Origin of the sequence: Pseudomonas mandelii, from assembly GCF_024138395.1 — a bacterium.
Taxonomy (GTDB): domain Bacteria; phylum Pseudomonadota; class Gammaproteobacteria; order Pseudomonadales; family Pseudomonadaceae; genus Aquipseudomonas; species Aquipseudomonas mandelii_E.
Map to the genome: position 1 here is coordinate 402954 of NZ_JAMYDU010000002.1, position 113522 is coordinate 516475.

Sequence of the window (113522 nt, forward strand, 5' to 3'; positions counted from 1 at the left end):
GAAGGGCGGGTCGAACAGGCCGGCGATGTGCGTGACCATGGCGAGTTCTACACTTGCATTGCAGAGCCGCTGGAAGACTGCATCGTGCTGTGGGATGGCGTGCTCGCGCTGGGAGAATTGCCGGTGCGCAGCGTGTCGTGTCAGGTCATTGAATGCAGGGACGTCGGCGGCGATACCTGGCGTGTGCGTCTGCGTGCGCCGGCAGGCAAGCCGCCGCGCTATCACGCCGGTCAGTACCTGATGATCGAGCGTGAGAACGGCGAGAAATCCGCCTTCTCCCTGGCCTCTGCGCCGCATTCCGGACGCGATCTGGAAATTCATGTACTGGCGCGCGAAAGCAGTGCGCTGAGCCTGATCGAACAGCTTCAGCGCAACCCGATGGTGCGCATCGAGATGCCGTTCGGCGACACCCATCTGGCGGAACTGCCGGACGGTCCACTGGTATTGATTGCTGCCGGTACCGGCATGGGCCAGATCCACAGCCTGATCGAACATTGCCGGGCCACGGGTTTCAAGCATCCGGTGCATCTATATTGGGGTGTGCGTCGTCCTGAAGACTTTTATGACATTGAACATTGGGACGAATGGTTGAAACTGCCCAATCTGTTCCTGCATAAAGTCGTCAGCGATCAATGTGGCTGGGGCGGGCGCTGCGGCATGTTGCATGAGGCGGTGTGTGAAGATTTCCCTGATTTGAAAGCCCTGCACGTTTACGCCAGCGGCTCTCCGGCGATGGTCTATGGCACCTTGGATGCGCTGGTCGAAGCGGGGATGGATGCCCATCAAATGCGCGCGGATGTGTTCGCTTACGCGCCACGATCTTGATCCGCGATCTAAATCGTTATAACTCCATATATAGCCGATCGGTATTTATAAAATAATATAAATGCCGGTAGGTTATATCTCGTCCCGGCCTAAATTTTAAAACCCTGCCATGGCATTTAAATTGCCTTAAAACATATGTGCCTAACTGTTACACGGTGCGTTCTATTAAGTAATTCTTCACCCGCGGGGAGCTGAACGCTATTCGCCATGAGCGCCATTGAATCTGCTTTTTTGAATCTGGCTTACCCTCCGCGGCTCGATCTGGGGCCGCAGCTCACGCACGAACAATTACTCGGCTCAATGCAGTCGACCATGGCGCGCCACAAGGGTGGGCCGGTCTGGCTATTCGCTTATGGTTCGCTGATCTGGCGCCCTGAATGTGCAGCGGTTGAACGAGTGCGCGGTCGCGTGCATGGTTATCATCGCGGTTTGTACCTGTGGTCTCACGAACATCGCGGTACGCCGGAAGTGCCCGGGCTGGTGTTTGGCCTGGACCGCGGCGGCTCATGCAGCGGGTTTGCCTATCGCTTGCCCGAAGAGCAACTCGACGCTTCGCTGTATGCGCTCTGGCAGCGTGAAATGCCATTCCCGTCCTATCGCCCACACTGGCTCAACTGCCGTCTCGAAGACGGAAGCCAGGTTCAGGCATTGGGATTTGTATTGGAGCGGCACCTGCCCAGCTATGCCGGCAACTTGCCGGATCATGTGCTGAGCCAGGTATTCGAAAGCGCTTGCGGGCGTTATGGCACCACTCGCGAGTATGTCGAGCAGACTGCGCATGCCCTGCGTAGCCACGCCATGCCAGACCGGAATCTGGAGGCGCGGCTCAAGCGCTGCAAATCAAAGGCCGATCAGGCGATCGCTTCGCGGCTCTGACTGGCGACTTGCTTGTGCCACAGCGTCGGCGCAAGGAAGGCCATCGCCAGCAGGCATGCACCGATCAGCAGGACGAAACCGCCATCCCAGCCGAAGTGGTCCACGGTGTAGCCCATCGCTGCACTGGCCGCGACTGAGCCACCCAGATAGCCGAACAACCCCGTGAAGCCTGCAGCAGTGCCGGCGGCTTTCTTCGGCGCCAGTTCCAGCGCTTGCAGACCGATCAGCATTACCGGGCCGTAGATCAGGAAGCCGATCGAGACGAGCGCGATCATGTCGACAGTCGGGTTGCCGGCCGGGTTGAGCCAGTACACGAGGGTCGCCACTGTCACCAAGGCCATGAACACCATGCCGGTCAGGCCACGGTTGCCACGGAAGATCTTGTCCGACATCCAGCCGCACAGTAGCGTGCCCGGGATCCCCGCCCACTCGTAGAAGAAATACGCCCACGAGGTTTTATCCACGGTGAAGCCTTTGGCTTCCTTGAGGTAGGTCGGTGCCCAGTCCAGCACGCCGTAACGCAGCAGGTAGACGAAGACGTTGGCCATGGCGATGTACCAGAGCATTTTGTTGCGCAGCACGTACTTGACGAAGATTTCCTTGGCGCTGAATTCCTCTTCGTGACTGGCGTCGTAGCCTTCCGGGTAGTCGTTCTTGTACTTCTCGATCGGCGGCAGGCCCACCGATTGCGGGGTGTCGCGCATGGTCATGAAGGCAAATACCGCCACCGCCAGAGCCACCGCCGCCGGTACATAGAACGCGGCGTGCCAGTCGTTGAACAGACCCATGCCGAGCAAGAACAGCGGGCCGATCAGGCCGCCACCGACGTTGTGTGCCACGTTCCACACGGACACCACGCCGCCGCGTTCTTTCTGCGACCACCAGTGCACCATGGTCCGGCCGCTTGGCGGCCAACCCATGCCCTGGGCCCAGCCGTTGATGAACAGCAAGATGAACATCATGGTCACGCTGGACGTTGCCCACGGCGCGAAACCGAAAATGAACATCACACCGGCGGATACCAGCAGGCCGAATGGCAGGAAGTAACGTGGGTTTGAACGGTCGGACACCAGGCCCATGAGGAACTTCGACAGGCCATAGGAAATCGCGATCGCCGACATTGCCAGACCCAACTGACCTCGGGTGTAACCCTCATCGATCAGGTACGGCATGGCCAGGGAGAAGTTCTTGCGCAGCAGGTAGTAACCCGCATACCCAATGAAAATCCCGGCGAAGATCTGCCAGCGAAGTCGTTTGTAGGTGTCGTCTATTTTTTCTTCAGGCAATGGAGCCTGATGTGCGGCAGGACGAAAGAAAGCAAACATTCAGGAGCTCCAGATTTCTTGTTTTGACTGCGGATGCGAATGTTACAGTTTCGTTACCGAAAATAGCACCGGTTCGCATCGGCCAAACAGTGGAAATGTTGGAGATCGCATGTTCTTTTATGAACATGTCGCTCAGGTATAAATTCAGGGCGGTATGGGGAGGGTGGAGCCGGGTCGCAGGGCTGCGACCCGGTTTAGGTCAATCAGGCCAGGTAAACAATCAGCGAACCTGAACCACCACTTTCCCGACCGCCTTGCGCTGGCCAAGATCATTGATGGCCTGCGCCGCGTTGCTCAGTGGATACACCTGCGACACCAGCGGCTTCAACTTGCCTTCGGCAAACCAGCCAAACAGTTGCTGGAAGTTCGCCGCGTTGTCCTGCGGCTGGCGTTGGGCAAACGAGCCCCAGAATACGCCGACTACCGCGGCCCCTTTGAGCAGCGCCAGGTTCACTGGCAACTCGGGGATTCGTCCGCTGGCGAAACCGACTACCAAAAGACGGCCGTTCCAGGCGATGGCACGGATCGCCTGGTCGAACAGATCGCCGCCCACCGGATCGTAGATCACGTCGGCGCCCTGGCCGTCGGTCAAGCGTTTGATCTCGTCCTTGAGGCTGGTTTCGCTGTAGTTGATCAACTCATCGGCGCCGGCGGCCTTGGCCACCACGAGTTTTTCCTTGCTGCTGGCGGCGGCGATCACCCGGGCGCCCATGGCTTTGCCAATTTCCACGGCGGCCAGGCCGACGCCACCGGAAGCGCCGAGCACCAGCAAGGTTTCGCCGGGTTGCAAGTTGCCTCGTTGCTTGAGAGCGTGCATCGAAGTGCCGTAGGTCATGCTGAATGCGGCGGCGGTATTGAAATCCATCGATGGCGGGATCGGCAGCACGTTGTAGCCCGGCACCGCGACTTGCTCGGCAAAGCTGCCCCAGCCAGTCAGGGCTATGACCCGATCACCGATCTTGAGGTGGCTGACCTTTTCGCCCACTGCGCTAATCACTCCAGCCGCTTCGCCACCCGGTGAAAACGGGAAGGGCGGTTTGAACTGGTATTTGCCCTCAATGATCAGCGTGTCCGGGAAGTTCACCCCGGCGGCGTGCACGTCCAGCAGGATTTCATTCTTCTTCGCGACAGGACTGGCGACGTCTTCCAGCACCAGCGATTCGGCATGGCCGAAGGCTTTGCACAGCACGGCTTTCATCAGGGCTATTCCTTTGGGAGTGATGGCCGATAAGTGTAGGTGTGTGAGTCATTGGGTCAACGAGCATGCCCGACCCTGATAGTCAGCCATAAGCTTGTGCTTGAGCGGCGGGTCGTTATGCTTGGCCGCAAACCGGATAAGGAGCGAATTGTGAAAGCGTGGATCATGTTGATGCTGGCCCTGTCTCTGCCTGTAGCAGCGATGGCCGAAGAAGCCAAAGAAGGTGAAGCCCCGAAGGTCAACTACATCACCCTGAGCCCACCATTCGTGGGCAACTATGGGCTGGACGGCACGCAGAAGCTCAAGGTCTACAAGGCCGATGTGGCGTTGCGGGTGACCGGTGAAGAGGCGACCAAAGCGGTGAAGGCCAATGAGCCATTGATCCGTAATCAGCTGGTGGCGTTGTTTGCGCAGCAGACCACTGAGGCCATGAACAACGTCGAAGCCAAGGAGAAATTGCGTCAGGAAGCCTTGAAGCAGACTCAGCAAGTGATGAATGATGAAACCGGCAAGCCGGTGGTTGAGGATTTGTTGTTCAACAACCTGATCATTCAATAAGTCTTTTGCTGTCCGGGCGGGCCTCATCGCGGGCAAGCCCGCTCCCACAATGATCTCCAGTGAATGCAGCTTTTGCATCCATCCCAGATCCTTGATCTGACCCCAAAATTAGGATTGGTGTCCAACTTTTGGGGTGCAGATCACCTTGTGGGAGCGGGCTTGCCCGCGATGACATTCGAAGTAGCGCTGGAGTTTTACGGCTTGAGTGCAATCAGCGCCGCCCACTGCTCGACCGTCACCGGCATCACCGACAGTCGCGAGCCTTTCTGTACCAGTGGCATCTCGGCCAGTGCCGTTTGCTGCTTCAGATAATCCAGCTTCAGTACTTGGGGAAACGTTTCGACATGCGCAACATCGATCGCAGTCCAGGCGTTTTTCTCGGCAGTGGCCTTCGGATCGAAGTAATGACTCTCAGGCTCCAGCGCTGTCGGGTCCGGATACGCGGCCTCGACAATCTTGCCGATCCCGGCAATCCCCGGTTCCGGGCAGCTGGAGTGATAGAAGAAAAACTCATCACCCACTGCCATGGCTCGCAGGAAGTTGCGTGCCTGATAGTTGCGAACCCCGTCCCAGCGCGCTCGGCCTAGCTTTTCCAGGTCTTTGATCGAGAGTTCGTCGGGCTCGGATTTCATCAGCCAATAGGCCATGGTTTTGCTCCTTGCGAGGTGAGTGGGCAGGTTGTCGGGCAATTTTATGACAAACCGACAGTCGGTTGACGCCAGCGTTTGCGTGTCGGTTCACGTTGTCGCAAAATGCCGGCCTTCTCAGCTTGACGCTGCTGCACGGCCTACACCTACAACGGAAACCGCTGCTGTCATCGTGTTGATGTGCCTTTGGGGGGCAATCGATGAAACGCAAACCGGATTTACTATGGATTTTGGTTATTTTGTTCGGCCTTGGCGTCGTGACCACCGGCTATGCCCAAAGCCTGTGGAACAACAAGCCCGATGCCCCGATCGAGATCGCGCAGCAACAGCCGTCGGCCTTCAAGCGCTGAACCTGTCTTTCGACGCCGCTGAAATCAGTGGCGTCTAGTCCGCGAAATACCACGCCTTGTCCGTGACCGTTCCCTGCAGCGGCACATCCCAGCTCGCCTGAGCCAATCGTTGAACCTTCTGACATTCATGGGCCAGGCCCAGTAGCGTCGGCTTGCGCCAGTCTTTGCGGCGCGCCAGGTACGCCAGGCTCCGGTCGTAGAAGCCACCGCCCATTCCCAGGCGTCCGCCAACATCGTCAAACCCCACCAGCGGCAACAACACCAGGTCCAGCGCCCAGACTTTGCGTTGTCGGGCGATGTTGTGCCGAGGTTCGGGGATGCGAAAACGATTAGGTTTGAGCTTTTCGCCGGGATGAATCCGCTGGAACACCATTTTGGTTCGCGGCCAGGCACTGAGCACCGGCAGATAAATCGCCTTGCCCCGACGTTGCGCGGCACGCATTAGCAGGCGCGGATCGATTTCACCGTCGTTGGGCAGGTACAAAGAGATGTGTTTTGCGCGGCGGAACAGCGGGTGTTGGGCCAATTGCTTATACAGCCCGCGAGCGGCCTCGCGCTGCTGACTGGGGGTCAGTGCGCGGCGGGCCTTGCGCAGCATGCGTCGAAGTTGCGGGCGGGGCAGCAGCGCAGGTTCGGTCATGGATTCAGGCTTCGGAGGTGCGAGTATTAAAGCGTACCCGTAAAAAAGCCGATGCCGGTATTTAAACCGGCATCGGACTGGAATCAGGCTCCCCGGATGGACCGCTGTCGACTTAGCCCTTGAACCCGAAAGTTCAAGGTGGAAGATGCAGTAGGCTTTAAGGCTTTCCGTCTAGCGGACATGCACACCAGCCCAACGTGCAACCTCCAGGGTAGTGCGAATCGGCTCAGGGACGTCGTCAACTGGCAAGCACCCCAGGGAGTGATGCGAGTATACCCCAAGCGGTCACGCGAATCAGCCCTTGGTGACATCCGGATCGGTTGCCAGTACCAGATCGACACGGTCCAGCAGGTCGCGAACCTGCTCACGGGTCGAGCCGCTGGCCTGCACATCCGGGCGTTCTTCCTTGTGCAGAAGATCGTGCGTAATGTTCAGCGCGGCCATCACGGCGATGCGGTCGGCACCGATGACTTTGCCGCTGCTGCGGATTTCGCGCATCTTGCCGTCCAGGTAACGGGCAGCGCTCACCAGGTTGCTGCGCTCTTCCTGGGGGCAGATGATCGAATATTCTTTGTCGAGGATCTGCACGGTAACGCTATTGCTTGAACTCATGAGTCTTGCTCCAGGGCCTTGAGGCGCGAAATCATCGATTCGACCTTACGCCGGGCGATTTCATTTTTTTCAATGAGGTGCGCGCGTTCCTCGCGCCAGCTCTTTTCCTGAGCTAATAGGAGTCCGTTCTGACTCTTTAGTTGCTCGACTCGAGTAATTAGCAGTTCGAGTCTGGCCATCAGCGCTTGCAGGTCGGTGTCTTCCATTGTGTCCACTGGTTGTGTCTGATGCGTGATAGCTGGCGGACAGCCTTTAATAGTCTTGGCGAGTCTGTCGATGTAGGATACAAGGCCTTCATTCTAGACATAGCGCCGTCTGGCGCCTAGCTGCCCATGCCCATTCAGAATTCTCCGTACCAAGCCTTTGCCACCCTGCTGAGCACCAGCGGCCATCCCGTCTCGCCTGCCGAACTGCATGGCCTGTTGCTCGGCCGCAGTTGCGCCGGTGCCGGCTTCGAAGCCGACAGCTGGTTGGCCGACGCCGCCGAGCTGCTCGAAGGCGAGCCACAAGACAACGTTCGCAACGCCTTGATCGGCCTGCAAGAGATGGTCAAGGGCGAGCTTACCAGCGACGACATGACCGTTGTTCTGCTGCTGCCGACCGACGACGCGCCGCTCACCGAGCGCGCCGCTGCACTGGGCCAGTGGTGCCAGGGCTTTCTTACCGGCTTCGGTCTGACCCGTCGCGAATACGCCTTGAGCACTGAAGCCGCCGAAGTGCTGCAGGATCTGGCCGCCATCGCCCAGGTGCAAGACGCGCTGGAAGAGTCCGACGACGGCGAAAGCGACTACATGGAAGTCATGGAGTACCTGCGCGTCGCTCCGTTGCTGCTGTTCACCGAAACCAAGAAAACCGACGAAGCGGCTGCCAAACCGTCGTTGCACTAATCGCGTGCCAGGGAAAGCCATCTGCCCATGATTCATATCCCGAAATCGGAATACAGCCGTCGCCGCAAGGCGTTGATGGCGCAGATGGAACCCAACAGCATCGCCATCCTGCCCGCCGCCGCCGTGGCCATCCGCAACCGCGATGTCGAGCACGTCTACCGTCAGGACAGCGACTTCCAGTACCTCAGCGGTTTCCCCGAGCCTCAAGCCGTCATCGTTTTGATGCCCGGCCGTGAGCATGGCGAATATGTGCTGTTTTGCCGGGAACGTAATGCCGAACGGGAATTGTGGGACGGCCTGCGCGCCGGCCAGGAAGGCGCGATCCGCGACTTCGGCGCCGACGACGCTTTCCCCATCACCGACATCGACGACATCCTGCCGGGCCTGATCGAAGGCCGCGACCGGGTGTATTCGGCCATGGGCAGCAACCCGGAATTCGATCGACACCTGATGGACTGGATCAACGTGATCCGCTCTAAAGCGCACCTCGGCGCCCAGCCGCCGAACGAATTCGTTGCCCTGGATCATCTGCTTCACGACATGCGCCTGTATAAATCGGCGGCGGAAGTGAAGGTGATGCGCGAAGCCGCGCGGATTTCCGCTCAGGCACATATCCGTGCGATGCAGGCCAGCCGTGCCGGTTTGCATGAGTTCAGCCTCGAAGCCGAACTCGATTATGAGTTCCGCAAGGGCGGGGCGAAGATGCCGGCCTATGGCTCGATCGTCGCGGCGGGGCGCAACAGCTGCATCCTGCATTACCAGCAGAATGACGCGGTGCTCAAAGACGGCGATCTGGTGCTGATCGACGCCGGTTGCGAGATCGACTGCTACGCCAGCGACATCACCCGCACCTGGCCGGTCAACGGCAAGTATTCACCGGAGCAGAAGGCGATCTACGAGTTGGTGCTGGCTTCCCAGGAAGCAGCGTTTGCCGAAATCGCGCCGAACAAACACTGGAATCAGGCACACGAAGCTACGGTCCGAGTGATTACCACCGGTCTGGTGCAGTTGGGCCTGTTGCAGGGTGACGTCGACGAGTTGATCGCCAGCGAAGCCTATAAAGCGTTTTACATGCACCGCGCCGGCCACTGGCTCGGTATGGATGTGCATGATGTCGGCGAATATAAGGTCGGCGGCGAATGGCGCGTGCTGGAAGTCGGCATGGCGCTGACGGTCGAGCCGGGCATCTACATCGCTGCGAACAATCAGAACGTGGCGAAAAAATGGCGCGGCATTGGCGTACGCATCGAGGACGACGTGGTGGTCACCAAAACCGGTTGTGAAATCCTGACTAACGGCGTGCCGAAAACGGTCGCTGAAATCGAGGCCTTGATGGCCGCTGCACGGACACAAGCGGCATGAGTCGAGTCAATCTGGCAATTATCGGCGGTGGCCTGGTCGGCGCCAGTCTGGCGTTGGCGTTGCAGGCCGGGGCCAAGGCCCGTGGCTGGAAGATCGTGCTGATCGAACCGTTTGCCCCCGGCCACACCTACCAGCCGAGCTATGACGCCCGTTCTTCGGCGCTGTCGTTCGGCGCCCGGCAGATTTATCAACGGTTGGGCGTGTGGCAGGAAATCTCCCGCCGCGCCGAGCCGATCAAGCAGATTCATGTCTCTGACCGTGGGCGTTTTTCCACCGCGCGGCTGTCGGCGATGGAAGAGGGCGTTCCGGCGCTGGGTTATGTGGTGGAAAACGCCTGGCTCGGCCAATGCCTCTGGCAAGGTCTGGACAACGAAGTGGTCAGTTGGCGGTGCCCGGCGGAAGTCATCGGCATGGAGCCCCTGGCCGACGGCTATCGCCTGACCCTCGACGATGAAACCCTGCTGGAATGCGACCTCGCGGTGCTGGCCGATGGCGGGCGTTCGGGATTGCGTGAGCAATTGGGGATCGGCATCAAAACACGCCCGTACAACCAGAGCGCGCTGATCGCCAACATTACCCCCAGCGAATCCCACAACGGCATGGCCTTCGAGCGCTTCACCGACGATGGTCCGATGGCTTTGCTGCCGTTGCCGGACAATCGCTGCGCCTTGGTCTGGACCCGTCTGGGTATGGACGCGCAACGGCTGGCAGCCCTGGATGACCGCAGCTTTCTCGCCGAGTTGCAGGGCATCTTCGGTTATCGCCTCGGCACGCTGAAGCAGGTCGGCGTACGGCATTTGTATCCGCTGTCGCTGATCGAAGCCGAGGAACAAGTCCGCCCGCATCTGGCGATTCTCGGCAACGCTGCTCATAGCCTGCATCCGATCGCCGGGCAGGGTTTCAACCTGTCGTTGCGTGACGCCCAGGCGCTGGCCGACAGTTTATTGGGCAGCGAGACATCGCCCGGTGATTTCGCCACGTTGCAGGCCTATCGCGAGCGTCAGCGTCTGGATCAGAGCCTGACCGTGGGTTTTTCCGATCAGGTCACCCGGTTATTCGGCAGCACTCAGCCGCTGGTTTCCCTGGGCCGCAACATCGGCCTGCTCGGCCTCGATCTGCTGCCGCCCGCCAAACGCTGGTTCGCCCGACAGGCCATGGGTTTGGGTACACGTCCCGATGTTTAAGAGGGCGCACCTGCAAGTCGATATTCATGATGGCGCGAGCACTTTGCTGACACGCGTCGAAAGAACCCTTTACCTGCGGCTCAAGCCGCAAGAGAGACAGGCTTAAAGCATGGAAATGCGCGCAGATCTGCTGATTGTCGGGGCCGGAATGGTCGGCAGCGCCCTGGCGCTGGCGCTACAAAACAGTGGGCTTGAAGTCCTGCTGCTGGACGGTAGCCCCCTGAGCGTCAAACCCTTTGATGCTCAAGCGCCGTTCGAACCACGAGTGAGCGCCTTATCGGCGGCCAGCCAGCGAATACTCGAACGCCTGGGCGTCTGGGATGGCATCGCTAGTCGACGCTGCAGTCCTTACACCGACATGCATGTATGGGACGGCAGTGGCACCGGGCAGATCCATTTTTCGGCGACCAGCGTGCATGCCGAAGTGCTCGGGCATATCGTCGAGAACCGCGTGGTTCAGGACGCTCTGCTCGATCGATTGCACGACTGCGATCTCGGGATGCTGGCCAATGCGCGTCTGGAGCAGATGCGCCGCTCCGGTGATGACTGGCTGCTGACCCTGGCCGATGGCCGTACCTTGCGGGCACCTTTGGTGATCGCGGCGGATGGCGCCAATTCGGCCGTTCGACGCCTGACCGGCGTTGCGACTCGCGAGTGGGATTACATGCACCACGCGATCGTTACCAGCGTGCGCAGCTCAAAACCCCATCGAATGACCGCGTGGCAGCGATTCACCGACAACGGCCCGCTGGCGTTTCTGCCGCTGGAGCGGGACGGTCAACAGGATTGGTGCTCGATCGTCTGGTCGACCACCCCGAGCGAAGCCGAACGCCTGATGGCGCTGGACGACGAAGGCTTCTGCAAGGAACTGGAACGGGCCTTCGAAGGTTGTCTCGGCACAGTGCTCAGCGCCGATCCGCGTTTGTGCGTGCCGCTGCGTCAGCGTCATGCCAAGCGGTATGTGGCTGAAGGCCTGGCGCTGATCGGCGATGCGGCCCACACCATCCATCCACTGGCCGGGCAGGGCGTGAACCTCGGTTTCCTCGATGCCGCGGTGTTGGCCGAAGTGCTGTTGCAAGCGGCCGCGCGTGGCGAGCGGTTGGCGGACGTGAAAGTGCTCAGTCGCTACGAACGCCGGCGCATGCCCCACAACCTGGCGTTGATGGCGGCGATGGAAGGGTTCGAGCGATTGTTCCAGGCCGATCCGTTGCCAGTGCGCTGGTTGCGTAATACCGGGTTGAAGATGGTCGATCAGATGCCCGAGGCCAAGGCGTTGTTCGTGCGAGAGGCGCTTGGGCTGATTGGGGATCTGCCGGCGTTGGCCAAAGCCTGAGATCTTCGCAGGGGCTGATGGCCTCTTCGCGGGCAAGCCTCGCTCCTACAGGTATTGAGTTAATCGCGACATTAGCGAACGACACAAAACCTGTAGGAGCGAGGCTTGCCCGCGAAGGCGTCGGCCCATCCACCACCAATCCCCGCTGCAACATCTGGTAACGCCTCAATCCACTGTTCGATTGAGAAGCGAAATGGGAGTCCTTATCATTTTCCCTTACTTCCCCATTCGAGAGACCGCTTCCATGTTGGCACCCAAGCGTCTACTGACTGCACTGGCCCTGACCCTGATTGGCAGTACAGCCGCCCAGGCCGCCGACGAGGTGGTGGTTTACTCCTCGCGTATCGATGAGCTGATCAAACCGGTCTTCGATGCCTACACCCAGAAAACCGGCGTGCAGGTGAAGTTCATCACCGACAAGGAAGCGCCACTGATGCAGCGGATCAAGGCCGAGGGCGAAAATGCCACCGCCGACCTGCTGCTGACCGTCGATGCCGGCAACCTCTGGCAGGCCGAGCAGATGGGCATCCTCCAGCCGTTCACTTCCAAGGTGATCGACGCCAACATCCCGCTGCAATATCGCGCTTCCTCCCATGCCTGGACCGGCCTGAGCCTGCGGGCGCGGACCATCGCCTACGCCACCGACCGGGTGAAACCGGGTGAGTTGACCACCTACGAGGCGCTGGCCGACAAGCAGTGGGAAGGTCGCCTGTGCCTGCGCACGGCGAAGAAGGTCTACAACCAGTCGCTGACCGCCACCATGATCGAAGTCCATGGCGCCGAGAAAACCGAGAAAATCCTCAAGGGATGGGTCAACAACCTGTCCACCGATGTGTTCTCCGATGACATTGCCGTGCTGGAGGCGATCAACGCTGGCCAGTGCGACGTCGGTATCGTCAACACTTACTACTACGGCCGCCTGCACAAACAGAAGCCAGACCTGCCGGTGAAGCTGTTCTGGCCGAATCAGGGCGACCGTGGTGTGCATGTCAACCTGTCGGGCATCGGCCTGACCAAGCATGCACCGCACCCGGAAGCCGCCAAGGCGCTGGTGGAGTGGATGACCACGCCTGAAGCGCAGAAGATTTTCGCTGACGTGAACCAGGAATTCCCGGCCAACCCTGCCGTTCAGCCTTCAGCTGAAGTCGCGAGCTGGGGCAAGTTTGTGGCTGATACCTTGCCGGTGGAAATCGCTGGCAAGCGGCAGGCCGAAGCGATCCGGATGATGGATCGGGCTGGCTGGAACTGAGTCTGCTGTTTTAAAGATCAAAAGATCGCAGCCTTCGGCAGCTCCTACAGGGTGAACACCATCCCAACGTAGGAGCTGCCGAAGGCTGCGATCTTTTTGCTATTTGCATACACTTGCGGATTTACTCCCAGAGAGCTTTTCCTTGGCCCACCCTGCCCAACGCCGCTGGTATCCCCTGGTCTTCGCCATTGCTGCGCTGGTCCTGCTGCCCCTGAGCGTCTTGCTTCTTTCCTGGCAAACCATCGATCAGCAGATCTGGTCCCACCTGTGGGATACCCAGATGCCGCGACTGCTGGGCAATACCCTCACGCTGGTACTCGGCGTCGGTTTCGGCGTAACGCTACTGGGTGTCAGCCTGGCCTGGCTCACCAGCCTCTGCGAATTTCCCGGGCGACGCTGGCTGGACTGGGCGCTGATGCTGCCCTTTGCGATTCCTGCTTACGTGCTGGCCTTCGTCTTCGTCGGCCTGCTGGATTTTGCCGGCCCCGTGCAAACCTTGCTGCGTGAATGGTTTGGCAGTGGTTTGCGGCTGCCGCGAGTGCGCTCCACCGGCGGTGTGATTCTGGTGCTGGTGCTGGTTTTCTACCCGTATGTTTACCTGTTGGCGCGCAGCGCATTTCTGGCTCAGGGCAAAGGCTTGATGGAAGCGGCGCGAGTCCTTGGGCAATCCCCGTGGCAAGCGTTCTGGCGGGTGGCGTTGCCTATGGCACGTCCGGCCATCGGTGCGGGAGTGGCGTTGGCGCTGATGGAAACCCTGGCGGATTTCGGTGCGGTGTCGGTGTTCAACTTCGATACATTCACCACCGCCATCTACAAAACCTGGTACGGCTTCTTCAGTCTCTCCACCGCAGCGCAACTGGCCAGCCTGTTGCTGTTGGTGGTGATGGTCGTGCTGTATGGCGAGCGCCGTGCCCGCGGGGCCAACCGGGCGAGCAACGAACGACCGCGGGTCAAGGCGCTGTATCACCTGCGCGGGGTCAAGGCGCTCGCGGCGATGAGTTGGTGTGGTCTGGTATTCGCCTGCGCCTTCGTCATTCCCGTGCTGCAACTGATGGTGTGGTTCTGGCAACGCGGGCGCTTCGATCTGGATGAGCGTTATGCCGGATTGATCGTCCATACCCTGTACCTGGGTGGTATGGCGGCATTGATCACCGTCAGCGTTGCGCTGGTGCTGGCCTTTGCCCGTCGATTGGCACCGACCCGGGCGATCCGTTCCGGCATCAGCCTGGCCAACCTCGGCTACGCCTTGCCGGGCTCAGTGCTGGCGGTGTCGATCATGCTGGCGTTCAGTTATCTGGATCGCGAACTGGTGATCCCGCTGTCAGGCTGGCTTGGTGGCGCGGGCAAACCGTTACTACTGGGCAGTCTGTCGGCGTTGTTGCTGGCCTATCTGGTGCGATTCATCGCCGTGGCTTACGGACCGCTTGAAAGCAGCCTGGCGCGAATACGGCCCTCTTTGCCCGAAGCGGCACGTAGCCTTGGCGTCAGTGGGCCACGACTGTTTTTCAAAGTGTATCTGCCGCTACTGCTGCCGGGCACGTTGAGCGCTGGGTTGCTGGTGTTCGTCGATGTGCTCAAGGAAATGCCCGCGACCCTGCTGATGCGCCCATTCGGCTGGGACACGCTGGCGGTGCGGATCTTTGAAATGACCAGCGAGGGCGAGTGGGCGAGGGCCTCGTTGCCGGCACTGACCCTGGTGTTGGTCGGGCTGTTACCGGTCATCGGATTGATCCGACGTTCGGCGCATCGAAACACGTAGGTGTCAGTCCTACACCTTGCGGCTACAATGCGCGGCATTCGGTGCGGTCCGTCTTTCAGACCGAGTCGCTGAAATCGGCTGAAAGCCTTTTATTTCAAGGCATTTCACCCCGTGCAGCGCCTGCCCGCACCTTCGCCACGCCCGGAAGGAGAAACCCATGGGACAGCGTACGCCTCTGTATGACCTTCATCTCGCCCTCGGCGCGAAGATGGTCGATTTTGGCGGTTGGGATATGCCTCTGCATTACGGCTCGCAAGTCGAGGAACACCATCAGGTGCGCCGCGATTGCGGGGTTTTCGATGTATCCCACATGACCGTGATCGATGTTGACGGCCCCCAGGCCAAGGCCTGGCTTCAATATTTACTGGCCAATGACGTCGCTCGTCTGCACAGCCCCGGCCGTGCCTTGTACAGCGCCATGCTCAACGAGCATGGCGGCATCGTCGACGACATGATCGTCTACCGTATCGAGGACGGTTATCGCCTGGTGGTCAACGCCTCCACCCGCAATCAGGACCTGGCCTGGATGCAGGCTCATCTCGGCGACTTCGATGTGCGGCTCAACGAGCGCTCCGAACTGGCGATGCTGGCCATTCAAGGGCCTCACGCCCGGCACAAGATTGCCGAACTGGTGACTCAGTCCCGCGGCACGCTGATTCAGCAACTCAAATATTTCGAAGGTCAGACTGACGGCGACTGGTTCATCGCGCGCACCGGTTACACCGGCGAGGATGGTCTGGAAATCGTGCTGCCGGCCGATCAGGCACCGGGCTTCTTCAACGATCTGGTGGGCGCGGGCATTTCCCCGATCGGCCTCGGCGCCCGCGACACCTTGCGGGTCGAAGCCGGCATGAACCTCTACGGGCAGGACATTCATCAAGAAGTTTCGCCATTGGCCTCCAACATGGCCTGGAGCATCGCCTGGGAACCGGCCACGCGTCAGTTCATCGGCCGCACTGCCCTGGAAGCGGAAAAGGCCAACGGCGTGCAGCACAAACTGGTGGGCCTGGTCCTTGAAGAACGTGGGGTTTTACGGGCGCATCAGGTGGTTCGCATCGCCGATGTTGGCGAAGGGGAGATCACCAGTGGTAGTTTCTCTCCTACGCTTAGCAAGTCGATAGCACTGGCGCGTGTGCCGGTGGCCACCGCCGACCGCGCTGAAGTGGAAATCCGTGGCAAGTGGTACCCGGTTCGAGTGGTCAAACCGACCTTCGTACGCCACGGCAAAACCTTGATCTAACTTATTCTGGCGGGCAATGACCGCTGACATTTTTCTTGAGGACACAGAACATGAGCGAAATCCCTGTCGACCTGCGTTTTGCCGAAAGTCACGAATGGGCCCGTCTAGACCATGATGGCGGCGTGAAAGTGGGTATTTCAGACCATGCTCAGGAAGCCTTGGGTGATGTAGTGTTCGTCGAGCTGCCGGAAATCGGCAAAGTGTTCGCGGCCGGTGAGGCTGCCGGTGTAGTCGAGTCGGTCAAGGCTGCATCGGATATCTACTCGCCAGTCTCCGGCACAGTCATTGCTGTTAACGAAGAATTGGCCAACAACCCGGAACTGGTCAACAGCGCGCCTTATGACAGCTGGTTCTTCAAGCTCGAGCCAAGCGATACCTCTGAACTGAACAACCTGCTCGACCCGGTAGCCTATAAGGCTGCTATCGGCGAGTAATGCTCGCCCCGTAGGAGCTGCCGAAGGCTGCGATCTTTTGATCTTGTTTTTTAGAATCAAGATCAAAGGATCGCAGCCTTCGGCAGCTCCTACATCGTTTACATACGACTCCTTCTTCAAGGCACTGCGACATCGACTGCTATGCTGGTTTGACCGCATTGCATCGACGCCGAGCGCCAGTCAAGAGAGAGCCCGTCATGTCCCAGTTGCCGTCCTTGAGCCAGTTACGCGACCCCAATACCTTCCTGCGCCGCCATCTGGGCCCCGATGCCGCCGAGCAGCAGGCGATGCTCGACAGCCTTGGCCTCGGCAGCCGGGTCGAGTTGATCGAGCAGACGGTGCCGCCGGGAATCCGCCTCAACCGGCCACTGGACTTGCCGCCGGCCCTCGACGAGGAAGCCGCACTGGCCAAGTTGCGGGGCTACGCCGAGCAGAACCAGGTCTGGACCAGCCTGATCGGCATGGGATACCACGGCACCCTCACGCCGGCCGTCATTTTACGCAACGTGCTGGAAAATCCAGGTTGGTACACCGCCTATACGCCCTATCAACCAGAGATCGCCCAAGGCCGGCTCGAAGCGTTGCTGAATTTCCAGCAGCTGACCATCGACCTGACCGGCCTGGAACTGGCCAACGCCTCGCTGCTGGATGAAGCCACGGCGGCAGCTGAAGCCATGGCACTGGCCAAGCGCGTGGCCAAATCCAGAAGTAACCTGTTTTTCGTCGATGAGAATTGCCACTCGCAGACCATTTCCGTGGTGCGGACCCGGGCCGAAGGGTTCGGTTTCGAGCTGATCGTCGACGCTGTGGATAACTTGAAACAGCACCAGGTGTTCGGCGCGCTGCTGCAATATCCCGACACCCACGGTGAAGTGCGCGATCTGCGTCCATTGATCGACCATCTGCATGCTCAACAAGCCCTGGCCTGTGTGGCGACCGATCTGCTAAGCCTGCTGTTGCTGACTCCGCCGGGGGAGTTGGGCGCCGATGTGGTGTTCGGTTCGTCCCAGCGATTCGGCGTGCCCATGGGTTACGGTGGCCCGCACGCGGCGTTTTTTGCCAGTCGCGACGAATACAAACGGGCGATTCCCGGGCGGATCATCGGTGTATCGAAAGATGCTCGCGGCAACGTCGCCCTGCGCATGGCCCTGCAAACCCGCGAGCAACATATCCGCCGAGAAAAGGCCAACTCGAACATCTGCACCGCCCAGGTGCTGCTGGCGAATATCGCCAGTTTCTACGCGGTCTACCACGGTCCGGAAGGACTCAAACGGATTGCCCAGCGCGTCCATCGGCTGACCTGCATCCTCGCTGCCGGCCTGGAACGTCACGGAATCACTCGTCTCAACCAGCATTTCTTCGACACCCTGACCCTGGAGGTCGGGGGCACTCAGACCGCAATCATCGAAAGTGCCCAAGCGGCGCAGATCAATTTGCGCATTCTCGGCCGTGGACAACTCGGCCTGAGCCTCGACGAAACTTGTGACGAAACCACCGTGGCGAAGCTGTTCGATGTGTTTCTCGGTGCCGATCATGGGCTCAACGTCGACGAACTGGATGCTGAAGCTCTGGAGTCCGGCATTCCTGCCGGGTTGCAGCGCAGTACGCCTTATCTTCGTCATCCGGTGTTCAATGCCCATCACAGCGAAACCGAAATGCTGCGTTACCTCAAGCAGCTGGAAAACAAGGACCTGGCGCTCAATCAATCGATGATTCCGCTGGGCTCCTGCACCATGAAGCTCAATGCCACCAGCGAGATGATTCCCATCACCTGGCCGCAGTTCGCCAATGTGCACCCATTCGTGCCGAAAGAGCAGGTGGTGGGTTATTCCTTGATGATCGAGGAGCTGGAACGCTGGCTCTGCGCGATCACCGGTTTCGATGCGATCTGCATGCAACCCAACTCGGGCGCTCAGGGCGAGTACGCGGGGTTGCTGGCGATTCGCAAATATCACGAGAGCCGCCATCAGGGCGCGCGGGATATCTGCCTGATTCCGTCTTCGGCCCACGGCACCAACCCGGCTTCGGCGCAAATGGCCGGGATGCGGGTGGTGATCGTCGAGTGCGACGAGGGGGGTAATGTCGATCTGAATGATCTGAAGGAAAAGGCCACGGAGGCGGGGGACAAACTCGCCTGCCTGATGGCGACCTATCCTTCGACTCATGGGGTCTACGAGGAAGGTATCAGCGAGATCTGTGAAGTTATCCACAGCCACGGCGGTCAGGTGTACATGGATGGCGCCAACCTCAATGCGCAGGTTGGATTGGCACGGCCGGCAGACATCGGTGCCGACGTGTCGCACATGAACCTGCACAAAACCTTCTGCATTCCCCACGGCGGTGGCGGACCGGGGATGGGCCCGATTGGCGTTCGGGCGCATCTGGCACCGTTCGTCGCCAATCACCCGGTAGTGCCAATCGATGGCCCGCTGCCGGAGAACGGCGCGGTGAGCGCGGCCCCTTGGGGCAGTGCGAGCATTCTGCCCATCAGCTGGATGTACATCGCCATGATGGGGCCGCAACTGGCGGATGCGAGCGAGGTGGCGATCCTGGCCGCAAATTACCTGGCGCAGCATTTGGCTGGTGCGTTTCCGGTGCTCTACACCGGGCGCAACGAGCGAGTGGCCCACGAATGCATTCTCGACTTGCGACCCCTCAAGGCGCAGACCGGGATCAGTGAAGAGGACGTTGCCAAGCGCCTGATAGACTACGGTTTCCATGCGCCGACCATGTCATTCCCGGTGCCGGGGACGTTGATGGTCGAACCGACCGAGAGTGAGTCGAAAGCGGAGCTGGACCGTTTTATCGGCGCGATGCTGAGTATCCGCGCGGAAATCACCGAGGTGCAGAACGGCAACTGGCCGGCGGAGGACAACCCGCTGAAACGCTCCCCGCATACCTTGGCCGACATCACCGGGGTTTGGGAGCGCCCCTACAGCATCGAGCAGGCAGTGACGCCGGATGCTCACACCAAGGCCCACAAGTATTGGCCGGTGGTGAACCGGGTAGACAATGTCTATGGTGACCGCAATCTGTTTTGCGCGTGTGTGCCGGTGGACGAATACCGGTGACAGGGTAGCGCTGATCGTTCCCACGCTCTGCGTGGGAATGCATCCCGGGACGCTCCGCGTCCCAAGAGCGGACGCAGAGCGTCCATGGCGGCGCTACCACACGGAGTGTGGGAGCGATCATCAACAAGGTTTTGTGTCAGGCAAAAAAATGCCGCTCATGAGAGCGGCATTTTTTGTTCAGCAACGAACCTTATTTCGAGGCGACGGCATTCTTCGCCAGGATTGCGTTCGCCAATTCCATGTCCGTGGCTTGCAGACCTGGGTTGTCGGCGCGGACTTTCTGCATGGCGGCTTCCAGGTAAGGGCCTCGGATTGTGCCTTCACTGGCGACAAAGCTGCTGGCATCGTCCTGGGCGGCGACGACCAATTTGTGATCCTTGGAGGTCAGGTAGGACGTACCGGTGGTGGCACCGGAAGTAAGGACGTTACGCCAAAAGCTGTCATCAGCCATCGCCGAACCGACTGGAAGGGACAACACGGCGAGAGTAGCGACAGCAAGTTTGAGACGCATAAAAGGTGACTCCACTGGGTTTTAACTACGGCCTTTGATTACCGATAACCCAATCGAGTTCCGTGACGTTAGTCGGCTCGCTCCACCAGTAAAATCGCCCCTTGCTGCCCGACCACCCGAACACGGCTGCCGGATGCGCTGTCAGGTCCTCGGGCCATCCACACACCATCGGCGACCTTGATCTTGCCGCGGCCGTCGACAATTGCTTCGCTGACCACGAACACCTTGCCGATCAGCTCCTGCCCTCTCAGGTTCAGGTTCGGCTGATCGCTGGCCCGCACCGCGTTGCGCTGACGTCTCCACCAGTACAGTGCGGTGAGGATTGAAAAGACCGCAAACAGCAGCATTTGCAATTCCCAGGGCAAGCCCGGTATCACGAAAGTCAGCACGCCGACGGCGGCGGCTGCCATGCCGATCCACAGCAGATAACCGCCGGCCCCGAACACCTCGAGGATCAGCAGCAGCGTGCCCAGGGCCAACCAGCTCCAGAACGAAAACAGCTCCATGGGCACCGACCTCAGCCTTTCTTGCCGTCGAACGTGGCTTTGACGATTTCGCCAATGCCGCCGACTGCGCCGATCATCGAACTGGCTTCGAGCGGCATCAGGATCACTTTGCTGTTGTTGGCCGAGGCCAGTTTGCCCAAGGCATCGATGTACTTCTGTGCCACGAAGTAATTGACCGCCTGCACGTTACCGCCGGCGATGGCTTCGGACACCACTTTGGTGGCTTGGGCTTCGGCCTGGGCCTGACGCTCCCGGGCCTCGGCTTCGAGGAACGCCGCCTGACGGCTACCCTCGGCTTCCAGAATCTGTGCCTGCTTCTTGCCTTCGGCGGTGAGGATTGCCGAGGCGCGCAGGCCTTCGGCTTCGAGAATCTGTGCGCGTTTGATCCGCTCGGCTTTCATCTGGCCGGACATGGCGGCCATCAGGTCGGCGGGAGGGCTGATGTCCTTGATCTCGATCCGGGTGATCTTGATGCCCCACGGCGCCGTGGCTTCATCAACGGTGCGCAGCAGTTTTTCGTTGATGTTGTCGCGCTGGCTGAGCATCGCGTCCAGCTCCATGGAGCCGAGCACGGTACGGATATTGGTTTGCAGCAGATTGCGGATGGCGTGTTCGAGGTTGTTCACCTCATAGGCGGCCTGGGCGGTGTTGACCACCTGGAAGAAGCATACGGCGTCGATTTGCACGGTGGCGTTGTCGGCGGTGATGACTTCCTGAGGCGGGATGTCCAGCACGCTTTCCATCACGTTGATCTTGCGACCGATGCGGTCCATCACCGGAATGATGATGTTCAAGCCAGGTTTGAGAGTGTTGGTGTAACGGCCGAAACGTTCGACCGTCCATTCAAAACCCTGAGGCACCACCTTGAAACCCATGAAAAGAATGGCCACAGCCAGCGCGACGAAAAGAATCAGTGCAATACCCATAACGGTCCCTGTCCATCTGGTGGAGTTGCGATGGCCAGAGTGTAGGGCAAAAGGCTTGCATGCGACTTGGATGGATTGTATCCGAGCGCAATCTGTAGCAGCTGGCGAAGCCTGCGTTCGGCTGCGCAGCAGTCGTAAAAACGGAAACTGCGGTACGTCAGGTAGACCGCGTCAGCCGGATTGACGACTGCTTCGCAGCCGAACGCAGGCTTCGCCAGCTGCTACAACAAGTCGTGGCACTAGATATTGCTGTCTACTTCTGCTCACTCTGCGGCGTCACTCGCAACACCTCTTCGATCGTGGTCAAACCCGCCGCCACTTTCTGTGCCCCCGACAAGCGCAAACTGCGCATGCCTTCCTTGAAGGCCTGTCGCCGGACCGCCAGCAAATCGGTATCGGGGTTGATCAGCGCTTTAATGCCGTCAGTCAGTTGCATGATTTCGTAGACTCCGGCGCGGCCGCGATAGCCGGTTTCGCGGCATTCCAGGCAACCGATGGCGCGTTGTGCGTTGCCTGGCATTGGCGCTTGCCAAGGCCGGGTCAGGGTCTGCCAGTCGTCCTCGCCCAAGGTCAGCGGTGCCTTGCAATGCGGGCATAGCGTTCGGACCAGACGCTGAGCCATGACCCCGAGCACCGTGGCCTTGATCAGGTAATGCGGCACGCCGAGTTCCAGCAGGCGGCTGATCGCGCTCGGGGCGTCGTTGGTGTGTAACGTCGATAACACCAAGTGGCCAGTGAGTGCCGCCTGAATCGCCATCTCGGCGGTTTCGAGGTCGCGGATCTCGCCGATCATGATGATGTCCGGGTCTTGCCGCATCAGCGCACGCACGCCGGCGGCGAAGGTCAGGTCGATGTTGTGCTGGACCTGCATCTGATTGAACGCCGGTTCGACCATTTCGATCGGGTCTTCGATGGTGCAGAGGTTGACCTCCGGCGTCGCCAGTTTCTTCAGGGTGGTGTACAGCGTGGTGGTCTTGCCCGAACCGGTCGGCCCGGTCACCAGAATGATGCCATTGGGTTGGCGAGTCATGTCCTGCCAGCGACGCAGGTCATCGGCGGAAAACCCCAGCTGATCGAAGTCCTTGAGCAGCACTTCCGGGTCGAAGATCCGCATGACCATCTTCTCGCCGAACGCCGTCGGTAATGTCGACAGCCGCAACTCGACTTCGCCACCATCCGGGGTTTTGGTTTTGACCCGGCCGTCCTGGGGTTTGCGCTTTTCCGCGACGTTCATTCGCCCCAGGCTTTTCAGGCGGCTGACGATGGCCATGGTCACCTGCGGCGGGAATTGATAGACGTTGTGCAGCACGCCGTCGATGCGAAAACGCACCGTGCCTTGCTCGCGTCGGGGTTCGATGTGGATATCGCTGGCCCGTTGCTGGAACGCGTACTGGAACAGCCAATCGACGATGTTGACGATGTGCGCATCGTTGGCGTCCGGCTCCTGGTCGCTGGCGCCGAGGTTGAGCAACTGTTCGAAGTTGCCCAGGGTGCTTATTTGCTGATCAGCGTTGGTGGCGCCGGTGACCGACTTGGCCAGGCGGAAAAACTCCACGCTGAAGCGCTGGATGTCCACCGGGTTGGCCACCACGCGCTTGATTGGCAGCTTCAACACGTGGGTCAGGTCGGCTTCCCAACTGCTGACGAAGGGCTGGGCGCTGGCCACTGTGACGGCGTCACGGTCGATGGACACCGCCAGAATCTTGTGGCGTTGGGCGAAGGCATAAGACATTAGCGGCGTGATGGCCGCGACGTTGATTTTCAGCGGGTCGATGCGCAAGTAAGGCTGACCGGCCTGTTGGGACAGCCACAGCGTCAGGCTTTCCAGATCGAGGTGTTTGCCGGGGCGGCTGAGGTCGTCCAGGTGTTGGCTGGCGATGAATTCCAGCGGGTGCTGCTGACCATTAATGGCGTGACGGCGGCGGGCGTTGAGTGCGTGTTCGGCCGAATCCTGGCTGATAAAGCCTTGGGCGACCAGTTCACGTAGCAAATCATTGAGGTCCAGCCAGCGGTCCTGAGTGGCGAGTTGAACGGACATGCGGGCTCCTTATGAACAACCGTTCGCAAAGGATAGTCGCGCACCCGTAGACCGTTGGGCCACTACCGGACCAAGTCGTGTCGGGTTTTTTCAAGGTTCATTTAACCAGCGGCCTGAGCCGGCTCTTCCCACGCAGAATCGGCCGCTTGCAGGTTCACCGAGCAGACGCTGATCAGGTTACGTAATTTTTCCGCGATCACTTGAGCACGGTGCCAACTGAGGCCGTCCATGACGATGTCGACCGACAGCAGATCGTCCATGCGCTGCACGTTCACCTGCTGCGGCGTCAGAAACTGCAGCGCGAACAGATTGAGCGCGCGGCACAGCAGATCCGGCTCGGCCTCAGCCAGTAATTGATAGTGGACGCGGCAGTGGGCGTTGCTGACGTTCCAGACATCGGCACGGGCGAGCGGGGTGTTCACGGCTTCTAAATGCGGCATGGTCGGTCTCCAAAATCACTGGAGGAATTTTTACATTCGGTGCCGGGCATTTCTTATCTATGATTGGGCTTATTGATCATTTATCGAATCGATCAATTCGATTCAGTACCCACTACAGGTTTTTCTATGCACAGCGAGCTGGATGGCTACGACCGCAAGATTCTCGCGTTGCTGCAAGAGGACGCTTCGCTCTCCAGTGCGCAGATCGCCGAACAGGTAGGGCTCTCGCAGTCGCCGTGCTGGCGGCGGATACAGCGGATGAAGGAAGAGGGGATCATTCGCGGTCAGGTGACGTTGCTGGACCGGAAGAAAATCGGCCTTAACACGCAGATATTCGCCGAGATCAAACTCAATGCCCACGGACGTTCGAACTTCACTGAGTTCACCGAGGCGATTCGCGGTTTTCCCGAAGTGCTGGAGTGTTATGTGCTGATGGGGTCGGTGGATTTCTTGCTGCGGATCGTCACGGCGGACATCGAGGCTTATGAGCGTTTCTTCTTCGAGAAGCTGTCGATGGTGCCGGGGATTCAGGAGGTCAATTCGATCGTGGCGTTGTCGGAAATCAAATCCACGACGAGTTTGCCGGTGTTGCGGGGGTAGAGATTTTCAGTGTTTTTGCGGGCCTCTTCGCGGGCAAGCCTCGCTCCTACAGGATTTGGGTCGAATCCAATTGGGCGGTCGACCAAATCCTGTAGGAGCGAGGCTTGCCCGCGATGGCGGTCTTACATACGCAGGAGCATCTTCCAGGCGCGATTCTGATACACCGCAATCGCTTGATGCTTACGCGCATCCAGCGATTCATCGGTGATCGGCTCGTTGGCCAGTTGCGTCAGTTTGTTCAGCTCACCGTACAGGCGATCCATTTCCGGGATCTCCAGTACGCCGCGGGCATGGTGCAGCCAGACCTGGATGCGCTCGATACGCGGCAGCTGCTCGGCCAAGTCTTCCGGCTGTTGCTGGTAACGCTGCAATTGCAGCGAATTGGCTTCTTCGCCCAGCATGCGCGGCAGCCAGCTGCCCAGTTGCGCGGCGCCCTGGCGATTGCCGCGGGTGTTGCGATCGGCGGCCCAGGTGCGGGCCAGCAACCAGCGCGAGGTGTTCAGTGAGAACAGACCCCAGCGCACGTCTTCCAATTCTTCGAGGAATTGCTCCGGCGCGGCTTTGCGCACGTCTTCGTCGTCCAGGCCGGCTTGTACCAGCGGGCGCCAGTCTTCCAGCAGGGCATCCAGAGAGACCCGCAGATCGTGAGTCGACTGACGCGGTGCGGCCTGACCGAGGCTGCTGATCAGCGCGCGCATTTCCATCAGGCTCTCGACCCAGTCTTGCAACAGACGCCAGTGACCATTGAAGCGATATTGCTCGGCCAGCCGCTGGCTGCTGCTCAGCAAGTGCCAGCTCAGCGTGGCGAACGCGTCATCCAGCGGCGTTTCGGCGCTGATCTGTGGGGTCTGCAGCCTCAACGAATAGCTATGGGCGTCGTATAGACGATAGCCACGCTCGGCTTTGCTGATGTCGCATGGCATCAGGGCCAGGGTTTCGGCCAGTTCGGCGGCCAGTTCCAGCAGAGCAGCCGGTTCGCCTTCGCGCAGTTCCAGTTCCAGCTCGCAGATTTCTTCTTTCTGCTTGCCGACGATGACGTGGCCCAGGTCCAGCGCGGCTTCGATGACCACTTTGGTCTTGCCGCGGCCCCAGGCGATTTCCGCGCGTTCGCGCACGAAATCAGTGGTAAAGATGGCTTTCAGGGTTTTCTTGTCCAGTTCAGCCAGCGCTTCGGGCCAGCATTCGCCGTCGAGCTTCTTCACATCGAGTTTGGCTTTGGGCAGAGGCCAGTTGTATTCATTCCGCTCGGACAGACCGGCGACGCTCTGGCCACGGGTCTTGAGGGTCTGAATCACTTCTTCGCCATCGCGGCGCAGGCGCAGGGCAACCTTGGCGCGGGCCAGGTCGCGCTCAGGCGTGTCGAAGTACTGGTTCATCAACTCACGGCGTTCCCAGCCACTTTTGTTGCGTTTTTTCAGTAACGGGTGCTCGCGCAGGGCGGCGAGGGTCTCGCGGCTGACGCGGAGTTTGATTTCGGTTTCTTTCTGCATGGCCGGAAAATCCAGGATCGGGAGCGCAGCCGGGGGAATGTGTGGCTGCCAAGGTCGTGCAGTGTACAGGACTCAAGGGGTGTAGGGTCTGTTGACACTGGGTGAGGGCCGTGGCGGTTTATTCCTGTCGCCGGATGGTTCTATGATGGACTTCAATTCGGGAGTTGGGAGTCAGCGATGCCTTTGCCGTCCATGAAAGATCAGTTCGCTGCGCTGATCGCCGCGCCGTCCGTCAGCTGTACCCAACCCAGCCTGGATCAAACCAATCGGCCGGTCATCGACTTGTTGGCGACATGGCTCGGGGAACTGGGTTTTGCCTGCGATATCCAGCAGGTCAGCCCCGGCAAATTCAATCTGCTGGCCAGTTTTGGTTCCGGCCCCGGCGGCCTGGTGCTGGCCGGTCACAGCGATACGGTGCCGTTCGACGAGGCGTTGTGGCAGACCGACCCGTTGAAACTGACGGAAGTGGACGGTCGCTGGGTAGGCTTGGGCAGTTGCGACATGAAGGGCTTTTTCGCCCTGGCCATCGAAGCCGTCAAACCCTTGCTCGACCAACCGTTCAAGCAACCCTTGCTGATCCTCGCCACCTGCGATGAAGAAAGCTCGATGTCTGGCGCTCGCGCCCTGGCCGAAGCCGGGCGGCCATTAGGTCGCGCGGCGGTGATCGGCGAGCCGACCGGGCTGAAGCCAGTCCGGATGCACAAAGGCATCATGATGGAACGCATCGACATCCTCGGTCAGAGCGGCCATTCCTCGGACCCGCGCCTGGGCCACAGCGCCCTCGAAGCCATGCATGACGCCATGGGCGAATTGCGCGGCTTGCGCCTGGCGTGGCAGCGTGAATTCCGTAACCCGCAGTTCAGTGTGCCGCAGCCGACCTTGAACTTCGGCTGCATCCATGGAGGCGACAATCCCAACCGCATCTGCGGTCAATGCTCGCTGGAGTTCGACTTGCGTCCGTTGCCGGGCATGGACCCCAAAGCCCTGCGCGCGGCGATTCTGCAGAAGCTCAACCCGATTGCCGAACGGCATAAGGTGAAGATCGATTACGCGCCGCTGTTCCCCGAAGTGCCGCCGTTCGAGCAGGCCGAGGACTCGGAATTGGTGAGGGTCGCTGAAAAGCTCACCGGCCATCGCGCCGAAGCAGTGGCGTTCGGCACGGAAGCGCCTTATCTTCAGCGTCTTGGTTGTGAAACGTTGGTATTGGGACCGGGCGACATCGCCTGCGCCCACCAACCGGGGGAATACCTCGAAATGTCACGTTTGCAGCCTACCGTGCATCTATTGCGACAATTGATTGAACATTACTGCCTGACGCCGGCCAAAACAGCGATGCCGTAGGAGCTGCCGAAGGCTGCGCTCTTTTGATCTTGTTTTTAACATTCAAGGATCAAAAGATCGCAGCCTTCGGCAGCTCCTACAGGGAGCGCATGTAAATTGCCGATGTCCCAACCCGTATTCATGAGGAGAGCGCGCGTGTCGCCAAGCCTGTTCCGACGATAACCATCAGCCCGCTGTGCGTTTACTGCTTTACCCTTTTTTCGGCTGCTATTTATTACAGGCCCAGGTTCATGCCCGAATACGTCAATTGGCTTCGTCACGCTTCGCCTTACATCAACGCCCACCGCGATTGCACCTTCGTCGTCATGCTGCCCGGCGACGGCGTGGAGCACCCGAACTTCGGCAATATCGTCCACGATCTGGTGCTGCTGCACAGCCTGGGTGTGCGACTGGTGCTGGTTCACGGTTCGCGTCCACAAATTGAAACGCGCCTCGCTGCTCGCGGCCTGACCCCGCATTACCACCATGGCATGCGCATCACCGATGCGGCGACACTTGAGTGCGTGATCGATGCGGTCGGTCAACTGCGCATCGCCATCGAAGCGCGGCTGTCCATGGACATGGCCTCGTCGCCGATGCAGGGTTCACGCCTGCGGGTGGCCAGCGGCAATCTGGTCACTGCACGGCCGATCGGCGTACTTGAAGGTGTCGACTATCACCACACCGGCGAAGTGCGCCGGGTCGATCGCAAGGGCATCAATCGTCTGCTGGACGAACGCTCCATCGTGCTGCTGTCGCCATTGGGTTACTCGCCGACCGGTGAGATCTTCAACCTCGCTTGCGAAGATGTCGCTACCCGCGCGGCCATCGACCTGGGCGCGGACAAGCTGCTGTTGTTTGGCGCGGATCTCGGTCTGATCGACGAAAATGGCCGTTTGGTCCGCGAACTGCGCCCGCAACAAGTACCGGCGCATTTACAGCGTCTGGGCAGCAACTATCAGGCTGAGCTGCTCGACGCAGCGGCTGAAGCTTGCCGCGGCGGGGTGGCGCGCAGTCATATCGTCAGCTACGCCGAAGATGGCGCGCTGCTGACCGAACTGTTCACCCGTGACGGTGGCGGTACGCTGGTGGCCCAGGAGCAATTCGAAGTTGTGCGCGAGGCGGCCATCGAGGACGTCGGCGGTTTGCTGGACTTGATCAGCCCGCTGGAAGAGCAAGGCATTCTGGTACGGCGTTCCCGCGAGGTGCTGGAACGTGAGATCGAACAATTCAGCGTGGTCGAACGCGAAGGCATGATCATCGCCTGCGCGGCGCTGTATCAGATCGCCGACTCGGATGCGGGGGAGTTGGCGTGTCTGGCGGTGAACCCGGAGTACCGCCATGGCGGTCGCGGCGATGAACTGCTGGAGCGCATCGAAACCCGCGCCCGTGCGCAGGGGCTGAAAACCTTGTTTGTGCTGACGACCCGGACGGCCCACTGGTTCCGCGAACGCGGCTTCGTGCCGAGCAGCGTCGAACGCCTACCGTCGGCGCGGGCATCGCTTTACAACTACCAGCGTAATTCGAAGATCTTCGAAAAAACCCTCTGACCTCCGGCTACCCAAACCCTGTAGGAGCGAGGCTTGCCCGCGAAGAGGCCATACCTGCCGACACAAGTGTTGAATGTCAGGCCGCCTTCGCGGGCAAGCCTCGCTCCTACAGGGGGCGGGGTGTATTCAGTGATGTATTTCGCGCTGACGTACGGCGAATAATCCGGCAGCACCGTCTCGACCTTTCCTTGCTCTTTCAAGAACTTCGCCGTCTCGCCAATCGCCTTGGCTGTGCCGCCATCGAGCAGCGCCGTGGTCTGCTGCGCCTTGGCATCCGGGAATGCGGAGCCGGCCAGCAGTTCCGGCACATCGGCGGCATTGGCACCGGTCAATTTGGCGATTTTCTGCACCGGCACTGAATCGGCGGTCCAGCTGCCTTTATGGGCGGCATAGTCGGCGAATGAATCCAGGGTGACCTTGGCAAATCGGGCCACGACTTCAGGATGCTTTTCGGCGTAATCCTTGCGAGCGACCCACACCTCGAAGGTCGGCGCGCCCCATTGGCCGACCTGCGCCGCGTCGGTCAAGGTCTTGCCGGTCTTGCGGATTTCCCCCAGCGCCGGCGACCAGACGAAGGCGCCATCAATGTCGCCCCGCTTCCAGGCGGCGGCGATTTGGGCCGGTTGCAGGTTCACTACTTTGACTTTCGAGGCGTCCAGGCCCCAGTGCTTCAGCGCGCCAAGCAGGCTGTAGTGGGAGGTTGAAACGAAGGGCGTGGCGATGGTCTTGCCGATCAGATCTTCCGGTTTATCAATGCCGCTGCCATCGCGCACCACAAGTGCTTCGGCAGCGTTGATCTGAGCCGAAACAATGAACGCGACAATCGGCAGATTGCGCGAAGCAGCTGCCGCCAGCGGGCTTGAGCCGAGGTTGCCAATCTGCACATCGCCGGACGCAATGGCAGTGACCACCTCCGGGCCACTGTTGAAACGGCGCCAATCGATTTTCTGGCCAATGGTTTTCTCGTAAACACCATCGGCCTGAGGGACTTTGCTGGGGTCGATACCGGTTTGATAACCGACCGTGAGAGTCGCCGCCTGGGCGGAAAAAGAAAACATCAGCGACACACAAACTGTAACAAATTGACTAGATAGTGCGCGTTTGACCATCATGGGCGTCGCCTTTTCGATAGTGATTGACGTATGGGGGATACGCAAAAGCTAATCGATCTAAAAAAAAGCCAACAAATACCATTTAGGAATTAGCTTATGAGCCGATAGGTTGTGTCCCGGTTCGGATCACTGGCGAAAAGCTATATTCCTAAATGGCATTAAAAAGAATGAAATAATTCTTTTTGGGTTTATGAGGAAATCATTACCCTGCAGGGACCAAATCACTGCGGTTAGACCTTGGTCGTAGACACACATGGTTACGATTGACTTGTTAGTCACGGTCTGGCGCTAATCGCGCATCTGTGGATCTGGGGCGTTAGACCCGAGACCAAAGAACACAAAAATTAGAACGAGAGGAGCGAAACAATGAAGAAGTCCACCTTGGCCCTGGCTGTGGCCGTAGGGGTTTTGGCGCAGCAGGCAGGCGCCGCCGGTTTCATTGAAGACAGCAAGGCTACATTGGGGTTGCGTAACTTCTACATCAACACCGATAACCGTGATGGTTCCGGTGCGAACAAGAACGAAGAATGGGGCCAGGGCTTCGATCTGCGCTTCATCTCCGGCTACACTCAAGGCACTGTTGGCTTTGGTCTCGATGCGATCGGCCTGTTGGGCGTACGTCTGGATTCCGGCGGCGGCACGAACGGCGCTTCCAACAACTCTTATGGCGGCACTGTTTTCCCAAGCGAATCCAATGGCGAAGCGGTTGATAACTTCTCCAGCCTGGGCCTGACTGCCAAAGCCAAGATCTCCCAGACCGAACTGAAATTGGGCACTCTGCAGCCAAAACTGCCGGTAATCGTGACCAACGACGGTCGTCTGTTGCCGCAAACCTTTCAGGGTGGTCAGATCACTTCCGGCGAGATCAAGGACCTGACTCTGGTCGGCGGTCAGATCGAAGCCGTAAAAGGGCGTAACTCCAGCAACAACGAACAACTGAGCATCAGCGGTGCCAACGCTCGTACCGCCAACGGCCGCGACAGCAACAAGTTCATCTATGCCGGTGGTGACTACAAACTCACCAAAGACCTGACTGCGCAGTACTACTACGGCAATCTGGAAGACTTCTATAAGCAACACTTCCTGGGGCTGGTGCACAACTGGTCTATCGGACCGGGCGTGTTGAAGTCGGACTTGCGCTACTTCAACAGCTCTGATGACGGCGCTAACGGGAACGACCCGCTGTACTACAGTTCCGGCAACTACAGCAGCACCTCCACTGGCAAAGGCAAGGTCGACAACAACCTGTACAGCGGCCTGTTCCTGTACACCGTTGCCGGTCACACCTTCGGGGGCGGTTATCAGGTCAGCAACGGCAGCAGCGACTTCCCTTGGCTGAACCAGGGCGACGGCTCGTCGGCTTACCTGACTACCGACAGTCAGATCGCCAAGTTCGCCCGTGCCGGCGAACGTACCTGGCAAGCTCGCTACTCGTACGACTTCGCCAAAGTCGGCGTGCCTGGTTTGACCGCTGGTATGGTTTACCTGCGTGGCGACAATATCGACACCAACAGAACTTCTTCCGCGGCAGCAGGCAATAACAGCTCCGAGTGGGAGCGCGATCTGACCGTAGGTTACGTCGTGCCAGAAGGCCCGCTGAAAAATGTTGGCATCATGTGGAAAAACGCTACATGGCGTACCAACATCCCGGGTGTTCGCTCCCAGGATGAAAACCGCCTGATCGTCAGCTACTCGATCCCGCTGTTGTAACAGCGCTCGCTTAACCGACGTAAAAAAAGCCCCGCCCGGCATCTCGCCGGGCGGGGCTTTTGCGTTTTCAAAGCGGGGTCACCCCCGTAATCCCGCCTTGAAAATCCCCTCTTTGCAGCAACTCAGGCCTTCTCGAACCTTCTCGGCGATGTTCGTCTTCATGTGCATTCAGGTCCAGTGAACAAATGTTTAATATTCACTTATGATCTAAACAAATCGATATTTATTCTTTTTCATCTCTAAAAAACACGGGCACAGTCGAGCTCAACAAGCACTCATCAGGAGCAGCACCATGAGCCTCAGACTCGGCGATATCGCCCCCGATTTCGAACAGGATTCCAGCACCGGCACTCTCCGTTTCCACGAATGGCTGGGCGATAGCTGGGGTGTGTTGTTTTCCCATCCAGCGGATTTCACGCCGGTGTGCACCACTGAGCTGGGCTTCACCGCCAGGCTCAAGGATGAATTCGCCCAGCGTGGCGTCAAAGCCATTGCTCTGTCCGTGGACCCGGTGGACTCGCATCACAAGTGGATCGAGGACATCAACGAAACCCAGAACGCCATCGTCAACTTCCCGATCCTCGCCGACGCGGACCGTAAAGTGTCCGACCTGTATGACCTGATCCACCCGAATGCCAACGACACCCTGACCGTACGTTCGCTGTTTGTGATCGATCCGAACAAGAAGATTCGGCTGACGATTACTTACCCGGCGAGTACCGGTCGTAACTTCAATGAAATTTTGCGGGTGATCGATTCGCTGCAGCTTACCGACAACTACAAAGTGGCTACCCCGGCCAACTGGCAGGACGGTGATGAAGTGGTGATCGTGCCATCGCTCAAGGATGAGGATGAAATCAGGCAGCGTTTTCCCAGGGGGTATCGAGCGGTAAAACCGTACCTACGTCTGACGCCGCAACCGAATCGTTGATTTTCTGTAGGAGCGAGGCTTGCCCGCGAAGGCGTCGTCATGGCCGCCATCGATGTCAGACGTTATGACCCCTTCGCGGGCAAGCCTCGCTCCTACAGGTCTACCAAAGCAGGGGATTTCAGGCCGTTTCGACGGCCTTTTTTTTCGCCTGAAAAAAGACATTCTTTATATTCTTATAAAGAATAACCAAATGAATAAATATGATTTATGGATATATAAATCACCTGTTAAGGTCATTTCCATCCAAGCGAGATCGCAAGCCGCGAATCGCCTACACCGCTCAAGGAATTGTCTGAATGCTGGTCGTCTCACTCGGTGGCAGTCCCAGCCTACGCTCCCGTTCCGGGATTTTGCTGGAGCGCTCGCGACGCTGGTTGCAAGAGCAAGGTGTGGAAGTGGTGAGTTACCAGGTCCGGGACTTCCCGGCCGAAGATCTGCTGCATGCCCGCTTCGACAGCCCGAAGGTGATCGACCTGTTGCAACAGATTGAAAACGCCGATGGCTTGCTGATCGCCACGCCGGTTTACAAAGCATCGTTCTCCGGTGCGCTGAAAACCCTGCTCGATCTGCTGCCCGAACGCGCCCTGAGCCACAAGGTAGTTTTGCCGATGGCCACCGGCGGCAGCATCGCCCACATGCTGGCGGTGGATTACGCGCTCAAACCGGTGCTGTCGGCGTTGAAAGCCCAGGAAATGCTGCAGGGGATTTTCGCCGTGGACAGCCAGATCGCTTACGGCGAAGGCAGCGCCCAGGCGCAGTTGGCGCCGGAGCTTGCGCAACGATTGTTTGAAGCGCTGGAGCAGTTTTTCAGCGCCATGGCTCGTCGGCCCAGGCCGCTCGATCCGAACCTGTTGAATGAACGTTTGTTGAGTGCTCGCTGGAGTATTTAAGCCAGCACTCAAGCCACACCTGAATTTGATGTACTCCACCTTACTCAGCCGCTAACGGCCAAGCAGGTGCAGCCAAAACCCAACTGCAAAAAGGAGAGCGCCATGCGCCCTGTCATTTTGCGTCGTGGTCTGGTCGCTCTGTTTGCTGCGGCTGTGTCCTTCGGCGCCATTACTCAAGTCCACGCCGAGACACTTCGGATCGGCTATCAGAAATACGGCACCCTGGTGCTGCTCAAAGCCAAAGGCACGCTGGAAAAACGCCTCGCCGCCCAAGGCGTGGACGTGCAATGGACTGAGTTCCCCGGTGGCCCGCAACTGCTCGAAGGCCTGAACGTCGGCTCCATCGACTTTGGCGTCACCGGTGAAACGCCACCCGTGTTCGCCCAAGCGGCCGGAGCCGATCTGCTCTACGTCGCCTATGAACCACCCGCGCCTCACAGCGAAGCGATTTTGGTGCCGAAAGAGTCGCCGATCAAATCGGTGCAGGACCTCAAGGGCAAAAAAGTCGTGCTCAACAAAGGCTCCAACGTGCACTACCTGCTGGTGCGTGCGCTTGAAGACGTCGGCCTCAAATACACCGATATCCAGACCGTGTTCCTGCCGCCAGCCGATGCCCGCGCCGCGTTCGAACGTGGCAGTGTCGATGCCTGGGTGATCTGGGATCCGTACCAGGCCGCCGCCGAACAGCAACTGCAAGCGCGCACTCTGCGCGATGGCAAAGGCCTCGTCGACAATCACCAGTTCTACCTGGCGACCAAACCTTACGCGCAGAAAAATCCTGAAGTGATCAAGGCTCTGGTGGACGAGGTGCGCGCGGTCGGCGAATGGTCCAAGGCCAATCCCGAGGACGTGACCAAGCAAGTTTCGCCGCTGCTCGGCTTGCCAGCGGACATCACCCTGACCTCGGTGAAACGCCAAGGCTACGGCGCGCTGTTCCTCACGCCGGAAGTCGTCGCTGCCCAGCAAAAAATCGCCGACAGCTTCTACCAGCTCAAGCTGATTCCCAAACCCTTGAGCATCAAAAACGTGATCTGGACGCCACCGGCAACCGTGGCCAAAGCGCCGTAATTCGATTCCCTGAGGAGATGACTCCATGAGCCTTAATATCTTCTGGTTCCTGCCTACTCACGGCGATGGCCATTACCTTGGCACCGCCGAGGGCGCACGCGCCGTCGACCACGGTTACCTGCAACAAGTCGCGCAAGCCGCGGATCGTCTGGGCTTCGGCGGGGTGCTGATTCCCACCGGTCGCTCCTGCGAAGACTCGTGGCTGGTGGCTGCATCGCTGATCCCGGTGACCCAGCGTTTGAAATTTCTGGTCGCCCTGCGCCCCGGGATCATTTCCCCGACGGTGGCGGCACGTCAGGCCGCGACACTGGATCGCTTGTCTGGCGGTCGTGCGCTGTTCAACCTGGTCACCGGTGGCGATCCGGAAGAACTGGCCGGCGACGGTTTGTTCCTCAGCCACGAAGAGCGCTATCAGGCCTCGGTGGAATTCACCCGAATCTGGCGCCGGGTGCTGGAAGGTGAAACAGTCGATTACGACGGTCAGCACATCAGCGTGAAGGGCGCCAAATTGCTCTATCCGCCGATCCAGCAACCGCGTCCGCCGCTGTATTTCGGTGGCTCTTCGGAAGCGGCGCAAGACCTCGCGGCAGAACAGGTCGAAATGGTCCTGACCTGGGGCGAGCCACCGGCCGCCGTGGCAGAAAAAATCGAGCAGGTACGCGCCAAAGCCGCAAAGCTCGGCCGCACTGTGCGCTTCGGTATTCGACTGCATGTGATCGTTCGTGAAACCAATGCCGAGGCATGGCAAGCGGCGGATCGACTGATCTCGCATCTGGACGATGAAACCATCGCCCGTGCCCAGGCGTCTCTGGCGCGTTTCGATTCGGTCGGCCAGCAACGCATGGCCGCCTTGCATGGCGGCAGCCGCGACCATCTGGAAGTCAGCCCCAATCTCTGGGCCGGTGTCGGTCTGGTGCGCGGCGGTGCGGGTACGGCGCTGGTCGGCGACGGTCCGACTGTGGCCGCTCGGGTGAAGGAATACGCGGACCTGGGCATCGATACGTTCATCTTCTCCGGTTATCCACACCTGGAAGAATCCTACCGGGTGGCGGAATTGCTGTTCCCTCACCTCGATATCGAGCGTCCGGAGCTGCCGAAAAGTACCGGCTACGTCAGCCCGTTCGGCGAGATGGTGGCCAACGACATTCTTCCCAAAGCCGCGTCCCAGAGCTGAGGCGCCGCCATGAAGAAAATCATCCACAACCTCGCGCCTTGGGCGTTGCCGCTCTTGTTGTTGGCGGTATGGCAGTTGTCGGTGTCGGCGGGCTGGTTGTCGACGCGAATTCTGCCGGCGCCGATCGCGGTGATCGAGGCCGGTGTGAGCCTGGTCAGCAGCGGTGAAATCTGGACTCACCTGGCCATCAGCGGTTGGCGGGCGGCGCTCGGTTTCGCCATTGGCGGCGGCATCGGTCTGACCTTGGGCTTCATCACCGGCTTGTCGAAATGGGGCGAACGCCTGCTCGACAGTTCGGTGCAGATGATCCGCAACGTACCGCATCTGGCATTGATTCCGTTGGTGATCCTGTGGTTCGGCATCGATGAGTCGGCGAAGATTTTTCTGGTGGCGTTGGGCACCTTGTTCCCGATCTACCTCAACACGTATCACGGCATCCGCAACGTCGATCCGGCGTTGGTGGAGATGGCGCGCAGTTATGGCTTGTCCGGTTTCAGCCTGTTTCGTCAGGTGATCCTGCCGGGTGCGTTGCCATCGATTCTGGTCGGCGTGCGTTTCGCGTTGGGCTTTATGTGGCTGACGTTGATCGTCGCCGAAACCATCTCCGCCAGCTCCGGCATCGGCTATCTGGCGATGAATGCCCGGGAGTTTTTGCAGACCGACGTGGTGGTGCTGGCGATTCTTTTGTACGCGGTGCTTGGCAAGTTGGCCGATCTTGCGGCGCGAGGGCTTGAACGCGTGTGGCTGCGCTGGCACCCGGCCTATCAGGTTGCCAAGGGAGGTGCCGCATGACGGCTCAACAACCTCCACGCCTGCTGCGCGGAATTCCGCTGGTGGTGCGCAAGCTGCAAAAAACCTTCGGTTCACGGCAAGTGTTGCGCGAGATCGACCTGCACATTCCGGCCGGGCAGTTTGTGGCGGTGGTCGGGCGCAGCGGCTGCGGTAAAAGTACCTTGCTGCGTTTGCTCGCTGGTCTCGACAAACCCACCAGTGGTGAGCTGCTTGCAGGCGCAGCGCCACTGAGTGACGCCCGGGAAGACACCCGACTGATGTTCCAGGAAGCCCGTCTGCTGCCATGGAAAAAGATCATCGACAACGTCGGTCTCGGGCTTAAAGGCAACTGGCGGCCGCAAGCATTGCAGGCGCTGGAAGCGGTCGGCCTGGCGGATCGCGCCAACGAATGGCCGGCAGCCTTGTCCGGCGGGCAAAAACAGCGTGTGGCCCTGGCTCGCGCGTTGATCCATCAACCGCGTTTGTTGTTGCTCGACGAGCCGCTGGGCGCATTGGATGCCCTGACCCGAATCGAAATGCAGCAACTGATCGAACGGCTCTGGCAACAGCATGGCTTCACCGTGTTGCTGGTGACCCATGATGTCAGCGAAGCGGTGGCGATTGCCGATCGGGTGATCCTGATTGAAGAGGGCGAGGTCGGCCTCGATCTGACGGTGGAACTGCCACACCCTCGAGTCCGTGGCTCCCATCGGCTGGCTGCGCTGGAAACCGAAGTACTCAAACGCGTGCTGTCCCTGCCTGGCCAACCGCCGGAACCGGAACCTGTTTCACCACTGCCTGCGCAGTTGCGTTGGGCGCAATAACTTGAAGATTCATCCAACGACAGGAATCAACATCATGACTATCAAAGCCATCAACGTTCGTAACCAGTTCAAAGGCTCGATCAAGGAAATCGTGCTGGGTGACGTGCTGTCGGAAATCGATGTGCAGACCGCTTCCGGGATCGTCACTTCGGTGATTACCACCCGTTCCGTGAAAGAGCTGGAACTGGTGGTCGGCAGTGAAGTGATCGCGTTTGTGAAATCCACCGAGGTGTCGATCGCCAAGTTGTAAGCGAGTGCGCAATCAACAACCCCGAAGGGGTGTGAGCCCTTCGGGGTTTTTCTATGTCTGCCTGATTTGAAACTGTGGTGCTGCCATCGCGGACAAGGCCGCTCCCACAAGGATCTCCAGTGGATTCAGATTTTGTGAGCGACAGATAAACCTGTGGGAGCGGGCTTGCCCGCGATGAGGCCTGTGAAGGCGCTAGAGATTTCTCTTGGGCAGATAGGGTGGCAAATACAGCCCAATATAAGCATCGAACACCCGCATCCCTTCCTCAGCCATTCGCGGTGTGATCTGCCCATGCTGTTGCACCGAGCGTGCATACACCCGATCGCCCAGTTCCATGGCCAGCGCAAACACATCGACATCGTTCGGCAGTCTCGGCAGCTCGAAATGGTGATCGAACAGTTTATGCATCAAATCACCGAGTTCGATGTCGTGCTGGCGGTCGGCCTGGGTGACTTCGGTCAGGCCGTGCTGGGCGAGGATCAATTGGCGGGCGGCGGCATCTTCGTCATAGATGGCGAGCATGCGTTGTTCCACCAGGCGCGACAAATCGCGCCAGCCGTTGAGGGCATGGTGGTCGATGGGCGCTTGCAGGCAGGCGCGAAACGCGGCGTGGACATCGGCGGTCAGGGCTTCCAGCAGGGCCGGGACGCTGGCGAAAAAATGGTAGACGGAGGAGGGCGGGATCTCCGCGCGTTCGGCGACGCTGTAGATCGACAGGCTGGCCACGCCCTCGGCGGCCAGCAGTGTACGGGCGGCGTCGAGTATCGAATCGATCCGGGCCTGGCTGCGGGCGCGGGGTTTGCGAATGGTGGCGGTGCGCGTCATTGAAGTCTCCTGCGGGGCAGCGGGCATTGTACGAGCAGGTATCTGCGTTGTCTGCCAGGAAGCCTTCGCGGGCAAGCCTCGCTCCTACAAGTCACATTGATCGTTCCCACGCTCTGCGTGGGAATGCAGCCCGTGACGCTCCGCGTCACATCGATGTCAGGCAAGACATCATCGGTGAGACTGGAACGCGGAGCGTCCCTTGATGCATTCCCACGCAGGAGCGTGGGAACGATCGACTGAAAAACCATAAAAAAACGCCGCAAGCTGTGAGGCCGGCGGCGTTGTTTTTACTGCAACCACTTACACGGTATGCAGGTACCAGTTGTACTCAAGGTCGGAGATGGAGTGTTCGAACTCCTCCAGCTCGCTTTCCTTACAGGCGACGAAGATATCGATGTATTTCGGATCGATGTACTTGGCCATGACTTCGCTGTCATCCAGCTCACGCAGTGCATCACGCAAGTTGTTTGGCAGGCTTTGCTCGTTCTGCTCGTAGGAGTTGCCTTCCACGGGCGCGCCGGGCTCGATCTTGTTGGTCAGGCCGTGGTGCACGCCCGCCAAAACCGAAGCCATCAACAGATACGGGTTGGCGTCGGCGCCGGCGACACGATGCTCGATGCGCACGGCATCGGAGGAACCGGTCGGTACGCGGATGGCCACGGTACGGTTGTCCAGGCCCCAGCATGGCGAGTTCGGCACGTAGAACTGTGCGCCGAAACGACGGTAGGAGTTGACGTTCGGGCAGAGGAAAGCCATCTGCGCCGGCAGGGTCTCGAGCACACCGCCGATCGCGTGACGCAGTGCGGCGTTCTGCTCGGGATCCTCGCTGGCAAAAATGTTTTTGCCATCTTTATCAAGAATCGAGATGTGGACATGCAGACCGTTGCCCGCCTGGCCTGGGTAAGGCTTGGCCATGAAGGTGGTATCCATCTCATGGTCGTAGGCGATGTTTTTGATCAGGCGCTTGAGCAGGACTGCATAGTCGCAGGCCTTGATCGGGTCGGCCACGTGGTGCAGGTTCACTTCGAACTGTGCCGGGGCACTTTCCTTGACGATGGCGTCGGCAGGGATACCTTGCTCTTTCGCACCTTCCAGAATGTCTTGGAGGCAATCGACGTATTCGTCGAGGTCGTCGATCAGGTAGACCTGTGTCGAGTGCGGGCGTTTGCCGGAAACCGGCGAGCGCGGCGGTTGCGGGCGACCGTTCACGTTCTCCTGGTCGATCAGGTAGAACTCCAGTTCGAACGCGGCGCAGATGGTCAGGCCCATTTCGTCGAACTTGCGCACCACATTGGCCAGCACTTCACGCGGGTCGGCGAAGAATGGCTGACCTTCGAGTTCGTGCATGGTCATTAACAGTTGCGCGGTGGGGCGCTTTTGCCAGGGCTCATTGCACAGGGTGTCGGGGATTGGATAGCAGATTCGGTCAGCATCGCCGATGTCCAGGCCCAGACCGGTGCTTTCCACCGTCGAGCCATTGATATCCAGAGCAAATAGAGAGGCCGGCAGGTTGATGCCTTTCTCGTAAACCTTGTGGAGACTGGTGCGTTCAATGCGCTTGCCGCGCACCACACCATTCATATCCGCAATCAGAAGGTCAACGTACAGAACCTCAGGATGTTCCTTAAGGAACGCGTTCGCTTCGTTAAGCTGAACGGCACGCGGGGGTACCGACATGATGCAACACCTTTGTTGTTAAAAATATCAATCATTGATCTCTTCGGATTCCAGTCAACCCGAACGGCATGCCGAAGTCAAGCGAGGCCTTTTTTGCCCTGAAAAAGCGCTCATGAGGCTTTTTTGAGGCACTTTGGGGCGTTTTTATGCCTTCAGCCTTCTCGGCGCCCGCGAGCTTGAGCGTGCCGTGTTGTATTTTTTACGGGGGTGTTGTGTAAAAAAATGAACAAGGCTAAGCTCGATTTAAACCCATAACAGCAATAATACCGGGGTGCTTCATGTCTCGCCTGCCGTTAATCGGCGTCACCGCCTGCTCAAAGCAGATCGGTCTGCATGCTTATCACATCAGTGGCGACAAATACGTACGCGCCGTGGCTTCAGCTGCCAAGGGCCTGCCGTTGATTCTTCCATCCCTGGCGGATCAACTGGCACCGTCCGAAATTCTAGACGCTCTGGACGGCATTCTCTTTACAGGCTCCCCTTCTAATATAGAACCGTTTCACTATAACGGCCCGGCCAGTGCGCCGGGTACTGCTCATGATTCTGCACGCGATGCCACTACTCTCCCGCTGATCCGCGCCGCTGTCGAGGCCGGTGTTCCCGTGCTCGGCATTTGCCGCGGCTTCCAGGAAATGAATGTGGCGTTCGGCGGCAGCCTGCATCAGAAGGTTCACGAGGCCGGTCCATTCATGGATCATCGTGAAGACGACAGCCTGCCGCTGGAAGGGCAGTACGCCCCAAGTCACTCGGTGCACGTCCGGCCGGGCGGTGTATTGGCCGGGCTGGGCCTGGCGAGCGAGATTCAAGTCAATTCGATTCATGGTCAGGGCATTGAGCGTCTGGCGCCGGGCCTTCGTGTGGAAGCCGTGGCGCCCGACGGGTTGATCGAAGCCGTCTCTGTTATCGAAGGCAAGGCTTTTGCTTTAGGTGTGCAATGGCATCCCGAATGGCAGGTAAGCTTGAATCCTGACTACCTTGCGATTTTCCAGGCATTTGGCGATGCCTGCCGCAAGCACGCACTACAACGCGACGCCGATGCGTCAAACAACGCCTGACTTATAAGAGTCCGGAAACTCAGCCTAAGAGGCATTTATGAGTAACAACCTCGACCAGCTCACCGATTGGTTGAAAGACCACAAGATCACAGAAGTCGAATGCATGATTGGCGACTTGACCGGCATCACCCGGGGCAAGATCTCGCCGACCAACAAGTTCATTGCCGAAAAAGGCATGCGCCTGCCCGAAAGCGTTCTGTTGCAGACCGTGACCGGCGACTACGTCGAAGACGACATCTATTACGAACTGCTCGACCCGGCCGACATCGACATGATCTGCCGCCCCGACCACAACGCGGTGTTTCTGGTGCCGTGGGCCATTGAGCCCACCGCCCAGGTGATCCACGATACCTACGACAAGCAGGGCAACCCGATCGAGTTGTCGCCGCGCAACGTGCTCAAGAAGGTGCTGAAACTCTACGCCGACCACGGCTGGCAGCCGATCGTGGCGCCGGAAATGGAGTTCTACCTCACCAAGCGCAGCGATGATCCGGACTACCCGCTGCAACCGCCGATTGGCCGCTCCGGTCGTCCGGAAACCGGTCGCCAGTCCTTCTCGATTGAAGCCGCGAACGAATTCGATCCGTTGTTCGAAGACGTCTACGACTGGTGCGAACTGCAAGAGCTGGACCTCGACACGCTGATCCACGAGGACGGCACCGCGCAGATGGAAATCAACTTCCGTCATGGCGATGCCCTGTCCCTGGCCGACCAGATTCTGGTGTTCAAGCGCACCATGCGTGAGGCCGCGCTCAAGCACAACGTGGCGGCGACCTTCATGGCCAAGCCCATGACCGGCGAGCCGGGCAGCGCCATGCATTTGCACCAGAGCATTATCAGCATCGAGACCGGCAAAAACGTCTTCTCCAATGAAGACGGAACCATGAGCCAGCTGTTCCTCAACCACATAGGCGGCTTGCAGAAATTCATTCCTGAGCTGCTGCCGTTGTTCGCACCCAACGTCAATTCGTTCCGCCGCTTCCTGCCGGATACCTCGGCACCGGTGAACGTGGAGTGGGGCGAAGAGAACCGCACCGTAGGCCTGCGGGTTCCGGACGCCGGGCCGCAGAACCGTCGGGTGGAAAACCGTCTGCCGGGTGCCGATGCCAACCCGTACCTGGCCATCGCCGCCAGCCTGTTGTGCGGCCTTATCGGCATGGTCGAAGGGCATAACCCGAGCGCGCCGGTCGTGGGCCGTGGTTACGAGCGGCGCAACCTGCGCCTGCCACTGACTATTGAAGACGCCCTGGATCGCATGGAAAACAGCAAGACCATCGAAAAGTACCTGGGCAAGAAGTTCATCACGGGCTACATCGCGGTCAAGCGTGCCGAGCATGAAAACTTCAAGCGCGTGATCAGTTCGTGGGAGCGGGAATTCCTGCTCTTCGCCGTCTGATGCGCCGGGCGTCGCTGCTCTTGGCGGCGCCCTCCACTCGAATCTTAGGAGAATTCGCATGACCAGCAACAACCCGCAAACCCGTGAATGGCAAGCCCTGAGCAGCGATCACCACTTGGCCCCGTTCAGCGACTTCAAGCAGCTGAAAGAGAAAGGCCCGCGCATTATCACCAATGCCAAGGGCGTTTATCTCTGGGACAGCGAAGGCAACAAGATCCTCGACGGCATGGCCGGCCTGTGGTGTGTGGCGATCGGCTACGGTCGCGATGAACTGGCCGATGCCGCCAGCAAACAAATGCGCGAACTGCCTTATTACAACCTGTTCTTCCAGACGGCTCACCCGCCGGTGCTGGAGTTGGCCAAGGTGATTGCCGACGTTGCGCCTGAAGGCATGAACCACGTGTTCTTTACCGGTTCCGGGTCCGAAGGCAACGACACCATGCTGCGGATGGTTCGTCACTACTGGGCGATCAAGGGCCAGCCGAAGAAGAAAGTCATCATCAGTCGCAAGAACGGCTATCACGGTTCTACCGTGGCCGGCGCGAGCCTGGGTGGCATGACGTACATGCACGAACAGGGCGACTTGCCGATCCCGGGCATCGTCCACATTGCCCAGCCGTACTGGTTCGGCGAAGGCGGCGACATGACGCCGAACGAATTCGGTATCTGGGCGGCCAATCAGCTGGAAGAGAAGATTCTGGAAGTCGGCGTCGACAACGTCGGTGCCTTTATTGCCGAGCCGATTCAGGGCGCCGGCGGCGTGATCATCCCGCCAGACAGCTACTGGCCGCGCATCAAGGAAATCCTCGCCAAGTACGACATTCTGTTCGTGGCCGACGAAGTGATCTGCGGTTTCGGTCGTACCGGTGAGTGGTTCGGTACCGATTTCTACGACCTCAAACCCCACATGATGACCATCGCCAAAGGCCTGACCTCCGGTTACATCCCGATGGGTGGCCTGATCGTGCGTGACGACGTGGTCGAGGTGCTCAACGAAGGCGGTGATTTCAACCACGGTTTCACGTATTCCGGGCACCCGGTGGCCGCTGCGGTGGCGCTGGAAAACATCCGCATCCTGCGCGACGAGAAAATTGTCGAGCGCGTGCGTACAGAAACGGCACCTTATTTGCAAAAGCGTCTACGGGAACTGAGCGATCACCCGTTGGTGGGGGAAGTGCGTGGGGTCGGTCTGTTGGGGGCCATCGAACTGGTTCAGGACAAAGCCACCCGCAAACGTTACGAAGGCAAGGGCGTCGGCATGATTTGCCGCACGTTCTGCTTCGAAAACGGCCTGATCATGCGCGCCGTCGGCGACACCATGATCATTGCTCCGCCACTGGTGATTACACCGGCCGAAATCGACGAGTTGGTGACCAAGGCGCGCAAGTGCCTGGACCTGACCCTGAGTGCGTTGCAGGGCTAAGTGCTAGGCTCTGAGCGAGGTGTGAAGATTGCACTTCGCTCAGTGCAAACAAAGGATGGGTCTTTCCTTGAAAGCCTGCCTTGGATCTTGCCAGACTACCGGTTGTTCGGATGCCCAGTAACAGGCCGCTGAGCACGTGGTTAAAAAGAAAAATTGGAGCATTACCCATGAAGGCATTAGGTATGAAGATAGCTGGCAAGACCCTCCTCGCCATGTCCCTGATGGGCGTGATGGCGGGGGCCGTTCAGGCTGACGACAAAGTGCTGCACGTGTACAACTGGTCCGATTACATCGCACCGGATACCGTCAAGAAGTTCGAGGCCGAGTCGGGTATCAAAGTCGTCTATGACGTGTTCGACAGTAACGAAACCCTGGAAGCCAAGCTGCTGGCAGGCAAGTCTGGCTACGACATCGTCGTGCCGTCGAACAACTTCCTGGCCAAGCAGATCAAGGCCGGCGTCTACCAGAAGCTGGACAAGTCCAAGCTGCCTAACTGGAAAAACCTGAACACGGACCTGCTAAAAGCGGTATCGGTGAGCGACCCGGGTAACGAACACGCATTCCCTTACATGTGGGGTTCGATCGGTATCGGTTTCAACGCCGAGAAGGTCAAGGCTGCACTGGGTGCCGATGCGCCAACCAACTCCTGGGACTTGCTGTTCAAACCTGAAAACGCTGCCAAGTTGAAGTCGTGCGGTATCAGCTTCCTCGATTCGCCAACCGAGATGATTCCGGTGGCGTTGCATTACCTGGGCTATCCAACCGACAGCCAGGACAAGAAACAACTGGCCGAAGCCGAAGCATTGTTCCTGAAGATTCGTCCTTCGGTGGGCTACTTCCACTCGTCCAAGTACATCTCGGACCTTGCCAACGGCAACATCTGCGTCGCCGTGGGTTACTCGGGTGACATCTACCAGGCCAAGGCTCGCGCCGCTGAAGCCGGTGACAAGGTGAAAGTCAGCTACAACATTCCGAAAGAAGGTGCCGGCAGCTTCTACGACATGGTCGCCATCCCTAAAGATGCCGAAAACGTTGAAGGCGCCTACAAGTTCATGACCTTCCTGCAGAAGCCGGAAATCATGGCTGAAATCACCAACGCCGTGCAATTCCCGAACGGTAACTCGGCGGCCACCGCACTGGTCGATAAAGAAATCACCAGCGATCCAGGCATTTACCCACCAGCAGAAGTAATGGCCAAACTGTACGCGATTGCCGACTTGCCGGCCGCCACCCAGCGAATCCTGACTCGCAGCTGGACCAAGATCAAATCCGGTAAATAAGCAAACCCTGTAGCAGCTGCCGAAGGCTGCGTTGAGGTCCGAAGGACATCCGCTTTTCGACAGCACAACTGCTTCGCAGTTGAACGCAGCCTGCGGCAGCTGCTACAGGATCTTCATAAAGTTTGCTGGAACGGTTTTTCGAGGGTAAGTTGCGCGCCGGTTTTGTTGCCAGACAGCCATGGCTGTCATGTAACGCGGGGCAACTTGGGCCCAACTCATTTTAGAGGACCTCCACGTGCCTATTTTTTCTTTGTTGCGCAATGCCCTGCTGGTCGGCGCCGGGCTGACACTGGCTGTCAGTGTTCAGGCCGCTGGCACAGTGCATATTTATAATTGGTCGGACTACATCGGTGAAACCACCCTGGCCGACTTCCAGAAAGAAACCGGCATCAAGCCGGTGTATGACGTATTCGATTCCAATGAAACCCTGGAAGGCAAGTTGCTGGCCGGGCGTACCGGTTATGACGTGGTCGTGCCGTCCAACCACTTCCTTGGCAAGCAGATCAAGGCCGGGGCTTTTCAGAAGCTCGATAAATCGCAGCTGACCAACTACTCCAACCTCGACCCGGTGCTGCTCAAGCGCCTGGAGCAGAACGATCCGGGCAACCAGTACGCCGTACCGTATCTGTGGGGCACCAACGGCATCGGTTACAACGTCGACAAGGTCAAGGCAGTGCTGGGCCTCGACAAGATCGATTCCTGGGACGTGGTGTTCGAACCGCAGAACATCAAGAAGCTGCACAGCTGTGGCGTGGCCTTCCTCGACTCCGCCGATGAAATGATGCCCACGGTCCTCAACTACATGGGCCTGGACGCCAACAGCACCAACCCTGAAGACTACAAAAAGGCTGAAGCCAAGTTGCTGGCCGTACGGCCTTACGTGACGTATTTCCACTCATCCAAATACATCGCGGACCTGGCCAACGGTGACATCTGCGTGGCGATCGGCTTCTCCGGCGACATGTTCCAGGCCAAGGCCCGCGCAGAGGAAGCCGGCAAAGGCATGAACATCGCCTACTCGATTCCGAAAGAAGGCGGCGCGCTCTGGTTCGACATGTTGGCGATCCCCAAGGATGCGGCCAACGTCAAAGAAGCCCATGCCTTCATCAACTATTTGCTGAAACCCGAGGTGATTGCCCAGGTCAGCAATTCCGTTGGCTACGCCAACCCGAACCCCGGGTCGGACAAACTGATGGAACAGTCCATACGCACCGACGAATCGGTGTATCCACCGCAAGCGGTCCTCGACAAGACATACGTCTCCACCGAGTTGCCGCCGAACATTCAACGTTTGATGACGCGCAGCTGGACCAAGGTCAAGTCGGGCAAATAGCTTCAAACTATCCAGGTTCGCCACGTTGAGCGAACTGCAAATTCTGTTGGGAGTTTCGTAAATGGCAGTTGCCTCCGGCGCCTATAAGAAAGCCCTCGAGGGCGACCAGACACCTAAACAGGTGCTGGTCAAAATCGACCGGGTCACCAAAAAGTTCGACGAGACGATTGCCGTGGACGACGTGTCCCTGGAAATCAAGAAAGGCGAAATTTTCGCCCTGCTCGGCGGCTCGGGTTCGGGCAAATCCACCTTGCTGCGGATGCTGGCAGGTTTCGAACGGCCCACGGAGGGGCGCATTTTTCTCGATGGCGTAGACATCACGGACATGCCGCCGTACGAGCGGCCGATCAACATGATGTTCCAGTCCTACGCCCTGTTCCCGCACATGACCGTGGCGCAGAACATCGCCTTCGGCCTCAAGCAGGACAAAATTCCGTCGGCTGAAGTCGACGCTCGCGTGGCCGAGATGCTCAAGTTGGTACAGATGAGCCAGTACGCCAAGCGCAAGCCCCATCAGTTGTCCGGTGGTCAGCGTCAACGTGTGGCGCTGGCACGTTCATTGGCCAAGCGGCCGAAGTTGTTGCTGCTCGATGAACCGATGGGTGCGCTGGACAAAAAACTGCGCTCGCAAATGCAGCTGGAACTGGTCGAGATCATCGAGCGGGTCGGCGTGACCTGCGTGATGGTGACCCACGACCAGGAAGAGGCCATGACCATGGCCGAGCGCATCGCGATCATGCACCTGGGCTGGATCGCCCAGATCGGCAGCCCGATCGACATCTACGAAACCCCGACCAGCCGTCTGGTCTGCGAATTCATCGGCAACGTCAACATCTTCGAAGGCGAAGTGGTGGACGACGCCGAAGGCCATGCGCTGATCACCTGCAAGGATCTGGACCGCAGTATTTATGTGGGTCACGGCATCAGCACCTCGGTGCAGGACAAGTCCGTCACTTACGCGATCCGTCCGGAAAAACTGCTGGTGACGGCCGACATGCCGACCTGCGAATACAACTGGTCGAGCGGCAAGGTGCATGACATCGCCTACCTCGGCGGCCATTCGGTGTTCTACGTCGAATTGCCGAGCGGCAAACTGGTGCAGTCCTTCGTCGCCAACGCCGAGCGCCGCGGCCAGCGCCCAACCTGGGGTGACCAGGTTTACGTGTACTGGGAAGACGACAGCGGCGTGGTGCTTCGCTCATGAACATGCGCAAACTCAAACGCCGGCTCAATCGAATAATTCCCGGTGGCCGTCAGCTGGTCATCGGGGTTCCGTTCATCTGGCTGTTCCTGTTCTTCATGCTGCCGTTCTTCATCGTCTTGAAGATCAGCTTCGCCGAAGCCGATGTGGCCATTCCGCCGTACACCGAGATCTACAGTTTCATCGACCAGAAGCTCCAGGTGCTGCTTAACCTGAGCAACTACGCGATGCTTGGCGATGACGAGCTGTACATCGCCGCGTACCTCGGCTCGTTGAAAATGGCGCTGATCAGCACCGTCCTCTGTTTGCTGATCGGCTACCCGATGGCTTACGGCATCGCCACTGCCCGCAAAGAAATGCAGACGGTGCTGGTCCTACTGATAATGATGCCGACCTGGACCGCGATCCTGATCCGCGTGTATGCGTGGATGGGCATTCTCAGCAACAACGGTCTGCTCAACGGTTTTCTGATGACCATGGGCTGGATCGACGAACCGCTGCAGATCCTCAATACCAACCTCGCGGTCTATATCGGGGTCGTTTACTCCTATCTGCCGTTCATGATCCTGCCGCTCTATGCCAACCTGGTCAAACACGACACCAGCCTGCTGGAAGCCGCGTCGGACCTCGGTTCGAGCACCTTTAACAGTTTCTGGAAGATCACCGTGCCGCTGTCGAAAAACGGCATCATCGCCGGCTGCATGCTGGTGTTCATCCCAGTGGTGGGTGAGTTCGTGATCCCGGAACTGCTCGGCGGTCCGGAAACCCTGATGATCGGTAAAGTGCTCTGGCAAGAATTCTTCAACAACCGTGACTGGCCGGTGGCGTCCGCACTGGCGGTGGTGATGTTGGCGATCCTGATTGTGCCGATCATCCTGTTCAACCGTAGTCAGGCCAAAGAAATGGAGGGCAAGGAATGAAGCGCTTCCGTTTCTCGAGTTTCATGCTGGTAGCGGGTTTGCTGTTCATCTACGCGCCGATGCTGATCCTGGTGATCTACTCGTTCAACGCCTCGAAACTGGTGACGGTGTGGGGCGGTTGGTCGATCAAGTGGTACGTGGGGTTGATGGACAACACCCAACTGATGGGCTCGGTAGTGCGCTCGCTGGAAATCGCCTGCTACACGGCAATTGCAGCGGTGGCACTGGGGACGCTGGCGGCCTTCGTGCTGACCCGTATCACCCACTTCAAGGGCCGCACGCTGTTCGGTGGTCTGGTCACTGCGCCGCTGGTGATGCCGGAAGTGATCACCGGTCTGTCGCTGTTGCTGCTGTTCGTGGCCATGGCGCAGATGATCGGTTGGCCACAGGAGCGTGGCATCGTCACGATCTGGATCGCCCACACTACGTTCTGTGCGGCGTATGTGGCGGTGGTAGTGTCGGCGCGTTTGCGTGAGCTGGACCTGTCCATCGAAGAGGCAGCCATGGATCTGGGGGCGCGGCCGTGGAAGGTGTTCTTCCTGATCACCATCCCGATGATCGCGCCGTCGCTGGCGGCGGGGGGCATGATGTCGTTCGCGTTGTCGCTGGATGACCTGGTGCTGGCGAGCTTCGTGTCCGGCCCGGGTTCCACGACCTTGCCGATGGAAGTGTTCTCGGCGGTGCGCCTGGGCGTGAAGCCTGAGATCAACGCGGTGGCCAGCCTGATTCTGCTGGCGGTGTCGCTGGTGACGTTCCTGGTCTGGTACTTCAGCCGTCGTGCCGAAGAGATTCGCAAGCGTGCGATCCAGCAGGCCATCGAAGAAAGTGCCGCCGATTCCTGGAAACAACCGGACGTGCGCCGGGCGCAGGCGCCGGAAGCGGTTTGAGCTTGATGCCGGGTTGACCACGCATGTGTGGCCAACCCACATCCCTGTGGGAGCGGGCTTGCCCGCGATAGCGGTCTGTCCGTCGACATCTATGTTGACGGTGATGCCGCCATCGCGGGCAAGCCCGCTCCCACAGGTTCTTAGGAAATCCACGGCGATTTGCGGATGATCTCGACGAAGTTCATCGGCTTGAAGCCCGGCTCGCTGTCCACCAGCACATCCGCGTTCACGGTGCCAAAAGTACTGTCCGGCTTATGTTTGAAGCCATTGGCGAACGCACACAGGATGCATTCCTTGAACCCTTCACCCCGTGGATGCGCATGCACCACCGCTTCACGCTGCACGGCGGAAAACGCCGCGTAGTCGATGCCCAGCACATCCATCTCGACGCCGGCGGTCACCAGCGCCACGTTGGGACGCAGGTGTTGCGGCACGCCCGGCGTGGTGTGCAGGGCAATCGACAACCACACCTGTTCGATATCATCGTCAGACAAACCGTAGGGTTTGAGGAACGCTTTGGCCGCGTTGGCACTGTCGACTTCGAAGCGCTCGTCATTGCTGCGGTGACCTTCTACCAGACCCAAGTCATGAAACATCGCGCCGACGTAAAGCAGCTCCGGGTCGTAGGCCAACTGCTTGCGCTCACCACTCAAGGCGCCGAACAGAAACACCCGGCGTGAGTGGTGAAACAGCAGGTCGGATTCGACGTCGCGAATGTACTCAGTGGTGGCCCTGGTCAACGCGCTGTCAGGGATTTTGATACCGGCGATAATGCTGCTCATGGTGCTGTCCTCATGGGGAACGCCGTGGCGGCGCTGATGGGGTCAGTCTGTTCGCGCAGCCGAAGCCGGACAATCGACCCATGGCTGCGATCCCGGCCAATGAGCCTGCCTATCGCGCCAACCTCGCTTGTTGGGCCTGGATTGGCTAGGGTTGACGCAGATCTCCCAAACGAACACAGCCCTGTAGCAGCTGCCGAGCCTGCGAGGCTGCGTTCGGCTGCAGAGCAGTCGTAAACCCTGCGCACGCGATTCACCTGAATGACCGCGGTGCCTGACTTCACGACTGTTGCGCAGCCGAACGCAGCCTCGCAGGCTCGGCAGCTGCTACAAGTGATCGCTGACATCTAGTTCAGTGCCATAGAAGGCGTTTCTTGCCATGCACAAAACCATTGCCATCGTAGTATTCCCCGGCGTCCAGTCGCTGGACGTCACCGGCCCCATGGATGTGTTTTCCGAAGCCAATCGCTTCCTGGCCCCGGAGGATCACTATCGGCTGGAGGTGATCGGTGTCGAGCATGGGGTGATGTCATGTTCCAACGGTTTGTCGCTCAATGCCCACCGGCATTTCAGTGAAGCGCTGGAGGCTTATGACTTGCTGTTGGTGGCGGGCGGGCCGCAGCTACCGTTCATGAATTTTGGCGCGGCGTTCGATACTTGGCTGCGCGATGCCTGCGCGCGGGCGCACCGATTTGGTTCGATCTGCAACGGCGCCTTCACGCTGGCCCGGGCCGGATTGCTCGACGGGCGAACAGTCACCACCCATTGGGGTGACGCCACGGCGCTGGCGCAGTTGTGCCCGTCGACTCAGGTCGAGGCGGATCGCTTGTACGTGCAGGACGGCGAGCTTTACACCTCGGCCGGGGTCACTGCGGGGATTGATCTGTCGCTGTATCTGCTGGCTCGGGATCACGGGCCGGACGTGGCACTCAGCGTGGCCAAGCGGTTGGTGGTGTTCACTCAGCGCTCGGGCGGGCAATCGCAGTTCAGCCCGTTCCTCACGCCCCACGCCGAACCGGCTTCGGCGGTGGCGCTGGTCCAGCTCTATGTGCTGGCCAACCTCAATGGCGACCTGACCATCGCTGATCTGGCCAACGCCGCCAATATGAGCACGCGCAACTTTTCCCGGGTGTTCGCCAAGGAGGCGAAAGTCACCCCGGCGGAATTCGTCGAACGGGCGAGGGTGGACGCGGCGCGGGTGATGCTCGAAAGCACCCATGCACCGCTGAAAACCGTGGCGTACCAGTGCGGGTTTCGCGATGCCCAGCACATGCGCAGTGTGTTCAACCGCAGGCTGGGAGTGACGCCGCAGCAATTCAGGTTGAATTTTGCGGCGATGGTTTAAACGCTGATCGATCGTTCCCACGCTCTGCGTGGGAATGCCTCAAGGGACGCTCCGCGTTCCAGCTCTAGAAAGGGGCGCAGAGCGTCCCGGGCTGCATTCCCACGCAGAGCGTGGGAACGATCAACTACCGAGCCGCTCTCGCTGGCAACAGCTTCAACGTACTACGGGTATTGGCCGTCACTTCTTCATCATTGAGATACGCCTGATAATAAACCCCTTCGATATACGCCTCGGCTTGGTCGGCATAGTGACTGTCGAACGGCACGCCACTCTGGCCGACCGGGTTGATGGTCAGGCTGTGGGCCGGGTCGGCGAAGTCGATCAGTCGCCGCGTCGACGGGCCGTAAGTCACAGGCCATGGCGCCGGGCCGATTTTTGCCGAGAGGTTGTTCGGCACTTCGTGGGTGCCGGGCGCCGCGAATGGCCCGACGTTGAAGATCCGCTCCAGCGGTTTCTGCGTCCCCAGCGGATGGCCGTGAGTCAAGGTGTGCGCCTTGCCCCACTGCCATTGTGTGGAATCGGCGCCCAGGGTGGTCTTGAGGTGAGCCATGCTCGCTTGCCAGGCCACCTTGACCGTATCGGCGCGGGTTTCCTTGCCGGGGGTGTTGCGGTTGTCCCACCACGGTGAATCGACGGACGCCGCCAGGCGCGGGAGTGCGGCGTCGATCACTCGGGTCGGGAGCAGCGTTTCGAAGAAGTCATTGCCCAGTTCATCGCGCATCGCCGCGTCGGTGAGGTTGAACAAGATCTGGTTGAACAGCGTGGCGCTGATCGAGTCCAGCGGGTAGTCGCCGCTCCACTGCGCCAGTTGCTCCGCGAGTTTGAGCTCGACGGGATCGCTCACCACTTCACGCAGTACCGGTAGCAACGGCGCCAGCAGACGCGGGCCATAGTCGGTGGTGGTGCCCAGTTGCAGCTTCTGGCTGGACTCGTTGTCCCACTTCACGTTCTTGTCGCTGAGTTGACGATTGAGCTGCTGACCGCGATCGGCGAGGTTGTAGTAACCGGGAATTTCCATGCCCGTCGGCGACACCGGTTGGAAGTTGGCCGAGACGATATAGCCTCGCGCCGGGTTCTCTTCCTGTGGATTGGCGCTGAACGGGTAAAAACCTTCCTTGTCCGCCAGAGGGGTGCTGCCGTCAAGGATGAAACCGGGCTTCACCCCGGCCGGGCGCTTGGGCAGTAGCGCGGAGGCCCACCAACCGATGTCGCCCTTGGCGTTGGCGTAGACGATGTTCAGCCCCGGTGCCTGAACCTTGGCCGACGCGGCGCGGGCCTTGGCCAGGGTGTCGGCACGGTTGAGCTGATAGAAACCGTCGAGGATCGGATTCGGGGTCTCGAGGAAGGCCCACCACATGGCGACCGGCGTCTTGCCCGAGGCAGTGCCAAGCGCATCGTTGATGATCGGGCCGTGGGGCGACTGGCGCAGGGGCAGCGAGACCGGTGACTGGCCTTTGACCGCGATCTGTTGTTCGGTGTTGACCATGTCGACCCACTGGCCGCGATACCAGACCTGGTTCGGGTTGTCCGGGTTGACCTTCTCGGCGATCAGGTCCAGATCGTCATTCTGGAACATCGTCAGGCTCCAGCCGAAGTCCAGGTTGTGGCCAAGAAACGCAAACGGCACCAGCGCCTGATGGTATCCATAAAGCTCGAAACCCGGCGCTGACAGGTGCGCTTCGTACCACACCGACGGCGCCGAGAAGCGAATGTGCGGGTCGCCGGCCAGCAGTGGTTTGCCGCTTTTGCTGCGGCTGCCGGAAATCACCCAGGCATTGCTGCCTTCGAATTGCGGCAGGCCATTGTCGGCCAAGGCCTGCTCACTCAAACGGGCGAGGGCGTTCAAATCCTTCCAGTCATTGGTGGTGAGGGCCGGTGCAGTGGCGCGCCTTTTGGCCAGCACGCCCTTGGGCTGCCAGTCGAGATCGAAGATATTCAGGTACTCGGCGCCCAGTTGGTCACGCACGTAAGTCAGCAAGGGCTCGGTGCGAAACGCCGCGGCGAAGCTGTAGGCCATGTAGCCAGCGATACTGATGCTGTCTTCGGCGGTGAAAGGGCGCTTGGGGATCCCCAGTACGTCGAACTCTGCCGGCGCAGCGTGGCTGTCCTGATATTGATTGATGCCGTCCAGATAGGCTTGCAGAGCCTTCCATGCCGGCGACTGACGATCCAGCTCGGCCACGTAGCTTTCAGCCCGTTCGCGGATGCGCAGGCTGCGAAACAGTTTGTCGGTGTCGATCAGTTTCGGGCCGAGGACTTCAGCCAGCTCACCACGGGCCAGGCGCCGCATGGCTTCCATCTGGAACAGTCGGTCCTGGGCATGCACGTAGCCGAGGGCGCGGTAGAGGTCGGTTTCGTTTTCGGCGCGGATATGCGGCACGCCGCGCTCGTCGTAACGCACGGTCACCGAACCTTGCAGGTGCTGCAATTCCACTTGGCCCTGGCGCGTCGGTTGCTTGCTGTACACATACCAGCCGCCCCCGGCGACGAGCACGACAATCAGCAAGGCAAGTACGGTCAGGACGCGTTTCATGGTGACTCCTTGTTCTTTCGGGGTTGCCGCCGTGTAGGCTGCAAACGTGTAGCACAGACCTCCTGTGCCGGGCATCGCGATCCTGGAAAAGTCAGGAATGCCTTACTTAACCTCCGCAGGCCATGGGCAGTAGCAACCCACTGCCAGCGTATGAGTGGCGTTCACCGCCCGGCCTTCATTCAGCGCTTGCAGAATGGGCTCGATAAAACTGTTGCTCGAATTGCAGGTCAGGCCTTCGCTGTACGGCCCGAAATACGCCAGCCTGCCACTGCGGTCCCAGATCGCCACCGCCGGGCTGGCGGGGATCTGTTCGGAACCTGGCAAGACTGTGATGGTTTCAAGACGGCTCAAAGTGCTGGGCAATTGACCGTGGCTGCCGGGCTTTTGGACCGCATAGAATTCGACGCCCTGCGGTACATACTGCTCAACCAGTTCGCTCAGGTGTTGTTGATTGCCGACATTGCACGGGCAGGCCGGATCCCAGAAGTGCACCAGGCGAATGGCGCCGGGGCCGGCGAGTTCGTCCGGCAGGCGCAATGGGTCGCCGGAGAACAACGCGGTGTGCGAACTGAAGGTGCGCAAGTAGCGCCCCTGAAACCAGTCATAGGCGGCCCACAGCACGCCGGCACACACAAGGGCGAGCAGGCTGGCAAGCAGTGTGGTGCGGTAGGCCGGACGCATGGGTTTCAATCCTCGAAGGTCGGCTAGCTTGCCATGCTTGCCGCGACAGATGAATATCGCAGGCCCATAAAGTCCGTTTCGCGCTCTGGAATAGCCCATGTCTGCCACTTTCGATCCCGATCATTTGCGTGCCAGCCTGCGGCCATTGGCCGAGTGGCAGCCGCTGTCGACGGAAGCCATGGCCTATCAGCATTTTTATGGGCTGGATTTCCCGCAGCGAACCTTGCGCAGTGGCCTGGGGCGTTTCGAGGTCGATGGCTATGAAGTGGTCAGCCAGCTCTGGTGGCCCGAGCGGGCGAAGGCGACGCTGTTTCTGTTTCACGGTTTCTACGATCATACCGGGCTCTATCGGCATGTGATCGAGTGGGCGCTGGACCAGGGTTTTGCGGTGATCTCCTGTGACCTGCCGGGGCATGGCCTGTCCAGTGGCGAACGGGCGAGCATCAAGGATTTCGCCGAGTATCAGAGCACGCTGCAAGGTCTGTTGGCCGAGGCGCAGTCGCTAGGCCTTCCGCAGCCTTGGCACTTATGCGGGCAAAGCACTGGCGGGGCGATCGTGATCGATCATGTACTCAATCAGGGCGCGAGCAGTCCGGCCCAGGGGCAGGTGATTCTGCTGTCGCCACTGGTGCGGCCGCGAGCCTGGGGTTGGTCGCAGCTCAGTTATTACCTGCTCAAGCCGTTCGTCAACGGCATCGCCCGGCGTTTCAGCGAGAACTCCAACGACCCTGATTTTCTCGCATTCCTGCAAGCCGATCCGCTGCAACCGCTGCGCCTGCCGACGGCCTGGGTCGGTGCGCTGGGGCGATGGATCAAGCGCATCGAAGCGGCACCGAAGAGCCCGCGGCAGCCGCTGATCGTGCAGGGGCAGGCGGACATGACCGTGGATTGGCAGCACAACCTTGAGGTATTGCGGGGCAAGTTCGATCGGCCTCAGGTGCTGATGCTGCCGGAGGCGCGGCATCATCTGGCGAATGAGTCACCGGCGTTGCGTGGGGAGTATTTCGGGTTTTTGAGCAAGCGGATGAAGGGGCGGAATCTTTAGTGGTAGTCAGGGCCTCATCACGGGCAAGCCCGCTCCCACAGGGACCTGTGCAAGTCACCCATTTGTGACCAATACAAAACCTGTGGGAGCGGGCTTGCCCGCGATGGCGATCTGACGGACACCAAAAACTATTGGGCAAGACTCGACGTACTCTGCCCCACCGCCAACCCCGCCCGAATCGCCGCCAATGCCGCCTGGTAATAAGCCTTGCCTTCAGCTGACTCGGCAAAGGTCGCGAACTCTTCCAGCTCTTCATCCGACAGGTCGCGATAGACATACAGCAGCGTATTGTTCAGGTCGGCGCCGATTTGCTCCATCAGGCGCTGGCGCTGGCCGTTCAACATGCCTTGAGCCTGCCCGCCGCCAAGCAGGCCGGGGATCATCGAGCTCAGGCTGTCGGCCGCTACGCCCGCGATCGCCAGGCTGACTTCAGCGCCGGCCTCGCGAGCGGGCAGGGCCTGGGCCAGGTGGCCGATGATCAACTGACGGTTATCGCTGGCCTGCATTTTCGGCAAGCCCTTGGCGTTTTTCGCCAATTGATCGCGACGGGTCGCCAGCAGTTCGGCGGCGACGATTTTCTTGCCCAGGGGCGATTGAAAGAAGGTCAGCGCAGGTTTCGGATCGGCAAGCGTTTTGCGCAGCTGCGCTTCGGCACGCTGATCCATGGCTTTAGGCGCAAAGCGCTGATTGCTGTTGTTGACCAAGGCCTGAAACACCGCCGGCGGCAGGCTGTTCTGGTACCGCTGCTGAGCGGCCGAGAGAGCATCGTTGAAATGCGCGCGTTGTTCTGGCCAACCGGCGACCTTGTACAACTGGTCGTGGCCGTCCGCCCAGGCGGGCAAAACGCAGAACATCAGCAGTGAAAAAAGCAAACGGCGCATAGGGACTCCTGTCAGCAGGCGACTATTCTCCGTGCGGCATTCGTACTTGTCGAGAATTCGTATCAGGTTGCGTGCCTTATCCGACCAATCCTCCGCTGCGCGGCTCTGTCGGATTTGCGGGCACAGGAATACTATGCGCGCCATGCAAATATCCTCTGATCATCCGCTACTGTTACGTATCGTCGACGACCTGGCTGAGCGCGGCTGGTCGCAGCAGAATATTTTCCTGCCTCTGGATCTGACCCGGGCGCTGGCGGCCGAGTGCCGCAAACGTGCCGCCGAGGGCGAACTCGCCCCGGCCGCCGTGGGGCGCGGGCCGTTTTCGGAGATCCGCGAGGGCATTCGCGGTGACCATATCCAATGGCTCGAACCCGGTCAGGTCGAGGCCTGCGACCGCTATCTGGGGTTGATGAACAGCCTGCGTGAGGCGATGAATCGCGGTTTGTTTCTGGGCCTGGAAGATTTCGAAAGCCATTTCGCCCTGTATCCGCCTGGCGCTTTTTACCTCAAGCATGTCGACCGGTTCCGCGATGATGATCGGCGCATGGTCTCGGCGGTGATCTACCTCAATGACGACTGGCTGCCCGAGCATGGCGGTCAGTTGCGCATGTACCTGGACGAAGGTGTCGAACACGATGTGGTGCCCGCCGGCGGATGCCTGGTGGTGTTCCTTTCGGGCGAAGTCCCCCACGAAGTCCTTCCCGCGACCCGAGATCGCCTGTCGTTGACGGGCTGGTTTCGCCGTCGTGGCAACGAGCCGTTCTGATCATGCAAAAGATTCTGGTAAGCCGCTGTTTGCTCGGTCACCGCGTCCGTTACGACGGTGGCGCCAGTGGGCCATTCAATCTGTTGGAACAATGGATTGCCGAAGGCCGGGTGGTGCCGTTGTGCCCTGAAGTCGCCGGAGGTTTGCCGACGCCAAGGGCTGCGGCGGAGATTCCCGGTGGGCAGGGCGGTGAGGTGCTTGATGGCCTTGCATCGGTCATCACCACCGAGGGCGAGAACGTCAGTGCCGAGTTTCTTTCGGGGGCTTATCAGGCGCTGGAGCTGGTGCGGCAGCACGGCATTCGGATTGCCGTGCTCAAGGCCAATAGCCTGTCTTGCGGGAATCTGTTGACCTATGACGGGACATTCAGTGGCGTGAAGGTCAGCGGTGAGGGTGTCACCGCGGCATTGCTCAAGCGCAATGGTGTTCAGGTCTTCAGCGAGTTGGAATTGGCCGAAGCGGCGCAGGCGCTGGCCGCTCTGAACTAGCGGTCCTGCACAAAACCCATGTGGGAGCGGGCTTGCCCGCGATGGCGGTTTAACATTCAACATCGATGTTGAATATTATGGCCTCCTCATCGCGGGCAAGCCCGCTCCCACAGGGTTACTCATCAGCCTTGAATCAGGGTTTCGGCGCCACACTCGTATCCGCACCCAACCACTTCTGTGACAGCGCTTCGAGCCGACCATCCGCCTTGATCCGCTGCAGCGCGTTTTCCAGGCTGGCCTGAAATGCCGGATTACCCTTCTGGAACGGGATCGCCAGGTTCACGGGCTGGTCGGCCTTCGGCTTTTCCTCGGTCAGCGACTGCACCAGCAGTATTGAGCGCGGCTCTTCTTTCTGCGCGATCAATTGCGCATTGGTTTGAATGTAAGGTTGGCTGAAGTCGAAACGATCCGTGAGCGCCGGGGTCTGTGTGATGTGGTTGATGGCGATGTCGTATTTGCCACTTTCGACGCCAGTCAGCAGATCATTGGAATCGGTGACGACAAAGTCGGCGCGCACATCCAGTTCATTGGCCAACATTTGACCCAGCTCGACTTCGAAGCCGGTCAGTTTGCCGTCATCCTTGAAATTGAAGGGCGGGGTATTAGCCTCGAGAGCAATGCGCAATTCGCCGCGGTCGTTTACATCGTCAATCAGTTCGGCATGAGCCAAAGGGCTCAAAAGGGGTAGCAGGCAGATCAGGCCAGGCAAAAAGCGCATGGTCACTCCTTTGAATTCATTTATCGCGACGCGCTGTTCAGGCTCGCTTTGCTATGGTTGTCGTGTGCCTTCGACAACGAATGGTCGTGAAGTTGTCACGGTCGAGCGAATTTTACGGAAAAAATGGAGAAGAAAATGAAAAGCTTTATGTCACGAGCAGCACTGGCAGGCCTGCTGATGGGGGTTTCGGTGTTGGCCAGTGCGGCCACCTCGGCCCCAAAGGGTGCTGGAGTGTCCATCGTTTCTCCCGAAGACGGTGCAACGGTTCCACAGACTTTTATCGTCAAGTTCGCTGTCGAGAACATCGCGCTGGCGCCAGCGGGTGATGTCACCAAGAACACCGGCCATCACCACTTGCTGATCGATGTCGACAAATTGCCAGCCGCCGGTGCTCCAATTCCAATGGATGCCAACCACATGCACTTCGGCAAGGCGCAGACCCAGGCGGAAATCAAACTGGCACCGGGCAAGCACACCCTGCAGCTGGAGTTGGGCGACAGCGGCCACATGCCGTTCGATCCGCCAATCGTGTCGAAGAAGATCACCGTCAATGTGAAGTAATTTTTCACGGACATGAAAAAGGGAGCTCCGAGGAGCTCCCTTTTTTGTCGCTCAAGTCGCGATCAGAACAACACTCGGCAACGAATGGTGCCTTTGATGTGCTGCAGCTTCTCTTGCGCCAGGTCCGAGTATTCGGCATCGACGTCGATAACGACGTAGCCGACTTTCTCGTTGGTCTGCAGGAACTGACCGGAAATGTTGATGCCGTTTTCGGCGAAAACCTTGTTGATTTCGCTCATCACACCTGGAATGTTCTCGTGGATGTGCAGCAGACGGTGCTTGCCAGGGTGAGCCGGCAGGGCCACTTCCGGGAAGTTCACGGACGATACCGACGTACCGTTGTCGCTGTACTTGACCAGTTTTTCCGCCACTTCCAGACCAATGTTGGCCTGCGCTTCAGCGGTGGAACCACCGATGTGCGGGGTCAGGATCACGTTGTCCAGGCCACGCAGCGGGCTTTCGAACTCTTCTTCGTTGGAGCGCGGCTCCACCGGGAATACGTCGATGGCCGCGCCGATCAGGTGCTTGTCCTTGATCGCGTCCGCCAGGGCGTCCAGTTCAACCACGGTGCCGCGAGCAGCGTTGATCAGAATGCCGCCCTTCTTGATGGCGCGGATTTCTTTCTCGCCGATCATCCACTGGGTGGCTGCGGTTTCCGGAACGTGCAGGGTGACGATGTCGGACATGCCCAGCAGTTCGTGCAGGTTGCCCACCTGGGTGGCGTTACCCAGTGGCAGCTTGGTCACGGTGTCGTAGAAGTACACCTGCATCCCTAAGCCTTCAGCCAGAACCGACAGTTGAGTACCGATCGAGCCGTAACCGACGATGCCCAGCTTCTTGCCACGGATTTCGAAGGAGTTGGCTGCGCTCTTGATCCAGCCGCCGCGGTGGCAGGAAGCGTTCTTCTCAGGGATGCCGCGCAGCAACAGGATCGCCTCGGCCAAGACCAGCTCGGCTACGGAGCGAGTGTTGGAGTACGGCGCGTTGAACACGGCGATACCGCGTTCGCGGGCGGCGTTCAGGTCGACCTGGTTGGTGCCGATGCAGAAACAGCCGACAGCCACCAGTTTCTTCGCGTGATCGAAGATTTCTTCGGTCAGTTGAGTGCGGGAGCGAATGCCGATGAAGTGAGCATCAGCGATCTTTTCCTTCAGCTGGGCTTCCGGCAGAGAACCTGTGAGGTACTCGATGCTGGTGTAGCCCGCCGCCTTGAGGACGTCGACAGCCGATTGGTGGACGCCTTCGAGAAGAAGGAACTTGATCTTGCTCTTATCGAGAGAAGTCTTGCTCATCTGCGTAAACCTGTATCCCGGAGAAAATTGGCAGGGAAGTAGCCAGCAGACGCTGACCCGAGCGGCATGACAGCCGTCGCCGCAGAACAGCCTTTGGGCACTATCCTGCGGGGTCGGTATGCTAGCATATGCACTCCGCTAAACACTCATTCCTGCGACGTGAAGCGTCTTCAGGATGACCATGAATTGTTCGAGAGTTCTGTCGATGACCAATCCTGCGTTGCTTGATGAGCTGAAGACCCTGGTTGAGCCTGGCAAGGTACTGACCGACGCCGACTCCCTGAATGCTTACGGTAAGGATTGGACCAAGCATTTCGCCCCGGCGCCGACCGCCATTGTGTTTCCCAAGACCACCGAGCAGGTCCAGGCCATTGTCCGTTGGGCCAATGAACAAAAGGTTGCCCTGGTGCCGTCCGGCGGACGTACCGGGCTTTCGGCTGCGGCGGTGGCGGCTAATGGCGAAGTGGTCGTGTCCTTCGACTACATGAACCAGATTCTCGACGTGAACCTGACCGACCGCACGGCCGTTTGTCAGCCGGGCGTGATCACCGAGCAATTGCAGAACAAGGCCGAAGAGCACGGCCTGTACTACCCGGTGGACTTCGCTTCAGCAGGTTCAAGCCAGATTGGCGGCAACATCGGCACCAATGCCGGCGGAATCAAGGTGATTCGCTATGGCATGACCCGCAACTGGGTGGCCGGCATGAAAGTCGTCACCGGCAAGGGCGATCTGCTGGAACTGAACAAAGACCTGATCAAGAACGCCACCGGCTACGACCTGCGTCAGCTGTTTATCGGCGCCGAAGGCACGCTGGGTTTTGTGGTCGAGGCCACTATGCGATTGGACCGTGCGCCGAAAAACCTCACCGCGATGGTCCTCGGCACCGCCGATTTCGATTCGATCATGCCGGTGCTGCACGCGTTTCAGAGCAAACTTGACCTGACCGCGTTCGAATTCTTCTCCGATAAAGCCTTGGCCAAGGTTATGGCGCGCGGCGATGTGCCGGCGCCGTTCGAATCCGATTGCCCGTTCTACGCGCTGCTGGAATTCGAAGCGACCACTGAAGAAGTGGCCAATCACGCCCTGGAAACCTTCGAGCACTGCGTCGAGCAGGGCTGGGTACTGGACGGCGTGATGAGCCAGAGCGAAACCCAGCTACAGAACCTGTGGAAATTGCGCGAGTATATCTCCGAAACCATCTCCCACTGGACGCCCTACAAAAACGACATTTCGGTCACTGTGTCGAAAGTCCCGGCGTTCCTGAAGGAAATCGATGCGATCGTCGGCGAACACTACCCGGATTTCGAAATCGTCTGGTTCGGCCACATTGGCGATGGCAACCTGCATTTGAACATTCTCAAGCCGGATAACCTTAGCAAGGACGAGTTCTTCGCCAAGTGTGCGACCGTCAACAAGTGGGTGTTCGAAACCGTCGAGAAGTACAACGGTTCGATTTCCGCCGAGCACGGCGTAGGCATGACCAAGCGTGACTACTTGACCTACAGCCGCTCGCCGGTTGAGATCGAGTACATGAAAGCCGTCAAAGCGGTGTTCGACCCGAACGGCATCATGAACCCGGGCAAGATTTTCGCTGTTTGATTTTCGAACTTTAAGCGCACGAATCAGGAGTCGGTCAATGAGCTATCAGCACCAGTATGTCGACGGCACGCGTATTCATTTCCCGTTGGGGAAAGTGGTGTGCATCGGCCGTAACTACGCCGAACACGCCAAGGAACTGGACAACCCGGTGCCAACTGAACCACTGCTGTTCATCAAACCGGGCAGTTGCGTGGTGCCGCTGGAAGGCGGTTTCAGCATTCCGACCGAGCGTGGCTCGGTGCATTACGAAGCGGAAATCGCCGTGTTGATCGGCAAGCCGTTGTCGACCAAACCGAGCCGTGAAGAAGTGCTGGATGCTATCTCCGGCATCGCTCCGGCCCTGGACCTGACCCTGCGTGACAAGCAGGCCGAGCTGAAAGCCAAGGGCCTGCCGTGGGAAATCGCCAAGTCCTTCGACGGTGCGGCAGTGATTGCGCCGTTCGTGGCGGGTAGCACCTTCGCTGACCTGACCGACATCGGTATCCGCCTGACCATCAACGGCGAAGTCCGCCAGGATGGCAACAGCAAGGACATGCTCAATCCGATCGTGCCGATGATCCAGTACATGGCCGGCTGCTTCTCGCTGCAGGCCGGTGATGTGATCCTCACCGGCACGCCGGTGGGCGTTGGCCCGCTGAATGTCGGTGACGAACTGGTGCTCGAACTGCCGGGCGCCAGCCGCTTCACCAGCAGCGTCCTTTGATTTACACATAACCTTGTGGGAGCGGGCTTGCCCGCTATGAGTCCATAACAGTCAACATTGATGTTGAATGTCAAACCGCCATCGCGGGCAAGCCCGCTCCCACATTGGTTTTGTGATCGCCCGCAAAGGGCAATCCCGCCATTTCCCGTTTTTTTCACATCATGTCCGGATAATTCCTGGGCTTCTGGCGTCTGAGCCAGTCCCAATGTGCTATTACCCATAGCCTGAATTTCTGGAACGCATCCCCGCATGGCCACCCAACCGCTGTCCAAGCTGAAAACTGCCCGCCGCTCGCGCTTTGCGATGCGTTGGTACTCCTGGCTTTTGCTGGTGGCGGCGGCTGTGTATGGCCTCGTGTTTGCGATGCACTGGGATGATCGCGGCGTGCTCTGGGTGATGGAGCGCTTCGAAAGTCCGGCCGAACGAAAAGAAAGTATCTGGCTGCCGGATTACCGCGTGGTCATCGACGCCAAGCGGCTACCGGGTATGGAAAAGGACGAAGCATCAGACGTCTCTTATGACCCGCAGACCAAAACCCTGTTTGCGGTGATGGGCAAGAACCCGTTCCTGGTCGAACTGACGTTGCAGGGCGATGTGTTGCGCAAGATGCCGCTGGTGGGTTGGAGCAACCCGGAAGGGGTGGCGGTCATGGGCAATGGTTTGCTGGCGATCACCGATGAGCGCGCGCACCTGCTGTCCATCGTCAAGGTCGATGCCGATACTCGCGAACTGAATATCGCCAGTTTCCCGAAATACGACCTGGGCCCGTCGCAAGACCAGAACAAAGCCTTCGAGGCGATTGTGTGGGATGCGCGCAACCAGCAACTGCTGCTGGGTGAAGAGCGTCCGCCGGCGCTGTTCAGCTGGAAAAGCGACGGCAGCCAAATCCTCAAGGGCGACAAGCAAAAGCTGTCCAGCGACGAACTGGATATCCGCAACCTGTCGGCTCTGGCCATCGATTCGCGCACCGGCCATACCCTGGTGCTGTCCGCCGATTCGCATCTGTTGCTGGAGTTGGACGAGAAAGGCGAGCAGGTCAGTTTCATGACCTTGCTGGGTGGTTTCAATGGTCTGAAGAAAACCATTCCCCGCGCCGAAGGTGTGGCCATGGACGAAGCGGGCACGCTGTACATTGTGAGTGAGCCGAACCTGTTCTACCGTTTCGAAAAGCAAAAATAATCGCCCCGTAGGAGCTGCCGAAGGCTCGGGCCGCGTTCGGACGATCTTTTGATCTTCAGCGATCTTGCTGACGCCAAAATCAAAAGATCGCAGCCTGCGGCAGCTCCTACGCCGAATGCATCGTGCGCAGGTTGTGATTCAAGGCAGGTGGCCATTAAGCTTCAATTCATACAGTCGTGATATTTCATCTGCCTGTTTCGAACCCGAGTCCGCCTGAATGCGTCGATTTGCCCGCCCCAAACCCCTGATACTGATCCTGTCGGTGATTGCGTTGATCGTGCTGGTTGCCATTGGCCAGCACCTGCGCCTGTTCGAGCGCACCTGGTTCAATGTGCAGACGCTATGGCAGCCGATGAATGCTCAGTCGATTGGCCTGGATCAGTATCAGGTAGCAATCGAGGCGCGGGTCATTGACGGGCTGGACGATGATGTTTCGGCGCTGACCTTCGATCCCGTGCGCAAAAGCCTGTTCACGGTCACCAACAAAAACGCCGAACTGATCGAATTGTCCCTGGAGGGCAAAATCCTGCGGCGTGTGGCGCTGATCGGGTTTGGCGACCCGGAGGCGGTGGAGTTCATCAGCGCTGACACTTACGTGATCACCGACGAGCGTGAGCAACGGCTGATCAAGATTCATCTGGAAAAGGACACGACGTTCCTCGATGCCGCGGACGCCGAGCAGATAACCCTCGGCGTGCACATGAGTGGCAACAAGGGGTTTGAGGGGTTGGCCTATGACTCGGTGGGCAAGCGCTTGTTTGTCGCCAAGGAGCGCGATCCGATGCTGATTTACGAAGTGCAGGGCTTTCCGCATTACAACCCGGAGAAGTCCTACGCGGTGCATGTGGTGAACAACCCCAAGCGCGATGCCGGGATGTTCGTGCGAGACCTGTCGAGCCTGCAGTACGACGAGCGCAGCGGCCATTTGTTGGCGCTATCCGATGAGTCGCGACTGATTCTGGAGCTGGATGTCGACGGGCGACCGTTGACCACTCTGTCACTGAGCAAGGGGCGTCAGGGATTGCAGAAAACTGTGCCGCAAGCGGAAGGCATCGCCATGGACGACGACGGCACTCTGTACCTCGTCAGCGAGCCGAACCTTTTCTACGTCTTCAAAAAACCGGCACAGCCCTAACCAACACCCCAAACAAACTGTAGGAGCGAAGCTTGCTCGCGAAGAGGCCATAACAGTCAACTGAGATGTTGAATGCTATGGCCTCTTCGCGAGCAAGCTTCGCTCCTACAGGAGGACGAGGCGTCAGGCTTTGAGGGTCTTCACACCTTCACTCGTCCCCAGCAGCAACAAATCAGCCGGGCGGGCCGCGAACAAGCCGTTGGTGACCACGCCGACGATGGCATTGATCTGTGTTTCCAGTTCCACCGGATTGGTGATCTGCATGTTGAACACATCGAGGATGATGTTGCCGTTGTCGGTCAGCACGCCTTCACGGTAAACCGGGTCGCCGCCGAGCTTCACCAGTTGGCGGGCCACGTGGCTGCGGGCCATCGGGATCACTTCCACCGGCAGCGGGAACGCGCCGAGCACCGGCACCAGTTTGCTGGCGTCGGCGATGCAGATGAAGGTCTTGGCCACGGCCGCAACAATCTTCTCGCGAGTCAGGGCTGCGCCGCCGCCCTTGATCAGGTTCAGGTGCTCGTCGCTTTCATCGGCGCCGTCGACGTAGAACTCCAGGTCGCTGACGGTATTGAGCTCATACACCGGAATGCCGTGGCCCTTGAGGCGGGCGGCGGTGGCTTCGGAACTGGCGACCGCGCCATCGAACGCGCCTTTGTGCTTGGCCAGGGCATCGATGAAGCAGTTGGCGGTAGAGCCGGTGCCGACCCCGACGATGCTCTTGTCGTCGAGTTTCGGGAGGATGAAGTCGACGGCGGCCTGGGCTACGGCCTGTTTGAGTTGATCCTGGGTCATGCGGGCTCCGAAGTGCCGAAAGGGGGGACGAAAGGCCGGCATTATAGGCCTCGCAATGGGGAAGGTCATTGCCCGATTGGCGGTCAAATGCGCATGCCCGACAACTGATAACCGTAGGAGCGAGGCTTGCCCGCGAAAGCGATCTAACCGCCAACATTTATGTCGGATGTTAAGACCTCTTCGCGAGCAAGCTTCGCTCCTACAGGTCATGATCTCTTTTCGATGAGCCTAAAACCTCTTGATTCGTGTGGTCGTCCGCCCAAAAGCCGGGTTAGACTCCTTGGCCCTGCCCAACCCGCTCAGTGATGCTTTCCGATGCTCGAACAGTACGTCAAAAAGATCCTCACCTCGCGCGTTTATGACGTTGCCGTAGAAACCCCATTGCAGACTGCCCGTCAGCTCTCCGAGCGGCTGGGCAACGATATCTGGCTCAAGCGTGAAGACTTGCAGCCGGTGTTCTCGTTCAAGATTCGCGGCGCCTATAACAAGCTGACGCAACTGAGCGATGAAGAGCGCGCTCGCGGCGTGGTCACCGCGTCGGCGGGCAATCATGCGCAAGGCCTGGCCCTGGCGGCCAAGGTACTGGGTGTGAAAGCGACCATCGTGATGCCCAAGACCACCCCGGAGATCAAGGTCGAAGGCGTGCGTTCGCGCGGCGGCAAAGTGTTGTTGCACGGGGATTCGTTCCCGGAAGCCCTGGCCTACTCGCTGAAGCTGGTCGACGAAAAAGGCTACGTCTACATTCACCCTTACGACGATCCCCACACCATTGCCGGGCAGGGCACGGTGGCCATGGAGATTCTGCGTCAGCACCCAGGGCGTCTGGATGCGATCTTCGTTCCGGTGGGCGGTGGCGGGCTGATCGCCGGCATTGCGGCGTACGTGAAATACCTGCGCCCGGACATCAAAATCATCGGCGTCGAACCAGATGACTCCAACTGCCTGCAAGCCGCCATGGCGGCCGGCGAGCGCGTGGTGCTGCCGACCGTGGGTCTTTTCGCCGACGGTGTCGCAGTGGCGCAGATCGGCCAGCATACTTTTGATATCTGCAAAGATTACGTAGACGAAGTCCTCACCGTCAGCACTGACGAGATCTGCGCGGCAATCAAGGATATCTACGACGATACCCGCTCGATCACTGAACCTGCCGGCGCCTTGGGCGTGGCCGGGATCAAGAAGTATGTCGAACAACACGGCATCACGGGTCACACCTTCGTGGCCATCGATTCCGGTGCCAACGTCAACTTCGACCGCTTGCGCCACGTGGCCGAGCGCGCTGAGCTGGGCGAGGGTCGCGAAGCCATCATCGCCGTGACCATCCCCGAGAAACCGGGCAGCTTCAAGGCGTTCTGTGAAGCCATCGGCAAGCGCCAGATCACCGAATTCAACTACCGCTACAACACCGGCAGCGAAGCGCACATCTTTGTCGGCGTGCAGACGCACCCGGACAACGACCCGCGCAGTGCGTTGCTCGCCAGTCTTACCGAGCAAGGTTTCCCGGTGCTCGACCTGACCGATAACGAGCTGGCCAAGTTGCACATTCGCCATATGGTGGGCGGCCGTGCTGTCCATGTGGTCGATGAAGTGGTGCTGCGCTTCGAATTCCCGGAGCGCCCTGGCGCGTTGTTCAACTTCCTCAACAAGCTCGGCGGGCGCTGGAACATTTCGATGTTCCACTACCGCAACCACGGCGCGGCGGATGGCCGTGTGGTCGCAGGTTTGCAAGTGCCGCACGACGAGCGTCATCTGGTACCGGCCGCGCTGGAAGAAATCGGTTACCCGTACTGGGACGAAAGCGACAACCCGGCCTATCAGCTGTTTCTCGGCTGAGCGGCTACGCTGACGAGCAAGCCATAAGGAAATTGAACAATGGAAACGTTAACCGCCCTCAAAATCGCTCATGGCGTGGCGACGGTGTTGCTGTTGATCAGCGCGCTGGGGCTGGCGATCTGGGTCTGGCGCACACGCCGTAACGGCGACGCGACGGCTCATACTCGCACCTTGCAACGACCGCTGGTGTTCATCTGGCTATTGATGGGCCTGGCCTTGCTGAGCATGCCGTTCACCGGCTGGTGGATGGTGCATCTGGTGGGCTGGCCGCTGGGGCAGACCTGGTTGCTGGCGTCCAGTGTGCTTTACACCTTGGCGGCGTTGGGCTGGTTCTGGTTGGTGGTGCGGCTGAACAAGTTGCGCAAGGCGCCGGCGGGGAACGGCAAATTCACCTTTGCCCTCGCACTGTTCAGCTTTGTTTGTTTCATCGCCATTGCAGGTTTGATGGGCGCCAAGCCGGTTTAAGGTTTCAGATCGAGTCGACCCAATCGCGGGCAAGCCCGCTCCCACAAGGTTCTGCTGTGTGGCATAGATAGCATTTACAGCAGAGATCCCTGCGGGAGCGGGCTTGCCCGCGATAGCGATACTAGTCGCGCAACGAAATCACTGGCCAACCCCGCTTTTCAGCCTCGACCCGCAAATTCGGATCCGGATCAACAGCGATCGGATTCGCCACCTGCTCCAGCAACGGCAAGTCATTCATCGAATCGCTGTAGAAATAGCTGTCTGCCAGAGTGTGGCCAGTCTCTTCCAGCCAACGAATCAACCGGGTCACCTTGCCTTCACGGAAGCACGGGATATCGGTGCTGCGCCCACTATAACGACCGTCGATCATTTCGCATTCGGTGGCGATCAGGGTTTCGACGCCTAAGCGTGCTGCAATCGGCCCGGTCACGAAGCGGTTGGTGGCGGTGATGATCACCAGCTTGTCGCCAGCCTCGCGGTGTTTGGCCAGCAGTTCGATTGCCTTGGGCAACACGATCGGTTCGATGCAGTCACGCATGTAATCCAGGTGCCACTCATCCAGCGTGGCCATCTCGGTGCGGCCGAGAACTTCCAGGCAGAAGTTCAGGTACGCGTCGTTATCCAGCTTGCCGGCCAGGTAATCCTGATAGAACTCGTCGTTGCGTGCCTTGTAGGCGACGGCGTCGAGGAAACCGCGTTCGCACAGATAGTCGCCCCAGGCGTGGTCACTGTCACCGCCCAGAAGCGTGTTGTCCAAGTCGAATAAAGCCAGCCGCATTGCAGTTACTCGCTGAAAAGTCTGTAGAAAGGTGTCCAGAATACGGACTTTTCACAAGAGTGCACATAAGGTAGGTCGGCTCGTTGCTGCTTTCACAACCTTTGTGGAACAATGCCCCGACATGCGTTTGCGAGGTTGTTGCCGTGATCGACCCCGATGGTTTCCGCCCCAATGTCGGGATCATTCTGACGAATGATGCCGGCCAGGTGCTATGGGCTCGCCGTATCAATCAAGATGCCTGGCAGTTTCCACAGGGAGGGATCAATCCCCAGGAGACGCCGGAAGACGCCTTGTACCGCGAGTTGAACGAAGAAGTGGGCCTGGAGCGCGAAGATGTTGAAATACTCGCCTGCACCCGGGGCTGGTTGCGCTATCGTTTGCCGCAACGTCTGGTCAGGACGCACAGCCAACCGCTGTGCATCGGCCAGAAACAGAAATGGTTTCTCCTGCGCCTGGTCTCCAACGAGCAGCGGGTGCGGATGGATTTGACCGGTAAACCGGAATTCGATGGCTGGCGCTGGGTCAGTTATTGGTATCCGTTGGGCCAGGTGGTGACATTCAAGCGCGAGGTTTATCGCCGCGCTCTCAAAGAGCTTGCCCCGCGCCTTTTAGCGCGCGACTGACGACGGAGTTCGACCCCGAGCCATGCTCAATACGCTGCGCAAGATCGTCCAGGAAGTTAACTCCGCCAAGGATCTCAAGGCGGCGTTGGGGATTATTGTGTTGCGCGTCAAAGAGGCCATGGGCAGCCAGGTCTGCTCGGTCTACCTGCTTGACCCAGAGACCAACCGCTTCGTGCTGATGGCCACCGAGGGCTTGAACAAGCGCTCGATCGGCAAAGTCAGCATGGCACCCAACGAAGGTCTGGTCGGCCTGGTCGGCACGCGTGAAGAACCCCTGAACCTCGAAAACGCCGCGGATCACCCGCGCTATCGCTACTTTGCCGAGACCGGCGAAGAGCGCTTTGCTTCGTTCCTCGGAGCGCCGATCATTCACCACCGTCGCGTCGTCGGCGTGTTGGTCATTCAGCAAAAAGAACGCCGCCAGTTCGATGAAGGTGAAGAAGCCTTCCTCGTGACCATGAGCGCGCAACTCGCTGGCGTTATCGCCCACGCCGAGGCCACCGGTTCGATCCGTGGCCTGGGCCGTCAGGGCAAAGGCATCCAGGAAGCAAAGTTCGTCGGTGTACCGGGTTCGCCGGGCGCGGCGGTCGGAACCGCGGTCGTCATGCTGCCGCCGGCCGACCTGGACGTGGTGCCGGACAAGACCATCACCGACATCAACGCGGAACTTGGCCTGTTCAAGACCGCCATCGAAGGCGTGCGCGCCGACATGCGTGCCTTGTCCGCCAAGCTGGCGACCCAGCTGCGGCCTGAAGAGCGGGCGCTGTTCGACGTTTACCTGATGATGCTCGACGATGCCTCGCTCGGCAGCGAAATCACCACGGTGATCAAGACCGGTCAGTGGGCTCAGGGCGCGTTGCGTCAGGTGGTCACCGAACACGTCAACCGATTCGAACTGATGGACGACGCCTACCTGCGTGAGCGCGCCTCGGACGTCAAAGACCTCGGTCGGCGCTTGCTGGCTTATCTGCAGGAAGAGCGGCAGCAGACGCTGGTCTATCCCGACAACACCATTCTGGTCAGCGAAGAACTGACGCCGGCGATGCTCGGCGAGGTGCCGGAAGGCAAGCTGGTCGGTCTGGTGTCGGTACTCGGTTCCGGCAACTCCCACGTGGCGATCCTGGCGCGTGCCATGGGTATTCCGACGGTGATGGGCCTGGTCGACTTGCCGTATTCCAAGGTCGACGGGATCCAGATGATCGTCGACGGCTACCACGGTGAGGTCTATACCAACCCAAGTGACGTGCTGCGCAAGCAGTTCGCCGAGGTGGTCGAGGAAGAGAAACAGCTGGCCCTCGGGCTGGATGCTTTGCGGGACTTGCCGTGTGTAACGGTCGACGGTCACCGCATGCCGCTGTGGGTCAACACCGGCTTGCTGGCGGATGTAGCTCGGGCGCAAAAGCGTGGCGCTGAAGGCGTGGGTCTGTACCGCACCGAAGTGCCGTTCATGATCAACCAGCGCTTCCCGAGCGAAAAGGAGCAACTGGCGATCTATCGCGAGCAACTCGCCGCGTTCCATCCACAGCCAGTGACCATGCGCAGTCTGGACATCGGCGGCGACAAGTCGCTGTCGTACTTCCCGATCAAGGAAGACAACCCGTTCCTCGGCTGGCGCGGTATTCGCGTCACGCTCGACCACCCGGAAATTTTCCTGGTGCAGACCCGTGCCATGCTCAAGGCTAGCGAAGGCTTGAACAACCTGCGCATTCTGCTGCCGATGATTTCCGGCACCCACGAACTGGAAGAAGCCCTGCACCTGATTCACCGGGCCTGGGGCGAAGTGCGCGACGAAGGCTGCGACGTGCCCATGCCGCCGATTGGCGTGATGATCGAAATTCCGGCGGCGGTGTATCAGACCAAGGAACTGGCGCGGCAAGTGGACTTCCTGTCGGTCGGCTCCAACGACCTGACCCAGTACCTGCTGGCCGTGGACCGCAACAACCCGCGGGTGGCCGATCTCTACGACTACCTGCACCCGGCAGTGTTGCAAGCCTTGCAAAGCGTAGTGCGCGACGCCCATGCCGAAGGCAAGCCCGTGAGTATCTGCGGCGAAATGGCTGGTGACCCGGCGGCGGCGGTGTTGTTGATGGCAATGGGTTTCGACAGCCTGTCGATGAACGCCACCAACTTGCCGAAAGTGAAGTGGATGCTGCGCCAGATCAACCTGAGCAAGGCCAAGGAGTTGCTGGCAGAGCTGATGACCATCGACAACCCGCAAGTTATCCACAGCTCGCTGCAACTGGCGCTGAAGAACCTTGGGTTGGCGCGGATGATCAATCCGGCTTCGGTCAAAACCCTTTAAAAGGCTGAGGGCCTCTTCGCGGGCAAGCCTCGCTCCTACAGGGGAATGCGATCAACCTGTAGGAGCGAGGCTTGCCCGCGAAGACGTCAGTGTGAACAACACCTGACTAAATCCTGATCTCCACTTCCCCCAAATGCCCCCCATACGGCCCGAAACTCCTTTCGACCATATGCCGCTCCCCATCCGCCTGAACGATCAACGCCGTGCTCGCCCGTGTCCCGTAAGTCGGGCTCTTGATAAACACGCTCGACAACAACGTCTCGGTAGCCTGCCCCACGCCCGTGTCCGGCAGTTCGGCAAGCGGTGCCGTCTGCGGGTCGCTGAGCAAGGCCAATAGCGCCTGCGGCTGCGGATCGTCCAACACCTCGCTCAATGCTGCCTTGGCCTTGAGCACTTTCGGCCACGGTGTATCCAGCCCAGCATTCGATAACCCGTAAATGCCCGGTTGGAGCATGACCGCCTCCGTCTCCCGGGCATTGAAGTGCCATAGCTCGTGGGTATTGCCGACCAACAGATTAAACCCGGCATATTCAGGCGAACGTCCGACAACGTCCTTTAAATAGCCGTCAATCGACATGTCTCCACTGAGAAACTGCGCCACCAGTTCGCCTCGCGATTTGCGAGCTGGCGGCTGAAGGGGATCACGGATATTAGTCAGCGCGGCGAAGCGCCCATTGGCGCCGACACCGAGCCACGTACCGCCAGCCTCGAGGTCGCGACCGGCATACACGTGCGGAGCTTGCGGCCATTGCGCCAGGGGCAGGCTGGGCCGGGCATAGAATTCGTCGCGGTTGGCCGCCACGATCAGGGGCTGGGCATGGCCCGGCCGCCAGGCAAAAACAATCAGGCACATAAGGTGGTCCTTGTGTGTTTTTGCTCACTCTACGCAGACATCGCTCATCGATCCATCGCCATCCACAGTGGAGCCTGAGGCCATGCATCCGTTACCATGCCGCTCCTGATTCGGGATGCTTGGGGATGCGGCCATGGAATTTCTGCTCTATCTGGCGCTGGGCGCCTGTGCGGGCGTGCTGGCCGGGCTGTTTGGGGTAGGCGGCGGGATCATCATTGTCCCGGTGCTGGTGTTCAGTTTCACCTTGCAGGGATTTGATGCGTCGATCCTGACACATCTGGCAGTCGGCACCTCCCTGGCGACGATCATCTTTACGTCGATCAATTCGATTCGCGAGCACCATAGCCGCGGCGCGGTGCGCTGGCCGATTTTTGCCTGGATGACCCTCGGCATTCTGTTCGGTGCCGGTTTGGGCGCGTTGACCGCTGAGGCGGTCTCCGGACCGAATTTGCAGAAGATCATTGGTGTATTCGCGCTGATCATCGCCGTTCAACTGGCTTTGGACTTCAAACCCAAGGCCAGTCGAACGGTGCCGGGTAAAGTCGGTCTGACCGTGGCCGGCAGCGTCATTGGCTGGGCCTCGGCGATTTTCGGGATTGGCGGCGGCTCGTTGACCGTGCCGTTCCTGACTTGGCGCAGCGTGCCGATGCAGCAAGCGGTGGCCACTTCGTCGGCCTGTGGCCTGCCAATCGCCTTGGCCAGTGCATTAAGTTTCATGATTCTGGGGTGGCACGATCCATTGTTGCCGGCCCATAGTCTCGGTTTTGTTTATTTGCCGGCGCTGCTGGGGATCGCCCTGACCAGCATGTTTTTCGCCCGCCTCGGTGCGCGACTGGCCCACACGCTGTCGCCGCGCTTGCTGAAAAGACTGTTTGCCGCTTTGCTGTTTTGCGTCGGCTTGAGCTTCTTGCTCTGACGCGTAGCGCAATCCTGGCTTAATCCTGGCGTGACAGCGTCGCCCGGGAATTTGAAGGTTTCAACTCTAACGAGGAGTCGCAATGCTGCCTTACCCGCAGATCGACCCGGTGGCCCTGGCCATCGGTCCGCTGAAAATCCACTGGTACGGCCTGATGTACCTGATCGGCATCGGCGGCGCGTGGTGGCTGGCGTCACGCCGGCTGAACCGCTTCGACCCGACCTGGACCAAGGAGAAACTCTCCGACATGGTGTTCTGGATGTCGATGGGTGTCATCGTTGGCGGCCGCTTGGGTTATGTGCTGTTTTACGATCTGAACGCCTATCTGGCCAACCCGACCCTGATTTTCGAAGTGTGGAAGGGCGGCATGTCATTCCACGGCGGGTTTATCGGTGTAATGCTGGCAGCGCTGTGGTTCGGTAAAAAGAACGGCAAGTCGTTCTTCCAGCTGATGGACTTCGTCGCGCCGATGGTGCCGATCGGCCTGGGTGCCGGGCGCATCGGTAACTTCATCAACGCTGAATTGTGGGGCAAGGCGACCGACGTGCCGTGGGCGATGGTCTTCCCGACCGATCCGGCGCAACTGGCGCGTCACCCGTCGCAGCTGTACCAATTCGCGCTGGAAGGCGTGGCGCTGTTCGCGATCCTCTGGCTGTTCTCGCGCAAGCCGCGGCCAACCATGGCGGTGTCCGGGATGTTCGCGCTGTTCTATGGCATCTTCCGTTTCATCGTCGAATTCGTTCGCGTGCCGGACGCGCAACTGGGTTATCTGGCCTGGAACTGGCTGACCATGGGCCAAGTGCTGTGTGTACCGATGATCGTCGGCGGGCTGTTCCTGATCTGGCTGGCTTATCGACGCGCCCCGGCGGCCCCCGCAGCTGCTGTATAAGAAACAGGCGCTATAAATTCGAACCCCGGGGGCTTTGGCCCCGGGTTCAAGGACACAGGTAATTCATGAAGCAATATCTCGAACTGGTCGCCCACGTCATCAAGAACGGCACCAAACAGGCCAACCGCACCGGCGTGAACACCATCAGCTTTCCGGGCGCGATGCTGCGCTTCGATCTGCAGGAAGGTTTCCCGGCAATCACCACCCGCAAGATGGCTTTCAAATCCGCCATCGGCGAGATGTGCGGCTTTCTGCGCGGGGTGAACAACGCCGCCGAATTCCGTGCGCTGGGCTGCAAGGTCTGGGACCAGAACGCCAACGAAAATGCGCAGTGGCTGGCCAACCCGTTCCGTCAGGGTGAAGACGACCTCGGCGAGATCTACGGCGTGCAATGGCGCAAATGGCCGGCGTACAAGCAGATTCCGGTCAGCAACCAGGCCGCCATCGAGCAGACGTTGAGCCAGGGTTATCGTCAGATCGCCGAGGGCGAAGAAGACGGCCAGGCTTATGTGGTGCTGTACAAAGCGATCGACCAGATCCGCCAGTGCGTTGACACCATCATCAAGGACCCGGGCAGCCGTCGCATTCTGTTCCACGGCTGGAACGTCGCCCAGCTCGACGAAATGGCTCTGCCGCCGTGCCACTTGCTGTACCAGTTCCACCCGAATGTCGAGACCAAGGAAATCTCCCTGACCCTCTACATCCGCTCCAACGATCTGGGCCTGGGCACGCCGTTCAACCTCTCCGAAGGCGCCGCGCTGCTGAGCCTGATCGGTCGCCTGACCGGTTACACACCGCGCTGGTTCACCTATTTCATCGGCGACGCCCACGTCTACGAAAACCACCTGGACATGCTCAACGAACAGCTCAAGCGCGAGCCGTTCCCGATGCCGAAACTGGTGATTTCCGATCGTGTGCCGGAATTTGCCAAGACCGGTGTTTATCAGCCGGAGTGGCTGGAGTTGATCGAGCCGGGTGATTTCTCGCTGGAAGGTTATGAACACCACGCGCCGATGACCGCGCCGATGGCGGTTTAAAGCTCGCCGCTGAACCTGTGGGAGCGAGCTTGCTCGCGATAGCGGTTTGTCTGTCACATCAATGTTGGATGTGCCACCGCCATCGCGAGCAAGCTCGCTCCCACAAGGTTATGCGGTGTTTTTAGTGGCCGTGGCTACGGCCAACATGGGAATGCTCAACCTCCGTCGCCACAACCCCGCCGCTCACTTCCAGCCGCTGCAAAATCCCGCACTGATCGATATCCGGCCCTTCGCTGCAGCGTTGGCGCAGGTCGAGCAGTTGTGTCTGCAAGGCCAGCAAACCATCGATTCGTGCCTTCACATGGTGGATATGTTCATCGATCAACGCGTTGACGTTTTCGCATTGATCCTGCGGGCTGTCGCGCAGGGCCAGCAGGCTGCGGATTTCCTCGAGGGTCATGTCCAGCGTGCGGCAATTGCGGATGAAGGTCAGGCGCTCGGCGTGGGCCTGGGTGTAGACGCGATAATTGCCGTCGCTACGGGCCGGCTCCGGCAGCAGGTTTTCGCGCTCGTAGTAGCGGATGGTTTCCACGGCGCAGTCGGTGAGTTTCGCCAGTTCTCCTATTTTCATCGCGACAATCTCCAAAAGGGTGCTTGACCCTATAGTGGCTACAGGGTCTTTACTTGGCAACAGGCACCTTCATGGACGCGACCCAATGAGCGATTCTCTTCACACCCACAAACCCAAGGCCGGGCACGATCACAGCCCCAAGCTGAAGCCTGTGTCCCAGCATGACCATGGAAGCCACGGGGATTCCTGCTGTTCCTCCCAAGCCGCGGCACCTTCGCGGATTGTGTTGAGCGAGACGCCGACCGCCGGTGCGCGGCTGAGCAGTTTCCGCATCGAGGCGATGGACTGCCCGACCGAGCAGACGCTGATCCAGAACAAACTCGGGAAGCTGTCGGGTGTGCAGCAACTGGAATTCAACCTGATCAATCGGGTGTTGGGCGTGACCCATGACCTGCCAAGCACCACGCCGATCATCGACGCGATCAAGTCGCTTGGCATGCACGCCGAGCCCATGGAGCAGGGCGCCGAAGCGCCGGCGTCGAGCCCTAAACCTGCGGAAAAGCCTTGGTGGCCGCTAGCGCTGTCCGGCGTTGGGGCGCTCACCGCCGAGCTTATCCACTTCACCGATGCAGCTCCAAACTGGGTGGTGGCGGTTATCGCGCTGATCTCGATCCTCAGCGGTGGCCTCGGTACTTACAAGAAGGGCTGGATTGCCCTGAAAAACCTCAACCTGAACATCAACGCGCTGATGAGCATTGCGGTGACCGGTGCGATTCTGATCGGTCAGTGGCCGGAAGCGGCGATGGTGATGTTCCTGTTCACCGTGGCCGAGTTGATCGAAGCCAGGTCCCTGGACCGGGCGCGCAACGCCATCGGCGGGTTGATGCAGATGGCCCCCGAGCAAGCCACGGTGCAGCAGGCCAACGGCAGTTGGGTCGCACAACCGGTTAAAAACATCGAACTGGGTGCGCGGGTGCGGGTGCGTCCCGGCGAGCGGATCGGTCTGGACGGCGAAGTGGTGTCTGGCAACTCGACCATCGATCAGGCGCCGATCACCGGTGAAAGCCTGCCGGTGGAGAAAACCATCGGCGACAAGGTGTTTGCCGGCACCATCAACCAGTCCGGTTCACTGGAATATACCGTGACTGCCGAGGCCAACCACTCAACCTTGGCGCGCATCATTCATGCTGTGGAACAGGCCCAAGGAGCGCGCGCTCCGACCCAGCGTTTCGTCGACAGCTTCTCGAAAATCTACACCCCGGCGGTGTTCATCCTGGCCCTGGCCGTGGCGGTGATTCCACCGCTGTTCATGAATGCGTTGTGGTTCGACTGGATCTACCGGGCGCTGGTGTTGCTGGTGGTCGCTTGTCCGTGTGCATTGGTGATTTCCACCCCGGTGACTATCGTCAGTGGCCTCGCGGCAGCGGCGCGCAAAGGGATTCTGGTCAAGGGCGGCGTCTACCTGGAGCACGGTCACAAACTCGATTACCTGGCCCTCGACAAGACCGGCACCCTCACTCACGGCAAACCGGTGCAGACCGACTATTTGTCCCTCGACCCAACCGTTGATGAAACAGCCCCGGCCATTGCGGCGGCACTGGCCGGTCGTTCGGATCACCCGGTGTCGCTGGCCATCGCCAATGCGGCGGTGGATGCAGTTGGGCATAACCAACTCAAGCCGTTGATTGTGGATAACTTCGAAGCCCTGGCGGGGCGTGGTGTGCGCGGCGAGATTAACGGTGAGCTCTACCACTTGGGCAACCATCGCCTGGTGGAAGATTTGGGCCTGTGTTCGCCAGCGCTGGAAGAGCAGCTGTTTGCTCTGGAGAAGCAGGGCAAATCCGTGGTGCTGTTGCTCGACAAGTCGGGTCCCTTGGCGCTGTTTGCCGTCGCGGACACAGTGAAAGCGTCCAGTCGCGAAGCGATCCAGCAGTTGCATGAGTTGGGCATCAAAACCCTGATGTTGACCGGCGACAACGTTCACACCGCTCAGGTCATCGCCGCCCACGTGGGCATCGATCAGGCGCAGGGCGATTTGTTGCCGACCGAGAAACTGCAAGCCATCGAAACGCTGTACGCCCAAGGCCATCGGGTCGGGATGGTCGGCGACGGCATCAACGACGCCCCAGCGCTGGCGCGGGCCGAGATCGGTTTCGCCATGGCGGCCGCCGGTACCGACACCGCCATCGAAACCGCCGATGTCGCCCTGATGGACGACGATCTACGCAAGATCCCGGCCTTCATCCGCTTGTCGCGGCAGACCTCGAACATCCTCAAACAGAACATTGCCCTGGCATTGGTCATCAAAGCGATCTTTCTTGGGGTAACCTTCGCCGGGATCGCCACCATGTGGATGGCGGTGTTCGCTGACATGGGCGTGAGCCTGTTGGTGGTGTTCAATGGTTTGCGCCTGTTGCGCAAATAGACGATGAGGGAAGGGGTGTGCTGAGTGCCGAGCTGAAGGCGTTTTACATGGTTGCCCGGTTGGGCAGCATTACCCTGGCAGCGAAAAAGCTCGGCCTGAGCCAACCGACGGTGACGACCCAGATTCGGCATCTGGAAAGCCAGTACTCGGTTGAACTGTTCTACCGTGGCGGCCGTCGCCTCAGCGTCAGCGACGAAGGCGCGCGGTTGTTGCCGATGGTGAAAGCGCTGTTGCAGCAGGAAGCCGACATCGAGTTTTTTCTGCGTAACAGCGGTCAGGTCCAGGGCACGTTACGCATCGCTGCCACGGCGCCCTATTACATCCTTGATCTGGTGAAAGCCTTTCGCGAGCGTTTGCCGCAGGTGGAAGTGTCGGTGGAAATCGGCAACTCTCAGCAGGTGATCGAGGCGCTGGAGGATTACCGGGTCGATGTCGCCGCGTCTTCGCAGTTGCTGGACGACGCGCGGCTGATTCGCCGGGTGCTCGGCAGTGATCCATTGGTGTTGGCGGTACATCGAAATCATCCGTTGGCGGTGCATGATCATGTGCCGCTCAGTGCGTTGGCAGGACATACCTTATTGATGCGTGAGTCGGGCTCGACCACTCGTCAGCTTACTGAAGAGTTGCTGGCCAGCGCCGGGATGAGTTTCGGCCCGTTACTGGAGATCGGCAGCCGGGAGTCGATTCGTGAAGCGGTGTTGCGCAACATTGGCATCAGCATCATCGCCCGGCAGGAGGTGCCTCACGATCCGCAATTGCGGGTGCTGACCATCGAGAATGCGCCGCAGATTCCGGAGTATCTGTACTGCCTCAAGGAGCGAAAAGGCGCGCGGTTGCCAGCGGCGTTTCTGGGGTTGGCGCAGGAAATGGCTCCGGCTTAAGTTCTTCCGTGACTGTGAGGGCCTCTTCGCGGGCAAGCCTCGCTCCTACAGGTTGATCGCATTCCCCTGTAGGAGCGAGGCTTGCCCGCGAAGGCGTCCGTCGGTACGCCGCCGCATCCAACTAAAATCCCCGAATACCACTATCGGCCGTTTTTGCCTCGTTGCCACATGACGGACGCATTGCAAACCTAGGATGGCCCTCATCTGCTTGATGAGGTCTCTCCATGAACCACTCGACTGCAACTGCCCTGACCAACCCCGGCGCGCCGATGAAAGTGCGCGGCGTGCAGAAACGCTTCGGCGCGTTCACCGCGCTGGATAACGTCTCGCTCGACGTGGCGGCCGGTGAGCTGGTGTGCCTCTTGGGGCCGTCGGGCTGTGGCAAAACTACCTTGCTGCGCTGCATCGCCGGCCTTGAGAAACAAGACAGCGGCGAGTTGTACCTCGGCAATCGCGACGTTTCCCACCTGGCACCTCAAGCCCGGGACTACGGCATACTCTTCCAGTCCTACGCGCTGTTCCCCAATCTCACTGTCGAAGCGAACATTGCCTACGGCCTCGCCGGCAGCGGTCGCGATGAAGTGCGCCTGCGCGTCGGTCAGATGCTGGAACTGGTCGGCCTGATCGGCAGTGAGAAAAAATACCCCGGTCAGTTGTCCGGCGGCCAGCAGCAACGGGTCGCACTGGCTCGAGCCCTGGCGCCAGCGCCGTCCTTGTTGCTGCTGGACGAACCGATGTCGGCGCTCGACGCCCGGGTCCGCGAGCATCTGTGCACCGAACTGCGCCAATTGCAGCGCAACCTCGGCGTCACCACCTTGATGGTCACCCACAATCAGGACGAAGCCATGCTAATGGCCGACCGCATCGCCGTGATGAACAACGGCAAGGTCGAGCAGTACGCCACGCCGCAGGAAATCTACGACCGCCCGGCCACACCGTTTGTGGCGGAGTTCGTCGGTCAGGGTAACTGGCTGCCGTTCCGCCGTAGCAGCGACAGTCATGCCCAGGTCGGCGGGATGAACATGCGCCTGGCTGAAGGCAGCGCTAAAACCGCCTCGGGCCGCTTGTTCTGCCGCCCCGAGGCGATCAACGTCAACCCGCCGGTGCATGAAGAAAACCTGTTCCCGGCCAAGGTTCGCGAGATCACTTTTCTCGGCAACCGCTGCCGCATGAGCTTCGAGCTCGATCAGCTGCCGGGCCATGCATTGCTGGCGGAACTGGCGCCGGAAGCCATGCCGCGTCTCGGTGCGCAGCAGATCATGGTCGCCTTGCCGCCGCGCAGCCTGCAGGTGTTTGCCTGATGAGCGTGAACGTCGCGCTGCCGATACCGCACAAGCAGGTTCGGCAGACCTCCCGTGCCGAGATCGGCGACCGGCTGTTCGTGGTCGGCGGCAAGGTCCTGCTGCTGGTGTTGCTCGGCGTTGCGGTGTTGATGCCGTTGCTGGCGATCTTCTGGCGTGGTTTCAGCTCTGAAGCCGGGCAGGGCGGCGGTCTGGTGGCTGCCCGTGAACTGCTGACCAGTGCCAATTTCCACTGGCTGCTGGGCAACAGCCTGAAGGTTTCCCTCAGCGTCGCAGCGATTGTCGTACCGCTGGCCTACCTGTTTGCCTACGCCCTGCAACGCACATTGATTCCCGGCAAAAGCATCTGGCGCGGGATGTCGCTGTTGCCGCTGATGGCGCCGTCGATGCTGCCAGGGATTGCGCTGGTTTATCTGTTCGGCAATCAGGGCATGCTGCGCGGTTTGCTCTCGGACAATATCTACGGCTTCTGGGGGATTGTTCTCGGTGAGGTCATCTACACCTTCCCACACGCGCTGATGATTTTGCTGTCGGCGCTGTCCCTAGCGGATGCGCGACTGTTCGATGCAGCTTCCAGCATGGGTGCTAGCCCGGCGAAAGCCTTTCGCAGCATCACCTGGCCGGCGACCCGTCAGGCGGTGTTCGCGGCGTTTTGTCTGGTATTCACTTTGACCATCACCGACTTCGGTGTGCCCGTGGTTGTCGGTGGCGATTATCAGGTGCTGGCGCTGGAAGCCTACAAAGCCGTGGTCGGTCAGCAACAATTCGGTCGCGGCGCGCTGATCGGCATGGTCTTGCTGCTGCCGGCGCTGTTCAGCTTCGGCGTCGACGCCTGGCTGCGTCGGCGCCATGGCGATTCCATGAGCGGGCGGGCGCAAGTGTTTCAACCGGCTCCATCGAAGCTGCGCGACGGTTGCTACCTGGCCATCGTGCTGCTGATCTGCGCGGTGTTGCTGCTGGTGTTCGGCGTGGCGGTGTACTCGTCGCTGGTGAAGTTCTGGCCGTACAACCTGTCGCTGTCGCTCAACCATTACCAGTTCAACGACACGGCGGGCGGCGGCTGGCTGGCCTACGGCAACAGCGTGAAGATGGCGTTGTGTACGGCGTTGATCGGCAGTGTGCTGATCTTCACTGGCGCTTACCTGATGGAAAAAACCAAGGGTCAGCGCGGATTGAATCTGACACTGCGCATGCTCAGTTTCGTACCGATGGCGGTGCCGGGTCTGGTGTTGGGTCTGGGTTACGTCTTCTTCTTCAACCTCACCGGCAACCCGCTGCATGTGCTCTACGGGACCAAGACCCTGCTGGTGGTCTGCACCATTGCTCACTATTTGACCACCGCGCAAATGACCGCCACCACCGCGCTGCGCCAACTCGATGCCGAGTTCGAAGCCGCCGCGCTGTCGCTCAAGGCGCCGCTGTACCGGCACTACCTGCGGGTCACCGTGCCGATCTGCCTGCCGGCGTTGCTGGACATCGTGCGCTATCTGTTTGTCTCGGCCATGACCACTGTCTCGGCGGCGATCTTCCTCTACAGCCCCGACACCATCCTCGCGGCGGTGGCGGTGCTGAACATGGACGATGCCGGCAATGTCGGCGGCGCGGCGGCGATGTCGACCCTGATTCTGTTCACCTCGGCGGGCGTGTCCCTGCTGCTGGCCTGGGCCTCGCGCGGTTTGTTGCGTCGCTCCCAGGCCTGGCGGCAGACCGCGCCCGGTCTTTGATTCACACCTTCAACTCACACAGGAATTGCACCATGTTCAAGCCTTTGGCCCTGGCCGCTGCTGTCCTCACCGCTTTCAGCCTGAACGCCTTTGCGGCGAAAACCGAGTTGACGGTGTACACCGCCCTCGAAGCCGAACAACTGAAGACCTACAAAGAGGCCTTTGAAAAGGCCAACCCGGACGTCGAGATCAAGTGGGTGCGCGATTCCACTGGCATCATCACCGCCAAACTGCTGGCCGAAAAAGCCCGCCCACAAGCTGACGCGGTGTGGGGCCTGGCGGCGTCCAGCCTGGCGATTCTCGATCAGCAAGGAATGCTGCAAAGCTACGCACCGAAGGATCTGGGCAAGATCGGCGGCAACTATCGTGACGCCGCTAACCCGCCAGCCTGGGTCGGCATGGACGTCTGGGCAGCGACCATTTGCTTCAACACCGTCGAGGCCGAAAAGCAGGGTTTGAGCAAACCCGTGAGCTGGCAGGACCTGACCAAGCCTGAGTACAAAGGCAAGATCGTCATGCCAAACCCGGCCTCGTCCGGCACCGGTTTCCTCGACGTCAGCGCCTGGCTGCAAACCTTCGGCGAGAAGCAGGGCTGGCAGTACATGGACGACCTGCACCAGAACATCGGCCAGTACGTTCACTCCGGTTCCAAGCCGTGCAAACTCGCCGCTGCCGGTGAATTCCCGATCGGTATTTCCTTCGAATACCCGGCCGTTCAGTTGAAACGCCAAGGCGCGCCGCTGGACATCATCCTGCCGAAAGAAGGCCTGGGCTGGGAGATCGAAGCCACCGCTGTGATCAAAGGCACGCCGCATGAAGACGCGGCGAAAAAACTGGCTGACTTCTCTGCAAGCCCGGCGGCGATGGAGCTTTACAAAGAGAACTTCGCCGTGCTCGCGCAACCGGGTATCGCCAAGCCGCAGACTGAACTGCCGGCGGATTATGAGCAGCGTCTGATCAAGAACGACTTTGCCTGGGCCTCGAAGAATCGCGACCAGATCCTCGCCGAATGGCGCAAGCGTTATGACGGCAAGTCCGAGAAAGTGGCTGCCAAGTAAGATCTTCATCGGCTGACGGGGCCCCATCGCGGGCAAGCCCGCTCCCACATGGTCCGTGGCGTTCACAAAACCTGTGGGAGCGGGCTTGCCCGCGATAGCGGTCTCGAATTCAGGACATCTCTTAATGACACAACGCAATGACATGCTGATCGTCGGCGCCGGCATTCTCGGATTATCCCACGCTTATGCCGCCGCCAAGCGCGGTCTCAAGGTCACCGTCTTCGAACGCAGCGCCACGCCTTTGGGCGCTTCGGTGCGCAACTTCGGCCAAGCCCTGGTCACCGGCCAACCACCCGGCCCGATGCTTGAACTGGCCAAGGCCAGCCGCGACATCTGGGGCCAATGGGCACAACTGGCGGGCCTGCAACTCAAGCGCAACGGCTCGTACCTGTTCGCTCGCACTGAAGCGGAAGAGCACCTGCTGGAAGCCTTCTGCGCCGGCCGCGCCATGCAGCACGGTTACCGCGTTGAATTGTTGCGCGGTGCGGCATTACACGATTTATACGGCGGCCAGTTCAGCCATCACCGTGCCGCGTTGCACGGCATGGACGACCAGCAGCTGTATTCCCGCGAAGCAATTCCGGCGTTGATCGACTACCTGCGCCGCGAATTGGGCGTCGAGTTTCACTTCTCCACGCTGGTGCGCGACATCGAGCCGGGGCGCTTGCACAGCACCGCTGGCACCTTCAGCGCCGAGCAAATCATCGTCTGCTCCGGTCACGATTATCAAACGCTGCTGGCCGAGCCGATTGCCGAACTCAATCCGCAAATCTGCCGTCTGCAAATGCTTCGTGCCCGTCCGCAGATCAACCTCAACCTGCAGCACGCGCTGCTCACCGGCCTGAGTTGTGTGCATTACGGCGCCTTCGCCGATTTGCCCGAGGCCGTAGCGGTGCAGGCACAGATTCTGCGCGACGCACCCCATCTGCATGAAAACGGTATTCACCTGCTGATCAGTCCGACGCCTTACGGTGAGTTGATCATCGGCGACTCCCACCATTACGGCAGCGATCCGTCTCCGTTCAATGCCGAGCAGGTGGATGACTGGATGATTGAACTGGCCGAGCAGACGTTGGGCTGCAAGGTGCAAGTGGTCGAACGCTGGCAGGGCGTCTATGGTTCACGCGGACCGGGGCCGTTCTCCTTTTTGCGGCCGATGCCAAGTGTGAGTGTGGCGCTGATGCACACCGGCGTCGGCATGAGCGTCGGGCCGGCAATGGCCGAACGTAACGTCGCGACCTTATTGGGAGAGCGTTGATGGACCGCCATGAACAAGTGATCGCCGAGGTGTTCGGTCTGTACGAGCGTTTTGGCGACAACGATTACATCGGCGAACCGGTGTCGCAGATCGAGCATATGTCTCAGGCGGCGGAACTGGCGATGGCCGAGGGGTTCGATGACGAAGTGGTGCTGGCGGCGTTCTTCCATGACATCGGGCATATCTGCGCCGAGGGGGCCGAGAGCATGGGTGGTTTTGGGATCGTCAGCCATGAGCGTTTGGGCGCTGACTATTTACGTCGCGCCGGCTTCAGCGAGCGCCTTGCGCGGTTGGTTGAGTACCACGTTCAGGCCAAGCGTTATCTCACGCTCAAAGAGCCCGGGTACTTCGAACGTTTAAGCAAAGCCAGTCGGCGCACGCTTGAGTATCAGGGCGGGGTGATGACGGCTGCCGAGGCTGCGGCGTTCGAGCAGGATCCGTTGTGTGGGGTCAGTTTGCGGATGCGTCAGTGGGATGAGTTGGCGAAGGAGATGTGGGTGCCGGTGATGGATCTGGGTATCTTGAAGGAAAAGGCGTTGCGGCTGCTGGCTGAGTAATGCTTCACGACCGAGGCGCGGCCATCGCGGGCAAGCCCGCTCCCACAAGGTCTCGGGTGATACAGAAATTGTATGAACACCAAAGATCCCTGTGGGAGCGGGCTTGCCCGCGATGAGGTCAGAGCTGACACCGCAGATTGCGAACCTTTAAAGCTGTTGCGCCAACACCTCGATTTGCTCTTGTCTCTCCCCCTGACTCAACTTCGAATTCGGATTAAGCGACGACCACTGCGGATGCGCCCGCGCCTTGTTCAGCGCTTCCGGCAGTTTGCCTTCGCGCCAGGTTTTGTCCTGCGGCGTGGCGACCTGAATGCTGTCCATCGCCGCATGCCCACGGGAATTCAGAGCCAGCAGCAATTGCCGCTGGCGCAGGGCCAACAGCCGCAGCACGCTGTCATCGACGGTCAGTTCTCGCTGGCCCTTGAGCTTGCCCAGTAACCGACTGCCATAACCGCGGGCCGTTTGCAGGGCGCCGCCGGCAATCGCCCCGGCCAGTGCCGCTGCGCCGAGGGTCAGGCCGCCGACCAGCAAATCGATCCCGGCCCCGGCCGCCGCGCCGGCCGCGATACCACCGCCGACCCGCACACCGAGCTGCTTCAGGGTTTCCGGGTTGAACAGGTCATCGCCCCAGCGGCCATCGAGCAACGGCAAGTCACTGGCCGCCGCATCTTGCGGGCGGAAGGCGTAGAGGGTGAGCAAGGCCTCGACGCAGCGTTGTTCGCGCTGACGCACGGCTTTGCGCAGTTCGCTGATCGATTGCTGTTCCTGCTCGACTTCGCTGACCACGCTGCGGCGGCAGGCGGCGCAATCGATCAATAAATCGGCAATCAGTTGCGCTGCACTCTGCTGACGGGCCAGGCGTTGGGCCTGCTGGTCGGCAATCAAACGCTCCAGTTGTTCGCGGGAGTTTTCCAGCAGCAGCGCGAGGCTTTCATAGAGTCGACGTTCGCCATCTTCCGGTGGCGCGACGCTGTCGAAACGCACCAAGGCATGTAAGCCGAGACGCGCCAGGGCTTCACGCCAATCCGGTTCGCGATGCTGGGCGCTGCTGACAAAATTCAACACCGGCAGCAGCGGTTTGCCGCAACTGGCCAACACTTCCAATTCGTCGCGGTACTTGGCCAACACCGGCTCCCGGGCATCGATCACGTAGAGGCCGGCGTCCGAGGCGAGCAGTTGCCGCAGCACTTTGGCTTCCTGTTCGAAGCGCTGCCGGGCTTCGCTGCCCTCAAGGAATCGTGCCAGCCGAGCCGGGCCGTCGAGACGTTCGCCGGGACGTTCCAGGCGCTCAAGGTAATCGAGCAGGGCGATGGCGTCTTCCAGGCCCGGAGTGTCGAAGAGATCGAGCAACGGTTCGCCGTCTACCGACAATCGCGCGCCTTCGACGTGGCGAGTGGTGCTGGGACGATGGGACACTTCGCCGAAGCCGACGTCTCGCGTCAGCGTTCGCAGCAACGAGGTTTTGCCGACATTGGTATGGCCGACCACGGCGAGCTTCAATGGCTTATTCCACGCATCAGTCATGACCCGTCTCCAGCCAGTTCAGCGGCGCGCAATCGGCGAATGGCAGGTCCAGTTGTCTTAGCGCGACATGCCAGTCGCCGAGGCGTTCGGCATCCAGCGCTTCGCCGGGTGGCGCTTGCAACAACCACACGCGGGTGGCGCTGGCGCTGCGAGCCAGTTCGGCAATCAGCGCCAGACTGCCACGATCCGGCGAGCGCCGTGGGTCACAGGCGATGACCAGACGGGTCGGCGGAAAACGACTCAGCTGTTCGAGCAGTTTGTGCCGGGATTCTCGGCTGTCGAGGACGCCCGCGTTGTTGACGTTTTTCGGCAGATGCGGCGGCCACGGGCGTTGGTCGTCCAGTTCGATGGCCACCAATAGCGCGCCATCGCTTTGCAGATCGCTGGCAGCATTTTCAACCCGATGAAGTTGTTCTGGCGCGGCATCGCTGATGCCCAGGCGTTCGCTGGTGGGCATCAGCCGTTCGCGCAGTTGGGCGTAGCCGGGCAGGTTCAAATCCAGATGCAGGGCTGCTTGACCGGTTTTCCAGCGCCACAGGCAGAACAATGCGAGCAGCAATCGTGGCAAAACACCGTACACCAGCAGCACTCCAACCAGCCACGCCGCCCAGGCCTGGCGGGCGCTCTCGATATTCAATGCGGCATCGCCACTGGCGCGGATCATCTCCACGCTGGGCACACTGAAACCAAGCAAGGCCGGCAGGGCGCCGAGAGCTTGGGTCATCGCGACGAAGGTGTCGCCGCCGAGAATGGTGGTCTCCCAGACGAAGCCGTAGCGCCGGGTCGCCATCAGCGTCAGCACCATCACCAAGGCGCTGAGCATCGCCAGCAACCACAACCCGTTGACCAGCACGCCCAGCGCCCAACGATTGAGTTTCTGCCGTTGCAGCAACAGCAGCAGGGCCGGCGCCAGTTGCGCGGCGTTGGCATCGCGGGCGAGTTTTTCACTGAGCCACAGCCATAAGCGCCCGAGGGCGGCGCCTTGTTCGCCGGCGAACACCAGGCCCAGGGCCCAACTCAGCAACAGAATCAGGTTGAGCCCGAGCAGACTGCCCAACGCCCAGAACACATTGACCGGGGTCTGGCCATCGCCCAATGCGGCAAACGCCAGACCGGCGCCGCTAAGCACGGCCAATATGGCCAGAACGATCAGCGCCAGTCGCGCACCTTGCCGCCAATGGTTGAGGGCGTCGGCCAAGCCGTCGCGCTCGGCCAACCACAGGGCGCGGCGTTGAATGCGCGTCGGCAGGTCGCCGCCGGCGCTACGGGCGATTCGGTTGGCTTCCAGATCGTCCAGCGGGCCGGCGTGCTCTTCACGCAGGCGCACGGTTTCGGTCAACCAGAGTTTATTCAGTTCAGTCACGCGGCATCCCGTCGCTTAATTGAGCAGTGAGCATAACCGCTGTGACGCTTATCGGGGTAAGGGAGGCTCTGGTATCCTCGCCGACATGACTAAATCACTCCCCCTCAGCCTGATCGCAGCCCTCGGTGAAAACCGTGTGATCGGCGTCGACAACAGCATGCCCTGGCACTTGCCGGGGGACTTCAAATACTTCAAGGCCACCACCCTCGGCAAGCCGATTATCATGGGTCGCAAGACCTGGGATTCTCTCGGTCGTCCGCTGCCGGGCCGGTTGAACATCGTGGTCAGCCGTCAGGCGGATCTGCGGCTGGAAGGCGCGGAAGTTCATCCGTCGCTGGAGGCAGCGGTGGTTCGCGCGCAGCAATGGGCGAGCGAGCAGGGCGTCGATGAGGTGATGTTGATTGGCGGGGCGCAGTTGTATGCGCAAGGGTTGGCGCAGGCTGATCGGCTGTACCTGACGCGCGTGGCGCTGAGCCCGGAAGGGGATGCGTGGTTTCCGGAGTTTGATTTGAACCAGTGGAAACTGGTGTCGAATGTTCCGAATCCGGCGGAGGGTGACAAGCCGGCGTATAGCTTTGAGGTGTGGGAGAAGGCCTGAAAGCTTCGCGGGCAAGCCTCGCTCCTACAGGAATTATGTTGGTCGCGAAAATTTCGTACGACACAAAATCCCTGTAGGAGCGAGGCTTGCCCGCGAAGAGGCCCGCTCAGACGATGAGAATCTTAAGCCTGAGCCAACGCCCCATGCTCATCCGTCTCCAGCAACTCTTTATCCGTCTGCTGCATCATCTGGCTAGTAATCGCACCCGCCGTGATCGAACCACTCACGTTCAACGCCGTACGCCCCATGTCGATCAGCGGCTCAACCGAAATCAGCAACGCCACCAGTGACACCGGCAAACCCATGGCCGGCAATACGATCAACGCAGCGAAGGTCGCGCCGCCACCGACCCCGGCCACCCCGGCCGAACTCAGCGTCACAATTGCCACTAGCGTCGCGATCCACAATGGGTCCAATGGGTTGATGCCCACAGTTGGCGCCACCATCACCGCCAACATTGCCGGGTACAGACCGGCACAGCCGTTCTGGCCAATGGTCGCGCCGAACGAGGCGGCGAAACTGGCGATGGACTGTGGAATACCCAAACGGCTGGTCTGGGCTTCGATGCTCAGCGGAATGGTGGCGGCGCTGGAGCGGCTGGTGAAAGCAAACGTCAGCACCGGCCAGATCTTGCGGAAGAACCGTAGCGGGTTGATTCCGGCCGCCGACACCAGCAGGCCATGGACTACAAACATCAAGCCCAGGCCGATGTAGGACACCACCACAAAACTGCCGAGCTTGATGATGTCTTGCAGGTTGGAGCCGGCGACCACTTTGGTCATCAGCGCCAATACCCCATACGGAGTCAGCTTCATCACCAGGCGTACCAGACGCATCACCCAGGCTTGCAGGGTGTCGATGGCGTTGATCACTTTATGACCTTTCTCGACATCATCCTTGAGCAGTTGCAGTGCGGCGACCCCAAGGAATGCAGCAAAAATCACCACGCTGATAATCGAAGTCGGCTTGGCCCGAGCGAGGTCGGCGAACGGATTCTGCGGGATGAACGACAGCAGCAGCTGCGGCACATTCAGGTTGGCAACCTTGCCCGCGTAGTCGCTCTGAATGGTTTGCAGGCGAGCCATTTCCTGGGTGCCGGCGACCAGGCCTTCGGCGGTGAGACCGAACAGGTTGGTCAGGCCGATACCGATCAGCGCCGCGATGGCGGTGGTGAACAGCAGCGTGCCGATGGTCAGGAAGCTGATTTTGCCCAGCGACGAAGCGTTATGCAGGCGCGCCACGGCGCTGAGGATCGAGGCGAACACCAGCGGGATCACGATCATTTGCAGCAACTGCACGTAACCGTTGCCCACCAGATCGAACCAGCTGATCGAGGCTTTCAGTACCGGGTTGCCGGCACCATAAATCGTGTGCAGAGCGACGCCAAATACCACGCCCAGTACCAGCGCGAGCAGAACCTTTTTGGCCAGGCTCCAAGTGGTGTGACGGGTTTGCGCCAGGCCAAAGAGCAAGGCGAGGAACACCAGCAGATTGAGGATCAGCGGCAGATTCATTGGAACTCCCATAAGACTTGTGCCAACTGCCTTCCGGGGCAGCTGCAAACCGGCAAGCCTAACAGCTTGATATGTAATGATTTAATATCAAAAACAGTGGTTGACTGTCGTTTTTGGAATAAGCCACTGACGCTGTGGGGAATGCCCCTGACGGAATCAGGATGCAAGCGGTCGCGGGCAGGCGGGGAGTGTCATAGAGATTTGTTAGCGTCGATATCTTTAAATCAGGGAGAAACGCAGATGAAGCTCGCACCGAAATTTCTGGCTGCCGTATTCTGCTTGGGCCTTGCCGGCCAGGCGTTCGCTACTGACCTGAAACACTGGCCAGCCGATCAGGCCAAGGCGCTGGACGCGATGATCGCGGCCAATGCCAACAAAGGTAACTTCGCAGTGTTCGACATGGACAACACCAGTTACCGCTACGACCTCGAAGAATCCTTGTTGCCGTTCATGGAAAACAAGGGCCTGATCACCCGCGAGAGCCTCGATCCCTCCCTGAAACTGATACCGTTCAAGGACACCGCCGACCATAAGGAAAGCCTGTTCAGCTACTACTATCGCCTCTGTGAAATCGACGACATGGTTTGCTATCCATGGGTCGCCCAAGTGTTTTCCGGCTTCACGCTTCAGGAGCTCAAGGGCAACGTCGATGAGCTGATGGCGCACGGCAAACCGGTGCCAAGCACTTATTACGAAGGCGATGTGGTCAAGACCATCGACGTCAACCCGCCGAAAATCTTCACCGGTCAAAAAGAGCTCTACAACAAGCTGATGGAGAACGGCATCGAGGTCTATGTGATGACCGCCGCCTCCGAAGAACTGGTGCGCATGGTCGCCTCCGATCCGAAGTACGGCTACAACGTCAAACCACAGAACGTGATCGGCGTGTCCCTGCTGCTCAAGGACCGCAAGACCGGCGAATTGACCACGGCACGCAAGCAGGTCACTGCGGGCAAGTATGATGAGAAGGCCAACCTGGGCCTCGAATTGACCCCATACCTGTGGACCCCGGCCACCTGGATGGCGGGTAAACAGTCGGCGATCCTGACGTACATCGATGAATGGAAAAAACCGGTTCTGGTGGGCGGCGATACTCCGACCAGCGATGGCTACATGCTGTTCCACAGCGTCGACGTGTCCAAGGGCGGCATCCATTTGTGGGTCAACCGCAAAGACAAATACATGACCCAGATTAACGGCATGATCGCCAAAAACGCAGCAGCCCAGGCGAAAGAAGGGTTGGCGGTGACGGCGGACAAGAATTGGGTGATCGTGAAGCCGGAAGAGATTCAGTAAGACCGAGTCGCCTCCATCGCGGGCAAGCCTCGCTCCCACAGGGATCTTCGGTGTTCATACAATCTACGTATCACCTCAGACCCTGTGGGAGCGGGCTTGCCCGCGATGGGGCCATAACATTCACCATTAATGTTGAATGACACACCGCTTTCGCGAGCAGACTCGTTTCCACATTTAACCGGGTTCAACGAAAAAAAATGCCCCGCACTTGGCGGGGCATTTTTTGTTCGACGGTTAAGTATTACAGCCCGTCGAGCATCGCCTTGTTACGTACCGCACCCTTGTCGGCGCTGGTGGCCAACAGGGCATAGGCTTTCAGCGCAGTGGTCACTTTACGTGGACGCACTTCCACCGGTTTCCAGCCTTTCTTGTCCTGCTCGGCACGGCGCGCGGCCATTTCTTCATCGCTGATCAACAGGTTGATCGAGCGGTTCGGAATATCGATGAGCACCTTGTCGCCATCCTGCACCAGGCCGATCGCGCCGCCGGCAGCGGCTTCTGGCGAAGCGTGGCCGATGGACAGGCCCGAAGTACCGCCAGAGAAACGGCCGTCGGTGAGCAGGGCGCAGGCTTTGCCCAGGCCTTTGGACTTCAGGTAAGACGTCGGGTACAGCATTTCCTGCATGCCCGGGCCGCCTTTCGGGCCTTCGTAACGAATGATCACGATGTCGCCGGCCTTCACTTCGTCGGCGAGGATGCCGCGTACGGCGCTGTCCTGGCTTTCGAAGATCTTCGCGTTGCCTTCGAAGACGTGGATCGACTCGTCGACGCCGGCGGTTTTCACCACGCAACCGTCCAAAGCGATGTTGCCGTACAGAACGGCCAGGCCGCCTTCTTTCGAGTAAGCATGTTCGACACTGCGGATGCAGCCGTTTTCACGGTCGTCGTCCAGGGTTTCCCAACGGGTCGACTGGCTGAACGCGGTTTGCGTCGGGATGCCCGCCGGGCCGGCCTTGAAGAAGTGATGCACGGCTTCATCGGTGGTCTGGGTGATGTCCCATTTGGCGATGCCTTCAGCCAAGGACTTGCTGTGTACGGTCGGCAGGTCGGTGTGCAACAGACCGCCACGGGCCAGGGAACCGAGGATGCTGAAGATCCCACCGGCACGGTGCACGTCTTCCATGTGGTACTTCTGGATGTTCGGCGCGACCTTGCACAGTTGCGGCACGTGACGGGAGAGACGGTCGATGTCGCGCAGGTCGAAATCGATCTCGGCTTCCTGGGCCGCAGCCAGCAAGTGCAGGATGGTGTTGGTGGAACCGCCCATGGCGATGTCCAGGGTCATGGCGTTTTCGAACGCCTTGAAGTTGGCGATGTTGCGTGGCAACACCGACTCATCGTTCTCGCTGTAGTAACGCTTGCACAGCTCGACGATGGTGCGGCCAGCTTGCAGGAACAGTTGTTCACGGTCGCTGTGGGTGGCCAGGGTCGAACCGTTGCCCGGCAATGCCAGGCCCAGGGCTTCAACCAGGCAGTTCATCGAGTTGGCGGTGAACATGCCGGAGCACGAGCCGCACGTCGGGCACGCACTACGCTCGTACTCGGCGACTTTCTCATCGGATGCGCTGGAGTCGGCGGCGATCACCATGGCATCGACCAAGTCGAGACCATGGCTGGCCAGTTTGGTCTTGCCGGCTTCCATCGGGCCTCCGGACACGAAGATCACCGGGATGTTCAGGCGCAAGGAGGCCATCAACATGCCAGGGGTGATCTTGTCGCAGTTGGAGATGCAGACAATGGCGTCGGCGCAGTGGGCGTTGACCATGTATTCGACGGAGTCGGCGATGATCTCGCGGCTCGGCAGCGAATAGAGCATGCCGTCGTGGCCCATGGCGATGCCGTCATCCACGGCGATGGTGTTGAATTCTTTGGCGACGCCGCCGGCCCGTTCGATTTCGCGAGCGACCAGTTGCCCCAGATCCTTAAGGTGCACATGGCCCGGTACGAACTGGGTAAAGGAGTTGGCAATGGCGATGATCGGCTTCTTGAAGTCGTCATCTTTCATCCCCGTGGCGCGCCACAATGCGCGGGCACCGGCCATGTTGCGGCCGTGGGTGGATGTTTTCGAGCGGTAATCAGGCATGAAGCACTCCGGGCGGCTAATCAGGTATCAAAAGGGAAGTGAGCTTCTATTGACGTCTGGAACACTCAGAAATGGCCGTGTGTCCGGAAGTTGCCGATAACTTTGCGGGATCGCCGCGCGCTTCAGCTTGAGCTCATAAACCCGCCGGGGGATGACTGGCGATGAATCTCGCGATTCTACACCGCTGGCGTCAGGAGGGAATGCCGGAAAATGTTGATCCGGCGCTGATGGGGTGTATGGGGTGACGATCGGCGGGGTTATTCGACGCCTGGGCTGGTTGTTGGGCTTTTGGCTCGGCGATTGATACGACTGTTGAGCACCAGCGCCACGCTGCTCAAAATGATGAAGCTGTATCCAAGGGTGGATTGCAGGGTGGCCGGGCTCAAGCTGATCAGCGCACTGATCAACCCGCCGCAGATGAAAATCACCGTGCTGCCGGCGGATGCCGAGGTCCCCGCATTTTCAGGGAACAGGCTCATGGCTTTGGAGGTGGCGGCTGGTCGGGCGATGGTAGTGCCGGCAGTACAGATGAGCATCGGCACCAGTACGGTAATCGGTGACAGCTTAAAGTGGTTTGAGAAGTAAAGCATGATCAGGCCGGACAGCAGGATCAGGCTCAGCCCGCTGATAATTTGATGGCCGGTGCTGATGCGTTTGCCCAACAGCATCGCAACACTGCCGCCGACGATGTAGGCACCGCCATACACCAGCAGGATCAACGAGAAGTCATAAGTCGATAGCTGGAGTTGATCCATGAAAATCAGCGGCGAAATCACGATGAAAGAAAAATGGCAGGCGAAAGCGAAGGCTGAAATCAGCCAATAGGACAGGAAGTCGAAATGGCACAAGACCCGGCGGTAGGGCTGGAAGATATTGGATCGCGCTCCAGTTGCTGCCGGTCGAGTGTTTTCGAGAAAAAAACAGGCTTTGAGCAGCACTGTTCCAGCCAGTGCGATAAACACCCAGAAGCTGCCCTGCCAATCCAGGGTGGCTTGCAGGAACGTACCGGCCAACGGTGAGACCGAGATGAAAATGCCGGTGGCGGTGACCATCAGGATCCGTAATCGGTCACGTTCCTCACCCTTGAACAGATCCTGAACCAAAGCCTGTGACAGCACGAAACACCCACAGCCGAGCGCCTGGATGACACGGAACAGCAGGAAGTGGACATAGTCCGTAGTCAGAATGCAGCCCACTGCACCGAGCATCGAAACGGCTATCCCGGCGAGTAACAGTCCTTTACGCCCGATCACATCCGACAGCGGCCCGATCAGCAGTTGAGAGGCCGCTATGCCGACGGCAAACAGACTGATCGACAGCGCAATGTCGGCCGGCGTGCTTCGAAAGTGTTCGGCGAGCGCAGGGAACGACGGGAGCAGGACGTCCAGCGGGAACACGCCAAGCAACACCATCGCCAACAACAGGCTGACCGCCCCCCGACGTTGTTTGACGGTTGGCTCAGATCGTCCTTCATCCATCGATAAGTCCTGCCTTCATGAACAGTTGCTGGTTGTAGGGCAAGGCGAAGAAACCGGCTTTTTTCAAAGCCTGAAGCGTCGCGCCTGCACCGGATCGCGCACGTCGAAGGGTGGCTTGGAGGCGGGTCAATTCGCCGAGAATCTCCGTGACGGCGATCTCATCGACACCCGCGCTGCGCAGGCTTTCCCGCAGCCATCGCTCATCGACCTCGAAGAAAATCCGGATGCTGTCCAGCAGCAGCCTGGCGGCGAACGCGCGTTGACGGCTGTTCAGCGTCAGCCACAGGTAATGGAACACTTCAGAGAAATAGCGACTGTGGCGCGCCTCGTCCGCGAGATGCTCCCTGAGCATGGCCTGGACGCTGGACACCAGATCGTCACGGCAGACGTCGAGCAGTTCCTTGGCAATGATCGTCTCCGACACGAACCCGACGAGAAACCAGGCCAGCGCCCGGTGTTTGTCCGGTGTGCGATCGAGCAGGGTGTTCAATCGCGTGATTCGGTGTGGCACGACCGGGCGCAGGTTGATCCCGTAGACCCCGGCAATCTGCTCGGCAAGGCTATTGGAGAACAGGGCGTGATAACCCTCATCGGTATAAAGCTGAAGCGCGGCGGTCTTCATCTGTGGGGGAATGTGGACCTTCAGTTCACCGTGGATGATGGTTTCCACGGATCGGTTGACGATGCGGTGTTCGAGCACGGTGGTGTAGTCGAGGAAGTACACCAGATGATTGGCCGACAGCCGATGGATGACGGTTGGGCCCAGCGCTTTGATAGCCGGGTGATTCAGGTAAGCCAGGAAGCCTGGGGGAAACCAGTGACGTGTTTCCAGTTGTTGTTCCAGGTCTGACGGTAATAGATAGTCATGCTCGCTGGTTCGCACCGACGCGCGGCTATTCCAGTCGCCGAGGGTGAAACGCAGCGCCCAGGAAACGGGTTGGTCTGACGGAGCAATAACGGGGGCGGTCATTGTTGCGGCTCCCGACTGCTCAGCAGATCCTTCAATTCCTTGCACATCACTTGTCCGTCGCTGTGGCCGCAGCCGACAAAAAACAAGGGTTGTTCTGCGTTGTTCTCGAGCCCCAGCAATGTTTCGACCTGATCGTCCGTCAGGGCTCCGGTCAGCCACGTGTTCAGCGCCAGTGCAGTGGCTACGAGTTGAAAGGTCTGGGAAATATGGCCAGCCTCGACGTAAGCCATTCGGTAGGCTCGCGAGTGTTCATATTTCCACCACAATTTGTCGAAGCGAGCGGTAATGAACAGGCCCACGGGCAGGTTATTGATGAAATGTTGCCCACACAGCAGCTGCCCCAAAGGCGAGTCAGGCGCCGGATTGACGAAGCTCAGGGCATGGTCGGTGGGATGGTAGGCGTAGAGCCCGGGTTGCAGGCCGCTGACGTTTTGTACATGAAGAAAGCCTTCGCAGGCATTCAGCCCACCACCGGACGGGCTGCTGCGTCGGGCACCGAGCCCTTCGACAATGGTTTCGTCGACGTCATTTTCGCGCTCATGCAAGTAGCCCAGGGACAGGTAAAGCAGTGTGCCGACATCTGCCAGCGAGACCGCTTCATCCGTGAAAGTGCGGCAGGTTTTTCGGCCGATCAGGACGTTGGCAAGAGAACCCTCCGGCAGGCAGGAAGGTTTTGGCAGGGCAATCAGCTCGCGTGCCTGTCGTTCTGTGAGCCTGGCGTCCGGCGCGGGTGCTTCCAGTACTTCGGCGCAATGGTCAAGATAGTGTCTCGACCATTCATGAGTATTCTGAGGGATATGTTCGCAGGGAATGTTCTTGGTGCCGATATGGAATATTTTCGACAATTCATCCCAGCCCCATTCAATACTGTCTTGTATTGATGTGGTGAGTATTCCGGAGTTCAGAAGTTGAGTGTCGACTATATTGCTATCGTTATACGATTCGGGGTTGTGGATAAGTTGTGCAAGCCGGGTTGAATATTCCAGGTTAAGTTCAAATTGTTTGTGGTTCTTGTAATCCCAGACTATCAGGTCGGGCGTACGAGGAAGTATGAACACGTATGGATTTATCTGCATGATGGACGGTTCGCTCTGGACATAGCTATAGAAAACGCTGGGTAGCCGGCACTCCCCAGCGTTTCATTTACTTAACGGGTTTTTGGCGCAACCAGAAAAGCCAGGTTAGCGATTTTGTTTGTTTCCAGAGTAATTGCTTTCATGTTTTTGACTCCTTGTCATTGATAGTGAGTGTCACTTCGCGGTGACAACTCAATCATAGGCGCTAATGAGCCCTTATCAAGGGGATATTAAGTAGGAATATTCTAGTAATTTTGTCGGAGCGATCTGGCGGTAGGAGCAAGTTTGTAAGTTATATTCTTTTAAATAGAAGATGCAGGGAAACGTCCTGCAAGTCAGTAGGACCGCAAGTGTAAGAAGCAGAGGCTGAGGAGTGGGTATTGTGGCGTTAAAAACGGCTGACGAAGAGCCGGTTGGCTCCCCGTCGAACCAGCGTACTCAGCTGTTTGGCAGCAGACGGCAGGTGATGCTCTTGATGTAGCGGGTCTCGGCAATGGCCGGGTGTACCGGATGATCCGGGCCCTGACCGCCGCGCTCCAGCATCTGGATGTTGCGGTCAAGGTGACGGGCGCTGGTAAGCAGAATGTTCTGCAGATCGTCTTCCGGCAGGTGCATCGAGCACGAAGCGCTGACCAGGATGCCGTCCTTGCTAAGCAGGCGCATGGCTTGCTCGTTCAGGCGACGGTAAGCGCCTTCACCGTTTTTCATGTCTTTCTTGCGTTTGATGAAGGCAGGAGGGTCGGCCACGATGACGTCGAAACGCTCTTCGCTGGCTTTCAGTTCCTTCAGGGCTTCGAATACGTCGCCTTCGATGCAGGTCATTTTTTCGGCGACGCCGTTCAGTGCGGCGTTGCGCTCGACGCCGTCGAGGGCGAAGGCCGAAGCATCGACGCAGAACACTTCACTGGCGCCGAAGGCAGCCGCTTGAACGCCCCAGCCGCCGATGTAGCTGTACAAGTCCAGTACGCGTTTGCCTTTGGCGTAAGGTGCCAGGCGCGCACGGTTCATGCGGTGGTCGTAGAACCAGCCGGTTTTCTGCCCCTGGATGACTGGCGCTTCGAATTTCACGCCGTTCTCTTCCAGAGCGACCCATTCCGGCACCAGGCCGAATACGGTTTCGACGTAGCGGTTGAGGCCTTCGGCATCACGGGCGGCGGAGTCATTCTTGAACAGAATGCCGCTTGGCTTGAGCACTTGGGTCAGTGCCGCGATCACGTCATCTTTGTGAGCTTCCATGGTTGCCGAGGCGATCTGGACTACCAGGATGTCGCCGAAACGGTCGACCACCAGGCCTGGCAGCAGGTCGGAGTCGCCGTAGACCAGGCGATAGAACGGCTTGTCGAACAGGCGATCGCGCAGGGACAGGGCAACGTTCAGCCGATGTACGAGCAGCGACTTGTCCAGCGGCAACTTGATGTCGCGCGACAGCAAGCGGGCGCAGATCAGGTTGTTCGGGCTCATGGCAACGATGCCCAGCGGCTTGCCGCTGGCGGCTTCGAGGATCGCCTGGTCGCCGGCCTTGAAACCGTGCAAAGGCGTAGCGGCTACATCGATTTCGTTGCTGTAGACCCAAAGGTGACCGTTCCGCAGGCGACGGTCGGCGTTGGCTTTGAGGCGCAGGCTAGGCAGGGACATGACGTCGCTCCGGAAAAAAGAGCGGGAGTATAGCGTGTTGAGGGAGTGGCGGGTTTGGTGGTCGATGAAACGCGGATGAGTTCTGTCAGTTAAGGTGTGAACCTGTGGGAGCGGCGGTGCGGCGATCCGGCTTGCTCGCGAAGGCGGGGTGCCAGGTAGCATTAATGTCGACTGGCACCCCGCCTTCGCGAGCAAGCCCGCTCCCACATGGATTGCGCTGGACTGACTGTCGGATCCATCTTTTTAAGGGTTAGAATCCCCGCCTGACCCGGAGTGCGTACTTATGTCCCAAGAGATGACGACCGAACAGATTCAACAGTCCCTGCAAGGCATCAGCGTGCCGCCCCAGCCGCAGATCATGGTGGATCTGCAGATGGAGCAATACATGCCCGACCCGGACCTGGAGGTGATCGCGAAATTGATCTCTCAGGACCCAGGCCTTTCCGGCGCCTTGCTGAAAATCGTCAACTCGCCGTACTACGGTTTGAGCAACAAGATCACCGCGATCCAGCGGGCAGTGAACCTGTTGGGCAGCCGCTCGATCATCAACCTGATCAATGCGCAGTCGATCAAGGGCGAGCTGAACGACGATGCCATCGTCACCCTCAACCGTTTCTGGGACACGGCGCAGGACGTGGCGATGACGTGCCTGACCCTGGCCAAGCGTGTCGGTGTCCAGGCGGGTGATGAAGCTTATGCGCTGGGTCTGTTCCACGATTGCGGCATTCCGTTGATGATCAAGAAATTCCCCGACTATATGAAAGTGCTGGAACAGGCCTATGGCAACGCCAGCGCCGAATGCCGCGTGGTGGATACCGAGAACAGGCAATACAACACCAACCATGCCGTGGTCGGGTATTACACCGCCAAATCCTGGCGCTTGCCGGAACACGTCACTCAGGCCATTGCCAACCACCACAACGCCCTGGCTATTTTCAGCGATGAATCGTCGCGCAACACGCCGCTGAAAAACTTGCTGGCGATCCTGAAGATGGCCGAGCACATTTGCGCCTCTTTCCGGGTGCTGGGCAACCAGTCCGAAGACCATGAATGGAACAGTGTCGGGCCACTTGTGCTCGATTACATCGGTCTATCGGAATACGATTTCGAAACCCAGAAACAAGAGATTCGCGACCTCGCCACTCGTTGAGTGTCGAACCTCGCCTGATTCGAGAACCCCATGCCTGAACTGCCGGAAGTCGAAACCACCCGCCGCGGGATTGCACCGCACCTGGAAGGCCAGCGCGTCAGCCGGGTGATCGTGCGTGAGCGCCGTCTGCGCTGGCCGATCCCCGAAGACCTGGATGTGCGACTGTCCGGGCAGCGCATCGTGCTGGTGGAGCGGCGCGCCAAGTACCTGTTGATCAATGCCGAAGTCGGCACGCTGATCAGTCATTTGGGGATGTCGGGAAATCTGCGGCTAGTGGAAGTCGGCATGCCGGCGGCCAAGCATGAGCATGTGGACATTGAACTGGAATCGGGCCTGGCCCTGCGTTACACCGACCCGCGACGGTTCGGGGCGATGCTCTGGAGCCTGGACCCACTCAATCATGAACTGCTGATTCGCCTCGGGCCGGAGCCGTTGACGGATCTGTTTGACGGCGAGCGGCTGTTCCAGCAATCGCGCGGGCGTTCCATGGCGGTCAAGCCGTTTATCATGGACAACGCGGTGGTGGTCGGCGTCGGCAATATCTATGCGACTGAAGCGCTATTTGCGGCCGGCATCGACCCGCGCCGTGAAGCCAAGAGCATTTCCCGGGCGCGCTATTTGAAGTTGGGGATCGAGATCAAGCGCATTCTTGCCCACGCTATCGAACGTGGCGGCACCACCTTGCGGGACTTTATCGGTGGCGACGGTCAGCCGGGCTACTTTCAGCAGGAACTGTTTGTGTACGGCCGTGGCGGTGAGCACTGCAAGATCTGTGGCACAGAGCTGCGGGAGGTCAAGCTTGGGCAGCGCGCCAGCGTCTTTTGCCCGCGCTGTCAGAGCTGATATCGGCTACGGTCTATAGTCAGTGTTCTCACTGCCTAGCCGAAGGACCGTGCCATGAATCTGTTTCGAACCCTTGTCGTCGCACTGCTGCTGAGCGTCGGTGCGTCCGCGCTGGCGGCTGAGAACGGCAGCGGCGATCCTCGTTACACCATCCAGAATCCACCAGCCTACGCCATGCTTGGCGATTTGCTGATTGCCCGACCGTTGCTGGTGGCGGCGACGGTGATCGGTGCCGGGGCGTTTGTGCTGTCGTTGCCGTTTACCGCGCTGGGTGGCGGCATTGGCGATGCGGGGCAAGCGTTGGTGGTCGATCCGGCGAAAGCCGCATTTGTGCGGTGTCTGGGGTGTATAGGGGAGGGGTTTGAGCGGCGGGAGTGAGCTCTAAAAGCTTCGCGGGCAAGCCTCGCTCCTACAGGTTCCCCCGAAATTCATGAACGACGGAACTCTGTAGGAGCGAGGCTTGCCCGCGAAGGCGCCCTGACAGGCGCCAAATGACTCAAGCCTTACCGGTAATCTTGCGGTACTTCTCCATCAACTGTTCTTCAGTCTCCGGATGAGCCTCGTCCAGCGGGATGCAATCCACCGGGCAGACCTGCTGGCACTGTGGTTCGTCGTAGTGGCCGACACATTGTGTGCACAGGTTCGGGTCGATCACGTAGATCTCTTCGCCCTGGGAGATGGCGGCGTTCGGGCACTCGGGTTCGCAGACGTCGCAGTTGATGCAATCGTCGGTGATGATCAGGGACATGCTAACTCCAGCCGGGGCGGCAGGCCCGGGCGCAATAAATCAATGCGCACAATTGTGCCGCATTGGCGCCCGCAGTGCACGCGGGCGCGATCAAGTGCAGCAGATCGCAGACTGCGGTAACCCCAAAATATCGTCCGAACGCGACCCGAACCTGCGGCAGCTTCTACTTCTTGAAGCGCAGGGTAAGGGCGTCAGCCACCGCCGGGTGGACGAACTTGGTGATATCGCCGCCCAAGGCTGCGATTTCACGAACCAGCGTCGAGGAAATGAACGAATAACGCTCGGACGGGGTAAGAAACAGGCTTTCCACATCCGGCGCCAGTTGGCGGTTCATGTTGGCCAGCTGGAATTCGTATTCGAAGTCCGATACCGCGCGCAAACCACGCAGGAATACGTTGGCATTCTTCTCTTTGGCGAAATGCGCGAGCAACGTCGAAAAACCGACGACTTCAACGTTCGGCAAATGTTTGGTGACCTCGCGGGCCAGCTCCACACGTTGTTCCAGGGGAAACAGCGGGTTTTTTTTCGGGCTGGCAGCGACGGCGATGATCACATGATCGAACAGGCGCGAGGCGCGTTCGACCAGATCGCCATGGCCCTTGGTAATAGGGTCGAAGGTACCTGGGTACAACACTCGGTTCATCGCGTCGTCCTGGCGGGAGTCCGTTGGGGAGTCGGATGGTATCGCAGCCTTCCCGGTCGGCCAAGTCGCCTGTTAGGTAAGAAAGCACTATAGACGATAGGAATATTCCGCGTTTTCATGGGTTTTTCAAACGTTCAGCCAGCGAAGTGGCCAATTGTGCCGTCAGTCCGTAGACCGACAATTGTGGGTTTGCGCCAATGCTGGTGGGGAAAAGCGAGCCGTCATGAATCGACAGATTGGTGAGTTGGTGATGTCGGCCGAGGCTGTCGGTCACCGCGTTTCTCGGGTCTTCACCCATGGCACAACCGCCCATCACATGAGCACTGCCAAGGCGCGTGCGGTACAACTCAAGGCTCAGGCCATCAATCAGCGTGCGTGCTTGGGCAAGGGTTTTCACGTAGCGCGCGTCGGCGTGCATCGGCATCACGGCGTTGGCGCCACCGGCGAACTGAATCTCGGCCATGCTGTAGAAAGCCCGGCGCAACCCGTCCCAGGCGTAGGGTGAAACCTGATAGTCGAGCACCGGTGTGCCGTCACCGCGCAATTCGACGCTGCCGCCAGGGCTGTCCGGGTGAAAACCATCCCGCAGCAACGCCAGCATGGCATGGGTGTGCGGCAGGTTTTCCATATGCCGGGCGCTTTCCGTGCCGAAGCCGCCGAGCAGGGTACTGGCCAGCGCGGGGTGCAGCGGTGGAACCTCCAGTTTGTAAGACATCTTGCCGGTGGTGCCATCCTGCCACTGGAAATGGTCGGAATAGATCGACTGCGGCGCGCCATAGAACGGGTTGATCACCTCATCAAACAGTCCGGCGGACATGTTTACCAAGTGCAGGAAGGTCCGTTTACCCAGTCGCTCGTGAGGATCCGGTGCCTCGGAGCGCAGCAGCAGCGCCGGGCTGTTGATCCCGCCGCCGGCCAACACGTAATGCCGCGCCTTGACCGTAATCGTGCGTCCGGTGGGCGCAACGCAACGCTCATCCATCGCCATACAGTGCAGCCCCGTAACCCTGCCGTCGTTGATCGACAGCTTTTCGGCGCGGGCCAGATAGAGCAGCTCGCCACCGTTTTCCAGAGTTGCCGGGATGGTCGTGACCAGCATCGACTGCTTGGCGTTGGTCGGGCAACCCATGCCGCAGTAGCCGATGTTCCAGCAGCCGCGCACGTTGCGCGGAATCACATGCCAGGCGTAGCCGAGTTTTTCGCAGCCTTTGCGGATGACATCGTTGTTGGCGTTGGGCGGCACGATCCACGGCGCGACACCCAGGCGTTGTTCCATTTTCTCGAACCAGGGCGCCATCTCGGCCGGCGTGTGGCTTTTGACATTGTGCTCTTTGGCCCAATGGTCGAGGGTCGGATCCGGGGTGCGAAAGCTTGAGGTCCAGTTGATCAGCGTAGTACCGCCCACCGCCCGACCCTGAAGGATGGTGATCGCGCCGTCCTTGCTCATGCGTCCGATGCCTTCCTGATAGAGGCTGGTGTAGGCTTGGTCTTCGAGCATCTTGAAGTCGCTGCTGGTCTTGAGCGGACCTTCTTCGATCAGCAACACTTTGTAGCCGGCGGCGCTGAGGATTTCGGCGGTGGTCCCGCCGCCGGCACCGCTGCCGATGATCGCCACATCCGCTTCGAGGGTCAGGTCCTGGGTCAGTCGGGCGCCGTTGTAGGTTTTCCAGCCACGGGCCAGGCCTTCGCGGAACGGATCGGGTACGGGCATGTTCGGGTTCTCTTATTATTTTGGATTCTGTGGTGATGCGGCTGACGTCTTCGCGGGCAAGCCTCGCTCCTACAGGGTTTGAGGCGTTCACAAAAAGGTGAGCTACCTCAAACCTGTGGGAGCGTGGCTTGCCCGCGATAGGGTCGACTCGGTCTCAAACCATTGGCGGCCCCGGATACCCGCAATGCACCCAAGATTGCGCCCGGCTGTACCACGCCATCATCACCATTTGCAGCAACGAGCTATGGCCCATGCGCAGCAGGCTCAACGAGCTGTTTTCCCAACGGTCGAGAAAGTGGCGGATCTCGCCGGCACTGGCGTTTTCCCAGCTACCCCAGATGCCGGTCAGTGGGCCGCGGGTAATGCTCATCCCCAACACATCGAACAATTGCCGAGTCAGTTTGAGCATTTCCGGCGACAGGTGATTCAGGCCGTTATCCAGGCAGTGCAAGGTCTCGGCGACAGCGGTCGGCATTTTTTCGACGGCCACGGCGCCGTCGAGCATCACCGGGATCACTGCTCGCAGAAACAGCAGGTCGCCGCTGCGCAGAATCGCGAAACCGCTGGCCGGAGTACTCGACGAGCAGCCACTGAGGCTCGCGCCTAATCCGGCGGTGGCCAGAAAAGCGCTGGCGCCGAGGCTGAATTTAAGCAGGCCACGCCGTGACAGCGCGGGTGTATCGGACAAGCTTGGGCTCATTATTGTTATTACCCGGCGGTGAGGATGTTTAGCGGATAAACAGCTTCTGGATCAGTTTCTGAATGGATTTACCGTACGGCGGATAGATCAGCTTCGCCGCATTGAAACGCTGTTTGATCAGCACGCCTTTGGCCTTGCTGAAGGTCAGGAAACCTTCGTGGCCGTGGTAGTGACCCATGCCCGAGGCACCGATGCCGCCGAACGGCATGTCGTCCTGAGCAACGTGAAGCAAGGTGTCATTGAGGCAAACGCCGCCCGAATGGGTTTCGTGGAGGACGCGGTTTTGCTCACGCTTGTCGTAGCCGAAGTAATACAGCGCCAGCGGACGAGGGCGTTGGTTGATGTAGGTAAACGCTTCGTCGAGATCCTTGTACGGCACGATTGGCAGCAATGGGCCGAAGATTTCGTCCTGCATCACCGTCATGTCGTCGCTGACGTTGAGCAGCAGGCTATGACTCATGCGCCGGCCCTGGCCCTGATCGAACAGCGGAATCAGCAGCGCGCCCTTGCTGGTTGCGTCGCTGAGGTAGCCGTTGAGCCGCGCCAACTGTCGGTCGTTGATGATCGCGGTGTAGTCCGGGTTGTCGGCCAGGGTCGGATAAAACCCGCGAACCGCCTGACGATAGGCTTCGACGAAAGAGCCGACGCGGTCTTCCGGCACCAGCACGTAGTCCGGGGCGACACAGGTTTGGCCGGCGTTGAGGGTCTTGCCGAAAGCGATGCGTTCGGCGGCGTCCTTGAGCGGCACATCGCGGGAAACGATGGCCGGGGACTTGCCGCCCAGTTCGAGGGTCACCGGGGTCAGGTTCTCGGCCGCCGCGCGCATCACATGTTTACCGATACTGGTGGCGCCGGTGAATAGCAAATGATCGAAACGCAGCCGCGAGAACGCCACACCGATATCGGCTTCACCCAGCACCACGCAGACCAGGTCCTGGGGAAAAACCCTGCCCAGCAATTCCTTGAGCAGCAAACCGGTGGCGGGGGTCGATTCGCTGAGTTTGAGCATCACCCGGTTGCCCGCCGACAACGCCCCCACCAGCGGCCCGATGGCCAGGTAAAGCGGGTAGTTCCACGGCACGATCACTCCGACCACGCCCAACGGCTGATAAACCACTTTGGCCGACGCTGGTTGAAAAGCGAGGCCGACTTTGCGTCGCGAGGCTTTCATCCAGCCTTTGAGGTGCCGGCTGGCGTAGTGAATGCCGTGCAGGCTGGGCATCAGTTCGGCGATCAGGGTTTCATCGGCGCTGCGGTGGCTGAAGTCCTGGCTGATGGCGTCGATCAGGGCCTGGCGCTCATTGTTCAACAAGTCGCGCAGCGCCTTTAGCCATTGCTGGCGCTGAGCCACGGGTGGCATCGGGTTGGCTGCATACGCCGCGCGCTGATCGTCGAACAGGGTTTGGAGTTCGTCCAGGGGCTGCTGCAGGTTCTTCAGGTAGGCAATATCAGCAGGCATGATCGGCACCGGATTTATTGGAATGAGGGACTTTTTAGAGTCTATGCTCTAGAAAGTCAAATAGCACTTTGGTACGGCTTTGTTTTAACCACATGCGGATAGGTCGTAAGATGCCCCTCATCGCACTCTGAATTAAAGCTCAAGCCATGGCCCCTCGGATCAAAACCAGCGAGCGCATCGTGCAGAACAGCCTGGAGCTGTTCAATCAACAGGGCGAGCGCAGTATCAGCACCAACCACATTGCTGCCCACATGGAGATTTCCCCGGGCAACCTGTACTACCACTTCCCCAACAAGCAGGCGATCATCGCCGTGTTGTTCAGTGAGTACGAAAACCTCGTGGACAGCTTCCTGCGCCCGCCCCAGGGGCGCGCCGCGACGGTCGAAGACAAGCGCTTCTACCTCAAGGAGCTGCTCGCCGCCATGTGGCAATACCGCTTCCTGCATCGCGACCTCGAGCATTTGCTCGACAGCGATCCCGAGCTGGCCGCCCGCTACCGGCGCTTTTCCCAGCGCTGCCTGATCCAGGGCACCCACATCTACGCGGGCTTCGTCGAGGCCGGCATTCTGTGCATGGATAAGGTTCAGATCGAATCCCTGACCCTCAATGCCTGGATCATCCTCACCTCGTGGGTGCGTTTTCTGTGCACCACGCGGGAAAATTCCAATCATCTGAGCGAACAGGCGATCAAACGGGGCGTGTATCAGGTGCTGGTGCTGGAGGCCGGGTTCGTCACCGATCAAGCTCGCGAGGCAGTGAATGCGCTGTTCGAAGAGTTTTATGTGCCCCTGGCCCGGGCGCTGGAAGAAGTGGGATAAAGAGTGCAGCAGGATTCCAGACAGACAACATCACAGGAGCCCGTTATGCCCATTGCGCAACTGATCAGCCCGCAAGCGTTGGACTTGAAAAAGGATATGCCGGGGCTGGTGATTCTGGATTGTCGTTTTGCCCTCGAAGACCCTGATTACGGTCAGCGCAGCTACGCCGAAGGGCATATTGCCGGGTCGAGCTTTGCTGATCTGGAGCGTGATTTGAGCGGTGCAGTGGTCAAGGGTGTTACCGGGCGTCATCCATTGCCTGAACCCGCCGATTTGATCGAACGCTTTCAAGCCTGGGGTATCAACGCCGACAGCGAAGTGGTTTTGTACGATGACGGTCCCGGTGCCTACGCGGCGCGGGCCTGGTGGTTGCTGGCGTGGCTGGGCAAGCGCCATGGCGTGTTCATTCTCGATGGCGGGCTGAAAGCCTGGCACGCTGCCGGATTGCCCCTGAGTCTTGATGCGCCGTCGATCACCCGCGGCACCTTCACCGGGACGCCGGATGCTTCGTTGGTGCTCAGCGCCGAACAACTCCAGCAACGTCTCGGCCAGCCTGCGTTGACCTTGCTCGACGCCCGCGGCTTGCCGCGCTTCAAGGGTGAAGTAGAGCCGATCGACCCGATTGCCGGGCACATCCCCGGCGCACAATGTGCCGCGTTCACCGATAACCTGGGCAGCGACGGGCGGTTCCTGCCGGCCGAACAACTCAAGCAGCGGTTTGCCGCGAAGCTCGGTGATCGTTCGCCGACGGAGTTGGTCGCGTATTGCGGTTCCGGCGTGACGGCCTGCCACAACCTGTTCGCCCTGTGCCTGGCGGGTTATCCGTTGGGAGCGTTGTATGCCGGGTCGTGGAGCGAGTGGATCAATGATCCCGCGCGAGGCGTCGCCAAGGGCGAGTGATCACCACAACCCCCTGTGGGAGCGAGCTTGCTCGCGATGGGGGCATAACATTCAACGACGATGGTGACTGTCCCGCCGCCATCGCGAGCAAGCTCGCTCCCACAGGGGTTATTGGTGTTTGTGAGTCCCATTAAGCCTCAAGCAACTGCCGCGCACTGCGATACGCCCCCGGTCCTACGCCGTAAACCTGCTTGAATTGCCGACTCAGATGGCTCTGGTCGGCAAAACCCAGTTGCGTCGCGACTTCCAGCGGCAGGCAGCCGCGCTGTAACAGCGACCGTGCCCGGGCGATACGTTGCTGCATCAACCAGGTGTGTGGCGGCATGCCGGTGGCTCTGCGGAATACCCGGGCGAAGTGAAAGGGCGACAGGTTCACCGTCGCCGCCAGTTCTTCCAGCGAAGGCGGCGCCGCCAATCGGGATTGCAGCAGTTCCTTGGCCAGGGTCACCGCCCGGTGTTCCTTGCCGGGTCTGCTGGCGGCTGGGACGGCTGCGTGACGTTGCAGCAGCGACAGCATCATTTCCCGCCAGACCGTTTGCTGCTGCAGTGCCGTGGACGGACTCTCCAGCAAACAATGCAGTTGGCAGAACCCCTTCACCAGATCCGGATCGCGATACAACGTGGCGCCAAACGCCGGCAGGGTATCGGCCGGCAGTTCGAGCTCGTCCAGCAGCGAGAGAATTTGCCCGCTGTCGGGATAAAACGCCCGGTACAACCAACCATCTTCAGTACCTTTGTGGCCGGTGTGCAGTTCGTCCGGGTTGATCAGCACCAGCGTGCCGCTGCCTGCCAGATGCTCGGCACCTCGATAGCGATAGCGCTGGGCGCCGGCCATGATCATGCCGATCACATAGCCGTCGTGCACATGGGGGGCAAAGCGCTGTTCGATGTAGCGAGCGGACAATAACTCGACCCCGGCCAACGGCTCCGTTTGCCAGAAGTGAATCGACTCGCCCTGATCCGAACCCATGGTTTACTTGCGCCCTGTGGTGGCGAGCCATTGGGGAATGCGCCGTTCCAGGTAGTAACCCGGTTGCCGGAACGAGCCCTCGACGAAGCCGACATGCCCACCCTTGGCCTGCAACTCGAATTGCGTGCAGGCAGACAATTCGTCGGCTTGCGGCAGGCTATGAGGAAACACAAACGGGTCATCGGCCGCCTGGATGATCAGGGTCGGTGTGCGAATCTCTCCAAGGAAATAACGACTCGACGCGCGGCGATAGTAATCCGCGGCATCGGCGAAACCATTCAGCGGGGCGGTGACCCGGCCATCGAAATCCCAGAAGGTGCGCATATTCTCCAGTGAGCCCAACGCCGCCAATGCCGCCAGGCCATCCTCATGTCCGTCATGCTGGAACTTGCGCTGCTTGTTCTTGATGTAGGCGACCATCTCTCGCATGAAATGCGCTTGATAGAATTTGGAAAAACCCTGGCCGATTCGATCAGCGCAGTGATCGAGGCGAAACGGCACCGACACTGCCACGGCGCCTAGTACACCGCTGTTGCTGCCCGTTTCGCCCAGATGCTTGAGCAATACGTTACCGCCCATGGAATAACCGACCGCATACAGCGGTGCGAGGGGCCGTTGGGTCCGCAGGTGTTTGATGGTTTCCGCCAGGTCTTCACTGGCGCCGGAATGGTAGCTGCGCGGCAACAGATTAGGCTCGCCGGAACAGCCTCGCCAGTTCAGCGCGACGCTGGCCCAACCCTGGGCGCCCAGCGCCTTCTGTACGCCGGCCACATAAGGCGAATTCGATGAGCCGGTCAGGCCGTGCAACACCAGCACCAACGGTGCATTTGCGCTGTGGGGACCGTGCCAGTCCAGGTCAAGGAAGTCGCCGTCTTCGAGCCACAAGCGTTCGCGCTCGCGGTCGATATGCGTGGTTTTGCGCCATAGCGGTCCCCATAGGGTTTGTAAGTGCGGGTTGCCCAAGCCATAGGCGGGCGTGAAGGCAGGGGTGAAACGTTCTGGCAGATGGGACACGATTGCTCTCGATGCAGCGGTGCTTACCCGCAGCGTTAGCTGACTGAGCTTCGCACCGTTTTTTCAGGCCGGACTAACCGGCGATCCCTGCCATACGTTGCCACAACGCGTAGTACACCCGTCCTGATTTTTGCTCCCGATGCAGGCGCCAATTTTCTGGCAAACCCAATATCGACGGTGCCGTTTCGCTTTCAGTGTAGACCCACGCATCGTCACTCAGCCACTGACGCTCTTCGAGCAAAGTGCAAACGGCAGGCAACAGATTCTGATTGAACGGCGGGTCCAGAAACACCAGATCAAACGCCGTGGCCGGTTGGGTTTCGAGATAGCGCAAGGCGTCGGCAGTCTGTACTTGGCCGGTGGTGCAGCGCAGGGTGCCCAAATGTTCCTTGATGCTGGCTACCGCGATGTTGCTGGCATCCAGCGCCTGCCCCATTGCCGCGCCGCGGGACAAAGCCTCGAGAAACAATGCGCCGCTACCGGCAAATGGGTCGAGTACCTTGGCCCCGGCGACATAAGGCGCGAGCCAGTTGAACAGGGTTTCACGCACCCGGTCCGGGGTCGGTCGCAGGCCCGGTGCATCCGGGAAGCTCAGCTTTCGGCTGCCCCATTCACCGCCGATGATGCGCAGTTGATTCACACCGTTATGCACGTTGTGAACAGGTTTTTTAGGACGCGATGGACGGGCCATTAATGCTCCGGAACCCCGAGCGGTTGCTCGGCAGGTTTGTCTGTGGGGGCCGGCAACGGCTTTTGTGGCACGGTCGGGCCAGCGCTGACGATGACCAGTTTTTCCGTGCTCAGGTGTTTGTTCAATGCGGCTTTGACTTGCTCGACGGTCAGGCTCTGGGACTGCTGCATGAAGTCTTCCAGGTAGGTCAGCGGCAAGTTGTAAAAACCCATGGCGCCGAGCTGCCCGACGATGTCGGCGTTACTGGCGGTGGACAGCGGGAAGCTGCCGGCCAGTTCGCGTTTGGCATCGTCGAGTTCTTTTTCGGTGGGGCCGGTTTTAAGGTAATCTGCGAGCACGTCCTGCACCAGTTTCAGCGTGCCTTCGCTCATCTCCGCGCGGGTTTGCAGGTTGATCATGAACGGGCCGCGAACCTGCATCGGGCTGAAACCCGAATACACGCCATAGGCCAGGCCGCGCTTCTCGCGCACTTCGCTCATCAACCGGGTGCCGAAGCCTCCGCCACCCAGGATCTGATTGCCCAGCGACAACGCCGCGTAATCCGGATCGTCACGGTCGATGCCCAGTTGCGCGATCATCAGGTTGGTCTGCTTGGACGGAAACTCGATGTGGCCGATGCTGGGCTTGGGGTCGGTCGGTTGTTCGATTTTCGCCAGGGCCGGCCCTTTGGGCAGATCGGCGGATACTTGTGCGGCAACGGCCTCGGCCTCGGCGCGGGACAAATCGCCCACCAGCGCAATCACCACATTGCCGGCGGCGTAGGCTTTCTGATGGAAGGCCTGCAACTGCGCCAGAGTGATCGGTGGAATGCTTTTCGCCGTGCCATCGCTGGAATGCGCGTACGGGTGATCGCCATACAAGCGGTTCATCAGCTCCAGGCCGGCGAGTTTGCCGGGGTTCTGTTTCTGGTATTCGAAACCGGCCAGCATCTGGTTCTTGATGCGGGCAAACGAGTCGGCGGGGAAGGTCGGTTTGCCGACGACTTCAGCGAACAGCTTCAATGCAGGCTCGCGTTTGTCCGCGGCACTGAGACTGCGCAGCGATGCAATCGCCATGTCTTTATAGGCGCCGTTACCGAAGTCGGCCCCCAGGCCTTCGAAGCCTTGGGCGATGGCGCTGACATCTTTGCCGGCCACACCTTCATTGAGCATGGCGTTGGTCAACAATGCCAGGCCGGCTGCATCGCCGTCCTGGCTGCTGCCGGCGGCGAAGATCAGGCGCATGTCGAACATCGGCAGCTCACGGGCTTCGACGAACAGCACTTTGGCGCCATCGGCGGTGTTCCAGGTTTGCACGTTCAGCGAGCGATGGCTTGGGGCCTTGCCGTCGAGTTCTGCCAACGATTGCAGCTTCTGGCTGGACTTGGCTTTGTCGAGGGCTTCGCTGGCGCTGGTTTCGTCAGACTTGGAGAAATAGAAGGCGGCAGACCCAATCAGTGCAATGACGAACAGGCCGATCAGGGCCAGGCGCGGTTTTTTACGCTCACTCATGAGTCGTCTCCTCTGGCAGTACATGGGCGACGCTGAGACGTGCGCGGGTGAAATACAGCTTGGCGGCTTTCTGGATGTCTTGCGGGGTCACGCTTTCCAGATCGGCGAGTTCGGTGTCCATCAGTTTCCAGGACAAGCCGACGGTTTCCAGTTGGCCGATGGCGGTGGCCTGGCTGGTGATCGAATCACGCTCGTAGACCAGGCCGGCAATGACCTGAGCCCGCACGCGCTCCAGTTCTTCAGTGGACGGCGCCGTGGTTTTCAGCTGTTCAAGCAGTTTCCAAAGGCCAGCTTCCGCCTGGGCCATGGTTTTCTTCTTCTGGGTGTTCGGCGTGGCCGACAAAGTGAACAGGCTGTCGCCACGGGTATAGGCGTCGTAGCTAGACGAACCGCCGGACACCAACTCTTCGCCGCGTTCCAGTTGCGTCGGGATACGACCGCTGTAGCCGCCGTCGAGCAGCGCAGAGATCAGGCGCAGAGCGTTCACCAAACGCTTGTCTTCGGCGGTGGCGATGCTCGGCACGTTGAAGGCCAGCATCAGGCTCGGCAATTGGGTCTGCACATGCAGGGTGATCTTCCGCTCGCCGGGCTCGGCCAGTTCCAGCGGGATTTTCGCTGATGGCACGTCGCGCTTGGCGATCGGGCCGAAGTAACGCTGGGCCAGGGTTTTGACTTCATCCGGTGTCACGTCACCGACCACTACCAGCGTAGCGTTATTCGGCACATACCAGGATTGATACCAGTGGCGCAGTTCTTCGATCTTCATGCGGTCGAGGTCCGCCATCCAGCCGATGGTCGGCGTGTGATAACCGCTGGCGGGGTAGGCCATGGCCATGAAGCGTTCGTAGGCCTTGGACATCGGCTTGTCATCGGTGCGCAGGCGACGTTCTTCCTTGATCACCTCGATCTCGCGGGTGAAATCTTCGGCCGGCAAGCGCAGGTTGGCCATGCGGTCGGCTTCCAGCTCGAAGGCCACGCCCAGACGGTCACGGGCCAGCACTTGGTAATACGCGGTGAAGTCGTCGCTGGTGAAGGCGTTTTCTTCGGCGCCGAGGTCGCGCAGGATCAGCGACGCTTCGCCGGGGCCGACCTTCTCGCTGCCCTTGAACATCATGTGTTCCAGCGCATGGGACAGCCCGGTCTGGCCCGGTGTCTCATAGCTTGAGCCGACCTTGTACCAGACCTGGGAAACGACGACCGGCGCACGATGGTCTTCGCGCACAACGACCTTCAGGCCATTGTCGAGGGTGAATTCGTGGGTGGGTTGTGGATCGGCAGCCA

Annotated in this window: 104 protein-coding genes, 1 other RNA gene and 2 pseudogenes (2 of these 107 cut by a window edge); 63 read left to right on the forward strand and 44 right to left on the reverse strand. The window is 59.7% G+C overall.

Annotation, left to right across the window (positions count from 1 at the left end; genetic code table 11):
- Positions 1 to 825: the 3' portion of a CDP-6-deoxy-delta-3,4-glucoseen reductase gene (locus NHU87_RS05215; RefSeq protein WP_253546277.1), read on the forward strand. 144 nt of this gene lie to the left of the window's left edge; only the last 825 of its 969 coding nucleotides appear in the window; its start codon lies off the left edge, out of view; its stop codon occupies positions 823 to 825.
- Between the two features lie 207 nt (positions 826 to 1032).
- Positions 1033 to 1701 carry a gamma-glutamylcyclotransferase gene (locus NHU87_RS05220; RefSeq protein ID WP_052964552.1) on the forward strand — a complete coding sequence of 223 codons (669 nt, stop codon included), beginning with the start codon at positions 1033 to 1035 and terminating at the stop codon, positions 1699 to 1701.
- Here NHU87_RS05220 and glpT read toward each other — a convergent pair.
- Complete coding sequence (gene glpT, locus NHU87_RS05225; RefSeq protein WP_253546279.1) at positions 1677 to 3026, reverse strand: glycerol-3-phosphate transporter; 1350 nt, start codon at positions 3024 to 3026, stop codon at positions 1677 to 1679. The two genes, NHU87_RS05220 and glpT, sit on opposite strands and share 25 nt — an antisense overlap.
- A 220-nt stretch (positions 3027 to 3246) precedes the next feature.
- Positions 3247 to 4224, reverse strand: a complete 978-nt coding sequence (locus NHU87_RS05230) for an NADPH:quinone oxidoreductase family protein (RefSeq protein ID WP_253546281.1) — start codon at positions 4222 to 4224, stop codon at positions 3247 to 3249.
- A 150-nt stretch (positions 4225 to 4374) separates the two neighbouring features.
- Here NHU87_RS05230 and NHU87_RS05235 point away from each other — a divergent pair, with 150 nt between their 5' ends.
- Positions 4375 to 4782, forward strand: a complete 408-nt coding sequence (locus NHU87_RS05235) for a flagellar basal body-associated protein FliL (protein ID WP_253546284.1) — start codon at positions 4375 to 4377, stop codon at positions 4780 to 4782.
- Between the two features lie 194 nt (positions 4783 to 4976).
- Here NHU87_RS05235 and NHU87_RS05240 read toward each other — a convergent pair whose 3' ends face one another.
- Positions 4977 to 5429, reverse strand: coding sequence for an EVE domain-containing protein (locus NHU87_RS05240; protein WP_253546286.1), 453 nt, complete (start codon positions 5427 to 5429; stop codon positions 4977 to 4979).
- A 200-nt stretch (positions 5430 to 5629) separates the two neighbouring features.
- On the opposite strand from NHU87_RS05240, the gene NHU87_RS05245 reads away from it, so the two are divergent.
- Positions 5630 to 5779, forward strand: coding sequence for a hypothetical protein (locus tag NHU87_RS05245; protein WP_088500339.1), 150 nt, complete (start codon positions 5630 to 5632; stop codon positions 5777 to 5779).
- A gap of 34 nt (positions 5780 to 5813) precedes the next feature.
- On the opposite strand, the gene NHU87_RS05250 is transcribed toward NHU87_RS05245, so the two are convergent.
- The 4 genes from NHU87_RS05250 to NHU87_RS05265 all read right to left on the reverse strand — a co-directional run bounded on the left by NHU87_RS05250 (position 5814) and on the right by NHU87_RS05265 (position 7237).
- A complete protein-coding gene (locus NHU87_RS05250; RefSeq protein ID WP_253546288.1) occupies positions 5814 to 6419 on the reverse strand; it encodes a 5-formyltetrahydrofolate cyclo-ligase in 606 nt (201 codons plus the stop codon).
- Positions 6420 to 6504: 85 nt separating this feature from the next.
- A non-coding RNA gene (gene ssrS, locus NHU87_RS05255) (6S RNA) lies at positions 6505 to 6683 on the reverse strand.
- 30 nt (positions 6684 to 6713) lie between these two features.
- Positions 6714 to 7031 (reverse strand): cell division protein ZapA, encoded by a 318-nt coding sequence (locus NHU87_RS05260; protein WP_007942435.1) that lies wholly within the window; start codon positions 7029 to 7031, stop codon positions 6714 to 6716.
- Positions 7028 to 7237: a TIGR02449 family protein gene (locus tag NHU87_RS05265; RefSeq protein ID WP_007899405.1), complete on the reverse strand. Its 210-nt coding sequence runs from the start codon at positions 7235 to 7237 to the stop codon at positions 7028 to 7030. The genes NHU87_RS05260 and NHU87_RS05265 overlap by 4 nt, the downstream gene beginning before the upstream one ends.
- Positions 7238 to 7363: 126 nt before the next feature.
- On the opposite strand from NHU87_RS05265, the gene NHU87_RS05270 reads away from it, so the two are divergent.
- The 10 genes and pseudogenes from NHU87_RS05270 (at position 7364) to gcvP (ending at position 19550) form a co-directional block, all read left to right on the forward strand.
- On the forward strand, positions 7364 to 7918 hold the full coding sequence (locus NHU87_RS05270) for a YecA family protein (protein ID WP_253546290.1): 555 nt from the start codon (positions 7364 to 7366) through the stop codon (positions 7916 to 7918).
- 27 nt (positions 7919 to 7945) lie between these two features.
- Complete coding sequence (pepP, locus tag NHU87_RS05275) at positions 7946 to 9280, forward strand: Xaa-Pro aminopeptidase (RefSeq protein ID WP_253546292.1); 1335 nt, start codon at positions 7946 to 7948, stop codon at positions 9278 to 9280.
- Positions 9277 to 10464 carry a 2-octaprenyl-6-methoxyphenyl hydroxylase gene (gene ubiH / locus NHU87_RS05280; protein ID WP_253546294.1) on the forward strand — a complete coding sequence of 396 codons (1188 nt, stop codon included), beginning with the start codon at positions 9277 to 9279 and terminating at the stop codon, positions 10462 to 10464. The genes pepP and ubiH overlap by 4 nt, the downstream gene beginning before the upstream one ends.
- A gap of 10 nt (positions 10465 to 10474) precedes the next feature.
- Positions 10475 to 10570: pseudogene (locus NHU87_RS05285) on the forward strand (tetrameric acyl-CoA thioesterase); the annotation flags it as partial.
- A gap of 9 nt (positions 10571 to 10579) precedes the next feature.
- Positions 10580 to 11797: a 2-octaprenyl-3-methyl-6-methoxy-1,4-benzoquinol hydroxylase gene (locus NHU87_RS05290; protein ID WP_253546641.1), complete on the forward strand. Its 1218-nt coding sequence runs from the start codon at positions 10580 to 10582 to the stop codon at positions 11795 to 11797.
- Positions 11798 to 12041: 244 nt separating this feature from the next.
- Positions 12042 to 13046 carry an extracellular solute-binding protein gene (locus tag NHU87_RS05295; RefSeq protein ID WP_253546296.1) on the forward strand — a complete coding sequence of 335 codons (1005 nt, stop codon included), beginning with the start codon at positions 12042 to 12044 and terminating at the stop codon, positions 13044 to 13046.
- A gap of 142 nt (positions 13047 to 13188) precedes the next feature.
- A complete protein-coding gene (locus tag NHU87_RS05300; RefSeq protein WP_253546298.1) occupies positions 13189 to 14805 on the forward strand; it encodes an ABC transporter permease in 1617 nt (538 codons plus the stop codon).
- 157 nt (positions 14806 to 14962) lie between these two features.
- Positions 14963 to 16045: a glycine cleavage system aminomethyltransferase GcvT gene (gcvT, locus tag NHU87_RS05305; RefSeq protein ID WP_253546300.1), complete on the forward strand. Its 1083-nt coding sequence runs from the start codon at positions 14963 to 14965 to the stop codon at positions 16043 to 16045.
- A gap of 50 nt (positions 16046 to 16095) precedes the next feature.
- Complete coding sequence (gene gcvH, locus NHU87_RS05310) at positions 16096 to 16479, forward strand: glycine cleavage system protein GcvH (RefSeq protein ID WP_038980852.1); 384 nt, start codon at positions 16096 to 16098, stop codon at positions 16477 to 16479.
- Positions 16480 to 16676: 197 nt separating this feature from the next.
- On the forward strand, positions 16677 to 19550 hold the full coding sequence (gcvP, locus tag NHU87_RS05315; RefSeq protein WP_253546302.1) for an aminomethyl-transferring glycine dehydrogenase: 2874 nt from the start codon (positions 16677 to 16679) through the stop codon (positions 19548 to 19550).
- A 190-nt stretch (positions 19551 to 19740) separates the two neighbouring features.
- Here gcvP and NHU87_RS05320 read toward each other — a convergent pair whose 3' ends face one another.
- The 5 genes from NHU87_RS05320 to NHU87_RS05340 form a co-directional block, all read right to left on the reverse strand.
- Positions 19741 to 20061, reverse strand: coding sequence for a DUF2388 domain-containing protein (locus NHU87_RS05320; RefSeq protein WP_253546304.1), 321 nt, complete (start codon positions 20059 to 20061; stop codon positions 19741 to 19743).
- A gap of 68 nt (positions 20062 to 20129) precedes the next feature.
- Positions 20130 to 20567 (reverse strand): NfeD family protein, encoded by a 438-nt coding sequence (locus NHU87_RS05325; RefSeq protein WP_253546306.1) that lies wholly within the window; start codon positions 20565 to 20567, stop codon positions 20130 to 20132.
- A gap of 11 nt (positions 20568 to 20578) precedes the next feature.
- Positions 20579 to 21493, reverse strand: coding sequence for an SPFH domain-containing protein (locus tag NHU87_RS05330; RefSeq protein ID WP_123720291.1), 915 nt, complete (start codon positions 21491 to 21493; stop codon positions 20579 to 20581).
- Positions 21494 to 21746: 253 nt separating this feature from the next.
- A complete protein-coding gene (locus tag NHU87_RS05335) occupies positions 21747 to 23531 on the reverse strand; it encodes a GspE/PulE family protein (RefSeq protein ID WP_253546308.1) in 1785 nt (594 codons plus the stop codon).
- A gap of 101 nt (positions 23532 to 23632) precedes the next feature.
- Positions 23633 to 23971 (reverse strand): hypothetical protein, encoded by a 339-nt coding sequence (locus NHU87_RS05340; protein WP_253546310.1) that lies wholly within the window; start codon positions 23969 to 23971, stop codon positions 23633 to 23635.
- A 126-nt stretch (positions 23972 to 24097) separates the two neighbouring features.
- Between NHU87_RS05340 and NHU87_RS05345 the strand changes: the two genes are divergently transcribed.
- Entirely contained in the window at positions 24098 to 24571 is a 474-nt protein-coding gene (locus NHU87_RS05345; protein WP_008012567.1) for an Lrp/AsnC family transcriptional regulator, read from the forward strand.
- A 122-nt stretch (positions 24572 to 24693) separates the two neighbouring features.
- On the opposite strand, the gene NHU87_RS05350 is transcribed toward NHU87_RS05345, so the two are convergent.
- On the reverse strand, positions 24694 to 26061 hold the full coding sequence (locus tag NHU87_RS05350) for a CYTH domain-containing protein (RefSeq protein ID WP_253546311.1): 1368 nt from the start codon (positions 26059 to 26061) through the stop codon (positions 24694 to 24696).
- A gap of 177 nt (positions 26062 to 26238) precedes the next feature.
- Here NHU87_RS05350 and argE point away from each other — a divergent pair, with 177 nt between their 5' ends.
- Both argE and argA read left to right on the forward strand, forming a co-directional pair.
- Positions 26239 to 27402 carry an acetylornithine deacetylase gene (argE, locus tag NHU87_RS05355; protein WP_253546313.1) on the forward strand — a complete coding sequence of 388 codons (1164 nt, stop codon included), beginning with the start codon at positions 26239 to 26241 and terminating at the stop codon, positions 27400 to 27402.
- 230 nt (positions 27403 to 27632) lie between these two features.
- Positions 27633 to 28931 (forward strand): amino-acid N-acetyltransferase, encoded by a 1299-nt coding sequence (argA, locus tag NHU87_RS05360; protein ID WP_008026003.1) that lies wholly within the window; start codon positions 27633 to 27635, stop codon positions 28929 to 28931.
- 98 nt (positions 28932 to 29029) lie between these two features.
- Here the strand turns inward: argA and tauA are convergent.
- Positions 29030 to 30040 (reverse strand): annotated as a pseudogene (gene tauA / locus NHU87_RS05365) (taurine ABC transporter substrate-binding protein); the annotation flags it as partial.
- Between the two features lie 369 nt (positions 30041 to 30409).
- Between tauA and NHU87_RS05370 the strand changes: the two are divergent.
- From NHU87_RS05370 to NHU87_RS05405, 8 genes are all read left to right on the forward strand, one after another.
- The gene (locus NHU87_RS05370) at positions 30410 to 31753 is read left to right on the forward strand and encodes an OprD family porin (RefSeq protein WP_253546316.1); all 1344 of its coding nucleotides are present in this window, start codon (positions 30410 to 30412) and stop codon (positions 31751 to 31753) included.
- A 292-nt stretch (positions 31754 to 32045) separates the two neighbouring features.
- A complete protein-coding gene (locus NHU87_RS05375; RefSeq protein ID WP_253546318.1) occupies positions 32046 to 32684 on the forward strand; it encodes a peroxiredoxin in 639 nt (212 codons plus the stop codon).
- A gap of 296 nt (positions 32685 to 32980) precedes the next feature.
- Entirely contained in the window at positions 32981 to 33574 is a 594-nt protein-coding gene (ssuE, locus tag NHU87_RS05380) for an NADPH-dependent FMN reductase (RefSeq protein ID WP_253546320.1), read from the forward strand.
- 102 nt (positions 33575 to 33676) lie between these two features.
- Complete coding sequence (locus tag NHU87_RS05385; RefSeq protein WP_253546322.1) at positions 33677 to 34642, forward strand: sulfonate ABC transporter substrate-binding protein; 966 nt, start codon at positions 33677 to 33679, stop codon at positions 34640 to 34642.
- A gap of 25 nt (positions 34643 to 34667) precedes the next feature.
- Positions 34668 to 35816, forward strand: a complete 1149-nt coding sequence (gene ssuD / locus NHU87_RS05390; RefSeq protein ID WP_253546324.1) for an FMNH2-dependent alkanesulfonate monooxygenase — start codon at positions 34668 to 34670, stop codon at positions 35814 to 35816.
- A 9-nt stretch (positions 35817 to 35825) separates the two neighbouring features.
- Positions 35826 to 36608 (forward strand): aliphatic sulfonate ABC transporter permease SsuC, encoded by a 783-nt coding sequence (ssuC, locus tag NHU87_RS05395; RefSeq protein ID WP_253546326.1) that lies wholly within the window; start codon positions 35826 to 35828, stop codon positions 36606 to 36608.
- Positions 36605 to 37411: an aliphatic sulfonates ABC transporter ATP-binding protein gene (gene ssuB, locus NHU87_RS05400; RefSeq protein ID WP_253546328.1), complete on the forward strand. Its 807-nt coding sequence runs from the start codon at positions 36605 to 36607 to the stop codon at positions 37409 to 37411. Before ssuC ends, ssuB begins: the two co-directional genes overlap by 4 nt.
- Positions 37412 to 37445: 34 nt before the next feature.
- The gene (locus tag NHU87_RS05405; protein WP_003229256.1) at positions 37446 to 37661 is read left to right on the forward strand and encodes a TOBE domain-containing protein; all 216 of its coding nucleotides are present in this window, start codon (positions 37446 to 37448) and stop codon (positions 37659 to 37661) included.
- A 192-nt stretch (positions 37662 to 37853) separates the two neighbouring features.
- Here the strand turns inward: NHU87_RS05405 and NHU87_RS05410 are convergent, their stop codons facing one another.
- Complete coding sequence (locus NHU87_RS05410) at positions 37854 to 38486, reverse strand: TetR/AcrR family transcriptional regulator (RefSeq protein ID WP_253546330.1); 633 nt, start codon at positions 38484 to 38486, stop codon at positions 37854 to 37856.
- A gap of 300 nt (positions 38487 to 38786) precedes the next feature.
- Entirely contained in the window at positions 38787 to 40163 is a 1377-nt protein-coding gene (locus NHU87_RS05415; RefSeq protein WP_038980872.1) for a glutamine synthetase family protein, read from the reverse strand.
- Between the two features lie 278 nt (positions 40164 to 40441).
- On the opposite strand from NHU87_RS05415, the gene NHU87_RS05420 reads away from it, so the two are divergent.
- The 8 genes from NHU87_RS05420 to NHU87_RS05455 all read left to right on the forward strand — a co-directional run bounded on the left by NHU87_RS05420 (position 40442) and on the right by NHU87_RS05455 (position 49658).
- Entirely contained in the window at positions 40442 to 41218 is a 777-nt protein-coding gene (locus tag NHU87_RS05420; protein WP_253546332.1) for a gamma-glutamyl-gamma-aminobutyrate hydrolase family protein, read from the forward strand.
- A 37-nt stretch (positions 41219 to 41255) separates the two neighbouring features.
- A complete protein-coding gene (locus tag NHU87_RS05425) occupies positions 41256 to 42614 on the forward strand; it encodes a glutamine synthetase family protein (protein WP_253546334.1) in 1359 nt (452 codons plus the stop codon).
- 58 nt (positions 42615 to 42672) lie between these two features.
- Positions 42673 to 44037: an aspartate aminotransferase family protein gene (locus NHU87_RS05430; protein WP_253546336.1), complete on the forward strand. Its 1365-nt coding sequence runs from the start codon at positions 42673 to 42675 to the stop codon at positions 44035 to 44037.
- 182 nt (positions 44038 to 44219) lie between these two features.
- Positions 44220 to 45317, forward strand: coding sequence for a polyamine ABC transporter substrate-binding protein (locus tag NHU87_RS05435; protein ID WP_253546643.1), 1098 nt, complete (start codon positions 44220 to 44222; stop codon positions 45315 to 45317).
- A gap of 235 nt (positions 45318 to 45552) precedes the next feature.
- Positions 45553 to 46650 (forward strand): polyamine ABC transporter substrate-binding protein, encoded by a 1098-nt coding sequence (locus NHU87_RS05440; RefSeq protein ID WP_253546337.1) that lies wholly within the window; start codon positions 45553 to 45555, stop codon positions 46648 to 46650.
- Positions 46651 to 46711: 61 nt separating this feature from the next.
- A complete protein-coding gene (locus NHU87_RS05445; RefSeq protein ID WP_253546340.1) occupies positions 46712 to 47854 on the forward strand; it encodes an ABC transporter ATP-binding protein in 1143 nt (380 codons plus the stop codon).
- Complete coding sequence (locus NHU87_RS05450; RefSeq protein ID WP_301271349.1) at positions 47851 to 48771, forward strand: ABC transporter permease subunit; 921 nt, start codon at positions 47851 to 47853, stop codon at positions 48769 to 48771. Before NHU87_RS05445 ends, NHU87_RS05450 begins: the two co-directional genes overlap by 4 nt.
- Positions 48768 to 49658, forward strand: coding sequence for an ABC transporter permease subunit (locus NHU87_RS05455; protein WP_253546343.1), 891 nt, complete (start codon positions 48768 to 48770; stop codon positions 49656 to 49658). The genes NHU87_RS05450 and NHU87_RS05455 overlap by 4 nt, the downstream gene beginning before the upstream one ends.
- A 140-nt stretch (positions 49659 to 49798) precedes the next feature.
- On the opposite strand, the gene NHU87_RS05460 is transcribed toward NHU87_RS05455, so the two are convergent.
- The gene (locus NHU87_RS05460; RefSeq protein WP_253546345.1) at positions 49799 to 50440 is read right to left on the reverse strand and encodes an HD domain-containing protein; all 642 of its coding nucleotides are present in this window, start codon (positions 50438 to 50440) and stop codon (positions 49799 to 49801) included.
- A 376-nt stretch (positions 50441 to 50816) separates the two neighbouring features.
- Here NHU87_RS05460 and NHU87_RS05465 point away from each other — a divergent pair, with 376 nt between their 5' ends.
- Positions 50817 to 51782 carry a GlxA family transcriptional regulator gene (locus NHU87_RS05465; protein ID WP_253546347.1) on the forward strand — a complete coding sequence of 322 codons (966 nt, stop codon included), beginning with the start codon at positions 50817 to 50819 and terminating at the stop codon, positions 51780 to 51782.
- A gap of 124 nt (positions 51783 to 51906) precedes the next feature.
- On the opposite strand, the gene NHU87_RS05470 is transcribed toward NHU87_RS05465, so the two are convergent.
- Positions 51907 to 54315, reverse strand: a complete 2409-nt coding sequence (locus NHU87_RS05470; protein WP_253546349.1) for a penicillin acylase family protein — start codon at positions 54313 to 54315, stop codon at positions 51907 to 51909.
- A gap of 102 nt (positions 54316 to 54417) precedes the next feature.
- A complete protein-coding gene (locus NHU87_RS05475) occupies positions 54418 to 54996 on the reverse strand; it encodes a DUF6436 domain-containing protein (RefSeq protein ID WP_253546351.1) in 579 nt (192 codons plus the stop codon).
- 97 nt (positions 54997 to 55093) lie between these two features.
- On the opposite strand from NHU87_RS05475, the gene NHU87_RS05480 reads away from it, so the two are divergent.
- On the forward strand, positions 55094 to 56041 hold the full coding sequence (locus tag NHU87_RS05480; protein WP_253546353.1) for an alpha/beta hydrolase: 948 nt from the start codon (positions 55094 to 55096) through the stop codon (positions 56039 to 56041).
- Between the two features lie 128 nt (positions 56042 to 56169).
- On the opposite strand, the gene NHU87_RS05485 is transcribed toward NHU87_RS05480, so the two are convergent.
- Positions 56170 to 56922: a DUF2059 domain-containing protein gene (locus tag NHU87_RS05485; RefSeq protein WP_253546355.1), complete on the reverse strand. Its 753-nt coding sequence runs from the start codon at positions 56920 to 56922 to the stop codon at positions 56170 to 56172.
- Positions 56923 to 57055: 133 nt separating this feature from the next.
- Here NHU87_RS05485 and NHU87_RS05490 point away from each other — a divergent pair, with 133 nt between their 5' ends.
- Both NHU87_RS05490 and NHU87_RS05495 read left to right on the forward strand, forming a co-directional pair.
- On the forward strand, positions 57056 to 57688 hold the full coding sequence (locus tag NHU87_RS05490; protein WP_253546357.1) for a 2OG-Fe(II) oxygenase: 633 nt from the start codon (positions 57056 to 57058) through the stop codon (positions 57686 to 57688).
- A 2-nt stretch (positions 57689 to 57690) separates the two neighbouring features.
- Positions 57691 to 58176 carry a DUF523 domain-containing protein gene (locus tag NHU87_RS05495; RefSeq protein WP_253546359.1) on the forward strand — a complete coding sequence of 162 codons (486 nt, stop codon included), beginning with the start codon at positions 57691 to 57693 and terminating at the stop codon, positions 58174 to 58176.
- A gap of 133 nt (positions 58177 to 58309) precedes the next feature.
- Here NHU87_RS05495 and NHU87_RS05500 read toward each other — a convergent pair whose 3' ends face one another.
- Positions 58310 to 58894, reverse strand: a complete 585-nt coding sequence (locus NHU87_RS05500; RefSeq protein ID WP_253546361.1) for a transporter substrate-binding domain-containing protein — start codon at positions 58892 to 58894, stop codon at positions 58310 to 58312.
- Between the two features lie 135 nt (positions 58895 to 59029).
- Here NHU87_RS05500 and NHU87_RS05505 point away from each other — a divergent pair, with 135 nt between their 5' ends.
- Entirely contained in the window at positions 59030 to 59455 is a 426-nt protein-coding gene (locus tag NHU87_RS05505; protein WP_253546363.1) for a DUF4399 domain-containing protein, read from the forward strand.
- 62 nt (positions 59456 to 59517) lie between these two features.
- Here NHU87_RS05505 and serA read toward each other — a convergent pair whose 3' ends face one another.
- Positions 59518 to 60747, reverse strand: coding sequence for a phosphoglycerate dehydrogenase (serA, locus tag NHU87_RS05510; RefSeq protein ID WP_253546365.1), 1230 nt, complete (start codon positions 60745 to 60747; stop codon positions 59518 to 59520).
- A 205-nt stretch (positions 60748 to 60952) separates the two neighbouring features.
- Here serA and NHU87_RS05515 point away from each other — a divergent pair, with 205 nt between their 5' ends.
- From NHU87_RS05515 to NHU87_RS05530, 4 genes are all read left to right on the forward strand, one after another.
- Positions 60953 to 62347: an FAD-binding oxidoreductase gene (locus NHU87_RS05515; protein ID WP_253546647.1), complete on the forward strand. Its 1395-nt coding sequence runs from the start codon at positions 60953 to 60955 to the stop codon at positions 62345 to 62347.
- 37 nt (positions 62348 to 62384) lie between these two features.
- Entirely contained in the window at positions 62385 to 63050 is a 666-nt protein-coding gene (locus NHU87_RS05520; protein WP_253546367.1) for a fumarylacetoacetate hydrolase family protein, read from the forward strand.
- 249 nt (positions 63051 to 63299) lie between these two features.
- Positions 63300 to 64229 carry an SdiA-regulated domain-containing protein gene (locus NHU87_RS05525; RefSeq protein WP_253546369.1) on the forward strand — a complete coding sequence of 310 codons (930 nt, stop codon included), beginning with the start codon at positions 63300 to 63302 and terminating at the stop codon, positions 64227 to 64229.
- Positions 64230 to 64446: 217 nt separating this feature from the next.
- Positions 64447 to 65364 (forward strand): SdiA-regulated domain-containing protein, encoded by a 918-nt coding sequence (locus tag NHU87_RS05530; RefSeq protein ID WP_253546371.1) that lies wholly within the window; start codon positions 64447 to 64449, stop codon positions 65362 to 65364.
- 123 nt (positions 65365 to 65487) lie between these two features.
- Here the strand turns inward: NHU87_RS05530 and rpiA are convergent, their stop codons facing one another.
- The gene (gene rpiA / locus NHU87_RS05535; protein WP_253546373.1) at positions 65488 to 66159 is read right to left on the reverse strand and encodes a ribose-5-phosphate isomerase RpiA; all 672 of its coding nucleotides are present in this window, start codon (positions 66157 to 66159) and stop codon (positions 65488 to 65490) included.
- Positions 66160 to 66474: 315 nt separating this feature from the next.
- Here rpiA and ilvA point away from each other — a divergent pair, with 315 nt between their 5' ends.
- Together ilvA and NHU87_RS05545 are read left to right on the forward strand one after the other, a co-directional pair.
- Positions 66475 to 67989: a threonine ammonia-lyase, biosynthetic gene (gene ilvA, locus NHU87_RS05540; protein WP_253546375.1), complete on the forward strand. Its 1515-nt coding sequence runs from the start codon at positions 66475 to 66477 to the stop codon at positions 67987 to 67989.
- 39 nt (positions 67990 to 68028) lie between these two features.
- On the forward strand, positions 68029 to 68454 hold the full coding sequence (locus NHU87_RS05545; RefSeq protein ID WP_253546377.1) for a DUF2269 domain-containing protein: 426 nt from the start codon (positions 68029 to 68031) through the stop codon (positions 68452 to 68454).
- 121 nt (positions 68455 to 68575) lie between these two features.
- Here NHU87_RS05545 and NHU87_RS05550 read toward each other — a convergent pair whose 3' ends face one another.
- Positions 68576 to 69232 carry an HAD family hydrolase gene (locus tag NHU87_RS05550; protein ID WP_253546379.1) on the reverse strand — a complete coding sequence of 219 codons (657 nt, stop codon included), beginning with the start codon at positions 69230 to 69232 and terminating at the stop codon, positions 68576 to 68578.
- Positions 69233 to 69375: 143 nt separating this feature from the next.
- Here NHU87_RS05550 and NHU87_RS05555 point away from each other — a divergent pair, with 143 nt between their 5' ends.
- Together NHU87_RS05555 and ptsP are read left to right on the forward strand one after the other, a co-directional pair.
- Positions 69376 to 69855 carry an RNA pyrophosphohydrolase gene (locus tag NHU87_RS05555; RefSeq protein WP_008064982.1) on the forward strand — a complete coding sequence of 160 codons (480 nt, stop codon included), beginning with the start codon at positions 69376 to 69378 and terminating at the stop codon, positions 69853 to 69855.
- Between the two features lie 22 nt (positions 69856 to 69877).
- On the forward strand, positions 69878 to 72157 hold the full coding sequence (gene ptsP, locus NHU87_RS05560; protein ID WP_253546381.1) for a phosphoenolpyruvate--protein phosphotransferase: 2280 nt from the start codon (positions 69878 to 69880) through the stop codon (positions 72155 to 72157).
- A 106-nt stretch (positions 72158 to 72263) separates the two neighbouring features.
- On the opposite strand, the gene NHU87_RS05565 is transcribed toward ptsP, so the two are convergent.
- Positions 72264 to 73010 carry an NRDE family protein gene (locus NHU87_RS05565; RefSeq protein WP_253546383.1) on the reverse strand — a complete coding sequence of 249 codons (747 nt, stop codon included), beginning with the start codon at positions 73008 to 73010 and terminating at the stop codon, positions 72264 to 72266.
- Between the two features lie 133 nt (positions 73011 to 73143).
- On the opposite strand from NHU87_RS05565, the gene NHU87_RS05570 reads away from it, so the two are divergent.
- The 3 genes from NHU87_RS05570 (at position 73144) to NHU87_RS05580 (ending at position 75852) form a co-directional block, all read left to right on the forward strand.
- Positions 73144 to 73926, forward strand: coding sequence for a sulfite exporter TauE/SafE family protein (locus tag NHU87_RS05570; RefSeq protein ID WP_253546385.1), 783 nt, complete (start codon positions 73144 to 73146; stop codon positions 73924 to 73926).
- 82 nt (positions 73927 to 74008) lie between these two features.
- Complete coding sequence (gene lgt, locus NHU87_RS05575) at positions 74009 to 74815, forward strand: prolipoprotein diacylglyceryl transferase (protein WP_123500313.1); 807 nt, start codon at positions 74009 to 74011, stop codon at positions 74813 to 74815.
- A 65-nt stretch (positions 74816 to 74880) separates the two neighbouring features.
- Entirely contained in the window at positions 74881 to 75852 is a 972-nt protein-coding gene (locus tag NHU87_RS05580) for a thymidylate synthase (protein WP_253546387.1), read from the forward strand.
- 121 nt (positions 75853 to 75973) lie between these two features.
- On the opposite strand, the gene cadR is transcribed toward NHU87_RS05580, so the two are convergent.
- Positions 75974 to 76423: a Cd(II)/Pb(II)-responsive transcriptional regulator gene (gene cadR / locus NHU87_RS05585; RefSeq protein ID WP_007897786.1), complete on the reverse strand. Its 450-nt coding sequence runs from the start codon at positions 76421 to 76423 to the stop codon at positions 75974 to 75976.
- 85 nt (positions 76424 to 76508) lie between these two features.
- On the opposite strand from cadR, the gene NHU87_RS05590 reads away from it, so the two are divergent.
- The 7 genes from NHU87_RS05590 (at position 76509) to NHU87_RS05620 (ending at position 85567) form a co-directional block, all read left to right on the forward strand.
- The gene (locus tag NHU87_RS05590) at positions 76509 to 78788 is read left to right on the forward strand and encodes a heavy metal translocating P-type ATPase (protein WP_253546389.1); all 2280 of its coding nucleotides are present in this window, start codon (positions 76509 to 76511) and stop codon (positions 78786 to 78788) included.
- Between the two features lie 17 nt (positions 78789 to 78805).
- Positions 78806 to 79669, forward strand: coding sequence for a LysR family transcriptional regulator (locus NHU87_RS05595; protein WP_253546391.1), 864 nt, complete (start codon positions 78806 to 78808; stop codon positions 79667 to 79669).
- 224 nt (positions 79670 to 79893) lie between these two features.
- Positions 79894 to 80970, forward strand: coding sequence for a putative 2-aminoethylphosphonate ABC transporter ATP-binding protein (locus NHU87_RS05600; protein ID WP_253546393.1), 1077 nt, complete (start codon positions 79894 to 79896; stop codon positions 80968 to 80970).
- Positions 80970 to 82694 carry a putative 2-aminoethylphosphonate ABC transporter permease subunit gene (locus tag NHU87_RS05605; protein WP_253546395.1) on the forward strand — a complete coding sequence of 575 codons (1725 nt, stop codon included), beginning with the start codon at positions 80970 to 80972 and terminating at the stop codon, positions 82692 to 82694. The genes NHU87_RS05600 and NHU87_RS05605 overlap by 1 nt, the downstream gene beginning before the upstream one ends.
- A gap of 32 nt (positions 82695 to 82726) precedes the next feature.
- Positions 82727 to 83752 (forward strand): putative 2-aminoethylphosphonate ABC transporter substrate-binding protein, encoded by a 1026-nt coding sequence (locus NHU87_RS05610; RefSeq protein ID WP_253546397.1) that lies wholly within the window; start codon positions 82727 to 82729, stop codon positions 83750 to 83752.
- A gap of 124 nt (positions 83753 to 83876) precedes the next feature.
- Positions 83877 to 85010, forward strand: a complete 1134-nt coding sequence (locus tag NHU87_RS05615) for a TIGR03364 family FAD-dependent oxidoreductase (protein ID WP_253546399.1) — start codon at positions 83877 to 83879, stop codon at positions 85008 to 85010.
- Entirely contained in the window at positions 85010 to 85567 is a 558-nt protein-coding gene (locus NHU87_RS05620) for a phosphonate degradation HD-domain oxygenase (RefSeq protein WP_253546401.1), read from the forward strand. Before NHU87_RS05615 ends, NHU87_RS05620 begins: the two co-directional genes overlap by 1 nt.
- A gap of 147 nt (positions 85568 to 85714) precedes the next feature.
- On the opposite strand, the gene NHU87_RS05625 is transcribed toward NHU87_RS05620, so the two are convergent.
- Both NHU87_RS05625 and NHU87_RS05630 read right to left on the reverse strand, forming a co-directional pair.
- Entirely contained in the window at positions 85715 to 87091 is a 1377-nt protein-coding gene (locus NHU87_RS05625; protein ID WP_253546403.1) for a GTPase/DUF3482 domain-containing protein, read from the reverse strand.
- Positions 87084 to 88454, reverse strand: a complete 1371-nt coding sequence (locus NHU87_RS05630; protein WP_253546405.1) for a DUF2868 domain-containing protein — start codon at positions 88452 to 88454, stop codon at positions 87084 to 87086. Before NHU87_RS05630 ends, NHU87_RS05625 begins: the two co-directional genes overlap by 8 nt.
- A gap of 85 nt (positions 88455 to 88539) precedes the next feature.
- On the opposite strand from NHU87_RS05630, the gene NHU87_RS05635 reads away from it, so the two are divergent.
- A complete protein-coding gene (locus NHU87_RS05635) occupies positions 88540 to 89052 on the forward strand; it encodes a dihydrofolate reductase (protein ID WP_253546407.1) in 513 nt (170 codons plus the stop codon).
- 122 nt (positions 89053 to 89174) lie between these two features.
- Here the strand turns inward: NHU87_RS05635 and NHU87_RS05640 are convergent, their stop codons facing one another.
- On the reverse strand, positions 89175 to 90566 hold the full coding sequence (locus tag NHU87_RS05640; RefSeq protein ID WP_253546409.1) for an L-cystine transporter: 1392 nt from the start codon (positions 90564 to 90566) through the stop codon (positions 89175 to 89177).
- 240 nt (positions 90567 to 90806) lie between these two features.
- On the opposite strand from NHU87_RS05640, the gene NHU87_RS05645 reads away from it, so the two are divergent.
- Positions 90807 to 91862 carry a haloacid dehalogenase-like hydrolase gene (locus NHU87_RS05645; protein WP_253546411.1) on the forward strand — a complete coding sequence of 352 codons (1056 nt, stop codon included), beginning with the start codon at positions 90807 to 90809 and terminating at the stop codon, positions 91860 to 91862.
- A 241-nt stretch (positions 91863 to 92103) separates the two neighbouring features.
- Here NHU87_RS05645 and ilvD read toward each other — a convergent pair whose 3' ends face one another.
- The 5 genes from ilvD to NHU87_RS05670 all read right to left on the reverse strand — a co-directional run bounded on the left by ilvD (position 92104) and on the right by NHU87_RS05670 (position 99104).
- The gene (gene ilvD / locus NHU87_RS05650; RefSeq protein WP_253546413.1) at positions 92104 to 93945 is read right to left on the reverse strand and encodes a dihydroxy-acid dehydratase; all 1842 of its coding nucleotides are present in this window, start codon (positions 93943 to 93945) and stop codon (positions 92104 to 92106) included.
- 257 nt (positions 93946 to 94202) lie between these two features.
- A complete protein-coding gene (locus NHU87_RS05655; protein WP_253546415.1) occupies positions 94203 to 95423 on the reverse strand; it encodes an MFS transporter in 1221 nt (406 codons plus the stop codon).
- Positions 95416 to 96393, reverse strand: coding sequence for a diiron oxygenase (locus NHU87_RS05660; protein WP_253546417.1), 978 nt, complete (start codon positions 96391 to 96393; stop codon positions 95416 to 95418). The genes NHU87_RS05655 and NHU87_RS05660 overlap by 8 nt, the downstream gene beginning before the upstream one ends.
- Positions 96390 to 97469: a SagB family peptide dehydrogenase gene (locus NHU87_RS05665; protein ID WP_253546419.1), complete on the reverse strand. Its 1080-nt coding sequence runs from the start codon at positions 97467 to 97469 to the stop codon at positions 96390 to 96392. Before NHU87_RS05665 ends, NHU87_RS05660 begins: the two co-directional genes overlap by 4 nt.
- A gap of 438 nt (positions 97470 to 97907) precedes the next feature.
- Complete coding sequence (locus tag NHU87_RS05670; RefSeq protein ID WP_007897847.1) at positions 97908 to 99104, reverse strand: class I SAM-dependent rRNA methyltransferase; 1197 nt, start codon at positions 99102 to 99104, stop codon at positions 97908 to 97910.
- A 337-nt stretch (positions 99105 to 99441) separates the two neighbouring features.
- Between NHU87_RS05670 and NHU87_RS05675 the strand changes: the two genes are divergently transcribed.
- From NHU87_RS05675 to NHU87_RS05685, 3 genes are read left to right on the forward strand one after another with little or no spacing between them, the layout of a single operon-like run.
- A complete protein-coding gene (locus NHU87_RS05675; protein ID WP_253546649.1) occupies positions 99442 to 100254 on the forward strand; it encodes an HDOD domain-containing protein in 813 nt (270 codons plus the stop codon).
- A 30-nt stretch (positions 100255 to 100284) separates the two neighbouring features.
- Positions 100285 to 101097, forward strand: a complete 813-nt coding sequence (gene mutM / locus NHU87_RS05680) for a bifunctional DNA-formamidopyrimidine glycosylase/DNA-(apurinic or apyrimidinic site) lyase (RefSeq protein ID WP_253546421.1) — start codon at positions 100285 to 100287, stop codon at positions 101095 to 101097.
- Positions 101098 to 101151: 54 nt separating this feature from the next.
- Entirely contained in the window at positions 101152 to 101475 is a 324-nt protein-coding gene (locus NHU87_RS05685) for a multidrug transporter (RefSeq protein ID WP_253546423.1), read from the forward strand.
- A gap of 118 nt (positions 101476 to 101593) precedes the next feature.
- Here NHU87_RS05685 and NHU87_RS05690 read toward each other — a convergent pair whose 3' ends face one another.
- From NHU87_RS05690 to NHU87_RS05710, 5 genes are all read right to left on the reverse strand, one after another.
- Entirely contained in the window at positions 101594 to 101845 is a 252-nt protein-coding gene (locus NHU87_RS05690; protein ID WP_003195146.1) for a YfhL family 4Fe-4S dicluster ferredoxin, read from the reverse strand.
- A 163-nt stretch (positions 101846 to 102008) separates the two neighbouring features.
- Positions 102009 to 102488: a pantetheine-phosphate adenylyltransferase gene (gene coaD / locus NHU87_RS05695; protein WP_007897855.1), complete on the reverse strand. Its 480-nt coding sequence runs from the start codon at positions 102486 to 102488 to the stop codon at positions 102009 to 102011.
- 115 nt (positions 102489 to 102603) lie between these two features.
- Complete coding sequence (locus NHU87_RS05700; RefSeq protein WP_253546425.1) at positions 102604 to 104199, reverse strand: GMC family oxidoreductase; 1596 nt, start codon at positions 104197 to 104199, stop codon at positions 102604 to 102606.
- Between the two features lie 154 nt (positions 104200 to 104353).
- Positions 104354 to 104899: a twin-arginine translocation pathway signal protein gene (locus tag NHU87_RS05705; protein WP_253546427.1), complete on the reverse strand. Its 546-nt coding sequence runs from the start codon at positions 104897 to 104899 to the stop codon at positions 104354 to 104356.
- Positions 104900 to 104927: 28 nt separating this feature from the next.
- Positions 104928 to 106358 carry a coniferyl aldehyde dehydrogenase gene (locus NHU87_RS05710; protein ID WP_253546429.1) on the reverse strand — a complete coding sequence of 477 codons (1431 nt, stop codon included), beginning with the start codon at positions 106356 to 106358 and terminating at the stop codon, positions 104928 to 104930.
- Between the two features lie 146 nt (positions 106359 to 106504).
- On the opposite strand from NHU87_RS05710, the gene NHU87_RS05715 reads away from it, so the two are divergent.
- Together NHU87_RS05715 and NHU87_RS05720 are read left to right on the forward strand one after the other, a co-directional pair.
- Positions 106505 to 107176: a TetR/AcrR family transcriptional regulator gene (locus NHU87_RS05715; RefSeq protein WP_253546431.1), complete on the forward strand. Its 672-nt coding sequence runs from the start codon at positions 106505 to 106507 to the stop codon at positions 107174 to 107176.
- A 45-nt stretch (positions 107177 to 107221) separates the two neighbouring features.
- Positions 107222 to 108076, forward strand: coding sequence for a sulfurtransferase (locus tag NHU87_RS05720; RefSeq protein ID WP_253546433.1), 855 nt, complete (start codon positions 107222 to 107224; stop codon positions 108074 to 108076).
- Between the two features lie 130 nt (positions 108077 to 108206).
- Here NHU87_RS05720 and NHU87_RS05725 read toward each other — a convergent pair whose 3' ends face one another.
- The 5 genes from NHU87_RS05725 to NHU87_RS05745 all read right to left on the reverse strand — a co-directional run.
- On the reverse strand, positions 108207 to 109046 hold the full coding sequence (locus NHU87_RS05725) for an AraC family transcriptional regulator (RefSeq protein ID WP_253546435.1): 840 nt from the start codon (positions 109044 to 109046) through the stop codon (positions 108207 to 108209).
- 3 nt (positions 109047 to 109049) lie between these two features.
- Positions 109050 to 110060 carry a hydrolase gene (locus NHU87_RS05730; protein WP_253546436.1) on the reverse strand — a complete coding sequence of 337 codons (1011 nt, stop codon included), beginning with the start codon at positions 110058 to 110060 and terminating at the stop codon, positions 109050 to 109052.
- A 73-nt stretch (positions 110061 to 110133) separates the two neighbouring features.
- Positions 110134 to 110751, reverse strand: a complete 618-nt coding sequence (gene rsmD / locus NHU87_RS05735; protein ID WP_007897880.1) for a 16S rRNA (guanine(966)-N(2))-methyltransferase RsmD — start codon at positions 110749 to 110751, stop codon at positions 110134 to 110136.
- Positions 110751 to 112241, reverse strand: coding sequence for a M16 family metallopeptidase (locus NHU87_RS05740; RefSeq protein WP_253546438.1), 1491 nt, complete (start codon positions 112239 to 112241; stop codon positions 110751 to 110753). The genes rsmD and NHU87_RS05740 overlap by 1 nt, the downstream gene beginning before the upstream one ends.
- A protein-coding gene (locus NHU87_RS05745) for a M16 family metallopeptidase (protein WP_253546440.1) crosses the window boundary here: on the reverse strand, positions 112234 to 113522 show its 3' portion. It continues 67 nt past the right edge of the window; the window shows 1289 of its 1356 coding nt (coding positions 68–1356); the start codon falls outside the window, past its right edge; it ends in the stop codon at positions 112234 to 112236. The genes NHU87_RS05740 and NHU87_RS05745 overlap by 8 nt, the downstream gene beginning before the upstream one ends.

Excerpts from the sequence above, each read along its gene's own strand:
- NHU87_RS05220 (WP_052964552.1), top strand. The coding sequence starts at position 1,033 with ATGAGCGCCATTGAATCTGCTTTTTTGAATCTGGCTTACCCTCCGCGG.
- glpT (WP_253546279.1), bottom strand. The coding sequence starts at position 3,026 with ATGTTTGCTTTCTTTCGTCCTGCCGCACATCAGGCTCCATTGCCTGAA.
- NHU87_RS05230 (WP_253546281.1), bottom strand. The coding sequence starts at position 4,224 with ATGAAAGCCGTGCTGTGCAAAGCCTTCGGCCATGCCGAATCGCTGGTG.
- NHU87_RS05240 (WP_253546286.1), bottom strand. The coding sequence starts at position 5,429 with ATGGCCTATTGGCTGATGAAATCCGAGCCCGACGAACTCTCGATCAAA.
- NHU87_RS05245 (WP_088500339.1), top strand. The coding sequence starts at position 5,630 with ATGAAACGCAAACCGGATTTACTATGGATTTTGGTTATTTTGTTCGGC.
- NHU87_RS05250 (WP_253546288.1), bottom strand. The coding sequence starts at position 6,419 with ATGACCGAACCTGCGCTGCTGCCCCGCCCGCAACTTCGACGCATGCTG.
- NHU87_RS05260 (WP_007942435.1), bottom strand. The coding sequence starts at position 7,031 with ATGAGTTCAAGCAATAGCGTTACCGTGCAGATCCTCGACAAAGAATAT.
- NHU87_RS05265 (WP_007899405.1), bottom strand. The coding sequence starts at position 7,237 with ATGGAAGACACCGACCTGCAAGCGCTGATGGCCAGACTCGAACTGCTA.
- NHU87_RS05270 (WP_253546290.1), top strand. The coding sequence starts at position 7,364 with ATGCCCATTCAGAATTCTCCGTACCAAGCCTTTGCCACCCTGCTGAGC.
- pepP (WP_253546292.1), top strand. The coding sequence starts at position 7,946 with ATGATTCATATCCCGAAATCGGAATACAGCCGTCGCCGCAAGGCGTTG.
- ubiH (WP_253546294.1), top strand. The coding sequence starts at position 9,277 with ATGAGTCGAGTCAATCTGGCAATTATCGGCGGTGGCCTGGTCGGCGCC.
- NHU87_RS05290 (WP_253546641.1), top strand. The coding sequence starts at position 10,580 with ATGCGCGCAGATCTGCTGATTGTCGGGGCCGGAATGGTCGGCAGCGCC.
- NHU87_RS05295 (WP_253546296.1), top strand. The coding sequence starts at position 12,042 with ATGTTGGCACCCAAGCGTCTACTGACTGCACTGGCCCTGACCCTGATT.
- gcvT (WP_253546300.1), top strand. The coding sequence starts at position 14,963 with ATGGGACAGCGTACGCCTCTGTATGACCTTCATCTCGCCCTCGGCGCG.
- gcvH (WP_038980852.1), top strand. The coding sequence starts at position 16,096 with ATGAGCGAAATCCCTGTCGACCTGCGTTTTGCCGAAAGTCACGAATGG.
- gcvP (WP_253546302.1), top strand. The coding sequence starts at position 16,677 with ATGTCCCAGTTGCCGTCCTTGAGCCAGTTACGCGACCCCAATACCTTC.
- NHU87_RS05320 (WP_253546304.1), bottom strand. The coding sequence starts at position 20,061 with ATGCGTCTCAAACTTGCTGTCGCTACTCTCGCCGTGTTGTCCCTTCCA.
- NHU87_RS05325 (WP_253546306.1), bottom strand. The coding sequence starts at position 20,567 with ATGGAGCTGTTTTCGTTCTGGAGCTGGTTGGCCCTGGGCACGCTGCTG.
- NHU87_RS05330 (WP_123720291.1), bottom strand. The coding sequence starts at position 21,493 with ATGGGTATTGCACTGATTCTTTTCGTCGCGCTGGCTGTGGCCATTCTT.
- NHU87_RS05335 (WP_253546308.1), bottom strand. The coding sequence starts at position 23,531 with ATGTCCGTTCAACTCGCCACTCAGGACCGCTGGCTGGACCTCAATGAT.
- NHU87_RS05340 (WP_253546310.1), bottom strand. The coding sequence starts at position 23,971 with ATGCCGCATTTAGAAGCCGTGAACACCCCGCTCGCCCGTGCCGATGTC.
- NHU87_RS05345 (WP_008012567.1), top strand. The coding sequence starts at position 24,098 with ATGCACAGCGAGCTGGATGGCTACGACCGCAAGATTCTCGCGTTGCTG.
- NHU87_RS05350 (WP_253546311.1), bottom strand. The coding sequence starts at position 26,061 with ATGCAGAAAGAAACCGAAATCAAACTCCGCGTCAGCCGCGAGACCCTC.
- argE (WP_253546313.1), top strand. The coding sequence starts at position 26,239 with ATGCCTTTGCCGTCCATGAAAGATCAGTTCGCTGCGCTGATCGCCGCG.
- argA (WP_008026003.1), top strand. The coding sequence starts at position 27,633 with ATGCCCGAATACGTCAATTGGCTTCGTCACGCTTCGCCTTACATCAAC.
- NHU87_RS05370 (WP_253546316.1), top strand. The coding sequence starts at position 30,410 with ATGAAGAAGTCCACCTTGGCCCTGGCTGTGGCCGTAGGGGTTTTGGCG.
- NHU87_RS05375 (WP_253546318.1), top strand. The coding sequence starts at position 32,046 with ATGAGCCTCAGACTCGGCGATATCGCCCCCGATTTCGAACAGGATTCC.
- ssuE (WP_253546320.1), top strand. The coding sequence starts at position 32,981 with ATGCTGGTCGTCTCACTCGGTGGCAGTCCCAGCCTACGCTCCCGTTCC.
- NHU87_RS05385 (WP_253546322.1), top strand. The coding sequence starts at position 33,677 with ATGCGCCCTGTCATTTTGCGTCGTGGTCTGGTCGCTCTGTTTGCTGCG.
- ssuD (WP_253546324.1), top strand. The coding sequence starts at position 34,668 with ATGAGCCTTAATATCTTCTGGTTCCTGCCTACTCACGGCGATGGCCAT.
- ssuC (WP_253546326.1), top strand. The coding sequence starts at position 35,826 with ATGAAGAAAATCATCCACAACCTCGCGCCTTGGGCGTTGCCGCTCTTG.
- ssuB (WP_253546328.1), top strand. The coding sequence starts at position 36,605 with ATGACGGCTCAACAACCTCCACGCCTGCTGCGCGGAATTCCGCTGGTG.
- NHU87_RS05405 (WP_003229256.1), top strand. The coding sequence starts at position 37,446 with ATGACTATCAAAGCCATCAACGTTCGTAACCAGTTCAAAGGCTCGATC.
- NHU87_RS05410 (WP_253546330.1), bottom strand. The coding sequence starts at position 38,486 with ATGACGCGCACCGCCACCATTCGCAAACCCCGCGCCCGCAGCCAGGCC.
- NHU87_RS05415 (WP_038980872.1), bottom strand. The coding sequence starts at position 40,163 with ATGTCGGTACCCCCGCGTGCCGTTCAGCTTAACGAAGCGAACGCGTTC.
- NHU87_RS05420 (WP_253546332.1), top strand. The coding sequence starts at position 40,442 with ATGTCTCGCCTGCCGTTAATCGGCGTCACCGCCTGCTCAAAGCAGATC.
- NHU87_RS05425 (WP_253546334.1), top strand. The coding sequence starts at position 41,256 with ATGAGTAACAACCTCGACCAGCTCACCGATTGGTTGAAAGACCACAAG.
- NHU87_RS05430 (WP_253546336.1), top strand. The coding sequence starts at position 42,673 with ATGACCAGCAACAACCCGCAAACCCGTGAATGGCAAGCCCTGAGCAGC.
- NHU87_RS05435 (WP_253546643.1), top strand. The coding sequence starts at position 44,220 with ATGAAGATAGCTGGCAAGACCCTCCTCGCCATGTCCCTGATGGGCGTG.
- NHU87_RS05445 (WP_253546340.1), top strand. The coding sequence starts at position 46,712 with ATGGCAGTTGCCTCCGGCGCCTATAAGAAAGCCCTCGAGGGCGACCAG.
- NHU87_RS05450 (WP_301271349.1), top strand. The coding sequence starts at position 47,851 with ATGAACATGCGCAAACTCAAACGCCGGCTCAATCGAATAATTCCCGGT.
- NHU87_RS05455 (WP_253546343.1), top strand. The coding sequence starts at position 48,768 with ATGAAGCGCTTCCGTTTCTCGAGTTTCATGCTGGTAGCGGGTTTGCTG.
- NHU87_RS05460 (WP_253546345.1), bottom strand. The coding sequence starts at position 50,440 with ATGAGCAGCATTATCGCCGGTATCAAAATCCCTGACAGCGCGTTGACC.
- NHU87_RS05465 (WP_253546347.1), top strand. The coding sequence starts at position 50,817 with ATGCACAAAACCATTGCCATCGTAGTATTCCCCGGCGTCCAGTCGCTG.
- NHU87_RS05470 (WP_253546349.1), bottom strand. The coding sequence starts at position 54,315 with ATGAAACGCGTCCTGACCGTACTTGCCTTGCTGATTGTCGTGCTCGTC.
- NHU87_RS05475 (WP_253546351.1), bottom strand. The coding sequence starts at position 54,996 with ATGCGTCCGGCCTACCGCACCACACTGCTTGCCAGCCTGCTCGCCCTT.
- NHU87_RS05480 (WP_253546353.1), top strand. The coding sequence starts at position 55,094 with ATGTCTGCCACTTTCGATCCCGATCATTTGCGTGCCAGCCTGCGGCCA.
- NHU87_RS05485 (WP_253546355.1), bottom strand. The coding sequence starts at position 56,922 with ATGCGCCGTTTGCTTTTTTCACTGCTGATGTTCTGCGTTTTGCCCGCC.
- NHU87_RS05490 (WP_253546357.1), top strand. The coding sequence starts at position 57,056 with ATGCGCGCCATGCAAATATCCTCTGATCATCCGCTACTGTTACGTATC.
- NHU87_RS05495 (WP_253546359.1), top strand. The coding sequence starts at position 57,691 with ATGCAAAAGATTCTGGTAAGCCGCTGTTTGCTCGGTCACCGCGTCCGT.
- NHU87_RS05500 (WP_253546361.1), bottom strand. The coding sequence starts at position 58,894 with ATGCGCTTTTTGCCTGGCCTGATCTGCCTGCTACCCCTTTTGAGCCCT.
- NHU87_RS05505 (WP_253546363.1), top strand. The coding sequence starts at position 59,030 with ATGAAAAGCTTTATGTCACGAGCAGCACTGGCAGGCCTGCTGATGGGG.
- serA (WP_253546365.1), bottom strand. The coding sequence starts at position 60,747 with ATGAGCAAGACTTCTCTCGATAAGAGCAAGATCAAGTTCCTTCTTCTC.
- NHU87_RS05515 (WP_253546647.1), top strand. The coding sequence starts at position 60,953 with ATGACCAATCCTGCGTTGCTTGATGAGCTGAAGACCCTGGTTGAGCCT.
- NHU87_RS05520 (WP_253546367.1), top strand. The coding sequence starts at position 62,385 with ATGAGCTATCAGCACCAGTATGTCGACGGCACGCGTATTCATTTCCCG.
- NHU87_RS05525 (WP_253546369.1), top strand. The coding sequence starts at position 63,300 with ATGGCCACCCAACCGCTGTCCAAGCTGAAAACTGCCCGCCGCTCGCGC.
- NHU87_RS05530 (WP_253546371.1), top strand. The coding sequence starts at position 64,447 with ATGCGTCGATTTGCCCGCCCCAAACCCCTGATACTGATCCTGTCGGTG.
- rpiA (WP_253546373.1), bottom strand. The coding sequence starts at position 66,159 with ATGACCCAGGATCAACTCAAACAGGCCGTAGCCCAGGCCGCCGTCGAC.
- ilvA (WP_253546375.1), top strand. The coding sequence starts at position 66,475 with ATGCTCGAACAGTACGTCAAAAAGATCCTCACCTCGCGCGTTTATGAC.
- NHU87_RS05545 (WP_253546377.1), top strand. The coding sequence starts at position 68,029 with ATGGAAACGTTAACCGCCCTCAAAATCGCTCATGGCGTGGCGACGGTG.
- NHU87_RS05550 (WP_253546379.1), bottom strand. The coding sequence starts at position 69,232 with ATGCGGCTGGCTTTATTCGACTTGGACAACACGCTTCTGGGCGGTGAC.
- ptsP (WP_253546381.1), top strand. The coding sequence starts at position 69,878 with ATGCTCAATACGCTGCGCAAGATCGTCCAGGAAGTTAACTCCGCCAAG.
- NHU87_RS05565 (WP_253546383.1), bottom strand. The coding sequence starts at position 73,010 with ATGTGCCTGATTGTTTTTGCCTGGCGGCCGGGCCATGCCCAGCCCCTG.
- NHU87_RS05570 (WP_253546385.1), top strand. The coding sequence starts at position 73,144 with ATGGAATTTCTGCTCTATCTGGCGCTGGGCGCCTGTGCGGGCGTGCTG.
- lgt (WP_123500313.1), top strand. The coding sequence starts at position 74,009 with ATGCTGCCTTACCCGCAGATCGACCCGGTGGCCCTGGCCATCGGTCCG.
- NHU87_RS05580 (WP_253546387.1), top strand. The coding sequence starts at position 74,881 with ATGAAGCAATATCTCGAACTGGTCGCCCACGTCATCAAGAACGGCACC.
- cadR (WP_007897786.1), bottom strand. The coding sequence starts at position 76,423 with ATGAAAATAGGAGAACTGGCGAAACTCACCGACTGCGCCGTGGAAACC.
- NHU87_RS05590 (WP_253546389.1), top strand. The coding sequence starts at position 76,509 with ATGAGCGATTCTCTTCACACCCACAAACCCAAGGCCGGGCACGATCAC.
- NHU87_RS05600 (WP_253546393.1), top strand. The coding sequence starts at position 79,894 with ATGAACCACTCGACTGCAACTGCCCTGACCAACCCCGGCGCGCCGATG.
- NHU87_RS05605 (WP_253546395.1), top strand. The coding sequence starts at position 80,970 with ATGAGCGTGAACGTCGCGCTGCCGATACCGCACAAGCAGGTTCGGCAG.
- NHU87_RS05610 (WP_253546397.1), top strand. The coding sequence starts at position 82,727 with ATGTTCAAGCCTTTGGCCCTGGCCGCTGCTGTCCTCACCGCTTTCAGC.
- NHU87_RS05615 (WP_253546399.1), top strand. The coding sequence starts at position 83,877 with ATGACACAACGCAATGACATGCTGATCGTCGGCGCCGGCATTCTCGGA.
- NHU87_RS05620 (WP_253546401.1), top strand. The coding sequence starts at position 85,010 with ATGGACCGCCATGAACAAGTGATCGCCGAGGTGTTCGGTCTGTACGAG.
- NHU87_RS05625 (WP_253546403.1), bottom strand. The coding sequence starts at position 87,091 with ATGACTGATGCGTGGAATAAGCCATTGAAGCTCGCCGTGGTCGGCCAT.
- NHU87_RS05635 (WP_253546407.1), top strand. The coding sequence starts at position 88,540 with ATGACTAAATCACTCCCCCTCAGCCTGATCGCAGCCCTCGGTGAAAAC.
- NHU87_RS05640 (WP_253546409.1), bottom strand. The coding sequence starts at position 90,566 with ATGAATCTGCCGCTGATCCTCAATCTGCTGGTGTTCCTCGCCTTGCTC.
- NHU87_RS05645 (WP_253546411.1), top strand. The coding sequence starts at position 90,807 with ATGAAGCTCGCACCGAAATTTCTGGCTGCCGTATTCTGCTTGGGCCTT.
- ilvD (WP_253546413.1), bottom strand. The coding sequence starts at position 93,945 with ATGCCTGATTACCGCTCGAAAACATCCACCCACGGCCGCAACATGGCC.
- NHU87_RS05655 (WP_253546415.1), bottom strand. The coding sequence starts at position 95,423 with ATGGATGAAGGACGATCTGAGCCAACCGTCAAACAACGTCGGGGGGCG.
- NHU87_RS05660 (WP_253546417.1), bottom strand. The coding sequence starts at position 96,393 with ATGACCGCCCCCGTTATTGCTCCGTCAGACCAACCCGTTTCCTGGGCG.
- NHU87_RS05665 (WP_253546419.1), bottom strand. The coding sequence starts at position 97,469 with ATGCAGATAAATCCATACGTGTTCATACTTCCTCGTACGCCCGACCTG.
- NHU87_RS05670 (WP_007897847.1), bottom strand. The coding sequence starts at position 99,104 with ATGTCCCTGCCTAGCCTGCGCCTCAAAGCCAACGCCGACCGTCGCCTG.
- mutM (WP_253546421.1), top strand. The coding sequence starts at position 100,285 with ATGCCTGAACTGCCGGAAGTCGAAACCACCCGCCGCGGGATTGCACCG.
- NHU87_RS05685 (WP_253546423.1), top strand. The coding sequence starts at position 101,152 with ATGAATCTGTTTCGAACCCTTGTCGTCGCACTGCTGCTGAGCGTCGGT.
- NHU87_RS05690 (WP_003195146.1), bottom strand. The coding sequence starts at position 101,845 with ATGTCCCTGATCATCACCGACGATTGCATCAACTGCGACGTCTGCGAA.
- coaD (WP_007897855.1), bottom strand. The coding sequence starts at position 102,488 with ATGAACCGAGTGTTGTACCCAGGTACCTTCGACCCTATTACCAAGGGC.
- NHU87_RS05700 (WP_253546425.1), bottom strand. The coding sequence starts at position 104,199 with ATGCCCGTACCCGATCCGTTCCGCGAAGGCCTGGCCCGTGGCTGGAAA.
- NHU87_RS05705 (WP_253546427.1), bottom strand. The coding sequence starts at position 104,899 with ATGAGCCCAAGCTTGTCCGATACACCCGCGCTGTCACGGCGTGGCCTG.
- NHU87_RS05710 (WP_253546429.1), bottom strand. The coding sequence starts at position 106,358 with ATGCCTGCTGATATTGCCTACCTGAAGAACCTGCAGCAGCCCCTGGAC.
- NHU87_RS05715 (WP_253546431.1), top strand. The coding sequence starts at position 106,505 with ATGGCCCCTCGGATCAAAACCAGCGAGCGCATCGTGCAGAACAGCCTG.
- NHU87_RS05720 (WP_253546433.1), top strand. The coding sequence starts at position 107,222 with ATGCCCATTGCGCAACTGATCAGCCCGCAAGCGTTGGACTTGAAAAAG.
- NHU87_RS05725 (WP_253546435.1), bottom strand. The coding sequence starts at position 109,046 with ATGGGTTCGGATCAGGGCGAGTCGATTCACTTCTGGCAAACGGAGCCG.
- rsmD (WP_007897880.1), bottom strand. The coding sequence starts at position 110,751 with ATGGCCCGTCCATCGCGTCCTAAAAAACCTGTTCACAACGTGCATAAC.
- NHU87_RS05740 (WP_253546438.1), bottom strand. The coding sequence starts at position 112,241 with ATGAGTGAGCGTAAAAAACCGCGCCTGGCCCTGATCGGCCTGTTCGTC.